The following is a 110,156-nucleotide window of genomic DNA, read 5'->3' as shown; positions in this document are numbered from 1 at the left end:
AGAAGGCGGCATTCCTGAAGATTCTCGGTTCGTATCCGCGCGCGCGGTGATGCGCGCCGCGCGTCGCCGCGGTCGTGTTGGCCGCGTCGGCCGAAGTGGCAACGAGCGTAAAGCGACGGCTGGCGCAGGCGCGTGGCGGCCGACTTCGCGGCCCGGCCGCGCGCCTCGGGCAGGCGACCGTTCGATATTGACCCTTGCGCGCCCGGGCCCGTCCCGGACGCGCGTTACTTGGCTCTCGTCGTGTCAGGCTTTTCTTTCGACAAACTGGTGATTTTCGGCGTCGGGCTGATCGGCGGCTCGCTCGCGCTCGCATTGCGCGAAGGCGCGTCGGGCGGCAGGCGCGAGGTGGTCGGCGTCGGCCGCTCGGCGGCGTCGATCGAGCGCGCGCTCGCGCGGCGCGTGATCGACCGCGCGGCTGCGCTCGACGACGACGCGCAACTGCGCGACGCGCTCGCGGGCGCGGACCTCGTGCTGCTCGCGGCGCCCGTCGCGCAGACGGGACCGCTTCTTGCGCGAATCGCGCCGTTTCTCGACGCATCGACGATCGTCACCGACGCAGGCAGCACGAAGTCGGACGTCGTCGCGGCCGCGCGCGCGGCGCTCGGCGCGCGGATCGGCCAGTTCGTGCCGGGGCACCCGATCGCCGGGCGTGAAGCGAGCGGCGTCGAAGCGGCGCTCGCCGATCTGTACGTCGGCCGCAATGTCGTGCTATGTGCGCTGCCGGAGAATGCGCCGCACGCGCTCGCGCGCATCGAGGCGATGTGGCGCGCGGCGCGCGCCGACGTGCGCGCGATGAGCGCCGAGCGGCACGACCGCGTGTTCGCGGCGGTGAGCCATCTGCCGCACGTGCTGTCGTTCGCGCTCGTCGAGCAGATTCTCGGCGAATCCGACGCCGAGCTGAAGTTTTCGTATGCGGCGGGTGGTTTCCGCGATTTCACGCGCATCGCCGCGTCGAGCCCGGAAATGTGGCGCGATGTCTGCCTCGCGAACCGCGCGGCGCTCCTCGACGAGCTCGACGCGTACACCGCCGTGCTCGCGCGGTTGCGCGCGGCGATCGACGCGGGCGACGGCGCGGCGCTCGAAGCCGTGTTCGCGCGCTCGCGCGCCGCGCGCGCCGCATGGCGCGAGCGTGGCGCGAAGCCCGCTCCCGCTGTCCGTTCAGACACTCCTGGAACAGGATCTCACATGGAACATCTCGATCTCGGCCCGTTCTCCCATGCGCAAGGCACGGTGCGTCTGCCCGGCTCGAAGAGCATCTCGAACCGCGTGCTGCTGCTCGCGGCGCTCGCGGAGGGCGAGACGACCGTCACGAACCTGCTCGATTCCGACGATACGCGCGTGATGCTCGACGCGCTGGCGAAGCTCGGCGTGAAGCTGTCGCGCAACGGCGACACCTGCGTCGTCGGCGGCACGCGCGGCGCGTTCACCGCGAAGACCGCGGATCTCTTCCTCGGCAACGCGGGCACCGCGGTGCGGCCGCTGACCGCGGCGCTGGCGGTCAACGGCGGCGACTACCGGATCCACGGCGTGCCGCGGATGCACGAGCGCCCGATCGGCGACCTCGTCGACGGGCTGCGCCAGATTGGCGCGCAGATCGACTACGAAGGCAACGAGGGCTTCCCGCCGCTCAGGATCCGGCCCGCGGCGATTTCGGTCGACGCGCCGATCCACGTGCGCGGCGACGTGTCGAGCCAGTTCCTGACCGCGCTCCTGATGACGTTGCCGCTCGTGAAGGCGAAGGATGGCGCGAGCGTCGTCGAGATCGACGGCGAGCTGATCTCGAAGCCGTACATCGAGATCACGATCAAGCTGATGGCGCGCTTCGGCGTGACGGTGGAGCGCGACGGCTGGCAGCGCTTCACGGTGCCGGCGGGCGTGCGCTACCGGTCGCCCGGCGCGATCATGGTGGAGGGCGACGCGTCGTCGGCGTCGTACTTCCTCGCGGCGGGCGCGTTGGGCGGCGGGCCGTTGCGCGTCGAGGGCGTTGGCCGCGCGAGCATCCAGGGCGACGTCGGCTTCGCGAACGCGCTGATGCAGATGGGCGCGAACGTGACGATGGGCGACGACTGGATCGAGGTGCGCGGCATCGGCCACGACCACGGCAAGCTCGCGCCGATCGACATGGACTTCAACCTGATTCCGGACGCTGCGATGACGATCGCCGTCGCCGCGCTGTTCGCCGGCGGCACGAGCACGCTGCGCAACATCGGTAGCTGGCGCGTGAAGGAGACCGACCGGATCGCCGCGATGGCGGCCGAACTGCGCAAGCTCGGCGCGACGGTCGAGGAGGGCGCCGACTATCTCGTCGTGACGCCGCCCGCGCAACTCGTGCCGAACGCGTCGATCGACACCTACGACGACCACCGGATGGCGATGTGCTTCTCGCTCGTGAGCCTGGGCGGCGTGCCCGTGCGCATCAACGATCCGAAGTGCGTCGGCAAGACGTTCCCCGACTATTTCGACCGTTTTCTGGCGCTCGCGACCGCGTGACGTCCGCATTGACCCGATGAAATCGACTCGACCTTTTCACCCGACCCCAGTTATCACGATCGACGGCCCGACGGCGTCCGGCAAGGGCACCGTCGCGGCGCTCGTCGCCGCGCACCTCGGCTTTCACCTGCTCGACAGCGGCGCGCTGTACCGGCTCGCGGCGCTCGCGAGCATCCGCTACCAGGTCGCGCCCGATGACGCCGATGCGCTCGCCAAGCTGGTCGACGGCCTGCACATCACGTTTCGCGAGGGCTGTGCGCAGCTCGACGGCATCGACGTGTCCGACGAGATCCGGGCGGAGGCGGTCGGCAACCGGGCGTCGGCGATCGCCGTCCACGCTCCGGTGCGCGCGGCGCTCGTCGCGCGGCAGCGCGCGTTCCGCAAGACGCCGGGGCTCGTCGCGGACGGCCGCGACATGGGGACGGTGATCTTTCCGGACGCGGTGCTGAAGGTGTTCCTGACGGCGAGCGTCGAGGCGCGCGCCGCGCGCCGGCATAAGCAATTGATGCAAAAAGGTTTTTCTGCTAACATAGATAACTTGCTTCAGGATTTGCGCGAACGTGACGCACGCGACAGCAATCGCGCCGCCGCGCCGCTCAGGCCTGCGGCGGACGCCAGGCCCCTCGACACGTCGGCCTTGACGATCGAGCAATCGGTCGAACAGGTGCTCGCGTGGTATCGGGAGCTCGGCCAGCCCGCTTGAAAGAGGGGCGAAAGCGTAGGTAGTGGTGCTTCGCGCGACGCGCGAAGCGTGTGTTAAACCCTTAACCCCGTGTGGATTCGCGGGCGCGTCGCCAGCCGTTGCGGCCGGCGCGGGCGGTAGAGCGAAACCACGCACAAACCGATTTTTATGTCCGACCTGCAAACCTCCAACCCGAATACCGAATCCTTCGCGGCTCTGTTCGAAGAGTCGCTCACCCGCCAAGACATGCGCGCCGGCGAGGTGATCTCCGCCGAAGTCGTGCGTGTCGACCACAACTTCGTGGTCGTCAACGCAGGCCTCAAGTCCGAGGCTTACATTCCCATCGAGGAATTCCTGAACGATCAGGGCGAGGTTGAGGTCCAGGCGGGCGATTTCGTTTCCGTCGCGATCGACGCGCTGGAAAACGGCTACGGCGACACGATCCTGTCGCGCGACAAGGCGAAGCGCCTCGCTTCGTGGCTGTCGCTGGAAAAGGCGCTCGACAACAACGAACTCGTCACGGGCACGATCACCGGCAAGGTGAAGGGCGGCATGACGGTGATGGTCAACGGCATCCGCGCGTTCCTGCCGGGCTCCCTCGTCGACACGCGTCCCGTCAAGGACACGACGCCGTACGAAGGCAAGACGCTCGAATTCCGCGTGATCAAGCTCGACCGCAAGCGTAACAACGTCGTGCTGTCGCGCCGCGCGGTGATCGAAGCCACGCAGGGCGAAGAGCGCGCGAAGCTGCTCGAGACGCTCAAGGAAGGCGCGATCGTCAACGGCGTCGTCAAGAACATCACCGATTACGGCGCGTTCGTGGACCTCGGCGGCATCGACGGCCTGCTGCACATCACCGACATCGCATGGCGCCGCGTGCGTCACCCGAGCGAAGTCCTGTCGGTCGGCCAGGAAGTCACCGCGAAGATCCTCAAGTTCGACCAAGAGAAGAACCGCGTGTCGCTCGGCATCAAGCAGCTCGGCGATGATCCGTGGGAAGGCATCTCGCGCCGCTACCCGTCGGGCACGCGCCTGTTCGGCAAGGTCACGAACATCACCGATTACGGCGCGTTCGTCGAAGTGGAATCGGGCATCGAGGGCCTGGTGCACGTGTCGGAAATGGACTGGACGAACAAGAACGTCGCTCCGTCGAAGGTCGTTCAGCTTGGCGACGAAGTCGAAGTCATGGTGCTCGAGATCGACGAAGACCGTCGTCGTATCAGCCTCGGCATGAAGCAGTGCAAGCCGAATCCGTGGGACGACTTCAGCCGCAACTTCAAGAAGGGCGACAAGATCACGGGCGCGATCAAGTCGATCACCGATTTCGGCGTGTTCATCGGTCTGCCGGGCGGCATCGACGGCCTGGTCCACCTGTCGGACCTGTCGTGGAGCGAAGCGGGCGAAGAAGCGGTTCGCAAGTACAAGAAGGGCGACGAAGTCGAGGCAATCGTGCTCGGCATCGACGTCGAGAAGGAACGCATTTCGCTTGGCATCAAGCAGCTCGAAGGCGATCCGTTCAGCAACTACGTCGCGATGAACGACAAGGGCTCGATCGTCGACGGCGTCGTGAAGTCGGTCGATGCGAAGGGCGCGGTCATCACGCTGACGCCGGACGTCGAAGGCTACCTGCGCGCATCGGAAATCTCGCAGGATCGCGTCGAAGACGCTCGCAACGTGCTGAAGGAAGGCGAGAAGGTCAACGCGATGGTGATCAACATCGATCGCAAGTCGCGCGGCATCAACCTGTCGATCAAGGCGAAGGATTCGGCCGAGCAGCAGGAAGCGATGCGTGGCCTGCAAGCCGATTCGAGCTCCGCCGCGACCGGTACGACCAACCTCGGCGCGCTGCTGAAGGCGAAGCTCGACGGCCAGAACCAGTAAGCCTCGCGAGGTCTGCTGAAGTATGACCAAATCCGAGTTGGTCGCCCAGTTGGCATCGCGATTTCCGCAGCTCGTGTTGAAGGATGCGGATTTCGCGGTGAAAACGATGCTCGATGCGATGTCCGACGCATTGTCGAAAGGGCATCGCATCGAAATTCGCGGCTTCGGCAGCTTCGGTCTGAACCGTCGCCCGGCGCGCGTCGGGCGCAATCCGAAGTCGGGGGAGAAGGTGCAGGTGCCCGAGAAGCGCGTGCCGCACTTCAAGCCAGGCAAGGAATTGCGCGAGCGCGTCGACGGCCGCGCCGGCGAGCCGTTGAAGAACGACGAGCCGGAAGACGGCCAGTGACGGTTCCGTCGCAGCCGAGGTCGAGCCAGCATGGCTGAAAGAAAGCGCCCCTTGCGGGGCGCTTTTTCTTTGGGCGCGCCACGCGCGTTTCGCGAAGCGCGTCAAGCGCCGCGCAAGCGATTCACGAAGCGCGAAACGCTTCCTTTACAATACGGGGCGCCCGAGACGCTGCGAAGGGGAGTCGCATGCGCCGCCGAACAATCTCAGTCAAAGAGAGGGAGTCATGAAGTTCATCGTCTGGTTGATCCGTGTGCTGGTGTTCGTGCTGCTGCTCGTGCTCGCGTTGGCGAATACGCAAAGCGCGACGCTGAATTTCCTCGCCGGCTACAACTGGCAGGCTCCGCTGATCCTGATCGGTCTCGCGTTCTTCGGCGTCGGGCTGATCGCGGGGTTGCTGTCGGCATTGCCCGCGATCTTCCGGATGCGGATGGAGAACGGCCGCCTGAAGCGCGACTTGCGCGCCGTGCGCGAGAGCCCGGCCGTCGTCGACCAGCCGCCGATGCCGCCCGTCATTTAACGATGCCGACGCCGCGCACGATGCGCGGCCCAGGTTTTTTTTCGACACACGTTGCATGGATCTCGATTTCTGGTGGCTGCTCGCCATTCCCGTCGCGTTCGCGCTCGGCTGGATGGCGTCGCGCTACGACCTCAACAAGCTGCTGTCCGAGAGCGCGAACCTGCCGCGCTCGTATTTCCGCGGCCTGAATTTCCTGCTGAACGAGCAGCCGGACAAAGCGATCGACGCGTTCATCGAAGTCGCGAAGCTCGACCCAGAAACGGTCGAGCTGCACTTCGCGCTCGGCAACCTGTTTCGCCGCCGCGGCGAAACGGACCGCGCGATCCGCGTTCATCAGAACCTCTTGAGCCGCAACGATCTGCCCGTGAACGAGCGCGACCACGCGCTCTTCGAGCTAGGCCAGGATTTCCTGAAGGCGGGCTTGCTCGATCGCGCGGAAGAGACGTTCCGCATGCTCGCCGAAGGCGACTACGCGCTCGACGCGCAGCGCGCGCTCCTCACGATCTACGAGATCGAGAAGGACTGGAACAAGTCGATCGACACCGCGACGCGGATCGAATCGATGGGCGCGCCGCGTCTTGTGACGGAGATTGCGCAGTTCCATTGCGAGCTTGCGCAGGATGCGCTGCAGCGCAAGAACGCCGAGCTCGCGGCCGGGCATCTGCGCGACGCGCTCGCGGTGAATCCGCAGAACGCGCGCGCGGCGATCCTGTCGGGCGACGCGGCCGCCGCGGCGGGCGACCATCGCGCGGCGATCGAGCACTGGCGCCGGATCGAGACGCAGAATCCCGCGTACCTGCCGCTCGTCGCCGACAGGCTGATGAAATCGTACACGGCGCTCGATCGGGCGGCCGAAGGCGCCGAACTGCTGACGGGCTATGCGCAGCGCTATCCGTCGAACGATCTGCTCGACGTCGTCTATCAGTACGTCGCGCAACTGCGCGGCAACGGCGTCGCGCACGCGCTCGCACGTTCGCAGATGGAAAAGGCGCCGAACCTGTCCGGCATGCTGCATCTGCTCGACGCGCAGATCGCCGCGGCCGACGAGCCGCGCCGCGCGGAGCTCGAGATGATGCGCGCGCTCGTCAGGCAGCGCACCAAGAATCTGCCACGATATACATGCCAGAATTGCGGTTTCCGGGCGCGCCTCTTCTATTGGCAGTGTCCTGGATGCAGCGGCTGGGAAACCTATGCGCCGCGGCGCGTCGAACCCGCCGTTGCGTAATGGGGCGGTCGGTAATGGGGCAGGCCGCGCGGGCCGGCGCGACGCCGCCTGCGGCCTGAACCGGGCGGACGCCGTCCGCTCGAGCGAATCATCGGAATACTTATGAAGATCACCATCATCGGCACGGGCTATGTGGGCCTCGTCACCGGCGCGTGTCTTGCCGAGATCGGCCACGACGTGTTCTGCCTCGACGTCGATCCCCGCAAGATCGACATCCTGAACAACGGCGGCATGCCGATTCACGAACCCGGGCTGCAGGAAATCATCGCGCGCACCCGAGCGGCGGGACGCATCACGTTCTCGACCGACGTCGCGGCGAGCGTCGCGCACGGCGAGATCCAGTTCATTGCGGTTGGCACGCCACCCGACGAGGACGGCTCTGCGGACCTGCAATACGTGCTCGAGGCGGCGCGCAGCATCGGCCGCCACATGACGGGCTACAAGGTGATCGTCGACAAGTCGACGGTGCCCGTCGGCACCGCGCAGCGCGTGCACGCGGTGATCGACGAGGCGCTCGCGGCGCGCGGCCTAGCGGGCAGCGCCGAGCATCGCTTCTCGGTCGTGTCGAATCCCGAGTTCCTGAAGGAGGGGGCGGCCGTCGACGATTTCATGCGGCCCGACCGGATCATCATCGGCGTCGACGACGACGCGGCGGGCGCGATCGCCCGCGAGAGGATGAAGAAGCTCTACGCGCCGTTCAACCGCAATCACGAGCGCACGATCTACATGGACGTGCGCTCGGCCGAGTTCTCGAAATACGCGGCGAACGCGATGCTCGCGACGCGCATCTCGTTCATGAACGAGATGTCGAATCTCGCGGACCGCGTCGGCGCCGACATCGAGGCGGTGCGGCGCGGGATCGGCTCCGATCCGCGGATCGGCTATCACTTCCTGTATGCGGGCGTCGGCTACGGCGGCTCGTGCTTTCCGAAGGACGTGCAGGCGCTCATCCGCACCGCGAGCGAGAACGGTCAGCCGCTCAGGATTCTCGAGGCGGTCGAGGACGTGAACCACGCGCAGAAGAACGTGCTGCTCGACAAGATCGCGCAGCGCTACGGCGCCGATCTGGCGGGCCGCACGTTCGCCGTCTGGGGGCTTGCGTTCAAGCCGAACACCGACGACATGCGCGAAGCGCCGAGCCGGCGCCTGATCGCGTCGCTGCTCGCGCGCGGCGCGACGGTGCGCGCGTACGATCCCGTCGCGCTCGACGAGGCGCGGCGCGTGTTCGCGCTCGATCTGCACGACGGGCCCGACGCGCTCGCGCGGCTCGCGTTCGTCGATTCGGCCGACGATGCGCTCGCGGGCGCAGACGCGCTCGTCATCGTCACCGAATGGAAGGAATTCAAGAGCCCGGACTTCGCGCATCTGAAATCGGTGCTGAAGGCGCCCGTGATCTTCGACGGCCGCAACCTGTACGAACCCGACGCGATGGCCGAGCTCGGCATCGATTACCACGCCATTGGACGCCCCTATGTCGAGCCTTTCTCTTCCGAGCGCGGATAAGCGCGCGGCGCTCGCCGCGACCGCGCGCGCCGTGCCGCGCGAGCAGATCGCGAAATCGCGCGTGCTCGTCGTCGGCGACGTGATGCTCGATCGCTATTGGTTCGGCAACGTCAACCGGATCTCGCCCGAGGCGCCCGTGCCCGTCGTGCACGTGCAGCGGCAGGAGGAACGGCTGGGCGGCGCGGCGAACGTCGCGCGCAACGCGGTGACGCTCGGCGGCCAGGCGGGCCTGCTGTGCGTCGTCGGGCGCGACGAGCCGGGCGAGCGGATCGTCGAGCTGCTCGGCGAGAGCGGCGTGACGCCGTATCTCGAGCGCGATCCGTCGCTGCCGACGACGATCAAGCTGCGCGTGCTCGCGCAGCAGCAGCAATTGCTGCGCGTCGACTTCGAGGCGTCGCCGACGCACGAGGTGCTGCTCGCGGGGCTCGCGCGCTTCGACGCGCTGCTGCCGTCATACGACGTCGTGCTGATGTCCGACTACGCGAAGGGCGGGCTCACGCACGTGACGACGATGATCGCGAAGGCGCGCGCGGCGGGCAAGCCCGTGCTCGTCGATCCGAAGGGCGCCGACTGGGCGCGCTATCGCGGCGCTTCGCTGATCACGCCGAACCGCGCGGAGTTGCGCGAGGTCGTCGGGCGGTGGACGTCCGAGGACGATCTGCGCGCGCGCGTCACGAAGCTGCGCGAAGCGCTTGCGCTCGACGCGCTGCTGCTCACGCGCTCGGAAGAGGGGATGACGCTCTTCTCGAACGACGGGGAACTGCACGTGAGTGCGCTCGCGCGCGAAGTGTACGATGTGTCGGGCGCGGGCGACACGGTGATCGCGACCGTCGCGACGATGCTCGGCGCCGGGCTGCCGCTCGTCGAAGCGGTGGTGCTGGCGAATCGCGCGGCGGGCATCGTGGTCGGCAAGCTCGGCACCGCGACCGTCGAGTACGACGAACTGTTTCATTGAACGACACCGGCGCGCGCCGCCCGCGCGCCATACGCACACTCTCATCGGCAGAACGATCATGACTCTCATCGTTACCGGCGCGGCCGGCTTCATCGGCGCGAACATCGTCAAGGCGCTGAACGGGCGCGGCGAGACGCGCATCATCGCGGTCGACAACCTGACGCGCGCGGACAAGTTCAGGAACCTCGTCGATTGCGAGATCGACGACTATCTCGACAAGACCGAATTCGTCGAGCGCTTCGCGCGCGGCGACTTCGGCAAGGTGCGCGCGGTATTCCACGAAGGCGCCTGCTCGGACACGATGGAAACCGACGGCCGCTACATGATGGACAACAACTTCCGCTACAGCCGAGCGGTGCTCGACGCGTGCCTCGCGCAGGGCGCGCAGTTCCTGTATGCGTCGTCGGCCGCGATCTACGGCGGCTCGAGCCGCTTCGTCGAGGAGCGCGAGGTCGAGGCGCCGCTCAACGTGTACGGCTATTCGAAGTTCCTGTTCGATCAGGTGATCCGCCGCGTGATGCCGAGCGCGAAGAGCCAGATCGCGGGCTTTCGCTACTTCAACGTGTACGGGCCGCGCGAGTCGCACAAGGGGCGCATGGCGTCAGTCGCGTTCCACAACTTCAACCAGTTCCGCGCCGAGGGCAAGGTCAAGCTGTTCGGCGAGTACAACGGCTACGGCCCGGGCGAGCAGACGCGCGATTTCGTGTCGGTCGAGGACGTTGCGAGGGTGAACCTGTATTTCTTCGATCATCCGGAGAAGTCGGGCATCTTCAATCTCGGCACCGGCCGCGCGCAGCCGTTCAACGACATCGCGACGACGGTCGTCAACACGCTGCGCGCGCTCGAAGGCAAGCCCGCGCTCACGCTCGCCGAGCAGGTCGAGCAGGGGCTCGTCGAATACGTGCAGTTTCCGGACGCGCTGCGCGGCAAATACCAGTGCTTCACGCAGGCCGACCAGACGAAGCTGCGCGCGGCCGGCTACGATGCGCCGTTCCTGACGGTGCAGGAAGGCGTCGATCGCTACGTTCGTTGGCTGTTCGGCCAACTGTAAGCGGCGCGCCCGCCTCCTTAGACTGGGTCTCACGGTCGGCAGCCGCCGGCCGTTTTTCCACGGAGATCCAGATGCTGAAGAAACTTCTCGCGACGGTCGCGCTGTGCGCCGCGGCCGCGCACGGATGGGCTGCCGTCGACGTCAACGTCGCGAACGACGATGCGCTTCGCGGCATCAGGGGCATCGGCCCGGCGAAAGCCAAGGCGATCGTCGACGAGCGGGCCGCGCACGGCCCGTTCAAGGACGCGGCCGATCTCGCGCACAGAGTGAAGGGCATGGGCGGCAAGACGGTCGAGCGCTTGCAGGCCGAGGGCCTCGCGATCGGTGCGGCCCGCGCGCCCGCCGCAGCCGCGGCGCCGCAGAAAGCGGCGGCGGCCGGCAAGAAATAATCCGGGCTGCTGACGATTCTGGTGCTGGCGGCCTCTCGCGATCGAGCGGCCGGCGGCAGGGTGATGCCTCCTTCAGGCGCCGCTTCGGCGGCGAATTCCCGCGGCGCATGCCGCGGGCTTTTTGCATGGCCGCCACGCAGCGTACTCGCGCGTGCGTATGTCGCGCGGGCCTCGGCTGGCGCGGCAATCATGAACGTCGGGCGGCTCGCGCACATCGAGCACATCGAGTGCCGGAAGGCCGGGCGCTTTCGGCGGCAGGCTTGATGGCCATCGGCGCGCATGTTTCTCCGCTGGTTTACAATCGACCCGTTCATCGGCATCGGATAAACGTGACGTTCATGGCTTACAAAACTATCGAAGACACGATCGGCAATACGCCGCTCGTGCAACTCGTCCGCTTGCCGGACGACGAGATTCGCGAGCGCAACAACGTGATTCTCGCGAAGCTGGAAGGCAACAATCCGGCGGGCTCGGTGAAGGACCGTCCCGCGCTGTCGATGATCCGCAAGGCGGAAGAGCGCGGCACGATCAAGCCGGGCGACACGCTGATCGAGGCGACGAGCGGCAACACCGGCATCGCGCTCGCGATGGCGGCGGCGATCCGCGGCTACAAGATGGTGCTGATCATGCCGGAGGATCTGTCCGTCGAGCGTCGTCAGAGCATGGCCGCGTATGGCGCGGAGATCGTGCTGACGCCGGTGAAGGGCGGCATGGAATTCGCGCGCGACCTCGCCGACCAGATGCAGCGCGAAGGCAAGGGCGTGATTCTCGACCAGTTCGCGAATCCGGACAATCCGCTCGCGCATTACGAAGGCACCGGCCCCGAAATCTGGCGCGAGACCGAGGGCCGCATTACGCACTTCGTATCCGCGATGGGCACGACGGGCACGATCATGGGCACGTCGCGGTATCTGAAGGAAAGGAATGCGAACGTCGAGATCGTCGGCGCACAGCCCGACGAGGGCTCGCGCATTCCCGGTATCCGCAAGTGGCCGGAAGCGTATCTGCCGAAAATTTTCGATCGCAGCCGCATCGATCGCGTCGAGAACGTGAGCCAGGCCGCGTCCGAAGCGATGGCGCGCAAGCTCGCGGCCGTCGAAGGCATCTTCTGCGGCATCTCGTCGGGCGGCGCATGCGAAGTCGCACTGCGCGTCGCGCGGCAGGTCGAGAATGCGACGATCGTGTTCGTCGTCTGCGACCGCGGTGATCGTTATCTGTCGACGGGAGTGTTCCCCGCGTAACGCACGGCGCCGTCTCGCAGGCACGTGAAAAAAAGCGCTGCTCAAGCAGCGCTTTTTTTCATTCCGGCGATTGCGCGCTCCGCGCCGCGTCGGCGTCACTCGGACGACGGCTGCGCCGCGGGCGCCGCGGGCGCGGCATCGGCAGGCGCCGACGTCAGCGCGCCGCTCGCTTCCATTTGCGCCTTCACGCGCTCGCCCAGTTGATAGACGGCGAGCGCATAGAAGAAGCTGCGGTTGTAGCGGGTCAGCACGTAGAAATTCTGCAGTCCGAGTTTGTATTCGGTTGTGCGGCCGGGCGTCGGCAGATCGATCACGGTGACGGGCGTGCTCGCCTCCGATGCGATGTTGACGGACGCCTCGTCGAGCACGAGGCCCGCGCGCAGCAACTGCGACAGCGCCCAGTGCGGCTCGGGCCGGCCGTCGGCCGCCGCTTGCGCGACGCCCTGGCTGCCCGCATCGGGCGCGATGTTCCATACCACCGGCCGGCTGGTTTCCCAGCCGTGCTGCTTCAGATAGTTCGCGACGCTGCCGATCGCGTCGGCCTGGCTCGCGCGCAGATCGATGTGGCCGTTGCCGTCGTAATCGACCGCGTAATCGCGGATGCTGCTCGGCAGGAACTGTGGAATGCCGATCGCGCCTGTGTACGAGCCGAGCACGCTCGTCGGGTCGAGCTGGCTGTCGCGCGTCCATACGAGGAAGTCTTCGAGGTTCTTGCGGAACGTCGCCTGCCGCGCGTCGCGATTCGGCGTGTCCGGATAGTCGAAGGCAAGCGTCGTCAGCGCATCGAGCGTGCGGAAGTTGCCCATGTAGCGGCCGTAGATCGTCTCGACGCCGATGATGCCGACGATCACCTCGGGCGGCACGCCGAATTCCGTGGACGCGCGCTGCAGCGTGCCCTGGTTCGCGCGCCAGAACTTCACGCCGGCGTTCACGCGCACCGCGTCGAGAAAGCGCGACTGGTAGACGCGCCAGTTCTTGACGGTGGGCGACGGCGCGGGCATCACGAGCTTCGCGGCGGTCGCCGAGTAGCTCACGCGCGCGAACAGCGCATGCAGCGCGTTGGCGTCGAAGTCGTGGCGTGCGACCATGTCGGCGATGAACGCGTCGATCTTCGCATTGTTCGCGTAGCGCTGCGGAACGATTTCTTCTTCGAACGTCTGTCCTTGCGGCGCGCTTGGCTGCGGTTGCGGCTGCGTTTGCGCGACGGCGGCTGACGCGAAGAGCGTCGCGGCGAGCGACAGCGCGGCGAGCGGGAGGCGAAGACGGAAAGCGAGCGAGACGGGTGCGGCAGGCTGGTGGAAGGTCATGTCGAAGCGAAGCGGACGAGACGGATGATTTCGGGGCAGTATAACCGACACGCCCGTCGCGCCGGCCCGGCGCGGGGCGCGATGTGGTAAGTTAGCGGCGAACTTCGCACCAGACGATATCGCGGACATCCTTGACGGAGACCTGCGGCGCGCACCGGCCGCGTCGCGGAACGAGCTTATGCCAACGGCCTTTTACACGCACCCCGACTGCCTGCTGCACGAGATGGGGGAGTGGCATCCCGAGTCGCCGGCGCGACTGTCGGCGATCCAGGATCAACTGATCGCGAGCCGCATCGACGATCTGATCGTCCACGAGACGGCGCCGTTTGCGAGCGAGACGGCGCTGGCCCGCGTGCACACGCAGGCGCACATCGACTACATCCGCAGCCGGATTCCGAAGGAAGGGTACGTCGAGATCGATCCCGACACGTCGCTGAACCGCTACACGTGGCGCGCGGCGCTGCGCGCGGCGGGCGCGGCCGTCGAGGCGACGGATGCGGTGCTCGAGGGCCGCTACGACAACGCGTTCTGCAGCGTGCGTCCGCCCGGCCATCATGCGGAGCCCGCGCGCGCGATGGGTTTCTGTTTCTTCAACAACGTCGCGATCGCCGCGCGCCACGCGCTCGAGACTCATGGTCTCGAGCGCGTGGCGATCATCGATTTCGACGTCCATCACGGCAACGGCACCGAGGCCGCATTCGCGAACGACGAGCGCGTGCTGATGTGCAGCTTCTTCCAGCATCCGCTGTATCCGTTTTCGGGCGTCGACCATCAGGCGCCGAACATGGTCAATCTGCCGATGGCCGCGCGCACGAACGGGATGGCGGTGCGCGAGGCGGTCGATCTGATGTGGCTGCCGCGGCTCGACGCGTTCAGGCCGCAGATGCTGTTCGTGTCGGCGGGGTTCGACGCGCATCGCGAGGACGACATCGGCGGGATGGGGCTCGTCGAAGCCGACTACGAGTGGATCACGCAGCAGATCTGCGAAGTCGCGCGGCGGCATGCGCAAGGCCGGATCGTGAGCTGCCTCGAAGGCGGCTACAACCTGTCCGCGCTCGGGCGAAGCGTGGTCGCGCATCTGCGCGTGCTCGCGCAGGTGTGAGCGCGTAGGGCGCGCATCGCGGACGGCACGGGCGCCGATGCTCGATGTCGAGCCGCGGAGCGCCGCCGTGTGCAGGCGTGTCCGCACGAACCGGTCGGCGCGCTTCCTGACGTCCCTGCCTCAACCGCGCGCCGGCGCGCGCGCGACGATCCAGTCGATCAGCGCGCCGATCACGCGCTCACGTTCCAGATCGTTCATCGTCTCGTGATAGTTGCCTTCGTACAGCGTGAGCGTGCGGTCGGGCGAGCCGACGTGCCGGCCGAAATCGCGGCTGCCGTCGGGCTCGGTCAGCTTGTCGGCAGTGCCGTGATAGACCAGGACGGGGACGCGCAGCGCCGCGCGGCCGGCCTCGATTCGCCGCATCGCGCCGAGAATCTCGGCGCCCGTGCGCGCCGGCACCGAGCCGTGGTGGACGAGCGGATCGGCGCGGTTCGCGGCGACCACGGCCGGATCGCGCGACAGCAGCGCGGCGTCGATCTTGATCGCCGGAAAGCGAGGCCACACGCGGCTGATGAAGCGGCTCATCGCGAGCATCCATTTCGGCACGTCGCGTCCGGGCGCGAGCGCGGGGCTCGACAGGATCAAGCCCGCCAGGCCCGGGCGGCGCGCGGCCGCGCGTTCGACCGCGCGTTCGACCGCGTAGAGCGCGGCGATCGCGCCGCCCATGCTGTGTCCCATCAGGAAGAGCGGCGTGTTCTCGCGCGCGGCGCTCGCGACGAGTGCGTCCGCGTCTTCCAGATACCGATCGAAGCGCTCGGCCCATGCGCGTTCGCCGGGCGAATGCCCGTGCCCGCGCAGATCGATTGCGACGGCCTCGATGCCCGCCGCGTTCAGCCGTTCGGCGAGCGCCTGGTAGCGGCCCGCGTGCTCGGCGAGCCCGTGCACGAGCGCGACGGTCGCGCGCGGCGCCGCGCACGGGGACGCGGCCGCGGGCCAGCGGTAGGACGCGAGCTCGAGCCCGTCGGCGGTACGCAGGCGCCCGCGCTGAGGGGCGGTGCCGGAATCGGCGGCTAAGCGGGGCGAAGTCGAAGCGGCTGCGTCCATGGCGGGCGTCTCCGGCGTGTCGTTATGAGGGATGGGCTCGATCATAGACGCCGTCCGTGACGGTCCGCGCGGGCGTCGTCCTCTAATCGCCTTTGGTTATGAAAAGGTGGAAATCGATTATTAAGAGAAATGTGACGAATGCGGTAAACTCGCAGGCTATTCCCAAGATGCGGCGGCGGTCGACAGCGAAGCCCGGCACATCCGGCTGCGCCGTTCCGCCGTTTTTTACATGATCGAAATTCGCAACCTTTCGCAGCGTTTCGAGGGGCCTCGCGGCTGGATCGAAGCGCTGCACAACGTCAATCTGGCGATTCCGCAGGGCGAGGTATTCGGCATCATCGGCCGCAGCGGCGCGGGCAAGAGCACGCTCGTGCGCACGATCAACCTGCTCACGCGGCCGTCCGAAGGCAGCGTGTTCGTCGGCGGGCGCGACCTGACGCAGTTGTCGGCCGGCGAGCTGCGCGGCGCGCGGCGCGACATCGGGATGATCTTCCAGCACTTCAACCTGCTGTCGTCGCGCACGGTGTTCGACAACATCGCGCTGCCGCTCGAGCTCGCCGGCGTGAAGCGCGCGGAGATCGAGGCGACCGTGCTGCCGCTGCTCGATCTCGTCGGCCTCGCCGCGCAGAAGGACCGCTATCCGGCGCAGATCAGCGGCGGGCAGAAGCAGCGCGTCGGCATCGCGCGCGCGCTCGCGAGCAAGCCGAAGGTGCTGCTGTCCGACGAAGCGACGTCCGCGCTCGACCCCGAGACGACGCGCGCGATCCTCGACCTGCTCCGGCGCATCAACCGCGAGCTCGGCCTCACGATCGTCCTCATCACGCACCAGATGGAAGTGATCAAGGACGTGTGCGATCGCGTCGCGGTGCTCGACGCCGGGCGCGTCGTCGAGGAGGGCAACGTGATCGACGTGTTCATGCGCCCGCATCACGAAGTCACGCGCGCGCTGATCGGCGACGTGATCGCGCAGGAGCTGCCGCCCGCGATGAAGGCGCGCGTTGCCGAGCGCCTGAAGACGGGCTCGGGCCATCTGTTGCGCCTCGCGTTCACGGGCTCGGGCGTCGACCAGCCGATCCTCTCCGAGACGATCAGGCGCTACGAGCTGGACTTCAACATCCTGCACGGCCAGATCGACGAGATCCAGGGTCGCGCGTTCGGTTCGCTCGCGGTGCTCGCCACCGGCGAGCCGGGCAAGGTGGGGCAGGCGTTCGCGTATCTGCGCGAGCAGGGCGTGGTCGTCGAGGAGCTTTCGTATGTTGAGTGAAATGTTCGATATGTTCGTGCAGTCGTTCTGGGAGACGCTGATCATGGTCGGCATTTCCGGAGCGGTCGGCGCGCTCGTCGGCCTGCCGCTCGGTGTGCTGCTCTATCTCACCGACCGCCAGGGCGTGCTGCAGAATCTCGCGGTGAACCGCGTGCTGGGCGGCATCGTCAACGCGGTGCGCTCGACGCCGTTCATCATCCTGCTCGTCGCGGTGATTCCGTTCACGCGCCTCGCCGTCGGCTCGTCGATCGGCACCGCGGCGGCCGTCGTGCCGCTCACGATCGCGGCGGCGCCCTTCATCGCGCGGCTCGTCGAGACGGCGCTGCGCGAAGTCGACCGCGGCCTCATCGAAGCCGCGCAGGCGATGGGCGCGACGACGGGCCAGATTGTGTTCAAGGTGCTGCTGCCCGAATCGCTGCCGGGCATCGTCGCGGGGCTCACGATCACGTTCGTGTCGCTCGTCGGCTATTCGGCGATGGCGGGCGCGATCGGCGGCGGCGGCCTGGGCGACCTCGGCATCCGCTACGGCTATCAGCGCTATCTGCCCGAAGTGATGTGGACGGTCGTCGCGATCCTGATCGTGTTCGTGCAGATCGTGCAGTCGTTCGGCGACTGGCTCGTGCGGCGCCTGAGCCACAAGTGACGCGATCGGCAATCGAAGACGAACGAGCGCCGCGCAACGCGGCACGCGACGGCGCCGCAACCGCTGAGGAGATCCGAAGATGCAACGAAGAATGATGCTGAAGCTCGCCGCCGCGCTCGGCGCGGCCGCGTGCGTCGCGAGCGCGCAGGCGCAGGCGCAGACGATCAAGGTCGGCGTGACGGGCGGCCCGCACGCGCAGGTGATGGAGGAAGTGAGGAAGGTCGCGGCGAGGAGCGGGCTCGACATCCGTATCGTCGAATTCTCCGATTACGTGCAGCCGAACGCGGCGCTCGCGGCGGGCGACCTCGACGCGAACAGCTACCAGCATGCCCCGTATCTCGAAGCGCAGGTGAAGGACCGCGGCTACAGGATCGTCAAGGTCGCGGACACCGTGACGTTCCCGATGGGCATCTATTCGAAGCGCGTGAAGTCGCTCGCGGCGCTGCAATCGGGCGCGCGGATCGCGATCCCGAACGATCCGACGAACGGCGGCCGCGCGCTGTTGCTGCTGCAGAAGCAGGGCCTGCTGAAGCTGCGCGACGGCGCGGGCCTGAAGGCGACGCGCTTCGACGTCGTCGACAACCCGAAGCAGTTGAAGATCGTCGAGCTCGATGCCGCGCAGATCCCGCGCTCGCTCGCCGACGTCGACGCGGCCGCGATCAACACGAACTACGCGATGGAAGCCGGCCTGAAGCCGAAACAGGACGCGATCGCAATCGAGGGCCCGAATGGCCCGTACGCGAACATTCTCGCGGTGCGCGCCGAAGACAAGGACAAGCCGTGGGTCGCGAAGCTCGTCGCCGCATACCGGTCGCCCGACGTGAAGCGCTTCATCGAGCGCCGGTTCGGCGGGGCGGTGATCGCCGCATGGTAGGAGGAATAAGGGATGCCGCCGATTAGAGGCGAAAATCGAAAGCCCGGGCTTGGCGTCCGGGTTTTTTCTCTTTTAAAATAGAACGACCGTTCGCTATTATCGGCATGCCGCAAGGGGGCGCTATCCTCGGCGCAGCCGCAAATTGAATGACCGGCGTCGCCGCCGCGTCAGCGAGCCACGCTATAAAATGGCCGCTGATCGTATTCGTAACTTTGGAGCGTGTGCATGAAAATCCTGGTGCCAGTGAAAAGAGTGGTCGATTACAACGTGAAGGTCCGCGTGAAGTCGGATGGCACGGGCGTCGATATCGCGAACGTGAAGATGTCGATGAACCCGTTCGACGAGATCGCCGTTGAAGAAGCGGTGCGCCTGAAGGAAGCGGGCGTGGCGACCGAGGTGATCGCGGTGTCGGTGGGCGTCGCGCAGGCTCAGGAAACGCTTCGCACGGCGCTCGCGATCGGCGCGGACCGCGCGATTCTCGTCGAATCGAACGACGAGGTGCAGCCGCTTTCCGTCGCGAAGATCCTGAAGGCGCTGGTCGACAAGGAGCAGCCGCAGCTCGTGATCCTCGGCAAGCAGGCGATCGACGACGATTCGAACCAGACGGGCCAGATGCTCGCCGCGCTCGCGAACCTGCCGCAGGCGACGTTCGCGTCGAAGGTGACGGTAGCCGACGGCAAGGCTACCGTCGCGCGCGAAGTGGACGGCGGCGCGGAAACGCTGTCGCTGACGCTGCCGGCGGTGGTGACGACGGACTTGCGCCTGAACGAGCCGCGCTACGTGACGCTGCCGAACATCATGAAGGCGAAGAAGAAGCCGCTGGAGACGGTGAAGCCGGAAGACCTGGGCGTGGACGTCGCGCCGCGTCTGAAGACGCTGAAGGTGGTGGAGCCGCCGAAGCGCGCGGCGGGCGTGAAGGTCGCGGACGTGAAGACGCTGGTCGAGAAGCTGAAGACCGAAGCCAAGGTGCTGTAAGGGGAGCGCAAAGAGATGACGATTCTGGTGATTGCGGAACATGACAACGCGTCGATCAAGGCAGCCACGCTGAACACGGTGGCCGCGGCAACGAAGATCGGCGGCGACATTCACGTGCTGGTCGCGGGCCACGACGCGCAGGGCGCGGCGGACGCGGCGGCGAAGATCGCGGGCGTATCGAAGGTGCTGCTGGCCGACGCGCCGCAGCTCGCGGACGGTCTCGCGGAAAACGTCGAGGCGACCGCGCTGAACGTCGCGAAGGACTACTCGCACATCCTCGCGCCGGCAACGGCCTACGGCAAGAACATCGCGCCGCGGATCGCGGCGAAGCTGGACGTCGCGCAGATCTCGGACATCACGGCGGTCGATTCGGCCGACACGTTCGAGCGCCCGATCTACGCGGGCAACGCGATCGCGACGGTGCAGTCGGGTGATCCGATCAAGGTGATCACGGTGCGCGCGACGGGCTTCGATCCGGTCGTGGCGGAAGGCGGCAGCGCGTCGGTCGAGAAGATCGACGCGGCGGCGGACGCGGGCATCTCGCAGTTCGTGAGCCGCGAAGTGACGAAGCTCGATCGTCCGGAGCTGACGAGCGCGAGCATCATCGTGTCGGGCGGCCGGGGCCTCGGCAGCGGCGAGAACTACACGAAGGTGCTGGAGCCGCTGGCGGACAAGCTGCAGGCGGCGCTGGGCGCGTCGCGCGCGGCGGTGGACGCGGGCTACGTGCCGAACGACTATCAGGTGGGCCAGACGGGCAAGATCGTCGCGCCGCAGTTGTACATCGCGGTGGGCATCTCGGGCGCGATCCAGCACCTGGCGGGGATGAAGGATTCGAAGGTGATCGTCGCGATCAACAAGGATCCGGAAGCGCCGATCTTCAGCGTGGCCGATTACGGCCTCGTCGGCGATCTGTTCACGCTCGTGCCGGAACTCGTGAACGAGCTCGGCTGACACGTTCAGCAGCCGGCGCGCGTCGCGTTCAACGCACGAGCCAGTCGAACATGAGCAAAGGGGCGCGGCGAGCGCCCCTTTTCACACCATAAGCAGACCAGGAGAGGAGCACCATGAGCTATACCGCACCCGTCAAGGACATGCTGTTCGTGATGAAGGAACTGGCCGGCATCGACGCGGTCGCGAAGCTGCGCGGCTACGAGGACGCCGGCTTCGACACGGCGCAGGCCGTGCTCGACGAATCGGCGAAGTTCTGCGGCGAGGTGCTCGCGCCGCTGAACATCGAGGGCGACAAGAACCCGAGTAGCTGGAAGGATGGCGCCGTCACGGCGACGCCCGGCTTCAAGGATGCGTTCCGCCAGTTCGCCGAAGGCGGCTGGCAGGGGCTCCAGCATCCGACCGAATACGACGGCCAGGGCCTGCCGAAGCTGATCGCGACGCCGTGCATCGAGATGCTGAACGCATCGAACCTGTCGTTCGCACTGTGTCCGCTCCTGACCGACGGCGCAATCGAAGCGCTCCTCACGGCCGGCACCGACGAACAGAAATCCCGCTACGTGCCGAAGCTCATCGCGGGCGTTTGGACGGGCACGATGAACCTCACCGAGCCGCAGGCGGGCTCCGACCTCGCGCTCGTGCGCTCGCGCGCGGAGCCGCAGCCCGACGGCTCGTACAAGGTGTTCGGCACGAAGATCTTCATCACGTGGGGCGAACACGACATGGCGGACAACATCGTCCACCTCGTGCTCGCGCGCACGCCGAACGCGCCCGAAGGCGTGAAGGGCATTTCGCTGTTCATCGTGCCGAAGTTCCTCGTCAACGAAGACGGCAGCCTCGGCGCGCGCAACGACGTGCATTGCGTGTCGATCGAGCACAAGCTCGGCATCAAGGCGAGCCCGACCGCGGTGCTGCAGTACGGCGACCACGGCGGCGCGATCGGCTATCTCGTCGGCGAAGAGAACCGCGGCCTCGAGTACATGTTCATCATGATGAACGCGGCGCGCTTCGGCGTCGGGATGCAGGGGATCGGCGTCGCCGAGTGCGCGTACCAGAAGGCCGCCGAGTTCGCGAAGGAGCGCGTGCAGAGCCGTCCCGTCGACGGCTCCGCAAAGCGGTCGGTGACGATCATCCATCACCCGGACGTGCGCCGGATGCTCGCGACGATGCGCGCGCTGACGGAAGGCGCGCGCGCGCTGTCCTACGTCGCCGCCGCGCATAGCGATCACGCGCACCGCGCGGCCGACGAAGGCGTGCGTGCGAAGCATCAGGCGATCTACGAGTATCTGGTGCCGATCGTGAAGGGCTGGAGCACCGAGATGGTCAACGAGGTCGCGAGCCTCGGCATCCAGGTGCACGGCGGGATGGGCTTCATCGAGGAAACGGGCGCCGCGCAGTACTACCGCGACGCGCGCATTCTCGCGATCTACGAAGGCACGACCGCGATCCAGGCGAACGACCTCGTCGGCCGGAAGACGGCGCGCGACGGCGGCGCGGTCGCGAAGGCGATCGTCGGCGAGATCCGGCAGACGGTCGAAGCGCTCGGCGCGCACGACGGCCCGGCGTTCGCCGCGATGAAGGTTCAACTGGAGAACGGCGCGCGCGCGCTGTCGGCCGTCGTCGACTTTGTCGTCGCGAACGTGAAAGGCGATCCGAACGCGGTGTTCGCCGGCAGCGTGCCGTATCTGAAGCTCGCGGGCATCGTGCTGTGCGGCTGGCAAATGGCGCGCGCGCTGCTCGTCGCGCAGCAAAAGCGCGCCGATGACCCGAAGTTCTACGACGCGAAGATCGCGATCGCGCAGTTCTATGCGGAGCACATCCTCGCGCAGGCGAGCGGGTTCGAAGCGTCGATCGTCGGCGCGAAGGGCGGGCAAGGCGTGTTCGCGCTGACGGAAGACCAGTTCTGATCGTCGGGCTCGGCCGGTTCGTCCGCTAGACGCTCAAACGCAGAACGGCGCCCTCGGGCGCCGTTCTTTTTGGCGGAAGCGGCCTTGCATGCGGGCCGCCCCGATCGCGCGTCAGCGCGTCATGCGTACGCGGGGCGATGCTCGCCGTCCGTCTCGCTCAGATAGCGATGCACCGACAGGTCGTCCGCGCGGATCGCGGGCTTCTTGCCGGACATCAGATCGGCGAGCAACTGGCCGGAGCCGCACGACATCGTCCAGCCGAGCGTGCCGTGGCCCGTGTTGAGGAACAGGTTCGGCACGGGCGTGCGGCCGACGATCGGCGTGCCGTCCGGCGTCATCGGCCGCAGGCCGGTCCAGAACGTCGCGTTCGCCGTGTCGCCGCCACCCGGGAACAGGTCGTTCACGCACATGTCGAGCGTTTCGCGGCGCGCCTGCCGCAGCCGCTTGTCGAAGCCGACGATCTCCGCCATCCCGCCAACGCGGATCCGATCGTCGAAACGCGTGATCGCGATCTTGTAGGTTTCGTCGAGCACGGTCGACACGGGCGCCTTTGCCGCGTCGACGATCGGCGCGGTGATCGAATAGCCCTTCAGCGGATATACCGGGATCTTCACGAGATTCGCGACGAGGTTCGTCGAGTACGAGCCGAGCGCGACCACGTAGGCATCGGCGCGCACCATCTCGCCGCCGCACTGGACGCCCGCGATCTTGCCGCCCGCGACGGCGAGCGCGTCGATGCTGGTGTTGAATCGGAACGTCACGCCGAGCTGCTCGGCGAGCGCGGCGAGGCGCGTCGTGAAGAGCTGGCAGTCGCCCGTCTCGTCGCCCGGCAGCCGCAGGCCGCCCGTCAGCTTGTGCGACACCGCGGCGAGCGCCGGCTCGGCCTTCTTCAGCGCGTCGCTCGACAGCAGTTCGAACGCCACGTTCGCCTCGCGCAGCACCGCGATGTCCTTCGCGGCGCCGTCGAGCTGCTGCTGCGTGCGGAAGACCTGCAGCGTGCCGCCCGTGCGGCCTTCGTACTGGATGCCCATCTCTGCGCGCAGCGCCTGCAGGCAATCGCGGCTGTATTCGGCGAGGCGCACCATCCGGCCCTTGTTCAGCGCATAACGCTCGGTCGTGCAGTTGCGCAGCATCTGCCACATCCATTGCAACTGGAAGCGCGTGCCGTCGAGGCGGATCGCGAGCGGCGCATGCTTTTCGAACATCCACTTGACCGCCTTCAGCGGCACGCCGGGCGCGGCCCACGGCGCCGCGTAGCCGGGCGAGATCTGGCCCGCGTTCGCAAAGCTCGTGTCGAGGGCGGGGCCGGCCTCGCGGTCGATCACCGTGACTTCGTGGCCCGCGCGCGCCAGATAATAGGCGCTCGCCACGCCGACCACGCCACTGCCCAAAATAACCACACGCATAGCTGCTCCGGATAGAGAAAACGCCGGATGGCGCGGCGCACCCGATGCGCTCTGCGATCTCCATACGGCCTAGTTTTTTGCGCTATGGTATGGTTGAGTCACTAGGTTTTGTTATTGTATTTTTCCAATTTTCAGTAAAAAAGAGATGAGAACTCAACGTCAGCCGGTACGCGCGCTTGACAAGCTCGACCGGCGCATTCTGAAGCTGCTGCAAGAGGACGGCCGCATGGCGATGAAGGACCTCGCCGAGCGCGTCGGCCTGACGGTCACGCCGTGCATCGAGCGGGTGCGGCGGATGGAGCGCGACGGCGTGATCACCGGCTACCACGCGCACGTCGATCCCGCGCAGCTCGGCGCCGCGCTGCTCGTGTTCGTCGAGATCACGCTCGATCACAAGAGCGGCAACATGTTCGAGCAGTTTCGCCGCGAAGTGATGAAGATCGACGAGGTGCTCGAATGCCATCTGGTGTCGGGCGACTTCGATTATCTGATCAAGGCGCGGATCGGCGAGATGGCCGACTACCGGAAGCTGCTCGGCGACATCCTGCTGCAGCTCCCGGGCGCCGTGCAATCGAAGAGCTATGTCGTGATGGAGGAGATCAAGGAGACGCTGATGATCGCGGTCAACGAGTGAGCGCGCGTCCGAGGCGCTTGGCATGAACCGCCAATTACTGTATGTTTGTACAGTGATTGGCGGTTTTGTCATTGGCGGCCCGGGCCGCTTACCAGAGGCACGATGAGCGAACGATCCGACGTCGAATATCCAGTGGCGCCGCCCGCGCCCCGCAAGGGGCGCGGCGCGGTGGGCAACCTGCAGGGGCGTTACGAGACCGTCGAGCGCGAGACGGTCGACGACGGCTGGACGCGCGACAACGATGGCGAGCCGCCCGCGCCGTTGCGCACGCAGGTGTTCGAGGAGCGCGCGAGGACGATCCTCACGCGCAATGCGTCGCCGGACATTCCGTTCAACGTGTCGCTGAACCCGTATCGCGGGTGCGAGCACGGCTGCATTTACTGCTTCGCGCGGCCGACGCACAGCTATCTCGGGCTGTCGCCGGGGCTCGATTTCGAGAGCCGGATCTACGCGAAGGTGAACGCCGCGGAGTTGCTCGAGCGCGAACTCGCGAAGCCGCGCTACGTGCCCGAGCCGATCGCGCTCGGCGTGAATACCGACGCGTATCAGCCGGTCGAGCGCGAACTGCGGATCACGCGGCAGGTGATCCAGGTGATGCACGACCACGGTCAGCCGTTTGCCGCGATCACGAAGTCGCCGCTGATCGAGCGCGATCTCGATTTGCTCGCGCCGATGGCCGAGCGCCGGCAGGTGATGGCGGCCGTCACGATCACGACGCTCGATCCCGAACTCGCGCGTGCGCTCGAGCCGCGTGCGGCGACGCCCGCGCGCCGGCTTCGAACGATCCGTGCGCTGCGCGACGCCGGGGTGCCGGTCGGCGTGAGCGTCGCGCCGATGATTCCGTTCGTCACCGAACCGGATCTCGAACGCGTGCTCGAGGCGTGCGCGGACGCGGGGGCGACGCACGCGAGCTATATCGTGCTGCGGCTGCCGTGGGAAGTCGCGCCGCTTTTCACCGAATGGCTCGCCGCGCATTTCCCTGATCGCGCGGAGCGGGTGATGGCGCGTGTGCGGGACATGCGCGGCGGCAAGGATTACGACGCGGATTTCAGCCGCCGGATGAAGGGCGAAGGGATGTGGGCCGATCTGCTCAAGCAGCGCTTCCGGATGGCGGTCAAGCGCTGCGGGCTGAACGAACGCGCGCGAGGGATTCTCGATTTTTCGCAGTTTTGCGCGCAGCGCTCGAAACTGCCGCGGTCGCTCGCGCGGCCGCGCACGGCGGCGCAAGCGGAAGGCCACTCGGAAGATCAGTCGCAGCTCAGCCTGTTCTGAGCGACGTGGGCGATGCGTCGTGTCGCGCCGGCAGAGCCGGCGGATGCGTCATTGCGAAATTTGCCTGGCGGCCTCGACCTGTGATTCGAAGTACGTCTGGAACGCGAGCGCGAGCCCGGTCATCAGCAGGAATGCGCCGATCAGCAGCGAAAAGATGACGACGAACACGACACCCCAGCCGGAGCGGCTTTGGCGGCCCGTCGCGGCATTGAATTGCGCGTCCCACTTGTCGTCGGCGCGCAGTCCGTAGACGAGCGCCGCGAGAAACGCGGCGAGCAGCGATATCGCGCCGGGCACGGCGAGCCACCAGCCAAGCGCGGCGGCCCGCCCCGATGCCGCGAGCAGCAGGAAGCCGGGAATGCCGACGATCGTCGCGAGCAGGTGTGCCCAGCCTGCGAGGTCCTTCCAGCCGTACAGATAGAAGCGGTGCGCGCCGAGCGAGCCGAGCAGGAAAGCGAGCAGTGCGGTGAGCGTCTTCGAGCGGAAGCGGGGCGGCGTGGACGTGCTGCTGGACATGTCGGGAGGCAATGGGTCTTCTTCGTGGACGCCCGGGCGAGGCCCGGGCGCGGCGGGGTCGGCTCGCATTCTACGATGCGGGGCGCGGTGCGGTCACGCTACGGTTGTGTCAATGCGTCGCATCGTAGGTGATCCGGTAGATCGCGCCCGCGTAGTCGTCGCTGATGAGGAGCGAGCCGTCCGGCAGCGGCAGCACGTCGGCGGGGCGCCCCCAGACGCTTTCGTCGGGCCGCAGCCACCCCTGGACGAACGCTTCCTGGCGCGCGGCGCGGCCGTCGGGCGACGCGATCACGCGCACGACCCGGTAGCCGACCTTGCGGCTGCGGTTCCATGAGCCGTGCTCGGCGATGAAGATGTTGCCGCGGTATTCGGGCGGGAACATGTCGCCCGTGTAGAAACGCATGCCGAGCGAGGCGACGTGTGCGCCCAGCTTGAGCACGGGCGGCGCGTAGCTCGCGCACGCGTGGCCGCGCCCGAACTGTGGATCGAGCACGTCGCCGCCGTGGCAGAACGGGTAGCCGAAGTCGAGTCCCGCGCGCGGCGCGCGGTTCAGCTTGTCGTCGGGGCGGTCGTCGCCCATCAGGTCGCGGCCGTTGTCGGTGAACCAGAGTTCGTGCGTCGCCGGATGCCACGCGAAGCCGACGGTGTTGCGGACGCCTCGTGCGTAGACCTCGTAGCCGCTGCCGTCGGCGTTCATCCGGCCGATCATCGCGTAGCGGTCCCGGTCGGCGACGCAGATGTTGCACGGCGCGCCCGTCGGCACATAGAGCTTGCCGTCGGGGCCGAACGCGATGAATTTCCAGCCGTGATGGCGGTCGGTCGGCAGTGCGTCCGTGACGACGACGGGCTTCGGCGGCGCGGCGATCCGCTCGTCGATCCGGTCGAGGCGTAGAATCCGCGACACGGCCGACACGAAGAGCGCGCCGTTGCGATACGCGACGCCAACCGGCATCTCGAGCCCCGACGCGATCACGTGATGCTCGCGAACATGGCCGTCGCGCACGACGAGCGCATGCACGCGCCCGTCCATGCTGCCGACGTAGAGAATGCCGCGCGGCGACCACGCCATTTCGCGCGCCGTGGGCACGTCGTCGGCGAGCACCTGGACCCGAAATCCGGGCGGTACGCTGAGTTCGCCGATCGGCAACACGCCCGACGCGGCGGGCGCGGCGATTGTGGCAAGAAAGAGACATGCGACGGCTGCCGCATGCAGCACCGCCGGCGGGCCTGACAAAACGATGCGGGACAGGGCGATGAGAGGGCGCATGGCGGCGGGTGAAGGCGGGCGAGCGCGGAGCGCGCAACAGATCGATTGTAAGCCTCCAGAGGCGGCGACCGGTTTTTTTGACAGGTAAGTGTTTGTTGTGCCACCGGTTTCGGGCTATAATCGCCCGTTTCAGTAGTTTTCGAACCCGGTTTTCCCGAAGGATTTCATATGGTCATCATCCGTCTGGCTCGCGGCGGCTCGAAGAAGCGCCCGTTCTACAACATCGTCGCTACCGATTCGCGCAACCGTCGTGACGGCCGCTTCATCGAGCGCGTCGGCTTCTACAACCCGGTCGCGACGAAGGGCGAAGCGCTGCGCATCGCTCAAGACCGTCTGACGTACTGGCAAGGCGTCGGCGCGCAATTGTCGCCGACCGTCGAGCGTCTCGTGAAGCAGGCGCAAAAGGCGCAGCCGGCTGCCTGACATGGCGCGGCGTGCCGGAAGTGCCGGCTGTGAGGTTCGTTGATGGCTGGTCACGATTCCGGTAATGCAAAGCGCGGGCGGTCGCCGTCGTTCGGCGTATTCGTCCGCAAGCCGGTCGAGCGCGCGCCCGAGAAGGGAGGGCGCGACGGCGCGGTTGATTCGGAAGCAAGTCGCGTCGATGCGGTGCAGTCATGGCCGGACGATGCGGTCGAGGTCGGCGCGGTGGTCGATGCGTACGGCCTCAAGGGCTGGATCAAGCTCGCGGCCCATGCCGGTGCGGGGCGAGGCGGCGATGCGCTTCTCGAGGCCCGCGACTGGTGGCTGCAAAAGGGTGTGGGGCGGGATGCGGAGCGGAAGTTCGTGCGCGTCACGCAGGCGAAGCTGCACGGCGACACGGTCGTCGCGCATCCGGCCGGCTCGGCCGATCGCGATGCGGCGCTTGCGCTGCGCAGCTTTCGCGTGTTCGTGCGCCGTGGCGATTTCCCGGCGCTCGCCGCCGACGAGTTCTACTGGGTCGATCTGATCGGCCTCGACGTCGTCAACGAGGCGGGCGTCGCGCTCGGCAAGGTCGCCGACCTGATCGACAACGGCGTGCATTCGATCATGCGCGTCGAATATCAGGCAACCGGCAAGGATGGTCGGCCGAAAACCGGCGAGCGGCTGATTCCGTTCGTCGGCGTGTACGTGAAGGCGGTCGAGCAGGCGGCGGGACGCGTCGTCGTCGACTGGGAAGCCGATTACTGAAATGGACGAAGCCACGCAGAGCGCGATCCAGTTCGACGTCGTCACACTCTTTCCGGAGATGTTTCGCGCGTTGACCGACTGGGGCATCACGAGCCGCGCGGTGAAGCAGGGGCGGTTCGGCTTGCGCACGTGGAATCCGCGCGATTTCACGACCGACAACTACCGCACCGTCGACGATCGCCCGTATGGCGGCGGCCCCGGCATGGTGATGCTCGCGAAGCCGCTCGAGGCGGCGATCGGTGCGGCGAAGGCCGCGCAGGCGGCGCAAGGCGTTGCGAGCTCGCGCGTCGTGATGATGTCGCCGCAGGGCGCGCCGCTCACGCACGAGCGCGTCGCGCGGATGGCGGCGGAGCCGGGCGTCGTGTTGCTGTGCGGGCGCTACGAGGCGATCGACCAGCGGCTGATCGACCGTTGCGTCGACGAGGAGCTGAGCCTCGGCGATTTCGTGCTGTCGGGCGGCGAACTGCCGGCGATGGCGCTGATGGACGCAGTCGTGCGACTGCTGCCGGGCGTGCTGAACGATGCGCAATCGGCGGTGCAGGACAGCTTCGCCGACGGGCTGCTCGATTGCCCGCATTACACGCGTCCCGAGGAGTACGAGGGCGCGCGCGTGCCGGACGTGCTGCTCGGTGGACATCATGCCGAGATCGAGCGCTGGCGCCGGCAGGAAGCGTTGAGAAACACCCTCGCGAAGCGCCCCGACCTGATCGCACGGGCGCGTCGCGAAAAGTTGCTGAGCCGGGCCGACGAGGCATGGCTTGCAAGTCTCGCGAAAGAAGCGAAGCAGGCCTCCTGAGGCGGCGGCGCTTTCGTTTGCGAATTTGGCGGTGCCGCGCATGCGTGCGCGGCGCCTGATGTGAATCCATCCTCTATCGGGGCCGAGCCTGGAAGCAGGCGGGCGCAAACGCCGACAAGATGGCTTTAGGAGTCAGTGATGAATCTGATCGGAAAACTTGAGCAGGAAGAGATCGAGCGCGCGCTCGCAGGCAAGACGATCCCCGAATTCGCCCCGGGCGACACGGTGATCGTGAACGTGAACGTGGTGGAAGGCAACCGCAAGCGCGTTCAGGCTTACGAAGGCGTCGTGATCGCGAAGCGCAACCGTGGCCTGAACTCGTCGTTCATCGTCCGCAAGATCTCGTCGGGCGAAGGCGTCGAGCGTACGTTCCAGACGTACTCGCCGCTGCTCGCGAGCATCGTCGTGAAGCGCCGCGGCGACGTGCGCCGCGCGAAGCTGTACTACCTGCGCGAGCGTTCGGGCAAGTCGGCTCGAATCAAGGAAAAGCTGGTGTCGAAGGATCGCGCCGCTGCTGCGCAGCAGTAAGCGCAGTCGGACGCGCGCCGGAAGTCGTTCGGCGTGCGTTTCGCCAGGCGTGGAAAAGCGCCGTGCGGAGGTTTCCCGCACGGCGCTTTTTTTCGACCGGCTGTCGAGGGCCGCTGCGAGGCAGCGGCTTTTTTGCATCTGGCCATCGCGGCGGCGACCGGCGCGATCGTTTAGCGTGTGCTCCCGTGTGGCCGATGGGCGGCGAGGCGCGGCGTTCGTGCGTCGCCGCCGAGACGGTGCGCGGGATCGGTCGCGACCCAACTCAAACCGCCGATCGACAAGCATTTGCCGGCGTGTGAGATCGTCATGCGCACGAGCGCCGCGTAGCTGACGACCTCGCAATTCGACGACGTCGACACGTAGAACGACATCGCGTCGAGGCGAGGGTCGTGGATGAGCGGGGCGCGGCCCGCCGCGGGCGCCGCGTTGCCGAATCCTGCCATTCGCATTTCGCGCGACGTTTGGCGCGATGACTAGCATGCATTCGACCGTCGGGCCGCAGTCGATATCGCTCCTGCGCCCCCCGTAGCGCGTCGCGGCCCGACGAGCGTATCGGCTGAATGCGCGGCTGAATGCGCGGCCGAATCTCGGGCGAACGCCGCGCTCGCCGACGACGGACGCCGTCCGGCGAGCGGCCCCGACGGGCGTTTTTTTCTTTTCGGCGCGACAATATGGTCCTATCCATTCCAAGCCGAGCGTCTCTTGACCCGTCGCCCCATCATCGACCCCGAAGTGCTGCCGATCGAGACGACCGGCACCGGACTGCCCGCCATCCCGCCGTCGTTGCTGACCCCGGCCGGCCTGCGCGAGCGCTTCGCGCAGCCGCCCGAATGGACGCAGGAGCCCGCCGAGGCGCAGCTTGCCGACAGCGTCGATCCGCGCAGCGCGGCCGTGCTCGTGCCGCTCGTCGTGCGCGAGCGCGGCCTGACGGTGCTGCTCACGCAGCGCGCGGATCACCTGAACGATCATGCAGGCCAGATCAGCTTTCCGGGCGGGCGCCGCGAGCCCGACGACCGCGACGCGAACGCCACCGCGCTGCGCGAGGCGCACGAGGAAATCGCGCTTTCGCACGAGCGCGTCGAATTGCTGGGCGCGCTGCCCGACTATCTGACGGGCACGGGCTTTTGCGTGACGCCCGTTGTCGCGCTCGTCCATCCGCCGTTTACGGTGCAGGCGGATACGCTCGAAGTGGCCGAGATCTTCGAGGTGCCGCTCGATTTCCTGATGAACCCCGCGCATCACCAGGTGAGGGTGTTCCGCTGGGAGGGCGGCGAGCGGCGCTTTTTCGCGATGCCGTATCCGCGCGGGCCGGTCGGCGGCCAGTATTTCATCTGGGGCGCGACGGCCGGCATGCTGCGCAACCTGTATCGCTTTCTCGCGGCCTAGTGGCGGGCGCCACAGTCTGCGCAAGCCGGAGCCATCCGACGCGCCTGCTGTGCTATCTTTACGCGAAAAATCAATCATCCCAGAACGGCACGGCCCTTCGCATGACTTTCTTCTCGGTTCTCCTTGCTCTCATCATCGAACAGGTCCGCGCGCTGTCGCCGAGCAATCCGGTCTTCGCGCTGTTTCAGTCTCATGCGGAATCGGCTGCGCACGGCTTCGACGCCGGCAAAAAGAAGCACGGCGTGCTCGCGTGGCTCATCGTCGTGCTGCCGTGGGTGCTCGGCGTCGGGCTCGTCTATTTCCTGCTGTACAAGGTGAGCTTCGTGCTCGCGTTCCTCTGGAACGTCGCCGTCGTGTACTTCACGCTCGGCTTCAGGCAGTTCAGCCATTACTTCACCGATATCCATCTCGCGCTCAACAACGACGACGTGCCGCGCGCGCGCGACATCCTGCGCGAATGGACGGGCATCGACACGGTCGACATGCCGGTCAGCGAAATCGTCCGCCACACGCTGATCCATGCGGTCGTCGCGTCGCATCGTCACGTGTTCGGCGTGTTTTTCTGGTTCGTGCTGCCGATCGGCCCGGCGGGCGCGGTGCTGTACCGGATCGCCGAATATCTGTCGCGTAGCTGGTCGGTGCCGGCGGACGATCGCACCGCAGCGTTCTCGACGTTCGCGCAGCGCGCGTTCTTCGCGATCGACTGGGTGCCGGCGCGCCTGACCGCGCTCGGCTTCGCGATCGTCGGCAACTTCGAGGACGCGATCTACGCCTGGCGCAATCACACGCGCCAGTGGCCCGACTCGAACGACGGCGTGCTGCTCGCGGCCGGCAGCGGTGCGCTCGGCGCGCGGCTCGCGGGCCCGCTCGCGGAGCCGTCGAGCGTCGATGCGCTCGCGGCGGGCGACAGCGGCCCGATCACGGTCGGCGACGACTGCTCGCCGCGCACGCTGCAGTCGGCCGTCGGCCTCGTGTGGCGCGCGGTGATCCTGTGGATGCTACTCCTGCTGATGCTGACGATCGCGGTCTGGGTGTCGTGATGCGGTGCGGCGGATGCCGCGCGCGTGTCGTCGCGCCAAGGTTCGTCAACGAGCAAGCCGGCTTCGAGCCGGCTTTTTTGTGCCGATTTCCGGCTTGCTTCGGTGCTCCGGTGTTCCAGGGCTGCCCGGACGGCGCTCGCTTCGCGGCGGGGGCGGGCGTCGCGCCGCGCGTCAACCGTCACGCGGATCGCGGCTCGCGCCGCAATGCCAGCAGGCGGTGAATTGCGCGTCGAGCGTCTCGCCGCAGCGCGCGCAGCGCCACGGCGCCGCGCCGGCGGGCGGCCCGGCCGACGCCGCCTCGATCAGCCGCCGCGCGAGCGCCTCGTCGCGCTCGTCGTCGAGCCAGATCTCCGGCTGGCACGCATCCATCGGCAGCCCGCCCAGCGCGCCGAGCGCGTAGCAGTTGTGCAGCTCGCAGCGCACGCCTGCGACGTCGAGCACGTTCGCCCAGTGCTGGGCGGTCGCGAGATCGGGGGCCTTGAAGCGCATTGCGGCGTTTCCTCCGTGCATGGCGAATAGGCGGCGGGGGCGGCGGCGCGCGGCCGCCGGGCCGCCCGGCTAGCGGACGATCTGGCTCGCCTCGTGCACGAGCTGCGCGTACAGCGCGTGACGCGACGGCGCGACCCTGCCGTCGGCGACTGCCTCCAGAATCGCGCAGCCCGGCTCTTGCAGATGATGACAATTATAGAAACGACAGTGCGGCAGCAGCGGCCGGAACTCCGGGAACGCGCGCTCGAGGCGGCCTTCCGTCAGATGATAGAGCCCGAACTCCTGGAAGCCCGGCGAATCGATCAGCGCGCCGCCGTCCGGCAGCGGGTAGAGGCGCGTGAACGTCGTCGTGTGGCGGCCGCTGTTGAGCGCGGCGGAGATCTCGCGCGTCGCCGCCTCGGCGTCCGGCACGAGCAGGTTCACGAGCGTCGACTTGCCCATTCCCGACTGGCCGAGCAGGATCGTCGAATGGCCGGCCAGGCGCGGCGCGAGCTGCGCGCGCGCGTCGTCGGGCGCGCCCTTGATCGACATCTCGAGCACGTCGTAGCCGAGCGCGCGGTAGGGCGCAAGGCGCTCGCGCGCGACGGGCAGCGCCGCCTCGACGTCGATCTTGTTCAGCACGATGACGGGCTTCAGCTCGTTCGCCTCGGCGGCGATCAGCGCGCGGCCGAGCAGGTCTTCGCTGAAATACGGCTCGGTCGCGAGCACGATCAGCAACTGATCGAGATTCGCCGCGAAGAGCTTCGACTTGAACTGGTCGGAGCGGTAGAGCAGGTTGCGCCGTTCGCCGATCTCGACGATCACGCCCTGGTCGGCCGACGTTCGTTCGTAGACGACGCGGTCGCCGACCGCGACATCGCTCTTCTTGCCGCGCGGAAAGCACTGCAGCATCGGGCCGCCGCCGGCGGGCGCGACGATGTAGTGGCGGCCGTGCGCGGCGATCACGCGCCCTTCGGCGCGCTCGCCGCCGCGCGCGGCGGCTCTGGCCGGCTGCTTCGTCGGCGCGCGCTTCATGAGTGCTGGAGCAGCCGGTCGATCCGTTGCGACGCAGGCGGGTGCGAGTAGTAGAACGCGGTGTAGACGGGGTCGGGCGTGAGCGTCGACGCATTGTCTTCGTAGAGCTTCACGAGCGCGTTGACGAGATCGCGCGCGTCGGTCTGGTGCGCGGCGAATGCGTCGGCCTCGAACTCGTGCTTGCGCGAGCTCAGGCTGCCGAACGGCGTGACGAAGAACAGGAACACCGGCATCGACAGGAAGAACAGCACGAGCGCGATGCCCGCGTTGCTGCCCGCGAGCGACGGCATCACGCCGAGGCCCATGTAGAACCACGCGCGCTGCGCGAGCCAGCCGAGCAGCGCGAGGAGCGCGAGGCTCAGCGCGAACGTCCACAGCATCCGCTTCATCACGTGGCGGCGCTTGAAATGGCCGAGCTCGTGCGCGAGCACCGCTTCGATCTCGCTGCCCGTCAGGCGCGCGAGCAAGGTATCGAAGAACACGATCCGCTTCGATGCGCCGAAGCCCGTGAAATACGCGTTGCCGTGTGCGGAGCGGCGGCTGCCGTCCATCACGAAGAGGCCCTTCGCCGCGAAGCCGCAGCGCTTCATCAGCCCTTCGATGCGCGTGCGCAGCGCGTCGTCGGACAGCGGCTCGAACTTGTTGAAGAGCGGCGCGATGAAGGTGGGATAGAGCACGAGAACGAGCATCTGGAAGCCGACCCACACGATCCACGTCCACAGCCACCACAGCGCGCCCGCCTGGTTCATCAGCCACAGCACGACGAAGAGGAGCGGCAGGCCGAGCGCCGCGCCGAGCAGCGCGTTCTTCGCGAGATCGGCGAAGAACAGGCGCTTCGTCATCCGGTTGAAGCCGAAGCGCTCTTCGATGCCGAACTGGCGGTAGTAGTCGAACGGCAGATCGATCGCGCCCGAGATCACGAGCACCGCCGCGACGAGCGCGACCTGCTGGCCGTAGCCGTGGCCGAGCCAGCCGGCGAGCAGCGAATCGAGCGCGCCGACGCCGCCCAGGAGCGTGAGGCCGACGAGCACCGCCGAGGCGACGACGATCTCGAACATCGTGAGCCGCGTGCGCTCGATCGTGTAGTCGGCGGCGCGCTGGTGCGCGGCGAGCGGGATCGTCTCGCGGAACTGCGCGGGCACGCGGCCGCGATGCGCGGCGACGAAGCGGATCTGCCGCGACGCGAGCCACAGCTTGGTGCCCGTCATCGCGACGACCGCGACGGCGAAGAGCAGGGTGAAGGTATAGGCGGACATCGAAGGCGCTGGTGGGTATCTATGCGAGAATTATATGATCTTGCGGACCCGGCCCGCTCGTCGTTTGCCGGCCCGCCCGGCGGCGCGCGCGCCGTCCGCTCATTTCCCAGGATTGCTCATGACCGATATCTCCGCCGTGGCCGGCCAGCCCGTGCTCGTTCGCAACGAACTGAACCTCGTCTGGCTCGACATGGAAATGACGGGCCTGAGCCCGGACACCGACCGCATCATCGAGATCGCCGTCGTCGTCACCAATTCGACCCTCGACATCGCGCTCGAGGGGCCCGTGCTCGCGATCCATCAAAGCGACGAGACGCTCGCGAAGATGGACGACTGGAACAAGAACACGCATGGCCGCTCCGGCCTCATCGACCGCGTGCGCGCGTCGAGCGTCACCGAGGCGGACGCCGCCGCGCAGATCGAGGCGTTTCTCGGCCAGTACGTGCCGCCCGGCAAGTCGCCGATGTGCGGCAACTCGATCTGCCAGGACCGCCGCTTCATGGCGCGCTGGATGCCGGAGCTCGAGCGCTTCTTCCATTACCGCAACCTCGACGTCAGCACGCTCAAGGAGCTGTGCCGGCGCTGGCAGCCCGCGATCTACAAGGGCTTTCAGAAGCGCGCGATGCATACCGCGCTCGCCGACATCCACGAGTCGATCGACGAGCTGAAGTATTACCGCGAGCGTTTTCTGATTCCGGCCGCGCCGGCGGGCGAGACAGCGTAAGAAGCGGGCGGCGCGCGCCGATCGCCGCCGCCGCGGCAGCCGTCACTTCGGCGCGCGCATCGCGCTCTTCGGCCGGAACGCCGCGCACACGGCCGGGTTCGTCTGCGCGTACGGGCCGCCGATCAGGTCGATGCAGTACGGCACCGCAGCAAAAATGCCCGGCACCTCGACCTTGCCGTCGTCGCCGCGCAACCCTTCGAGCGTTTCCTTGATCGATTTCGGCTGGCCGGGCAGATTCACGATCAGCGCCGCGTGATCCGCGGTTTCGCGAATCACCGCGACCTGCCGCGACAGGATCGCGGTCGGCACGAAATTCAGGCTGATCTGGCGCATCTGCTCGCCGAAGCCCGGCATGGCCTTCGTCGCGACGGCGAGCGTCGCCTCGGGCGTCACGTCGCGGCGCGCGGGGCCCGTGCCGCCCGTCGTCAGCACGAGATCGCAGCCGACCGTGTCGACGAGCTCGACGAGCGCGGCCGAGATCGTCGGCGCGTCGTCCCGGACGAGCCGCGTCTCGGCGCGCCACGGCGACGCGAGCGCCGCCGCGAGCCATTCGGACAGCGCCGGAATGCCCTTGTCCTCGTAGACGCCGCTGCTCGCGCGATCGCTGATCGACACGAGGCCGATCACGAGTTCGTCGGGGTGGTTACGCTTCGTCGTCGTCATCGTCGGAATCCGGTGAGTGGTCGGGCGCGTCGCTTTCGCCGCCGGCCGAGCCGCTCGCCGTCTTGATCCACTGGAACAGCTCGCGGAAGTAGCGCGGCGGCTTGCCTTGCTGCGCTTCCCTGCGCGTGTTGCGGATCAGCGTGCGGCCCTCCTGCACGTCGGCCGACGGATGCTCGCGGATGAACGCGGTCAGCGCATCGTCGCTCGCGAGCAGTTGCTCGCGGGTGCGCTCGATCCAGTGCAGGCGCGCCGTCTCGGCCTTGTTCACGCCGCGCTGCGCGTCGAGCGCCGCGCGCAGCGCGGCCGTCTCGTCGGCGCTGAGCGCGCGCATCACGCGCCCGACGTATTGAATCTGGCGGCGCTTGCCCTCGTGATCGGTGATGCGGCGCGCTTCGCGCACGGCGTCGGCGAGATCTTCCGGCATCGGCATGCGCTTGAACGCGTCCTTCGGCAGCTCGACGAGGGCGGCGCCCAGCTCCTGCAGCGCGTGCATGTCGCGCTTCAACTGGGATTTGCTGGGGCGATCGTAGCCGTGGTCGGCGTTCTCGCCGGCGTGCTCGATCGGTTGGATACGGGTTTTGCGTGTCATGGGCGGCATTGTATCGCGCCGGGCACCGCGCGGCCGCGGCGCGCCGCGCGCCGCGTCGCCGACCCGCGTCGCTCGCGCCGGACCTTGCTATGATCGCGGGATACGCACATTTCGAAACATGCGGGCGACCCGCCCGTCACCGGATACCACGACGATGGCTGCAAACCTCGACGCCCAGGCGCACTATTTCCCGCACACGCAAGACGAACTGAAGGCAATCGCGACGGACATCCTCCGGCACGCGAAGACGCTCGGCGCGACCGACGCCGCGACCGAAATCTCCGAGGGCGACGGCCTGTCGGTGTCGGTGCGGCGCGGCGAAGTCGAGACGATCGAGCACAACCGCGACAAGACGGTCGGCGTGACCGTCTTCATCGGCAAGAAGCGCGGCAATGCGAGCACGTCGGATTTCTCGCCCGCAGCGCTGAAGGACACGGTCGCAGCCGCGTACAACATCGCGCGCTTCACGGCCGAGGACGACGCGGCGGGGCTCGCCGAGGCCGAACTGCTCGAAACCGAGCCGCGCGACCTGGACCTTTATCACCCGTGGCGCCTGTCGGCCGACGAAGCGGTCGACCTCGCGCGCCGCGCGGAGGACGCCGCATTCGCGGTGAGTCCGCAGATCCGCAATTCGGAGGGGGCGAGCGTGTCCGCGCAGCATTCGCAGTTCGTGCTCGCGACGACGCGCGGCTTCCTCGCCGGCTATCCGTACTCGCGCCACTACATCGCGTGCGCGCCGATCGCGGGCGCCGGCCGCCACATGCAGCGCGACGACTGGTACACGTCGAAGCGCCGCGCGGACGAACTCGCTTCGCCCGAGTCGGTCGGCCGCTACGCGGCGCAGCGCGCGCTCGCGCGGATGGGCGCGCGCCGCCTCGACACGCGCAAGGTGCCTGTGCTGTTCGAAGCGCCGCTCGCGGCGGGCCTGCTCGGCGCGTTCGTACAGGCGGTGAGCGGCGGCGCGCTGTATCGGAAGACGTCGTTCCTCGTCGACAGCCTCGGCAAGGAGGTGTTCGCGCCGCACGTGCAGATCGTCGAGGACCCGCACGTGCCGCGCGCGATGGGCAGCGCGCCGTTCGACGAGGAAGGCGTGCGCACGCGCGCGCGCAACGTCGTCAGGGACGGCGTGGTCGAGGGCTATTTCCTGTCGACCTATTCGGCGCGCAAGCTCGGCACGCAGACGACCGGCAACGCGGGCGGCTCGCACAACATCGCGCTCAGGAGCGCGCTCACGACGCCCGCCGACGATTTCGACGCGATGCTCAAGAAGCTCGGCACGGGTCTTTTGCTGACCGAGCTGATGGGGCAGGGCGTGAACTACGTGACGGGCGACTATTCGCGCGGCGCTGCGGGCTTCTGGGTCGAGAACGGCGAGATTCAGTACCCGGTTGAGGAGATCACGGTGGCGAGCACGCTGCAGGAAATGTTCCGCCACATCGTTGCGATCGGCGCGGATTCGATCGTGCGCGGCACGAAGGAAACGGGTTCGGTGCTGATCGAGCAGATGACGATCGCGGGGCAGTGAGCGCGGCGATCGCATGGATCGCGCAAAAGCAAAAAGCGCCGCGGCGAGCGGCGCTTTTTTTGTGTCGTCGCGCGAGAGCCCGCGATATCGCGCGCCGCCTCGCGTGCGTCAACCGGCGCGCTTGCGACGATAGACGACGAATGCATACGCGAAGTCGTTCGGCGCGGCCGCGCGATGCGCATCGCGCGACACGGCTTCCCATTGCGCGGGATCGGGCGCGGGAAACGACGCGTCGCCTTCGAAATCCTGATCGATCTCGGTGACGATCAGCTTGTCCGCGTGGCGCAGGCCCTCCGCGTACAACTGCGCGCCGCCGATCAGGAACGCTTCGGCCGCGCCGTCGCGCGCGGCGAGCGCGAGCGCGCCGTCGAGCGACGTGACCGTGTCGCAGCCGTCGAAGTGGCGCGCGGCGTCGCGCGTGACGACGATGTTGCGGCGGCCGGGCAGCGGCCGGCCGATCGATTCGTGCGTCCTGCGGCCCATCACGATCGGCGCGCCCATCGTCGTGCGCTTGAAGAATGCGAGGTCCTCGGGAAGTTTCCACGGAAGTTGGTTGTCGCGGCCGATCACGCCATTGCGGGCGCGCGCGACGATCAGGGTCAGCGTCGTCATGACGGGAAGAAAAAGATGCCGGAAGGGCCCGATTCTACCGGATCTCGCGGCGCGCGACCGCGTGTCACGCGGGCCCGGCTTCGTCGTTCGGATGGCTCGCGCCCGGGCGATGCGCGCCCCATGACAGCTCGCGCAGGCCGTGCGACACCATCAGCCGATACAGCGTCGCGCGCGACACGCCGAGCTCCGCCGCCGCTTCGGTCAGGCGATTGCGATGCCGCAGCAGCGACGCCTCGATCGTCCGGCGCTCGGCGCGCTCGCGCGCTTCGGCGAGCGTCGTCGCCTGGCGCGCCGCGAACGGCGCGAGATCGAGATCGGCGGCCGACAGTTGCCGGCTGTCCGACATCACGATCGCGCGCCGGATCCGGTTGATCAGCTCGCGCACGTTGCCGGGCCACTGATAGTTGTACATCGCTTCGATCGCGCACGACGTGAAGCCGTGGATGCGGCGCGCGCCGTCGCTCCTGAACTGGTGCAGGATGTGATGCGCGAGGATTTCGATGTCCTTGCCGCGGGCGCGCAGCGGCGGCTCGTCGAGCTTCAGCACGCATAGCCGGTGGTACAGGTCTTCGCGAAAACGGCCGGCGCGCATCGCCGCGTCGAGATCGACGTGCGTCGCGGAGATGATCCGCACGTCGACCGGAATCGAATCGTGCCCGCCGAGCCGCTCGATCCTGCCTTCCTGCAGGAAGCGCAGCATGCTCGCCTGGCTCTCGAGCGGCATGTCGCCGATCTCGTCGAGAAACAGCGTGCCGCCGTCCGCCGATTCGACGCGGCCGATCTTGCGTTGGCTCGCGCCCGTGAATGCGCCGCGCTCGTAGCCGAACATTTCGGATTGCAGCAGATGATTCGGAATCGCGCCGCAGTTGATCGCGACGAACGGCGCCTTGCGGCGCTCGGAGCGCTCGTGAATCGCGAGCGCGGTCAGCTCCTTGCCGGTGCCCGATTCGCCGGAGATGAACACGGTCGCGTCGGTCGCGGCAACCTTGCGGATCATCCGGAACAACTGCTGCATCGCGTCGCACGCGCCGACCATCTCGTCGCCCGTCGCGGCGGCGGCGCCCGCCGCGAAGTCGAGATCGCACAGCGCGACCATCCCATAGGCGTGGCCGACCAGATAATCGATCGTCTCGTGCGGCGGCGGGCCCTGCATGTAGTCGAAGCAATACTGGCGAATCAGCCGGCGCACGTCGGGATCGTTGATGCGCGCGTCGCCCGCGAGCGCGATCCAGCCGACCTGCTGCTGGCGCAATACCGCTTCGAGCGTCGGCAGCTCGCGCGGCGCGAAGCCGTCGAGATCGGCGATGCCCGCCTGCGGCTGATTCGGCTTCACGCGCCGCGCCGCTTCGTTCGCGGAGCGCACGACGTGCACGTTCCAGCGTCGCGCGCGCAGATGCTCGACGAGCGTCGTGTCGGGCGTGCGCGACAGGTAGACGAGCTGGCGTGCGGCCGCGTCGTCCGGTGACGCGGACCGCTGCACGGCGTGGCCGGGCGGTGCGCAATCGGTGGGAGAGCGGAAGTCTGGCACGATGCACCTCAGTTGGGATGTTGTTCCGAACGTGTCGGGGGCCGCGCGCGGCGTGCAATGCTCGATGGGGGAGTCGCGGGCGTCGTCGCGTGGCGCGCGTCGTTGGCGCGGGCGATGCGGACGGGCGGCGGGGATGTCGAGCGGCCGGCGCGCGGTGCCGGCGTCGCTGCGACGCATGTGCGGTGGTTCGGGACGGGAGCGCGGCGATGCGCACGACATGCGTTGCTCGATGCGGGAAAACGTCGGCGCGCCGGCGGCGGCGTATCGCGCGGCGCGGCCGTGCGTCGTCGCGGCCGAATCTGTTCGGCCGGACATCGATGCGGCGATCGCGAACGCGCGCGCGGCGCGCGAATGCGGCGGCGGGCCGAGCGCGCGTCGGCGCGATTTCCTCGGACATGTGGTCCCCCCGCTGCGCGTCGCGCCGCGATCGCGGCGACGCAATGCGCATGCTCCATGAAGAAGCCGTCGACGGCTGCGCGTCAGCGCGGCGGCGGCGAATGGTTGTCCTGCGTCGCGCCGGCACCGCCGGCGGTCTTCGTTTCGGTGATGTCGATGGCGCTTGTCGCCACGCGGCGCGCGCTCGACGCGGCGAGCACGCCTGCTCTCCCCGCATGAAAAAGATCCGCGGCGCCGCGACATGCCGCGACGTTGCCGACGTCTTGCGCATCGCGCGAACGTCGTCGCCTGCATGCGGAAGCCGACGCGCTCGCGATGGACGGCGCGCATGCGGCCCGATGCGCATCACGGCGGTCGCACGTGCCGCACGCGCGGTCCGGCATCGTCGCGATTCGCCGCGCATCGGCGCTCGCCGCTGCATCGCTGGCGCGACCGGCACGCGCGAGCCCGCGCGGCGGGGCGGTGCGCGATGCGATGTTTGTCGCGCCGCGCGAAACGCGGCGGCGCGGCGAGATGAACGTGGAACCGTGTGCCGACGCTCGCTTCACCGTTGCAACGAGCGGGCGTTTCGTCGCGCTGCTGCGCGCATGGATTCCGCTGTCAAAAAGAGTGCCCGCCGGGGGACGGAGCACCAAAACGTTCGCCGTTGCATGAACGGCTCCGGCTATCTGGACGACCTGGACGATTCCGATGAGATGCGCGAGCGCGTCGCCGTGGCGCAATGCCCGCCGCAAGTCATGCCCCCCCGCCGGCTGTCCCAGACTTCCGTATTTGGGGGCCGCCTCGGATAGTTCGCTATCCGAGGCGGCTTCCGCTTCCGCGCGCAGCGCGAGGATCGTGACGCTGCGGCGCTGAAGAACTGCTGTGCCCGCGCGTCGATGCGCGGGCGACGAACCCGACGGGTTCGCCGATGCGATGCATCCTGCGTTCGCCGTCGCATGCGATGCGCGGCGCAGAGCGGGATGGATGGACGTGCGTGAATGCTTCAATTCGGACAGACGCGAGACGCGTGCGCTTCGCGCGCCGAGCGCGGTCACGCTCATGCGATGCATCGGCGCGGGCGTGGCCCGCGCGTCGAGATCGTCACGATCGTCATGCTCGTTTCGAGCGTCGCGAGTGCGCACTGCGTACCGACAGGCGGCGCACGAAGTGGCCGCACGCAGATGCGCGATGCTGCGCGCAACCGCGCCTACCGGCTCGACGTGCACGTTCGCGGCGTTGAAACCGGTTCGTATGGCCGGCAGCGCGCGGCGCGACGACGGGTGCGAGGCGTCGGGCAGGGCGGTCATCTCGTTTCCTCTTGATATTGCGTGGTTGTGTCGCAGCGGCGATTCGCATCCGGATGCGTCATTGCCGCGTATAGCTCACGCCGTCGCCGTGGATCATGCGTGCGTTCGACGGCATGGGCAGCGGCGCTGGCGGGCCGATCTCGTCCCACAGCGTCACGGTCGCGCCGCCGTCGACGAGCGGCGGCGGCGTCGCGACGGGAGCGGGCGCCGGCGCGCGATCGCGCTGTCGCGCGGATGCGCCGGCATCGACGCGCACGAAACGTTCGCCCCAGCCGGCTGCGGCAACGTGCCCGGGCTGCGCGTCGACGATCCGATACGTTTTGTTTTCGTGCGCGACTGCGACATAAGGACACGGGGCGGCAAGCGATATGGCGAATGCTGCGGCGATGGAATGCCGTCGACAGGCAAGGCAGGCAGCGATTCGCATGACATCTCTCCGGTTTTGCCGGTGATCGAGCGAAATGCATGCCATCGCGTGCAATCCGTTGCGCGTTCGGGCTGCGGAAATGCGCGGACGAATGAGTGCGCGGTCAAACGCGCACAAAACGTTTCAGCTTTGAAACGGGCCCTCGGGAATACCGCTGATTCAAAAAATGAAGGATTAATCTAATCTTCTACTCAAGTGTGCGACGAATTAAGTGAATCGATAAACACGATCTGTCACGTTTCAAGCAGAGGAATGCAACGGTATTTTCAATGCAGCCGATGCTGAAAAAATGCTTGATTGAATTCATTTGCTTCGTCGCATGCTTGTCAGTACGCTGAGACAACATGGATTCGGGAACGGGCGGAGAGACCACGGCCCTTTTTTCGAACCAAGCGCCGATTGATGGGGAACGCAGTTCCAGTGGTAGTGAAAAATGACGGGCCGGGCCCTTCTCGCGGGGCCCGGTCCGGTTCCGTCGCGCACCGGTGTCGGGCGGCGCGGCGCAAATTGTTGACTGGGTGGCGTCATGGATGTTGCGGCTAGACACCTCATTTACTATTCCCATCGTCCTGATGCGGATCTGCGGCGCTGTTTCGGCCAGCATGGCTGGCAGGTCGACGTTGTCGATTCGCCTCGCGAGATGCGGCGCTCCGCCGCGCGCGGCGTGATGGCGGGCGGCTTGCTCGATTTTTCGTGCGGGGTCGGGGCCGCCGAATTGCGCGAACTCGAAGCGAGTCTGAAGACGCCGAACGTCGGCTGGATCGCGACGACGAGGCGAGGGCAGATGGAAGACGAAGCGGTGCGCCGCTTCGTGCGCGATTACTGCTTCGACTACGTGACGGTGCCCTACGAGTGCGACCGCATCGTCGAGTCGGTCGGCCACGCGTACGGCATGGTCACGCTGTCGGAAGGGCTCGCGCCCGCCGCCGCCGCGACGGTGCGCAACGAGGGCGAGATGGTCGGCACCTGCGACGCGATGCTCGCGCTCTTCAAGATGATCCGCAAGGTTGCCACGACCGACGCGCCGGTGTTCATCTCCGGCGAGTCCGGCACCGGCAAGGAGCTGACGGCCGTCGCGATTCACGAGCGCTCTGCGCGCGCGAGCGCGCCGTTCGTCGCGATCAACTGCGGCGCGATTCCGCCGACGCTGTTGCAGGCCGAGTTGTTCGGCTACGAGCGCGGCGCGTTCACCGGCGCGAATCAGCGCAAGATCGGCCGTATCGAAGCGGCGAACGGCGGCACGCTGTTCCTCGACGAAATCGGCGATCTGCCGTTCGAGAGCCAGGCGAGCCTGTTGCGCTTCCTGCAGGAGCACAAGGTCGAGCGCGTCGGCGGACACCAGTCGATTCCGGTCGACGTGCGGATCATTTCCGCGACGCACGTCGACATGCAGGTCGCGCTGCGCAACGGGCGCTTTCGAGAGGACCTGTATCACCGGCTGTGCGTGCTGAAGCTTGAGGAGCCGCCGCTGCGCGAGCGCGGCAAGGACATCGAGATCCTCGCGCGGCACATGCTCGAGCGCTTCAAGGGCGACGCGCACCGGCGGCTGCGCGGCTTCACGCCCGATGCGATCGCGGCGCTTCACAACTATGCGTGGCCGGGCAACGTGCGCGAGCTGATCAACCGGGTGCGGCGCGCGATCGTGATGTCGGAGGGGCGGATGATCAGCGCGGCCGATCTCGAGCTGTCGGGCTACGCGGAAGTCGAGCCGATGTCGCTCGAGGAGGCGCGCGAGAGCGCGGAGCGGCACGCGATCGAGGTCGCGCTGCTGCGGCATCGCGGCCGGCTCGCGGACGCCGCGCGCGAGCTCGGCGTATCGCGGGTGACGCTCTATCGCCTGCTTTGCGCGTACGGGATGCGCGACGACGGCAGCACGCGCGCGAAGCGCGAAGAGGACCTGCGCCGGGCCTGCTAGGGCGGGCCTTGCTAAAATGGCGGGCACGACCGCTTTCGCGGCCGGAGGAACCCGCATGAAACAGTATCTCGATCTCGTTCGCACCATTCTCGACACCGGCGCCTGGCAGAGCAACCGCACGGGCATCCGCACGATCGGCATCCCCGGCGCGATGCTGCGCTTCGATCTGCAGCAGGGCTTTCCCGCCGTGACGACGAAGAAGCTCGCGTTCAAGTCGGCGATCGGCGAACTCGTCGGCTTCCTGCGCGCGACGCGCAGCGCGGCCGATTTTCGCGCGCTCGGCTGCAAGGTGTGGGACGCGAATGCGAATGAGAACGCGCAGTGGCTCGCGAATCCGTATCGCCGCGGCGTCGACGATCTCGGCGACGTGTACGGCGTCCAATGGCGGCGCTGGCCGGGCTACAAGGCGCTCGACGCGCACGCCGGCGCGCAGATCGCCGATGCGACGTCGCGCGGCTTTCGCGTCGTCGCGCGCTTCGAGGAGGACGGCGCGGAGAAGGTGCTGCTCCACAAGGCGATCGATCAGTTGCGCGACTGCCTCGATACGATCGTGCGCGATCCGTCGAGCCGGCGCATCCTGTTCCACGGCTGGAATCCCGCGGTGCTCGACGAGATCGCGCTGCCCGCGTGCCATCTGCTCTATCAGTTCCTGCCGAACGTCGAGCGCCGCGAAATCTCGCTGTGCCTGTACATCCGCAGCAACGACATCGGACTCGGCACGCCGTTCAATCTCGCGGAAGGCGCGGCGCTCCTCACGCTCGTCGGCCGGCTGACGGGCTACACGCCGCGCTGGTTCACATACTTCATCGGCGATGCGCATATCTACGAGAATCAGCTCGACATGCTCAAGCAGCAACTCGAGCGCGAGCCGTTCGAGAGCCCGCGGCTCGAGATCGCCGAGCGCGTGCCCGATTACGCGAAGACGGGCGAGTACGAGCCGCAATGGCTCGAGCGCATCGAGCCGTCGGACTTCGCGCTCGTCGGCTATCGCCATCACGAACCGCTGACCGCGCCGATGGCCGTCTGAACGGCGCGCGGCCCGTCTCGATCGACCCATGAAAAAAACCCGCGAATTCGCGGGTTTTTCGTTGATGCGAGGCGTGCGCTGCAGTTACGCGTGCCGGCGCTCTTCGCGGTGAGGGGCGAAACCGTGCTGCTGATCGGGGCGCACCTGATGCTGCGGCTCCTGGCGGGGCGCGGGCGGCGGGTTGTGCGGCACGGCGGGCGGCGGCGCGGCGGGGCGCGGCTCCATCCTCGGCGCTTCCATTCGCGGTGCGGGCATCCGCGGGGCTTCCATCCTCGGTGCTTCAACCTGCGGACGCGGCGCGGGGGCCGGCGCGCGATATTCGCTGCGCGGCGCGGGCGGTGCGGCTTCCTGACGCGGGGCCTCGCGCGGCGCGCTGCGCGGCGCTTCGGGCGCGCGCATTTCGTTTCGCGGCGCCTGCTGCCATGCCGGCTGCGGCTGCGTGCGCTCGGCGGGCTGCGGCGCGGGCTGGGCGGAGTGCGTGGGCGTCGGCGTCGAGCGGATCGGCGGCACCGCGTTCTGCGTCGGCGACCGGTAATTGAGCGGCGCATTCGGCTCGACGTTCGCGCGCGGCCGGCCTTCGTTCGCGCGCTGCTGCTGGATCGGCGGATGCGGCTGCGTCCAGGACGGCTGCGGACGCTGCGTTTCGCCCGGCGCACGCGCTTCGTTGCGCGCGCCCGGGTTCTCGACGGCCGTGGGCGGCCGCGGCACGCCGTTTTGGGGCGACGGCGCGGGATTCGGCCGGGCCCCGTTCGGCCGGGACGCGTCAGGCCGCATCGCGTTTTGCGGCCCGCCCGGCGCACCGGGAACAGCCGGCGCGTGCGGTGCATTTGGCTGCGTGGCGCCCGGCTGCGGAACGCCGGGGCGCGCGAAGTTCGATGGCGCGGCATTCAGTTGAGCCGCATTCGGTTGAGCTGCGTTCGGCTGCGGCATATTCGGCTGCGGCCGTTCGCCCGCGCGCGCGGCCGGATTGCCCGCGCCGCCCTGCGGGCCGCGCGCGGGTTGCGCGACGCTCGCGTGCGTGTCGACGAGCTGCACGTTGCGCATCGCCCAGCGGTTCGGCGCGCCGGTGTTCTCGGGCGTGCGTACCGGCCGCATCGCGTAGTTCGGCGGCACGGTGGTCTTCACGACGGGCGCGCCCGCGCCCGGCACGCGCGCGCCGCTCTGCGCGAGATGCGCGGCGAGCTGATCGTGATAAGCGGCCGGCACGGCCGGGTTGCGCGTCGCGACGATCGAGCGCTGCTCGACGGCCGCGGGCGGCCGGTACGCGGCGTTGCGCAGTGCGCCCGTGAAGCTTTGCCGAACCGGCGCGACGCCCGGCGCGCCCGAGCCGATGTGCGCATTGCGCCACTGCTGCGGATCGACCTTCTGCGCGAAGCGCGACACCGGCTGCCCGTGGACGAACGCGGTCGCCGGCACGGCCGTCACCGCGTTCGGCGCGCGGAAGTTCACGTACGTGTTGTGGATGTTCGTGATGTTCGTCACGTTCACCGTCTTGTTGACGTTGATGTTGTTGACGTTGTTCACGATTACCGTCTGGTTCACGCGCTGGTAGTAGTGCGGGCTCCAGCCGCCCCAGCTCGGCCGCCACGGGTCGCGCGGCCCGAGCGGGAACCACGCGACGCCCGCCGCCGCAATGCCGCCGACCGCGAGGCTCACGCTCCAGTCGAAGCCGCCGCCGCCCCCGCCGACGAACGCGACGAGCGCGGGCGCGTAGCACGGTGGCGCGCTGACGACGAGCGGGCCCGGCACCCATGCCCACGAGTCGTCGACGTACGCCCAGCGGCCGTAGTGATACGGCGCGAAGCCCCACGGCTCGTCGTCGACCCAGGTCCAGCCCCACGGCGCCTGCCAGATCCAGTGGCCGGTGTGGTACGGCGCCCAGCCGGCGGGCACCGCGCTCGGCACCCACACCTCGCCGTAATCGGGGTCGTCGCGCCACGTTCCGTTCGCGTCGAGGTCCTGGTAGCCCGGGATTTCGCGCGATACGTAGCGGGCCGACACGGAGCGTTCCTCGGCTGCATCGCGGCTAGCGGCCCAGTCGTCGAGGCCGTCGGGCGGCGCCACGGCGCCCGTGTCCGCGACTTGCAGCCCGGTGCCCGTGAAGACGACCCGCTGGCCGGCCGACACCGGCATCTGTGTGCCGTCGCCGTAGACGGTTGCGCTGCCGCGCCGCACGGTGACGGTCGTGCTCGAACCGTCGGGCGCGACGTCGACGCGATAATCGCCGGGCGAGCCGACCGCGAGCGCGAGGTTCGGCGTGTCGATTTCATACGACGTGCCGGGCGGCAGTTCGCGCACGTGCGTCGACAGCGTGCCGAGCGGCACCTTCAGTTGCGTGTTCGCGTCGTCGAGATTGAGGATCGACAGGCTCGTCGATTGGCCGAGCCGCACCGCGGTCGAGCCGATGTGCAGCTCGGAGCGCGCGCCCGAATCGTTCCATAGCTGGTCGCCCGTCGTGAGCGGACGGTTGACGGCTGCGTACGACCAGTCGCTCGCGCCCGCGGGCTCGGTCGTGACGGCCCCGGACAGGTAGTTCAGGCGCGCGACGCGGCTCGGCGGATCGCCGCCCGCTTGCTGGGCGACGCCGGCGGGCGGCGGGGCGACGTTTTGCGCGATGGCGGGCGGTAACGCAGCGAGCATTGCGACGGCGACGAGCGTGTAGCGGGCGATGCGCGAAAGCGCAAACGGATGGCGAGTGGCAAGGATGGTCATCATTGTCTCTGTATTGTCCGGCGTGGCACGCGCCGTATGAATCCACTCTATCCGCTCGGCATGTTTCAGTGACGGTGGTTTTGTTATGCGATTTGATGTGCGTGTAACAAGAGTTGTCGGCACGGCGGAATTCGTCAGAGCAATGAAAGCGCGCGTCATTCGCCGGTAAGCAAGGCGTCGAATTCGCGCTGGCCGGCGGGCGTCACGCGCAGCACGCGAGGCTTGGCCGCATGCTCGATCCAGCCGCGTTGGCGGAAGCTTTCGAGGAGCGCCGCGCCGAGCGAGCCGCCCAGGTGCGGACGGCGCTCGCTCCAGTCCGGGCACGTGCACGCGAAGCGCCGGCGCTTCGCGCGCTGGCCGCCGATGTCGATGCCCCATTGCGCGAACTGCGCGGCGCCCGCCGCGCTCGCATCGAGCGTGCCGTCCGCGGCTGTCAGCCAGCCGCGCGACATCAGCCGCTCGAACACCTGGACCGCTAGCTCGCCCGCCATGTGGTCGTAGCAGGTGCGCGCATAGCGCATGTCGGGCGGCACGATGCGCGCCGGCTGGGGGATCGGGCGCCGCGGCGCGGCCGCCTGCGCGACGTTCGCGAGCGCCTCGATCGCCGCGGCGATATCGGGCGACGCGATCCGGTAATAGCGATGGCGGCCGCGCACGTTGAGCGCGAGGAGGCCGCCGTCCGCGAGCCGCGCGAGATGCGCGCTCGCCGCCGACGGCGACAGCCCGACGATCATCGTCAGCTCGCCCGCGGGGCGCGCGCTGCCGTCCATCAGCGCCCAGAGCATCGCGGCGCGTCCCGGATCGGCGAGCAGCGCGCCGAGATGGCTCAAGCCGGGGAAATGGTGATCGCGATCGGAAGCGGACATTGGCGAACCTCGGGAAGGAAATAGCTCGAGTGTAGGCGCGTATGGCATTCGATGTTTCGGGGCGGGCTGAAATGTCGGATGCGCGCCGGCGTTTGCTGCGCTCGCCATGACGGCGCGCGTAGAATGCGACGTCCGATGACTCGCCGGCGCGCGATCGCGGCGCGCCGGCCGCTCGACGATGCTTCTTCCGATGAAAACACTTGTTGCCACCCTCATTGCCGCGTTCGTCTGCGCGGGCTGCGCGTCCGGCGGCGCCGGCGGATCGGGCGCCGGGACCGGCCGCATCGAGATGTACGGCACGATCGATCAGGGCGTGACGATCCGCAACTGACGGCGCAAAGCCGACCGCAGAGCGCGCGGTCGCGAGCAAGCGCCGCTCCCGCATCGGCGCGGGCGCTGGCCCGAAACGGCGGCTGCGGCGCTATGTCGCAGCGCAACGTATAATCGTCTCCTTTCCCGCCACACAGCAGAACCGGAGCCAGCCGAGATGTCCGCCACGCCCCCCGCGCCGCTTGATCGCACCGAAACCGTTTTCCGCTTCCTCGCCGAGCCGACGTCCGTCAACTTCGGCGGCAAGGTGCACGGCGGCGCGCTGATGAAATGGATCGACGAGACCGCGTACGCGTGCGCGGCGATCTGGTCGAGCCGCTATTGCGTGACGGTGAGCGTCGGCAACATCCGCTTCCAGCGGCCGATCCTCGTCGGCAATCTCGTCGAGCTGAAGGCGCGCGTCGTCGCGACGGGCCGCACGAGCATGCATATCCACGTGTCGGTGCACGCGGGCGATCCGAAGGGCGGCGTGCTGCGCCAGACGACCGATTGCCTCGTCGTGTTCGTCGCGGTCGACGAGAACGGCAATCCGGTGCCGGTGCCGCCGTTCGTGCCCGTCACCGGCGAGCAGAAGCGGCTCGCGCAGTACGCGATGGACGTGCGTGAGGCGCTCGACAAGATCGTCGAGCTCAAGCCCGAGGAAGTCGCGAAAGGGGAAGTGTGAGCGTTCGCCGCCTTCGCGTGCGCAAAAGCAGGATGCCGGGCGCCCGGCGCATCGAATCGAGAAAAACGCCGCGATCGTTCGCGGCGTTTTTCGTTTGAAGCGCGAAGCGCGCGATACGAAGGAACGCGATCCGGCGTGCAGCCGTGCGCGACGCCTGCCGCGCCGGGGTCAGCGGTTGCCGACCATCTTCTCCGGCCGCACCCATTCGTCGAATTGCGCGTCGGTCACGTAACCGAGCGCCAGCGCGGCGGCTTTGAGCGTCGTGCCTTCCTTGTGCGCCTTCTTCGCGATCTGCGCGGCCTTGTCGTAGCCGATGTGCGGATTGAGCGCCGTCACGAGCATCAGCGATTCGTTGAGGAGCGCGTCGATGCGCGCGCGATTCGGCTCGATGCCGGCCGCGCAGTGATCGTTGAAGCTTTGCGCGCCGTCCGCGAGCAGCCGCACCGACTGCAGCACGTTGTGCGCAATCATCGGCCGGAACACGTTCAGCTCGAAATTGCCGCTCGCGCCGCCGAAGTTTACCGCGACGTCGTTGCCGAACACCTGGCAGCACAGCATCGTCACCGCTTCCGATTGCGTCGGATTGACCTTGCCCGGCATGATCGAGCTGCCCGGCTCGTTCTCCGGAATCGACAGCTCGCCGAGCCCGCAGCGCGGCCCGCTCGCGAGCCAGCGGATGTCGTTCGCGATCTTCATCAGGCTCGCGGCGACCGTCTTCAGCGCGCCGTGCGCGAACACGAGCGCGTCGGCTGCGGCCATCACTTCGAACTTGTTCGGCGCGCTGACGAACGGCAATCCCGTGAGCCGGCCGATCTCGGCCGCGACGCCCGCCGCGAACTTCGGATGCGCGTTCAGGCCCGTGCCGACCGCCGTGCCGCCTTGCGCGAGTTCATACAGATGGGGCAGCGCCGCCTCGACGTGGCGAATGCCCTGATCGAGCTGCGCGACGTAGCCGGAGAATTCCTGGCCGAGCGTGAGCGGCGTCGCGTCCTGCAGGTGCGTGCGGCCGATCTTCACGATGTCGGCGAAGGCGGCGGCCTTCGCGTCGAGCGTCGCGCGCAGCGTGCGCAGCGCGGGCAGCAGATGGCCGACGATCGCGCGCGCGGCGGCGACGTGCATCGCGGTCGGGAACACGTCGTTCGACGACTGGCCGCGATTGACGTCGTCGTTCGGATGCACGTTGCGGCTTTCGCCCCGCTCGCCGCCGAGCAGCTCGCTCGCGCGGTTCGCGATCACCTCGTTGAGGTTCATGTTGGTCTGCGTGCCCGAGCCCGTCTGCCAGACGACGAGCGGGAATTCGTCGGGATGACGGCCGGCGATGATCTCGTCGGCGCTGGCGATGATCGCGTTCGCCTTGTCCTGCGCGAGCACGCCAAGTTCGAGATTGACGGCGGCCGCCGCGCGCTTGACCAGCGCGAGCGCGTGAATCAGTTCGGGCGACTGCTTCTCGGTCGAGATCTTGAAGTTCTGCAGCGAGCGCTGCGTTTGCGCGCCCCACAGCCGGGCCGCCGGCACTGCGATTTCGCCGAACGTGTCGCGTTCCATCCGTACTGCTTCGCTCATGATTGCTCCTTTGGATGACGGGGAGCGCCGCGCGGTCGCGGCGCAATGCGTATGCGGGGACGGAGCCGTTCTCGCGACGGCGTCCACTGTTGGGCAAGCATAGCGCTGCACGCGATTTCGTGCCGCGGCGCGCAGGTGCGCCGCGACGAATGGCGCGGTGCGATGCATGCGCGCATCGACGTGCGCGGCGGCGTTCGGATGCGATCGCTTCGTGTCGGGGCGGCGTCGCGCGCGCATGTTCGATGCGGGACGACATTGGCCGCTTCGTCGAGCCCGTCGAGGGCAGCGGATCATGCGCTTGCGCGCTTACGTCGAAGCCCGTCCTCGAGCCCCCGCCCGCGCGCCGAGCGCGGCGCTCTTCCGGTGAAATCGCCACGTCATCAGCACCGCGACGCTCGCGAGGCCGGCCGCGAGCCCCCACCATAATCCGCGCGCGCCGAGGCCCGCGTGGAACGCGAACCAGTAGCCGGTCGGAAAGCCGATGCCCCAGTAGCCGAGCGTCGCGGCGAGCATCGGCACGCGTGTGTCCTTCAGGCCGCGCAGGCAGCCGGAGCCGACCGTCTGCATCCCGTCGACGATCTGGAACACCGCGGCGATGCCGAGCAGCGACGTCGCGAGCGCGACCGTGTGCGCGTTTGCGGGATCGTCGAGCTTCAGGTAAAGGCCGACGATCGCGTGCGGCGCGACGATCAGTACGAGCCCCGACAGCGACATGAATGCGATGCCGAGCCCGAGCGCGACGAAGCCCGCATGCCGCGCGGCAACGGGCGCGCCCGCGCCCGCCCAGTAGCCGACGCGCACGTTCGCGGCCTGACCGATCGCGAGCGGCACCATGAATGCGACCGACGCGACGTTGAGCGCGATCTGGTGCGCGGCGAGCGACGATTCGCCGAGCACGCCGACCGTGAGGCCCGTCGCGAGAAAGAGCGTCGACTCGACGCCGTACGTGATCGCGACCGGCCAGCCGATGCCGAACAGCTCGCCCATCAGCGGCAGCCGCGGCCGCGTGGCGGCGACGAAGTGCTTGAACGTCGGCCGTCCGTGCAGCAGCGCGACGAGCGTGATCGCGGTGAGCCAGATCGTGATCGTGGTTGCCGTAGCGGAGCCGAGGAAGCCGAGCCGCGGCAGCGCGAACGCGCCGTGGATCAGTCCGTAGTTGAGAAACGCGTTGACGCCGACGCTCGCGAGCGACACCCAAAGCAGTCGCTTCGCCGCGCCGATCGCGGGCAAGAACGAGCGCATCAGCCCGACGCCGATCAGGCTGCCGGGCGCCGCGAAGCGCAGCACGGCCGCGTATTCGCCGACGTTGTGCGCGAGCGCCGCCGGTTCGCCGAACACGCGCAACAGCGGCTCCGCGAACGACAGCAGCGCGAACGCTGGAACCGCGAGCAACAGCGACAGCGCGAAGCCCGTCCAATAGATATGCGGCACGCGATCCTCGGCCTTTGCGCCGCGTGCGTGCGCCACGCTCACGCTGACCGACGTCAGTACGCCCTGCAGCAGCGTCACGACGACGAAGAACAGATTCGCGCCGAGGCCGCCCGCCGCGAGCGCGTCGGGGCCGAGCGAGCCGAGCAGCACCGTGTCGGTGACGCTCATCGCCATTTGCGAGAGTTGCGCGATCGCGAGCGGCGCGGCGAGGCGCGCCGTATCGGCGGCGTGGCGGGACAGCGTGGGAGGCGGCGCAGCGGCCGCTCGCGTGAAACCGGTAGGCGACATGGGACGCGTTCGCACGAGCGGCCCGCCCGCGCTTTGCTTATTTTTGCGAAACGATCAGCTTACGAGTTTCCGCAAGCGCTGTCGATGAGCCATCGTCGATGGCCTTACGATCGGCAGGGGCTCACTATGACGCGCCGTGCACGGCGATGCGCGTGTCGCCGAGCAGCACGACCTGTCCCGCGCGGATCTTGCAGGTCTTGCGCAGCTCGATCGCGCCGTCGACCTTCACGGCGCCCGACGCGACGATCATCTTCGCCGAGCCGCCGCTATCCGCGAGACCCGTGAGCTTCAGCAGGTTATGCAGTTCGACGAATTCGCCGGTCAGCGTGAAATCGAGATTGGGCATGGCAATGAAAACGGAGACGAGCGCGCGCAGACGAGAGCCCGCCGCGCAGCGGGCATCGCATCATAAGCGATGCGCGCCGCGTGCGGTGTAAGGCGCGCGTCAAATGTTGTCCGGGTTTCGCGCGATTCGGGCCGCTGCTTGTAAGCGAGTGTGTCGAACTCGTCAGCAAATGAAACGGTGGGTAACAGTTGGCGAGAACGGCGAACTGCGAACGAGAGCGGCCGGTCTGTACACGGACTCGCTGCATGTCGCGGCGGGCCCATAGCGGCGGGCCGGTTCGAAGGCGCGCCGCATCCAACGACTTTGTTGAGGAGAATTGCGATGTCCAAGATTCGTGCAATGCTGATCGGTGCCGCGGTGGCGGCGATGGCGACGAGCGCTTTCGCGCAGACGGCAGGCGTGGCGACGCAAGGTTCGGTCGGCGGCTCGGCCGACGTGCTCGGCCAGAAGGCGGGCGCGAGCGCGCAACTGAACGCGGGCGGCGATGCGTCGGCTGCATCGCCGGAAGCGGCGGAGAACGCCGTCAAGCATTCGGCGAAGAAGCACGTGAAGCACGCGAAGGCCAAGGCGAAGGCGAAGGCCGACGAAGCGGCCGAACTCGGTGCGGATGCGAAGACGAAGGCGAGCGGCGCGGTCGAAGGCGCGACGAATGCGGCGGGCAACGCCGTCAGCGGCGCGACGAACGCGGCGGGCAACGTGGTCGGCGGCGCGACGAACGCGGTCGGCGGTGTCGCGGGCGCGGCGGGCGGTCTCGCGAAGGGCGTCGTGGGCGGCGCGAACGGCTCGGTGTCCGTCAACGGCGGCGTGAAGGCCGGCGCGGGCGAGTAAGCGCCGCCAGGCGAGGCGCGCGGGCGGTTCGCCCCGGAAGGCCCGCCCGACGCGGCGCGCTCAGGCTGAAGGGCAACGGCCCGGATCGCATCATGCGGTCCGGGCCGTTGCGTTGTCGGGGAGGCGCTTTCGCGCGGTCGAATCGCCTACCCGCGCGCGCCGATGAACGAGCGGAGGCGCCGCACGCTACGAGCGCCGCCGGCCTTGCGGCTGCGACGCGTTCTGCGCGCCGCGCGCGGGCGTCTGGACCATGAACACGCTGCGCAACCACGCGGCGGCGCGCGCGAAGATGTCATACGGCTCCTCGACGAAGATCTCGGGCTTCAAAAGGCGCAGGTATTCCATGATCTGTTGCGCTTCCTGCTTCTGGAACGAGCCGTGCGAGATGCCGAGCCTGAGCAGTCCGCGCAGCTCGCCAAGCTTTTCGCGCGCGACGCTGCCGACGCTCATCTCGCACGCGAGCTTCGCCTCGTACACGCGTTGCCGCAGCGATTCGGCGAGCCGCCACGCGGGCGTCTGCATCCGTTCCTCGAGCGTTTGAATGTCGGTGACGGCCGACTTGATCTGCGCGGCGAGCGGATCGACGAGCGCCGCGTCGCCCTGCGCGCCGGACACGATGGCGGCGGCCCAGTCGCGGCACGCTTTCGCGAGTTCGTCGGGCGTCCATTCGGAGCGCGACGCGAAGCCGAAACCGAATTCTCCCGCCTGCCGGATCAGGATCGAGACGACGTCCGGAAACTCCTTGTCGAGCGTGCGCTTCGCCCACGCATACTGGCCGCCCTGCAGAAGCCGCTGAACCGCGTGCTCGGTGAGCGGCACCATGCTGTCGAGCAGCTTCGCGCGCAGGAAATCCTCGAACGACGGCGTGACGAATTGCGGATCGAGCTTGAGCGACACGCGCACGAACGCATCGTAGTCTTTGCGCAAGGAAACGACGGTGTCGTCTTTCAGCGTGAGAGTGATCTGGCCCATGTCTGTCTCGATGCTCGATGCCGGTCGGCTCGACCGGCGCTTTCGCCCGCACGCGAGCCGACGCGGGCGGGCCGCGTGCGCGCTGCGCGGACCGGCGGCTGGCCGCCGGTCCGCACGCCGGATGGACCGGGTCTCGTCTGGATCGGGTCCCGCCGCCGGGCGCGGGGCTGCATCCTCTTAACGGCAGCGCGCGCGAGAACTTGAGGGCCGTGCGCGCCGATGTCGCGCGCCGCGGCGAAGACGGCTCAGCCGGGCAGCCAGCCGTGCGGCAGCACGAGCGCCTGCCAGAAGAAGAACGCCGCGAGCCCGGCGGCGATCGTGACGAGCGGCCGGCGCGTCGCGGCGGACACGAGCACCGCGGCGGCGGCGCCGACGAGTCGCGGATTGCGCCACGTCAGCTCCGCGTCGCCGCCGTGCGGCGCGACGGTCATCGGCACGATGATCGCGGTCAGCACCGTCACCGGCACGAAGCGCAGCGCGGCGAGCGCGAGCGGCGGAAACACGAGGCGATCGCCGAGCAGGAAGAGCGTCGTGCGGATCGCGGACGTGAGCGCCGCCATCCCGAGAATCAGCAGCGCGTAGCTCATGACGCGGCCTCCGTCCGCCGGCGCGTGCGTTGCGCGGCGAGCCACGTCAGCGCGACGCCGATCGCGACGCCTGCGGCGACGGCGGCGAGCAGGCCGAGCTTGTACGGCCATGCGCGGCAGAAGAACGCGACGGCGCCCGCCGTCACCGCGGCGGCGAGATAGCGCAGCGCGGCGAGTTGCGGCACGACGATCGCGATGAACGTCGCCGCCATCGCGAAGTCGAGGCCGAGCGATTGCAGACGCGGGAACGCGGCGCCGAACAGCAGGCCCGCGATCGTCCAGATCTGCCAGTTCACGTACATCGCGATGCCCGAGCCGAAGAAGTGATATGGTCCCGTCGCGCCGGGTTCGGCGTGACGATAGTGCGCATACGCGACGGCGAACACTTCGTCCGTCATCAGCGCGCCGAGCGTCGCCCGCCACCGCAGCGGCAGATGCGCGACATATGGCGCGAGCGTCGCGCTGTACAGCAGGTGGCGCAGGTTGACGACGAACGTCGTCGCGAGCACGACCGCGTAGCTCGCGCCGCCCGCGATCAGGCCGAGCGCGATGAACTGCGCGGAGCCGGCGAACAGCGCGAGCGACATCAGCTCGCCGTGCCACGGCGCGAGCGGCCCGGTCGTGACGAGCGTGCCGAAGATCACGCCGAAAGGCGCCGCGCCGACCATCATCGGGACGGTGTCGCGCACGCCGGCGGCGAACTCGGCGAGCCGGCCGGGTGGGGGATGCGTGGGGCAGGACTGGGACACGACGGCTACCTCCTGTCCGGCGGAGGATAGCGGGGCGGGGCGCGCGCTCGCTTGTACGTTCTTGCGGTGTCGATGCTGTTGTTTTTGCCGAAGCCGACGCTAGAGGTGGAGCGTCGAAACACTGGCGCGTTGGAACTGAAGCGGGTAGCCAACGTGCTTGCCGCCGCCACGCTACGACGGCTGCCAACGCCCCGGCGGCACCCCGAACATTCGTTTGAAATGGCGGGTGAAGTGGCTCTGATCGGCGAAGCCGCACGCGGCGGCGACATCGGCGACGCTCGCGCCCGCACGCAGCGGCGCGAGCGCGCGCTGCAGGCGCAACTGATTGCGCCATGCATGCGGCGGCATGCCGGTCGTGCGCGAGAACAGGCGGGCCGCATGGAACGGCGACAACCCGGCCGCCCGTGCGACGTCCGATAGCGTGACGGTCTCGGACAGGTCGGCGGCAAGCCGCTCGCGCATCGCGTCGACGCGCCGATGGTCTGCCGCGACGCCGCGCGTCGTCGCGCTGCGATTGCGCGCGTGGCGGGCGATCAGCGTCGAATACGCGTCGAGCATCGTGGTTTCGGCGGACAGCGGATCGTCGGGAGACCGAGCCGCGCCTGCGCGGAACGAGCACGAGTCCGTAGGCGAGGCGAGGGACCCAACCGAAGCCGAACCCGAACTCCCGCCGGCCGCCCCGAGTCCCTCGCCCGGCCGCAGGCGACGGGCCGCGGCGCCGCCGCTCGCCTCCATCAACCGATACGCGGCGACGAGCCGCGCGGCGAGATCCGCATCGTGGATGACGTCGAGCCGGAACCACGGTGCAGGCTGCGGCTTGCCGGCGATTTCGTCGGCGAGCGTGCGAACGAAATCGACGGGCACGTAGGCGACGCGATAGCGCCAGCCGTCGTCGGCCGCGCGCGAGCCGGTGTGGATTTCGCCCGGATTGATGACGGGGATCGAGCCCGCGTCGGCGACATATGCGCTGCCGTGGCACGTGTAGCGCTCGGCGCCCGCCTCGATGACGGGGATCGTGTACGCGTCGTGCCAGTGGGGCGCGAACGCGTGATCGTGATAGGTCGCCGTGACGAAGTCCGCATCCGGCAAGAGCGGCGTGCGCCAGTAGCGGACTTCCTCTCGCGAGCGTTCGGATCGCATGGCGGCGGCTCTCGGCTCTCGGCTTTCGGGCGCGGCGGGCTTCGTTACCTGACCGGGATCGGCGTGCCGGCCGGCACGGGCACGGCGGTCACGCTGTTCTTCGGGCTGCCCGTTGCGATCCGGTCGCTGTAGGTCAGGTAGACGAGCGTGTTGCGTTTCTTGTCGACGACGCGCACGACGTGCAGCGTCTTGAAGATGAACGACAGCCGCTCGCTGAACACGTCGGTCTGCTGCCTGAGCGGCTCAGTGAAGCGGATCGGGGCGACCTGCCGGCACGCGATCGACGCCTCGGTCGGGTCCTCGGCGATGCCAAGCGTGCCCTTGATGCCGCCCGTGCGTGCGCGCGACACGTAGCAGGTAACGCCGCTCACGAGCGGATCGTCGTACGCTTCGACGACGACGCGATCGGAGCCCGTCAGGCGGAAATTGGTGTTGACGCTGGCGACTTCCTCGCCGCGCGCGGCGGTCGTTGCGATCGGAAGGAGGGCGGCGCAGGTCGCGAGGACAGCGAAATAACGGTTTTTCATCGGTGGCGAGGCGGCAGACGTGGCGAGAAGCGGAGCACGACTCTAGCACGCCGCCGGGTGCGCGACGGTGCGCGGCGCAACGAAAACCTGGAGGGGAAAGGCAAAAAGGCCCGTCGCGAACGACGGGCCTTCGAAGCTGGCTCCCCGACCTGGGCTCGAACCAGGGACCTACGGATTAACAGTCCGGCGCTCTACCGACTGAGCTATCGGGGAATAAAACGGTTCGGCATGCTTGACGCCTCGAAACAGCAGCGCAAGGCGATCATCGGCCATGAAAAAGCCCGTTTGAAACGGGCCTTTGCAATTCTTGGCTCCCCGACCTGGGCTCGAACCAGGGACCTACGGATTAACAGTCCGGCGCTCTACCGACTGAGCTATCGGGGAACAAACAGCAGAGAAACGAGATTCTATGGGGCGCTGGCCGATCTGTCAACACTTTTGCGTACCGGCACATATCGGCGCCGTCACGCGGCGTCGGGCCGCGCCCCGCGGGCGATCAGCGCTCGAGCAGGTGCAGCTTGTCCTGCACGTCCTTCCACTCGTCGGCGTCGGCGGGCGCGGGCTTCGTCTTCGTGATCGACGGCCAGTCCTTCGCGAGCTCGGCGTTCAGCGCCGTGAACTGCTGCTGGTCGCCCGGCACGTCTTCTTCCGCGTAGATCGCGTTGGTCGGGCATTCGGCGACGCACACCGCGCAGTCGATGCACTCGTCCGGATCGATCGCGAGGAAGTTCGGGCCTTCACGGAAACAGTCCACAGGGCACACATCGACGCAATCCGTGTATTTGCACTTGATGCACGCTTCGGTCACAACGTGGGTCATTCAAAACGCTCCTGCGGCGGTATCTAGGTATGTATAGGGGGCGGCGGCGTGGCGCCAAAAGCGGCATTGTAACTGATGCGTCAAACCCGCATCGTGCGCTCGGCTTTCCCTTTTATACCGTTTCGTGATTAGTTTATGGCGGTTTGCGCGGTCCCGCGGCGTTCCGGCGCGGCGCGACGCCGCATTCGGGTAACATGCGTCAACCGGAGGGCGGGCGCGCGGGGCGCGCAAACGCTCGGGCTCCGTTTCGATTTTGGCAGTCTGGAATCATGATCATCACTTCGCTGCTCGATACCGACCTGTACAAATTCACGATGATGCAGGTCGTCCTGCATCACTTCCCGGCCGCAAGCGTCGAATATCGCTTCAAGTGCCGTACCCCCGGCGTCGATCTCGTGCCGTACATCGACGAGATCCGCGCCGAGGTCCGCTCGCTCTGCGAGCTGCGCTTCACCGATCCCGAGCTCGACTATCTGCGCCGGCTGCGTTTCATCAAGAGCGATTTCGTCGATTTCCTCGCGCTCTTTCACCTGAACGAGAAGTACATCTCGATCATGCCGTCGCAAAAGGGCAACGGCGAGATCGACATCGAGATCAAGGGGCCGTGGCTGCATACGATCCTCTTCGAGATTCCGGCGCTCGCGATCGTCAACGAGGTGTACTTCCGCAACACGCAGCGCCGGCCGGATTACCGCGAAGGGCGCGGCCGGCTGCGCGAGAAAATCAAGCTGCTCGGCGCGAAGCCGGAATTCGCCGACTGCAAGATCGCCGACTACGGCACGCGCCGCCGCTTCTCGAAGGTCTGGCACGAGGAGGTGCTGCGCACGCTGCAGGACGGGCTCGGTCCGCAGTTCGCCGGCACGAGCAACGTCTATTACGCGATGAAGCACGAGATCACGCCGCTCGGCACGATGGCGCACGAATATCTGCAGGCGTGCCAGGCGCTCGGCCCGCGGCTGCGCGATTCGCAGACCTACGGCTTCGAGATGTGGGCGAAGGAATACCGCGGCGACCTCGGGATCGCGCTGTCCGACGTCTACGGGATGGACGCGTTCCTGCGCGACTTCGACATGTATTTCTGCAAGCTCTTCGACGGCGCGCGCCACGATTCGGGCGATCCGTTCGACTGGGGCGAGCGGCTCATCAAGCACTACGAGGAAAACCGCTGCGACCCGCGCACGAAGGTGCTCGTGTTCTCCGACGCGCTCGACATCCCGAAGGTCATGCAGTTGTACGAGCGTTTTCGCGGCCGCTGCAAGCTCGCGTTCGGCGTCGGCACGAACCTGACCAACGATCTCGGCTACCAGCCGCTGCAGATCGTCATCAAGATGGTGCGCTGCAATGGGCAGCCGGTCGCGAAGCTGTCCGATTCGCCCGGCAAGAGCATGTGCGACGACAAGGCGTATCTCGCGTATCTGCGCCAGGTGTTCGGGATCACGCAGCCGCCCGACGACGACGCGGGCAAGTGACCGCCGTCCGCGCGTCGTATCGGCCGGTATAATCGGGCCGGTATCGAAAGCCATCGTCACGAGGAGTTCATGGACACATCGGCTGCCCGCCGCAACATCCTCGCGCGCATCCGCGCGGCGCAGGGCCGCCCGGCCGAGCTGGCCGGCGTGGAGCGCGAGCATGCGGCCGACTACGTCGCGCGTCATCCGGCGGGGCCGCGTCCACCGCTCGGCGACGATCTCGTTTCGCGCTTCGTCGACGAGGCGCTGCGGCTCGCGACGACGGTCGACACCGTCGCGTCGATGCGCGATGCGCCCGCCGCGGCCGCCGCGTATCTGCAGCGCATGGGGCTCGGCGCGCAGGCGATCTCGTGGCCGACGCTCGATGCGCTCGACTGGGCGGGCGCGGGGCTCGCGGTCGAGTTCAGGAAGCCTGTCGACGGCGATCGCATCGGCATCACCGGCTGTTTCTGCGCGACGGCGGAAACCGGTTCGCTGGTTCTGCTGTCTAGTCCGAAGACGTGCTCGTCCGCCGCGCTGCTGCCCGAGACCCACATCGCGCTCGTGAGCGCGTCGCGCATCGTCGCGGGGCACGAGGACGCGTTCGCGCTGATCCGCGCGGAGCGCGGCGTGTTGCCGCGCGCGGTGAACTTCGTGTCGGGACCGTCGCGCACCGGCGACATCGAGCAGACGATCGTGCTCGGCGCGCACGGGCCGTCCCGCGTTCACGCGATCGTCGTGCGCGACGCGTGACGAGTGACGCGACGGCCGCCGCCGCTGCGTTACGCGCCGTATCCATTCGCATTTCAAGAGGAATTCATATGAAACGACATGCCGCCTGGGCGGGCATGGCGCTGGGAGGCGCGTTAGGCGCCGCTCCCGCGCTCGCATCGGCCGCAACGCTCGACGGTGCCGCGCTTTCCGCGTTCTGGGCGGTTCCGTTCGCGGGCATCCTGTTGTCGATTGCGCTCTTTCCGCTGATCGCGCCCGTGTTCTGGCATCACCATTTCGGCAAGATCGCGGCGGCGTGGGCGGTCGCGTTCCTGGTTCCGTTCGCCGCGACGTTCGGCTTCGGCGCCGCGTTCGGCACGCTGATGCACGCGCTCTTCGAGGAATACATTCCGTTCATCGTGCTGCTGACGGCGCTGTACACGGTGGCGGGCGGCATCTGCGTGCGCGGCAACCTGCACGGCACGCCGAAGCTCAACACGGGCATTCTCGCGCTCGGCACCGTGCTCGCGAGCGTGATGGGCACCACCGGCGCCGCGATGCTGCTGATCCGGCCGCTGCTGCGCGCGAACGACAATCGCAAGCACGTCGTGCACGTCGTCGTGTTCTTCATCTTTCTCGTGGCGAACGCGGGCGGCTCGCTGTCGCCGCTCGGCGATCCGCCGCTCTTTCTCGGCTTTCTGAACGGCGTCGATTTCTTCTGGACGACGATCCATCTCGCGCTGCCGATGCTGTTCATCTGCTCGATCCTGCTCGCGCTCTTCTTCGTGCTCGATACGTATTTCTATCGAAAGGGCGGCGAGGAAGGCAAGCCGTTCCTCGATCCGACGCCCGATTCGCACGGCGTGTCGATCGAGGGCAAGATCAACTTCGTGCTGCTCGGCGCGGTGATCGCGCTCGTGCTGATGAGCGGCCTCTGGAAGCCGGGCGTCACGTTCGATCTGTTCGGCACGCACGTCGCGCTGCAGAACGCCGTGCGCGACGTGGCGCTCGTCGTGGTCGCGCTCGTGTCGCTCGCGATCACGCCACGCTCGGCGCGCGACGGCAACGCGTTCAACTGGGCGCCGATCGAGGAGGTCGCGAAACTGTTCGCCGGCATCTTCGTGACGATCGCGCCCGTGATCGTGATCCTGCGCGCGGGCGGCGACGGCGTGTTCGCGCCGATCGTCCATCTCGTCACGGGCGCGGACGGCAAGCCGGTTGACGCGATGTACTTCTGGGCGACGGGCGTGCTGTCGTCGTTCCTCGACAACGCGCCGACCTACCTCGTGTTCTTCAATCTCGCGGGCGGCGACGCGCAGGCGCTGATGACGACAGGGGCGACGACGCTCGCGGCGATCTCGGCGGGCGCCGTGTTCATGGGCGCGAACAGCTACATCGGCAACGCGCCGAACTTCATGGTGAAGGCGATCGCGGAGTCGCGCGGCGTGAGGATGCCGAGCTTCTTCGCGTACCTCGGCTGGGCGCTCGCGATTCTCGTGCCGGTGTTCCTGCTGACGACGTGGGTGTTCTTCAGCGGTCAGGCAAGGTGACGATAATGGCCGCGCGGGCGGCGGGCGGCGCGATGCGCGCGCCCGCCGCCCGCGCGGCGTGACGGAGACGGCAATGCAGAAAATCCTGGTCGCGCGCTCGATCTTTCCGGACGTGATCGAGCGGCTCAAGCAGTATTTCGACGTCGACTGGAACGACGGCGACGCGCTTGCCCCCGACGTGCTGAAGGCGCGCCTCGCGGACAAGGACGGCGCGCTGACGGCGGGCGACATGATCGACGCGTCGGTGCTCGCGGCCGCGCCGCGGCTGCGCGTCGTGTCGAACATGGCGGTGGGCTACAACAACTTCGACATCGGTGCGTTCAACGCCGCGCACGTGCTCGGCACCAACACGCCCGACGTGCTGACCGAGACGACGGCCGACTTCGGCTGGGCGCTGATGATGGCGGCCGCACGGCGGATCGCCGAATCCGAGCACTGGCTGCGCGCGGGGCAATGGCGCAAGTGGTCGTACGACAGCTTCCTCGGCGCGGACATTCACGGCGCGACGCTCGGCGTGATCGGCATGGGCCGCATCGGCCAGGCGCTCGCGCGTCGCGCGCGCGGCTTCGCCATGCGCGTGATCTATCACAACCGCTCGCGCGTCGCGCCCGAGATCGAGGCCGAGCTGGGCGCGGAGTACGTGTCGAAGGCGGCGCTCCTCGCGCAGGCCGATCACGTCGTGCTCGTGCTGCCGTACTCGGCGGAAAGCCACCATACGATCGGAGCGGCCGAGCTCGCGCTGATGAAGCCGACCGCGACGCTCACGAACATCGCGCGCGGCGGGATCGTCGACGACGCGGCGCTCGCCGACGCGCTGCGCGACAAGCGGATCGCGGCGGCCGGCCTCGACGTGTTCGAAGGCGAGCCGAGCGTGCATCCGGCGCTGCTCGACGTGCCGAACGTCGTGCTGACGCCGCACATCGCGAGCGCGAGCGAAGGCACGCGTCGCGCGATGGCGAATCTCGCGGCGGACAACCTGATCGCGGCGCTCGGCGCCGGGCCGCGCGCGGGGCGTCCGCCGAATCCGATCAATCCCGGCGTGCTGGGGAAGGCTCGCATATGACTGAAACCTTGTTGCTGGCGGCCGTCGTCGCATTGGCGGTGGCGCTCGCCATCGCGCTCTTCGTGCTGCTGCGCGGCGGCTCGCGCGGCGACGGCCTCGAGCGGCTCGCCGGGCAGATCGACGACGCGAACGACGCGCACGCGCACGCGGCCGAGCGGCTGGAGCGCGAGCTGCGCGCGGAGATCGTCGACGGCGCGCGCAGCTCGCGCACCGAACTCGCGGGCAACTTCGCGCAATTGCAGCAGACGCTCGCCGCGCAGCTCACGAGCGTCGCGACCGTGCAGAACAACCAGATCGACGGCTTCGCGCAACAGCTCGCGAAGCTCGTCGCGGGCAACACGCAGCAGTTCGACGCGATGCGCGACACGCTGCAGCGGCAGGCGCAGCTCGCGCGCGAAGAGCAGGGCACGGCGCTCAGGCATTTCGGCGACACGCTCAATCAGCAGCTCACGCAACTGACGGAAGCGAACGATCGCCGGATCGGCGAGGTGCGCGCGACGCTCGAGACGCGCCTGAAGGAAATCGAGGCGAACAACGCGGCGAAGCTCGACGAGATGCGCCGCACCGTCGACGAGAAGCTGCATGCGACGCTCGAGCAGCGCCTGGGCGAATCGTTCAAGCTCGTGTCGGACCGGCTCGAGCAGGTGCATCGCGGGCTCGGCGAGATGCAGACGCTCGCGGCGGGCGTCGGCGACCTGAAGAAGGTGCTGACGAACGTGAAGACGCGCGGTACCTGGGGCGAAGTGCAGCTCGAGGCGCTGCTTGAGCAGATGCTGACGCCCGATCAATATGCGAAGAACGTCGCGACGGTGCCGAAGAGCAGCGAGCGCGTCGAGTTCGCGATCCGGCTGCCGGGGCGGCACGACGAAGGCGCGACGGGCGGGGAGCCGGTGTGGCTGCCGATCGACGCGAAATTTCCGCGCGAAGACTACGAGCGCCTGATCGACGCGCAGGAGCGCGCGGATGCGGCGGCCGTCGACGAGGCCGCGCGCGCGCTCGAGGCGCGGATTCGCGCGGAGGCGCGCACGATCTCGGAGAAGTACGTCGCGCCGCCGCATACGACCGATTTCGCGCTGCTGTTTCTGCCGACCGAAGGGCTCTACGCGGAGATCCTGCGCCGCCCCGGCCTCACCGATCTGCTGCAACGCGACTATCGCGTGACGGTGGCCGGCCCGACGACGCTCACGGCGCTCCTGAACAGCCTGCAGATGGGCTTTCGCACGCTCGCGATCGAGAAGCGCTCGAGCGAGGTCTGGCAGGTGCTCGGCGCGGTGAAGACCGAGTTCGGCAAGTTCGGCGACGTGCTCGCGCGCACGAAGTCGCAGCTCGAGACGGTCACGCGCTCGATCGAGGCGGCCGAGCAGCGCACGCGCGTGATGAACCGCAAGCTGAAGCAGGTCGAGGCGCTGCCGGGCGAGGTCGCGAACGGCCTGCTCGGCGCGGACGGGGCGGAGGTGGACGAGAGCTGACGCGCGCCTCTTCCGCGCAAAACGAAAACGGGGCGCCGCGTGCGCCCCGTTTGTTTTGCCGGTTCAGTCGTGCGCCGATGATCGGCATCGACTTCCATCGGCGAGCGCGTCGCTCTCGTCGCTCGTCGGCGACGGCCGGCCCGCGAGCCGCGCAACGTGCGCTACGCGGTGCCGTTCGCGAGCTGGGCGAGCGTGTCGCCCGTCACGCGCACGACGCGCCAGTCGGGCATTATCTGTGCGCCCATCTTCCGATAGAACTCGATCGCCGGCTGATTCCAGTCGAGCACGGTCCACTCGAAGCGCGCGCAGCGGCGCTCGACGGCGATCGCCGCGAGCCGGCGCAGCATCCGCGTGCCGAGCCCCGTGCCGCGCTGCGACGGCTGCACGTACAGGTCTTCGAGATACAGGCCGCGGCGGCCGACGAACGTCGAATAGTTGTGAAAGTAGAGCGCATAGCCGACGATCGCGCCGCCGTTCACCGCGACGAGCGCCTCGGCGGACGGCCGCGCGCCGAACAGCGCGTCGGCGAGATCCGCTTCGGTCGCGACGAACAGATGCGTGAGCTGCTCGAATTCGGCGAGTTCGCGCATCAGCGCGAGCATCGCGGGCACGTCGGCCGCCGCTGCCGCGCGGATCGCGGTCGTGTCGCCGGCGCTCACGCTTCCTCCGGCGCGTCCGACAGCACGATCTCGATGCCGCCGAAGCGCGAGGCGACCCAGTTGTACGCGTGGCAGGCGATCCACAGCAGCACGAAGCCGACGATCGCGTTCAGGAGCAGCGCGCTGAAGATCGTGCTGAAGATCGTGCCGAGCCCGACTGACTGTTCGCGAAAGAACGCGTTGACGATCCCGAGCAGCACGATCGGCACGCTGAACGTCAGATAGACGAGGATCAGCGCTTTCGCGGTCTGCCCCGGCGCGATCGATGAGATTTGTTTTTTCATATGCGAGTTGCCCCCGTGGAAGTGCTGAGTACGGATTCAGATGGCGCCGTCGAACGGCAGGATGTCGACCGTCGCGCCGGCGTCGACGCGGGCGGCGTCGTGCGCGAGCACGATGAAGCAGTTCGCGTCGCTCAGGCTCTTGAGCGATGCCGAGCTTTGCGAGCCGGCGGGCGTCACGCGCCAGACGCCGCCCGCGTCGCGCGCCGCGTGGCCGCGCAGGTATTCGGTGCGGCCCGCGCGCTTCTTGAGCGGCGCGTCGCAGATGGCCGGATAGCGGGGAAGCGGCTGCGCGTCGGCACCCATCATCGCGAGGAGCGCGTCGCGCACGATCACGGTGAAGGCCGCCGCGACCGCGACCGGGTTGCCCGGCAGGCCGAAGAAGAGCGCGGGCCGTCCGTCGCGCCCGCTCGCCCAGACGCGCCCGCATGCGAGCGGCCGGCCCGGGCGCATCGCGACGCTCGCGAACGTGACGTCGCCGAGCGTGTCGAGCAGCGCGCGCGTGAAATCCGCGTCGCCGACCGACACGCCGCCCGACGTGATCACCGCGTCCGCCTGCGCGGCCGCCGTCTTCAGGGCGCTTTCGAGCGCAGCGGGATCGTCGCGCACGATGCCGAGATCGAGCGTCTCGACGCCGAGGCGCGCGAGCATTCCGACGAGCGTCGCGCGGTTGCTGTCGTAGAGGCCGCCTTCGCGCAGCGGCTCGCCCGGCGTCTGCAGTTCGTCGCCCGTCGAGAACAACGCGACGCGCACGCGCCGGCGCACCGCGACGTCGGCGATGCCGAGCGAAGCGAGCAGGCCGAGATCGGCCGCGCGCATGACGCGGCCGGCGGCGAGCGCGCTCGCGCCGCGCGCGAGATCTTCGCCCGCGCGCCGGCAGTGGTCGCCGCGCGCGGCGGCCGAGGCCGCGAAGCGCACGACGTCGCCCGCAGCATCCACTTTCTCCTGCGGGATCACGGTGTCGCAGCCCGCCGGCATCTGCGCGCCCGTCATGATTCGCACGCACGCGCCTTTCGCGACGCGGGGGCCGTCGAACGGGTGCCCCGCGAGCGCGCGGCCCGCCACCGCGAGCGCCAGCGTGCCGTCGGCGGCAGGCGCGGCGAGCGCCGCGCCGTCGAACGCGTAGCCGTCCATCGCGGCGTTGTCGTAGGCGGGAATGTCGAACGGCGAGGCGACGTCGTCGGCGAGCACGCGGTCGAGCGCATCGCGCAACGCGACGCGCTCGACCTGCGCGACGCGTTCAGCGAAGCGCAACGCGAGCGCGCGCGCTTCGTCGACGGTCAGCGCGACGGCGTGCTCGGACGTGGCGGATGGCGTAGGCGTGGTGTGCGTGGTCATCGGTGACGAGGCGCCGCTAGGCGGATTGTGTTCGGGGCCGGCGCCCGGCCGCCGCTGTGAAACGCTCGCGTCGCAAGCGGCGGGCGGCGGGCGGCGGGCGGCAGGCGGCGCGCGGAACGCGGTGCGGCCCGTCATGCGCGTTCGAGGCCGGCCAAGTCCCGCAAAGAGTTTGCATTGTAAAACGCCCGCTCGTCGCCAAACGGCACTTCGGCCGTCTTGTGGCGTGCGTACCACGCGCGCATCTTGCGCTCGCCGGCCGCGAGATACGCGGCGAGATCGTCGGCGAGCGCGGTGCGCACGAGTGCGAAGACGGGCTGCGGCGCGATGCCGCCGCCCGCGTCGACAGTCGTCGCGAACGCGATGTCCGCGCGCTGCGCGTCGAGCGCGGCGGTGAGGCGCGCGGCGAGATCGGCGGGCAGGAACGGCGAATCGCACGGCACGCACAGGACGAGCGGCGTGCCGGCCGCGCGCATGCCCGCGGCGAGCCCGGCGAGCGGGCCGGCGAAGTCCGCGTGCGCGTCCGCGACGATCTGCGCGCGAAACGGCGCGCCGAGCGTGGCGTAGGCATCGAGATGGCGATTCGCGCTGATGACGAGCGCGTCGACTTGCGGCGCGAGCCGGCGCAGCACATGCAGCGCGAGCGGCTCGCCGCGCAGCGGCTGCAACCCCTTGTCGACGCCGCCCATTCGCGTGCCGCGTCCGCCCGCGAGCAGCAGGCCGGTGATCGGGGCGGCGGGCGCGGCGCACGACGACATGGCAAGAGCGGGGGCGCGTGGAGCGGGCGGGCCTAGCCGCCGATGTAGGACATTTCGACGCGCTTCGCTTCGCCCGCTGCTTCTTCCGTCGCCTGCGCGCTGCCGCGCAGTTGCGAGTAGCGGTCGGTACGCGCCTGCCAGATGTGGCCGATCAGCGCGGCGATCTGCTCGTCGGTCGCGCCGCCGCGCACGAGGCTGCGCAGGTCGTGGCCGGACGATGCGAAGAGGCACAGATACAGCCGGCCTTCGGTCGACAGTCGCGCGCGCGTGCAATTGCCGCAGAACGCGCGCGTGACGCTCGAGATCACGCCGATCTCGCCGCTGCCGTCCGCGTAGCCCCAGCGCTGCGCGGTCTCGGCGGGCGTGTGCCGCTCGAGCGGCACGAGCGCGAAATGCTCGGCGATGCGCGCGATCACGTCGGCGGACGGCAGCACCTCGGCCATGTTCCAGCCGTTCGACGTGCCGACGTCCATGTACTCGATGAAGCGCAGCACGACGCCCGTGCCCTTGAAGCGGCGCGCCATCGGCACGATCTCGGCGTCGTTCGTGCCGCGCTTGACGACCATGTTGACCTTCACGGGCGAAAGGCCCGCCGCATGCGCGGCGAAGATGCCGTCGAGCACGTCGGTGCTCGCGAAGTCGGCATCGTTCATGCGCTTGAAGAGCGTGTCGTCGAGCGCGTCGAGGCTGACCGTCACGCGCGACAGCCCCGCGTCGCGCAGGCTCTTCGCCTTGCGCACGAGCAGCGAGCCGTTCGTCGTCAGCGTGATGTCGAGCGGACGGCCGCCGGCGGTCGTCATTTTCGCGAGGCGCTCGATCAGGAATTCGATGTTCTTGCGCAACAGCGGCTCGCCGCCCGTGATGCGGATTTTCTCGACGCCGTGTGCGACGAAAAGCCGCGCGAGGCGCTCGATTTCCTCGAGCGTCAGCAGCGCGCTGTGCGGCAGGAACGGGTAATCCTTGCCGAACACGGTGCGCGGCATGCAGTACACGCATCGGAAGTTGCAGCGGTCCGTGACCGAGATGCGCAGGTCGCGCAGCGGGCGCGCGAGGGCGTCGCGCAGCGTGCCGCTCGGCGCGAGCAGGGCGCCGGACAGATCGGGCGCCGTGCTCACCGGGGTCACGGGGATGATGCGTCGGGACATGAGCGTTGCAAGATAAGCCAGACCTCCATTTTAGCTGGAAGCGCCGCACGCGGCCGGGCATGGAAACCCGCAGAACCGGAGCACAGACAAAAAAAGCCCGCCTTTCGGGGCGGGCTTTTTCGGGCGAAGGACGACCGGATCAGCGGTGCGTCGTCTCGACTTGCTGCATCGGCGTTGCGTCGACGGGCGGCAGCGGCTTGCGTTCGCGCGGCGCGCGCACGGGCGGCACGATTTGCGCGGCGGCGGCTTGCGCGGCGCGCAGCTTGTCCGTGTCCGTGTTGACCCAGACAAGGCCGGCGGATTCGAGCACCGTTTCGAGGCTCGCGCCCGGCGCGGCTGCGACGGGGGCCGGGGCGGGCGCCTCGGCTTGAGCGGCTGCCGGGACGTGCGTCTCGGCGACGGGAGCCGGTTCGTGCGCGATATCCGCTTCGACCGGCGCGGCCGCGACAGGCGCGGGCTGCTGCGGCTCGGCGGCCGGCGCGGGCTCCGCGACCGGGGCCGAAGCGACCGCGGGCGCGGCGACTTCGGACGCTTCCGCGGCCGGCGCCTCGGCCGCAGCGGCTTCGGCGGGGGCGGTTGCAACCGGAGCGGCTTGCTCGTGCGCGATGTCGGCCGCAGCCGGCTGCGCGTGCGCCGTGGTTGCCGGCGCGGCTTGCTCGACTTCGGCTTGCGCCGGTGCTTCGACGGGGCGAGCAGGCGCTGCTTCGGCCTCTGCCCCGGTCCGTGCCGTGTCGGCGACTGGCGCTTCGGCCGCCGGTTGCGGCTCGGCCTTCGCGCCGCTCTCGACATGCGCGACCGTTTCCGCCGCGACGGCTGCCGCCGCGATCGCCGCCGCGCCCGCACCCGCTTGCGCGGCATGCTGCGGCTCGTGACCGGCGACGGGCGCGACGCCCCGCTGCGCCGGCTCGGCATGCTCGACCGTTTCAGCCGTCACGCCTTCGCCGCCTTCCGCCGCCTGCACTGCGCCTTCGTCTTCACGCTCGCGGCGGCCGCCACGGCGACCGCGGCGGCGGCGGCGGCGCTCTTCGCCGTCGCGTGCGTTCGAATCCGCGTCGACGCCGGCTTCCGCGCCAGGCGCGTGCATTGGCTTCTCGGCGGCTTCCGCGTGCGCACTTTCGCCGCGGTTCACGGTTTCGAGCGTCGCGGCGTGCGGGGCCGGCTTGCGGCGCTCGCCGCGTTCACGGCGCTCGCCGCGCGGCGCTTCCGCGGCCTCGGGCGTTTCGGCGCGCTCGCGCGGTTCACGCGGTTCGCGTTGTTCACGTTGCTCGCGCGGCTCGCGGGGTTCGCGGCTTTCGCGCGCTTCGCGGCCTTCCCGGTTGTCCCTGCCGCCGCGTGCTTCGCGGCCTTCGCGCGGCTCGCGGGTTTCCTTGCCTTCGCGCTCGGCGCGCGGCGTCTGAGCGCGGCCGCCGCCGGCCGCGACCTGGTCGCGCCCGCCCGCCTGCTGCGCGGCGCCGCCGCGACGGTTGCGATTGCGATCGCCGCCGCGCTCGGCCTTCTCGCCGCGTTCACCGCGCTCCGCGCGCTCGCGCGCCGGACGCGCGGCCGTTTCCTGCGCGGCGGGCGCCGGTGCGGGCGCCGCGGCCGGCTGCACGCCGAACAGGCCCTTCAGCCACTTCATGAAGCCGCCGCCGCTCGCAGGCGCGGCGGCCACGGGCGCCGCCGCTTCCTGCGCGCTCTGGCGCTGCGGCGCGGGGCTCGGTGCCGGACGCTCGGGCGTGATGCCCTTGACGGCCGCTTCCTGGCGCGGCTTCGTTTCCTCGGCGCGCTTGCTGTAGCCGGTTTCCGCCTCGAGCTCGCGGGCGGCCTCCTCGGCCATCTTCCACGAGGCGCGCGGATCGTCGAGGCGCGCATCGTCGTGACGCAGGCGCTCGAGCTTGTAGTGCGGCGTATCGAGGTGCTTGTTCGGGATCAGCACGACGCCGACCTTGAAGCGCGACTCGATCTTGTTGATTTCCTGACGCTTTTCGTTGAGCAGGAAGGCCGTGACCTCGACGGGCACCTGGCAGTGGATCGCCGCGGTGTTCTCCTTCATCGCCTCTTCCTGAATGATCCGCAGCACTTGCAGCGCGGACGATTCGGTGTCGCGGATATGGCCCGTGCCGTTGCAGCGCGGGCAGGTCACGTGGCTGCCTTCGGACAGGGCCGGGCGCAGGCGCTGGCGCGACAGCTCCATCAGGCCGAAGCGCGAGATCTTGCCCATCTGCACGCGTGCGCGGTCGTGCTTGAGCGCGTCCTTCAGGCGCTGCTCGACCTCGCGCTGGCTCTTCGCCGATTCCATGTCGATGAAGTCGATCACGATCAGGCCGCCCAGGTCGCGCAGGCGCAACTGCCGGGCGACTTCGTCGGCCGCCTCGAGGTTCGTGCGGGTGGCCGTTTCCTCGATGTCTGCGCCCTTCGTCGCGCGCGCCGAGTTCACGTCGATCGCGACGAGCGCCTCGGTGTGGTCGATCACGATCGCGCCGCCCGACGGCAGCGGCACCGTGCGCGAGTACGCGGTCTCGATCTGGTGCTCGATCTGGAAGCGCGAGAAGAGGGGGACGTCGTCGTGATAGCGCTTCACCTTGCCGACGTTGTCGGGCATCACGATGTCCATGAACGCGCGGGCCTGATCGTAGATCTCGGTCGTGTCGATCAGGATTTCGCCGATATCCGGCTGGAAATAGTCCCGGATCGCGCGGATCACGAGGCTCGATTCGAGGTAGATCAGCATCGGCTGGCCGGGATGGCCGCTTTGCGACGCCGCCTCGATCGCGCGCCAGAGCTGCAGCAGGTAGTTCAGGTCCCATTGCAGTTCCTCGGCGCTGCGGCCGATGCCCGCCGTGCGGGCGATCATGCTCATGCCGTCGGGGATCTGCAACTGCGCCATCGTCTCGCGCAGCTCCTGGCGCTCGTCGCCCTCGATGCGGCGCGACACGCCGCCGCCGCGCGGGTTGTTCGGCATCAGCACGAGGTAGCGGCCGGCGAGCGAGATGAAGGTGGTCAGCGCCGCGCCCTTGTTGCCGCGCTCTTCCTTCTCGACCTGGACGATCAGCTCCTGGCCTTCGCGCAGCGCGTCCTGGATGCGCGCGGAGCGCATGTCGACGCCTTCCTTGAAGTACTGGCGGGCAACTTCCTTGAACGGCAGGAAGCCGTGGCGGTCTTCGCCGTAGTTGACGAAGCAGGCTTCGAGCGACGGCTCGATGCGGGTGACGACGCCCTTGTAGATATTGCCTTTGCGCTGTTCGCGTCCGGCGGTTTCGATGTCGATGTCGATGAGCTTCTGCCCATCGACGATGGCGACGCGCAGTTCTTCCTGCTGCGTCGCATTGAACAGCATGCGTTTCATTGAACGACTCCAGGCGGCTCTGCCGGCGGCGCGCTCCGGTTGTCAGGCGGAGCGCGGGGACGACGTCAGGCCGCGCCTTGTTGTGTTGTCACAAGCACGCTGGAGCGGGAACGATGGCGGGAGAATGGCCTGATGAGGCGCGAACCCATACGGCGGGCCGCGGCCAGAGGGCGCCTGCGAACACGGCTTCAAAGCACACGGCGTCGACACTCCGCGCGCCGCAGGGCGCGCCAAGCCTCCGACCGGGCACTGCCGCGGGGCGCGGCGCAAGTTGCGCGCGACGCCGGGTGGCGGCATATGCTGCGGCTCGGCCGCAGCGGGGAGTATCGAATCCAGCCCGACTTTCCCGCCTGGGGTGTTCCTTCCTTGGTTTTGACGTCGCCAAGCCCCGCGCTCTCGCGGGGCCATATCGGGCGCACGCCGTTCTATTCGCAACAGGAAGCTGCGCCGGGCCTACATCGCGCCGCGCCGCAGCCTCCAACAAATTCTTTTTGTCCAACATTCCGTTACCGCGGCACGGCTCAAACCGAATCCGCCTGTGGGCGCGATCCCTGCCTGAGCGCGGTGCCGTGCGTGCAACTTGCTGCTTTCATTCGTGAGGACGAGCAGCACGCCCCGGGCGCAAGTAAAATAACAGTTTGCGCTTGCGCCTCGCGCAGTCCGCCCGAAAACCGGCCGATCAGGCCGCTCCGCTACGGAAGGCTGCGCAAAATTATATTCAGTATGAATGAGTTAGGCAAAAAATCCCATAATTCGATCGCGAGCGGCCAGGTTTCGCTCATCGAGATCGACGAAAGCGCCGCCGGGCAGCGCATCGACAACTTCCTGCTGCGCGTCTGCAAGGGCGTGCCGAAGAGTCATATTTACCGGATTCTGCGCAGCGGCGAAGTTCGCGTGAACAAGGGCCGGATCGATGCGCAATACCGGCTCGCGTTCGGTGACGTCGTGCGCGTGCCGCCCGTGCGCGTCGCGGCGGCCGATCTCGCGCGCGCGGCAGGTCTCGCACCCGTGCCTGCCGCCGCGTTCGAGATCCTGTTCGAGGACGACGCGATCATCGCGCTGAACAAGCCGGCGGGCGTCGCCGTGCACGGCGGCAGCGGCGTCGCGTTCGGCGTGATCGAGCAGATGCGCCACGCGCGGCCGCACGCGAAGTTCCTCGAGCTCGCGCACCGGCTCGACCGCGAGACGTCGGGCATCCTGATGCTCGCGAAGAAGCGCTCGGCGCTCGTCGGGCTGCACGAGCAGATCCGCGAGAACCGGATGGACAAGCGCTACTTCGCGTGCGTGCACGGCGACTGGGCGGCCGACTGGGGCCGCCGCCGCACCGTGAAGGCGCCGCTTTTCAAGTACGCGACGCCTGACGGCGAGCGGCGCGTGCGCGTCCAGGAAGACGGGCTGCCGTCGCACACGGTGTTCAATCTCGTCGACCGCTGGCCGGACTATGCGCTCGTCGAAGCGGAACTCAAAACGGGTCGGACCCATCAGATTCGCGTGCACCTCGCCCATCTCGGCCTGCCGATCGTCGGCGACGCGAAGTACGGCGATTTCGCGCTGAACAAGGCGCTTTCGCGCGCGAACGCGGCGCCGTCAATCAAGCGGATGTTCCTGCACGCGCACCGGCTGCGCTTCGCGCATCCGTTGACGGGCGAGCCGCTGCAGTTCGACGCGCCGCTGCCCGCCGAATGCCGGCAATTTCTCGATCAACTCACCGACTTGCGCGACACCGCGTGACAAGCATGGCCCGACAGCAATTTGATCTGATCGTCTTCGACTGGGACGGCACGCTGATGGATTCGACCGCGCACATCGCGCAGTGCATCCAGGCCGCGTGCCGCGATCTCGGCGTGCCCGCCCCGTCCGACGAGGCCGCCCGCTACGTGATCGGACTCGGCCTGCGCGATGCGCTCGCCGTGACCGCGCCGAGCGTCGATCCCGCCGACTATCCGCGGCTTGCCGAGCGCTACCGGTTCCACTACCTGATCAAGGATCAGCGAACCGAGCTTTTCGGCGGCGTGCGTGAGATGCTCGAAGAGCTGCGCGACACGGGCTACCTGCTCGCCGTCGCGACGGGCAAGGGGCGCGTCGGGCTGAACCGCGCGCTCGACGAGGCGAAGCTGACGAGCCTCTTCGGCGCCACGCGCTGCGCGGACGAGACGTTCTCGAAGCCGCATCCGGCGATGCTGCAGGAATTGTCGCGCGAACTGGGGCAGGATCTGGCGCGCACCGTGATGATCGGCGACACGACGCACGACCTGCAGATGGCGGCGAGCGCGGGGGCGGCGGGCGTCGGCGTCGCGTACGGCGCGCATTCGGCCGACGCGCTCGCTGCGCTGTCGCCGCGCTTCGTCGCGCCCGACGTCGTATCGCTCGCCGGCTGGCTGCGGGAGCACGCATGACGGGCGGCGGCGATGCGCGCTTCGTGTGCGCGGCCGACGCGCTCGTCGACGGCGGCGCGGGCGTGCGGATCGACGCGTCGCTGCGCGGCGAGTCCGTCGTCGTGTTCTTCGTGCGCTACGAAGGGCGCGCGTACGGTTACCTGAACCGCTGCGCGCACGTGCCGATGGAGCTAGACTGGATCGAGGGACAGTTCTTCGAATCGTCAGGCTTATACTTGATGTGCGCGACGCACGGCGCGATTTATGAGCCCGAGACGGGCAGGTGCGTCGGCGGCCCGTGCCGCGGCGCGCGGTTGCGCGCCGTCCGGGTCGACGAGCAGGACACGCCCGACGGCCGCGCGGTGTTCTGGCTGCCCGACGGCGATCTGCGCCCGGCCCCTTCTGACCACCACTGACTTTCACGCATGTCCGATCAAATCAATCCGCCCGATTCGTCTTCGTCCTCCGCGGCGAACGCCGCCACCCGCGAACCGAACTGGGAGCGCGCCGTGCTCGAGCGCGTTGCGCTTGCGGCGATCAAGGAGCAGCGCGCGGCGCGCCGCTGGAGGATTTTCTTCCGCTTCGCGTTCCTCGTCGTGCTCGGCGCGCTCGCGTTCGCGTTCCTGAGCGTATCGGGCGACGGCAGCAAGCTCGCGAGCGGCCGCCACACGGCCGTCGTGACGATCGAAGGGGAGATCGCCGCGAGCACCAACGCGAACGCCGAGGACATCAACACGGCGCTCGACAGCGCGTTCGAGGATTCGGGCACGGTCGGCGTCGTGCTGAAGATCAACAGCCCGGGCGGCAGCCCGGTTCAGGCGGGCATCGTCTACGACGAGATCCGGCGGCTGCGCAAGAAGTATCCGGGCAAACCGCTTTATGTCGTGGTCTCCGACATGTGCGCGTCGGGCGGCTACTACATCGCCGCGGCGGCGGACAAGATCTACGTCGACAAGGCGAGCATCGTCGGCTCGATCGGCGTGCTGATGGACGGCTTCGGCTTCACCGGGCTGATGGGCAAGCTCGGCGTCGAGCGGCGGCTGCACACGTCGGGCGAGAACAAGGGCTTCTTCGATCCGTTCTCGCCGGAGACGCCGAAGATGGACGCGCACGCGCAGGCGATGCTCGACCAGATCCACGAGCAGTTCATCAAGGCGGTGAAGGACGGCCGCGGCGCGCGCCTGCACGAATCGCCGGACATCTTCTCCGGGCTCTTCTGGACGGGCGCGAAGAGCATCGAGCTCGGCCTCGCCGACGATTACGGGACGACCGACACCGTCGCGCGCGACGTGCTGAAGGCGCCGGACCTCGTCGACTACACGGTCAAGGAAAGCCTGACCGACCGCGTCGCGCGCCGCTTCGGCGCGGCGGTGGGCAAGGCCGCGCTGAAGGCGGCCGTCGCCGGCGGCGAGCTGAAGCTGCGCTGACGGCGCGGAACGCTTCGCTCAGTTCGCGAGCAGCAGGAAGATCGCGGGGCGCTTGTGCAGATCGGGCACAGGCGCCTTTTTCCATTGCGCCGCCGAGCGGCTCGCGATCGTCTCGGTCGCGAGCGTCAGGTCGGCCGCGACGCACACGAGCGTCGACGGCGCGCACGTCGCGACGAGCGCGTCGAGCATCGCGTGATTGCGGTATGGCGTCTCGATGAAGATCTGCGTCTGGTTCGCGTGGCGCGACTGCTGCTCGAGCTCGCGCAGGCGCTTCGCGCGCGCGGCGGCGTCGACGGGCAGGTAGCCGTGGAACGCGAAGCTCTGGCCATTCAGGCCGGACGCCATCAGCGCGAGCAGGATCGAGCTCGGCCCGACGAGCGGCACGACCTTCACGCCGCGCTCGTGCGCGCGGCGCACGAGCAGCGCGCCGGGATCGGCGACGGCGGGGCAGCCGGCTTCCGACACGAGCCCCGCGTCGGCGCCCGCGAGCACCGGCGCGAGCAGCCTGTCGATTTCGCCTGCGGGCGTCTTCACGTTCAACTCGCGGATCTCGATTTCCTGGATCGGCCGCTCGGTGCCGATTTTCTTCAGGAACGCGCGAGTCGTCTTCGCGTTCTCGCCGATGTAGTAGCCGAGCGACGCGGCGCGCGCCTGCACGGCGGCGGGCAGCACGGCGGCGAGCATCGCGGCGTCGCCATCGCCGAGCGTGTTCGGAATCAGATAGAGCGTGCCTGCCGTCATCGTCCGTTCGCTCCGTCGGCGGCCGGCGCCGGCGCGCCGAAAAGGGGATAGCTCGCCGCGCGCAGCATTCGGGTGAGCGCGATGAGCGGCAGGCCGACGAGCGCCGTCGGGTCGTCGGATTCGATCGCGTCGAGCAGCGCGATGCCGAGCCCTTCCGATTTCGCGCTGCCCGCGACGTCGTATGGCGTCTCCGCGCGCAAATAGGCGTCGAGTTCGACGTCGGTCAGCGCGCGGAACCGCACGCGCGTCACGATGTCTTCGACTTGCGCCGCGCCGGAGCGGCTGTCGTACAGGCAAAGCGCGCTGTGGAATTCGACGTCGCGGCCGCGCATCGCCTGCAGTTGCGCGAGCGCGCGCTCGTGCGAGCCGGGCTTGCCGATCTGCAGCCCGTCGAAGGTCGCGACCTGGTCGGAGCCGATCACGAGTGCGCCGTGAGGCGCCTGGACGCGCTCGGCCGCGGCGCGCGCCTTCGCGGCGGCGAGCCGCAGCGCGGTCGCGGAAGGCGTTTCGTCCGGCAGCGGCGTCTCGTCGACTTCGGGCGTGACGACGTCGAACGGCGCGCGCAGGCGTTCGAGGAGGTCGCGCCGGTAGCGCGAGCTGGAGGCGAGGATCAGCCTGGGTGGGCTGGAAGCGTTGTGCTGCATGATGGTCGGGTATCGGTCGGTTCGGGAGATCCGGGTTGAAGGAATGGCCGCCGCACTGCGCGCGGGCGCGCGGCGGCCGCGTGTTCGGCGAAGCAGTCTTAAGTATTTGACTCGAAAAGATAAAACGGGTATGCTCTTGCGCTTTTCATCGGCAGGGGTTTTGCGAGCGCCCGACGGCGAACCGAGCAGCCCGGATGCGTCATGCATCCCGTGGCGCGGGACGCCGGGCCGCGCGGTCCGCTGCACGAACGAGTTGCATCGTGGGTTGATACGGCAGGAGCGCACATGAACCCGTCTTCAGGCAAGCCTGCGGTTTCGCTCGATCCGCACGCGATCGATCTGTTCGAATTTGCGCGCAGCGCTCGGCAGGCAGCGGGCGCCGTCCGGCTCTCGCAGTTGCCGCGCATGTTAAACGAAGTGCCGGCGGACGCGCCAGACCGCGACACCCTATTCACCTGGCAGGCGGAGGGCTCGACGCAGCCCGAGCTGCAGGACGACGGCGCCGAGGCGCAGCAGCCTTATCTGCGGCTCGCGCTGCACGGCGCCGCGTGGCTCGAATGCCAGCGCTGCATGACGCCGTACGAGCAGTCGTTCGACATCGACGTCGTGTACCGGATCGTCGCCACCGAAGAGGAGGCGGACGAATTTCCGCTCGACGAAGATGAAGTCGATGTGATCGTCGGCTCGCGCCAGTTCGATTTCGCCGGCTTGATCGAAGATGAGTTGCTGCTTTCGCTGCCGCTCGTGCCGAAGCACCAAGTCTGTCCGGCGGTGCACGAAAGCCTGGTATTGGGCGCGAGCGGTCCCGCGGCCGATGCGGACGATACGTCCGACGAAGCGGCGGGCGAAAGCGACAGGCCGAATCCGTTCGCGGCGCTCGAAGCGCTGAAAAAGGGCGGCGACGGCAATAAACACTAAGCAGTTGGGGCGCGGGAAGGCGTGAGGCCGCAGGGCCGGGGTAGCAAGCGCCGGATCGGGCTGTGTTAGAATCCAAAAAATTATTTAGGAGTTAGTCATGGCAGTTCAACAAAACAAGAAGTCGCCGTCGAAGCGCGGCATGCATCGTTCGCACGATTTCCTGACGACCGCGCCGCTCGCCGTCGAGCCGAGCACGGGTGAAGTGCATCTGCGTCATCACGTCAGCCCGAACGGCTACTATCGCGGCAAGAAAGTCGTCAAGACGAAGAACGACTAAGCGTTTCCGTCTCCGTGGCGCGCGTCTGATGGCCATTCGGGCCCCTCGCGCGACAACCGGTTCGCTTGACACTTTCCTGGCTCAACAAAAAGGCGGCATTCAACTGCCGCTTTTTTGTGCCTGAAATTCGTCGCATTCCATGACTGTAAAGCTCACAATCGATTGCATGGGAGGCGACCACGGCCCGTCCGTGACCGTTCCCGCGGCAGTCAAGTTCGTTCGCTCGCATCCCGACGCGCAACTGATGCTCGTCGGCATCGAAAGCGCGATACGGGCGCAACTCAAGAAGTGCAAGGCGCTCGACGAGCCCGCGCTGTCCGTCGTGCCGGCCACCGAAGTGGTCGCGATGGACGATCCCGTCGAAGTGGCGCTGCGCAAGAAGAAGGATTCTTCGATGCGCGTCGCCCTCAATCACGTGAAGGAAGGCGAGGCGCAGGCGTGCATTTCCGCCGGCAACACCGGCGCGCTGATGGCGGTGTCGCGCTACGTGCTGAAGACGCTGCCCGGCATCGAGCGGCCCGCGATCGCGTTCGCGCTGCCGAATCCGACGGGCTACACGATGATGCTCGACCTCGGCGCGAACGTCGACTGCGAGCCGCAGCACCTGCTGCAGTTCGCCGAAATGGGGCACGCGCTCGTCGCGGCGCTCGAGGGCAAGGAGCGGCCGACGATCGGTCTTCTCAACATCGGCGAGGAGATCATCAAGGGGAACGAAACAATCAAGCGCGCGGGCGAGCTATTGCGCACGAGCACGTTGAATTTCCGCGGCAACGTCGAGGGCAACGACATCTACAAGGGCACTGTCGACGTGATCGTCTGCGATGGCTTCGTTGGCAACGTTGCATTGAAGACGTCCGAGGGCCTCGCGCAGATGCTCGCCGACATCATCAAGGAAGAGTTCAGCCGCTCGCTGCTGTCGAGGCTGATGGCGCTTCTCGCGCTGCCCGTGCTGCTGCGCTTCAAGAGGCGCGTCGATCATCGCCAGTACAACGGCGCGGCGCTGCTCGGGCTGCGCAGTCTCGTCATCAAGAGCCACGGCTCCGCCGACGCTTACGCGTTTGAGTGGGCGATCAAACGCGGGTATGATGCCGTCAAAAATGGCGTGCTGGAGCGCCTTTCGCGAGCGATGGCGGAGAATGCCGCGCCGCTTGGCGAAAGCGGTCGCGACGCGGACGGGACGGGGCAGGCGAGTCCGTCCGCGGGCCAGCCAGCCGAGCCCTCCGCCGCGCTTTCCTCGAAGACATGATGGCCCAATCGACCCTCTATTCCCGCGTGCTCGGCACGGGTAGCTATTTGCCGCCCGACCGCGTCACGAATCAAGAACTCGCCGATCGCCTCGCGAAGGACGGCATCGAGACGAGCGACGAGTGGATCGTCGCGCGCACGGGCATCCACGCGCGGCACTTCGCCGCGCCCGACGTGACGACGAGCGATCTCGCGCTCATCGCCGCGCAGCGCGCGATCGAGGCGGCCGACGTCGATCCGCAGTCGATCGACCTCATCATCGTCGCGACGTCGACGCCCGATTTCGTTTTCCCGAGCACCGCGTGCCTGCTGCAGAACAAGCTCGGCATCAAGAACGGCGGTGCCGCGTTCGACGTGCAGGCGGTGTGCTCGGGCTTCGCCTACGCGCTCGCGACGGCCGACAGCTTCATCCGCACGGGGCAGCACCGCACCGCGCTCATCGTCGGCGCGGAGACGTTCTCACGCATCCTCGACTTCAAGGACCGCACCACCTGCGTGCTGTTCGGCGACGGCGCGGGCGCCGTCGTGCTGTCGGCGTCCGAAGAGCCGGGCATCCTCGGCAGCGCGCTGCACGCGGACGGCAGCTACTCGAACATCCTCTGCACGCCGGGCAACGTGAACCGCGGCGTCATCGCGGGCAGCGCATTCCTGCACATGGACGGCCAGGCCGTCTTCAAGCTCGCCGTGAATCTGCTCGAGAAGGTCGCGGTCGAAGCGCTGTCGAAGGCGGATCTCGCGCCGGAACAGGTCGATTGGCTGATTCCGCACCAGGCCAATATCCGTATCATGACGAGCACGTGCCGCAAGCTCGGCCTGCCGCAGGAACGCATGATCGTCACTGTCGACGAGCACGGCAACACGTCCGCCGCGTCGATTCCGCTCGCGTTCGACGTCGCGGTGCGCGACGGCCGCATCAAGCGCGGCCAGCACGTGCTGATCGAAGGCGTCGGCGGCGGCTTCACGTGGGGCGCGTCGGTCTTCCGCTACTGAGCCCGCACTTTCCGCGCATCCCATCGGCGCGCCGGGCGCAGTGCGCCGCTCGAATCGATTCAATTGGGGACGATATGAAATTTGCATTCGTTTTTCCGGGCCAGGGCTCGCAATCGGTCGGCATGCTCAATGCGTTCGCCGACGTCGCCGTCGTGCGCGAGACGCTCGACGAAGCGTCCGACGCGCTGGGGCAGGACATCGGCAAGCTGATTGCCGACGGCCCGGCCGACGAACTCAATCTGACGACGAATACTCAGCCCGTGATGCTGACGGCCGCGTACGCGTGCTATCGCGCGTGGCAGCAGGCGGGCGGCGCGCAGCCGTCGATCGTCGCCGGCCACAGCCTCGGCGAATACACGGCGCTCGTCGCCGCGGGCGCGATCGCGTTTCGCGACGCGCTGCCGCTCGTGCGCTTTCGCGCGCAGGCGATGCAGACGGCCGTGCCCGTCGGCGTGGGCGGCATGGCGGCGATTCTCGGCCTCGACGACGACACGGTGCGCGCGGTGTGCGCCGAGGCGTCGGCATCGGGCGTCGTCGAAGCGGTGAATTTCAACGCGCCCGCGCAGGTCGTGATCGCGGGCACGAAGGCGGGCATCGAGAAGGCCTGCGAGATCGCGAAGGCGAAGGGCGCGAAGCGCGCGCTGCCGCTGCCCGTGTCGGCGCCGTTCCATTCGTCGCTGCTCGAGCCGGCCTCCGACAAGCTGCGCGAATATCTCGCGAACGTCGACGTGAAGGCGCCGCGGATTCCCGTCGTCAACAACATCGACGTCGCGGTGGTGTCCGATCCCGCGGCGATCAAGGATGCGCTCGTGCGCCAGGCGGCGGGGCCCGTGCGCTGGGTCGAGTGCGTGCGGCACATCGCCCGCGAGGGCGTGACGCACGTGATCGAGTGCGGCCCGGGCAAGGTGCTCGCCGGCCTCACGAAGCGCATCGACAGCAACCTGGTCGGCACGTCGGTGTTCGATCCGGCGTCGCTCGACGAAGCGCTCAAGCTCGCCGCCGCCTGACTCCGTCAGGCGCTCGAGCTTGCCGATTCAACCGAAACACGGAACCACTGCATGGACAAGACTCTCGACAAACAAGTCGCGATCGTCACCGGCGCGTCGCGCGGGATCGGCCGCGCGATCGCGCTCGAACTCGCGCGCCGCGGCGCAATGGTGATCGGCACCGCGACGACCGAAGCGGGCGCCGAGGGCATCTCGGCCGCATTCAAGGAAGCCGGGATCGAAGGCCGCGGCGCCGTGCTGAACGTCAACGACGCGGCGGCGGTCGACGCGCTCGTCGAAGCGACGCTCAAGGAATTCGGCGCGCTGAACGTGCTCGTCAACAACGCCGGCATCACGCAGGATCAACTCGCGATGCGGATGAAGGACGACGAGTGGGACGCCGTGATCGACACGAACCTGAAGGCTGTGTTCCGCCTGTCGCGCGCGGTGCTGCGCCCGATGATGAAGGCGCGCGGCGGACGCATCGTCAACATCACGTCGGTCGTCGGCTCGGCCGGCAATCCGGGTCAGGTCAACTACGCGGCGGCGAAGGCAGGCGTCGCGGGGATGACGCGCGCGCTCGCACGCGAGATCGGCAGCCGTGGCATCACCGTGAACTGCGTCGCGCCGGGCTTCATCGATACCGACATGACGAAGGCCCTGCCGCAAGAGCAGCAGGCCGCGCTGAAGACGCAGATTCCGCTCGGCCGCCTGGGCAGCCCGGAGGACATCGCGCACGCAGTGGCGTTCCTCGCGTCGCCGCAAGCGGGCTACATCACGGGCACGACGCTGCACGTGAACGGCGGCATGTTCATGTCGTAACGGATTTCGTTTACCATCCGCGCCGTGCATGCGCATTCGCGCATCGGCGCTTGTCTGGCCGCAAAGCCGGCGCGCATTTTGGGCAGCATCAAACCTGTTAAAATGCGCGCACTTGTAAATTTGAACTTTCCCTCGGAGGGGTAATGGACAATATCGAACAACGTGTCAAGAAGATCGTCGCCGAGCAACTGGGCGTCGCCGAAGCTGAAATCAAGAACGAAGCGTCGTTCGTGAACGACCTCGGCGCGGATTCGCTCGACACGGTTGAACTGGTGATGGCGCTCGAAGACGAGTTCGGCATGGAAATCCCGGATGAAGAAGCCGAGAAGATCACGACCGTTCAGCAAGCGATCGACTACGCTCGCGCGAACGTCAAGGCGTAACACGCGCGTCGTCTGCAAGTTTTTGCACACGCTGCGCCGGATGCGCGATCGCGTCGGCGTTCTCGCCGGCCGAGCTAACAGCCACAGGGCTCGCAGGGGTGGTTCCTGTGGCCGCTGTGGCTTTTGTTTTTGTCATTCAATGGAAAAGAGGTTACCGTGAGCCGCCGTCGTGTTGTTGTTACAGGCCTTGGGCTGATTTCGCCTGTTGGCAATAATGTTGCCGACGGCTGGGCCGATCTCGTGGCCGGCAAGTCCGGCATCGTCAATATCACGAAGTTCGACGCGACGAACTTCTCGACCCGCTTCGCAGGCGAGGTGAAGGGCTTCAACGTCGAGGACTACATCCCGGCGAAGGAAGCGCGCCACATGGATACGTTCATCCATTACGGGATCGCGGCCGGCATGCAGGCGATGCAGGACAGCGGCTTCCAGGTCACCGACGAAAACGCGGAGCGCGTCGGCGTCGTGGTCGGCTCGGGCATCGGCGGGCTGCCGATGATCGAAGTCACGCAGACCGAACTGCTCAACCGCGGCCCGCGCCGGATCTCGCCGTTCTTCGTGCCGGCGTCGATCATCAACATGATCTCCGGCCACCTGTCGATCAAGTTCGGCATCAAGGGCCCGAATCTCGCGCTCGTCACCGCGTGCACGACCGGCCTGCACTGCATCGGCGAGGCGGCGCGCCTCATCGAATACGGCGACGCCGACGTGATGATCGCGGGCGGCGCGGAGGCGACCGTGTCGCCGCTCGGCATCGGCGGCTTCGCGGCGGCGCGCGCGCTGTCGCAGCGCAACGACGATCCGGCGACGGCGAGCCGTCCGTGGGACAAGGACCGCGACGGCTTCGTGCTCGGCGAGGGCGCGGGCGTGATGGTGCTTGAGGAGTACGAGCACGCGAAGGCGCGCGGCGCGAAGATCTACGCGGAAATCGCGGGCTACGGGATGAGCGGCGACGCGCATCACATGACGGCGCCGCTCGAGGATGGCGACGGCGCGCGACGTTGCATGCTGGCCGCGCTGCGCAACGCCGGTGTCAACGTCGATCAGGTGAGCTACCTGAACGCACACGGCACGTCGACGCCGCTCGGCGATCTCGCGGAAACCATCGGCATCAAGCGCGCATTCGGCGATCACGCGAAGCAGATCGTCGTCAATTCGACGAAGTCGATGACGGGCCACCTGCTCGGCGGCTCGGGCGGGCTGGAATCGGTGTTCACGGTGCTGGCCGTCCACAACCAGGTGTCGCCGCCGACGATCAACATCTTCAACCAGGACCCCGCGTGCGATCTCGACTATTGCGCGAACGAAGCGCGCGAGATGAAGATCGACGTCGCGTTGAAGAACTCCTTCGGCTTCGGCGGGACTAACGGCACGCTGGTCTTCAAGCGCGTCTGACGCGGGGTCGCTTGACGGAGCCGTTCCACGCCGCATCGGCAGGCGCGCAGCACAACGTGCTGCGCGCGTCGGCGTGCCTGCGCACCGCGTGCGCGCTGTTCGTGGCGGCCGCCGGCGCGGCGGTCTACGCTTGTGCGGCGCCGCTCGTCGGCAGCGGCGGGGCGGCGGCGCTCGCGGGGCTCATCGCGGCGCTCGTCGCGTTGCGCGCGCGGGCCGCCCGCGCGCGGCGTCAGCCGGCTGCGTTGCAGATCGATGCCGGCGCGGGCGTGCTCGCGGCGTTCGACCGCGACGGGCGGCTCCTCGCGCGCGGGCAGATCGCCGGCTGCACGCAATGGGGCGATCTGCTCGTCGTGCTGACGGTGCAAGGCCGCGGCCGGCGCGCGACGCCGCTCGTCATTCCGGCTGACGCGGTCGACGCGCCCGTGTTCCGCGCGCTCTGCGTGCTGGGCCGGCGCGCCGCGCGCGGGACGCTCGCGGCGGCATGACCGCTTTCGCGGCCGGCCGTTTCCGGTCGAAAACGCCCATGAGCGGCTCGAGCGGGAACGTTACAATAGCGCTCCGCGTTGCTTCCCTCGTTTACGGATTTGTCAGGTGAGTGAAAAAGAAATCGATCAGGCACTGGTCGAACGCGTACAGAATGGCGACAAGGCGGCGTTCGAACTCCTGGTCTCCAAATACCACCGCAAGATCATCCGGCTGATCTCGCGCCTCGTGCGGGACCCCGCGGAGGTCGAGGACGTGGCCCAGGACGCGTTCATCAAGGCGTATCGCGCGTTGCCGCAGTTCCGCGGCGAGTCGGCGTTCTACACGTGGTTGTACCGGATTGCCGTCAATACGGCGAAGAACTACCTTGCGACCCAGGGTCGCCGGGCGCCCACGTCCACCGACGCGGACGCCGAAGAGGCTGAAACTTTCTCCGACGCCGACCAACTAAGGGATATCAACACGCCTGAGTCGATGTTGATGAGCAAGCAGATCGCCCAGACGGTCAACGCCGCGATGGCGTTGTTGCCGGAAGAGTTGCGAACGGCCATCACGCTGCGCGAGATCGAAGGCCTGAGCTACGAAGAGATCGCGGAGATGATGGGATGCCCGATCGGCACCGTCCGCTCGCGGATCTTTCGCGCCCGCGAGGCGATCGCGGCAAAATTGCGGCCGCTTCTCGATACGCCGGAAGGCAGGCGCTGGTGAGCGCCTGCGGCGAATCGAAGCGGCTTGGGGTCTAGTTACGGAGTCGTGTGTCACGACGGGGTGTGCAAGATGGGGAGCATCATGGGGTCGGTCTCTACGCAGTCGCAGGCGTGCTCGCAACGCGAGCGCATGTCCGCTCTGGTCGACGGCGAAGCGCCTGAGGGCCTTTCGCTGAAACAGATTCTCGCGGGGCTCGCCGACGCCGAGCGCGCGACGTGGGCGCAATATCACGTGATCGGTGACGCGCTGCGCTCCGACGAGCTCACGCTCGAGCCCGCCGAGAGCCGCGCGTTCATGGCCCGCTTCTCGACGAGCCTCGCGGCCGAGCCGCACCTGCTCGCGCCCGCGGCCGCGCCTGTCGCGCGCCGGCTGCTGGCGCTGCGCCGCCGCGTCGTGCCCGCGTTCGCGGTCGCCGCCGCCGCGGCGACGCTCACGTGGATCGTCGTGCCGCAGATGCAGGGCGCCGGCGCGCCGGGCGCCGTTCAGGTCGCGTCGGTGAGTCCCGCGCAGCAAGGCCCGCTGCAACGCGTGGCGGCCGCGCAGACGGGCGTGCAGGACGTGAACATCATCCGCGACGCGAGCCTCGATCAATATCTCGAAGCGCATCAGCAATTCGCGCAGCAGCCCGTCGTGACGGGTTCGATGCCGGTCATTCGTACCGCCGTCGCCACGCAAGGCCAATAAACTCGATGCGGACGTTGCAGTTGAATCAAGCCCCCCTAGGTTGGAGACGGCTGCCGGCGCTGTTGCTGTGCGCGGCCGCGCTGTTGTCCGTCCAGTCCGCCGCCTCTGCGCAGCAACCCGACGATCCCGTGGCCACCCGGCGCCAGGCGGCCGAGTGGCTCGATCGCCTCCAGCAGGCCGCGCAGCAGCAGAACTACGAAGGGACGTTCGTCTATCAGCGCGGCGCGTACGTGCAATCGTCGCGGATCGTTCATGTCGCGACGAAGGGCGACGGCGAATACGAGCGCGTCGAAAGCCTCGACGGCAAGCCGCGCAAGCTACTGCGCCACAACGACGATCTCTACACGTTCGTGCCCGAGCGGCGGCTCTGCGTCGTCGAGCGCCGCCAGAACAAGGATTCGTTTCCCGCGCTGCTCGGCGCGAGCGGCGAGCAGGTGCTGTCCGTCTATGAGCCGAAGTCGCTCGGGCGCGATCGCGTCGCGGGCCTCGACGCGCAGGTCGTCGAGCTCGTGCCGAAGGACGCGTACCGCTTTGCGTACAAGCTGTGGACCGACGCGAAGACGGGGCTTCTGCTGCGCTCGCAGACGCTCGACGCCGACGATCGCGTGCTCGAGCAGATCGCCTTTTCGCAACTGCAGCTCGGCGCCGCTGCGCCGAGCCAGAAGACCGCGATCGCGGCCGGCATGCGCAATCTCGGCGGCTGGACCATCGTGCGGCCGCCCGTTTCGCCCGTCGACATCGAGGCGCAGGGCTGGCAGATCGCGCCGACCGTCGCGGGCTTCCGCAAGATCCGCGAAGTGCGCCGCCCGATGGCCGCGCGCGACGCGAACGATCCGCCGATTCCCGTCGACCAGGCCGTGTTCACCGACGGCCTCGCGACGATCTCGGTCTTCATCGAACCCGCCGAGAAGAACAGCCGCAAGGAAGGGGCGGGCAGCACGGGCGCGACGCACGTGCTCGTCAAGCGCCGCGGCGATTTCTGGATCACGGTTCTCGGCGAAGCGCCTCCCTCGACGTTGCAGCAGTTCGCGTCTGCCATAGAATACAAGGCTTCCAAGTAACCTTTCGGTTTCCGACATGATGAATCCCTCGCTGCGCACCTGGCTCGTCGCCGCGGCGGTGACGGCCTTGACGCCGCTTGCCGCGCAATCGGCGATGGCGGCTCCGAATGCCACGACCGCGCCCGCCGCAGCGGGCGCCGCGCCCACGACGCGCGCGGGTCTGCCCGATTTCGCGGACCTCGTCGAGAGAGTCGGCCCGGCGGTCGTCAACATCCGGACGACGGCGAACGTGCCGGCCGACACGCGCGGCGCGCTGCCGCCCGGCCTCGACAACGGCGACATGTCGGAATTCTTCCGCCGCTTCTTCGGCATTCCGCTGCCGCAGCCGCCGGGCGGGCAGAAGAACGCGCCGAGCACGCCCGAGGCGCCCGACACCGAGCAGAACCGCGGCGTCGGCTCGGGCTTCATCCTGTCGCCGGACGGCTATGTGATGACGAACGCGCACGTCGTCGACGACGCGGACACGATCTATGTGACGCTCACCGACAAGCGCGAATTCAAGGCCAGGCTCATCGGCGTCGACGAGCGCACCGACGTCGCGATCGTGAAGATCAACGCGTCGAGCCTGCCGACCGTCGCGATCGGCGATTCGAACCGCGTGCGCGTCGGCGAGTGGGTCGTCGCGATCGGCTCGCCGTTCGGCCTCGACAACACGGTCACGGCCGGCATCGTCAGCGCGAAGGGCCGCAACACCGGCGACTACCTGCCGTTCATCCAGACGGACGTCGCGGTCAACCCCGGCAACTCGGGCGGCCCGCTCATCAACATGCAGGGCGAGGTGATCGGCATCAACTCGCAGATCTACAGCCGCACGGGCGGCTTCATGGGCATCTCGTTCGCGATTCCGATCGACGAGGCGATGCGCGTGGCCGAGCAACTGAAGGCGTCGGGCAAGGTCACGCGCGGCCGGATCGCGGTCGCGATCGGCGAGGTGACGAAGGAAGTCGCCGATTCGATCGGCCTGCCGAAGGCGGAAGGCGCGCTCGTCAGCAGCGTCGAGCCGGGCGGCCCGGCCGACAAGGCCGGCCTGCAGCCGGGCGACATCATCCTGAAGTTCAACGGCCGTCCGGTCGAAACGGCGTCGGATCTGCCGCGCATGGTCGGCGACACGAAGCCGGGCACGAAGGCGACGGTGACGGTGTGGCGCAAGGGGCAGTCGCGCGATCTGCCGATCACGATCACGGAATTCCCGGCCGACAAGACCGCGAAGGCCGACAGCCGCCAGGCGCCGCAGCAGAAGCCGCGCAGCAGCGCGCTTGGCCTGACGGTCAGCGACCTGTCGCCCGATCAGTTGAAGACGCTCAAGCTGCGCAACGGCGTGCAGATCGACGCGGTCGACGGGCCGGCCGCCCGCGCGGGGCTGCAGCGCGGCGATATCGTGCTGCGCGTCGGCGACGTCGACATCACGAGCGCGAAGCAGTTCGTCGACGTGACGTCGAAGCTCGATCCGCAGCGCGCGGTCGCGGTGCTCGTGCGGCGCGGCGACAACACGCAGTTCATCCCGATCCGGCCGCGCCAGAAGTGAGCGCCGCGCGTTTCACGCTGTACGGCCGCGGCTGGTGCCATTTGTGCGACGACATGCGCGACGCGCTCGCGCCGGTGGCGGCCGAATGCTCGGCGAGCGTCGATTATGTCGACATCGACGCGGAGCCGGCGCTCGTCGCGCGCTATGACGAGGACGTGCCGGTGCTGCTGCTCGACGGTGTCGAGGTATGCCGGCACCGGTTCGACGAGGCGCGGGTCAGGGAAGCGCTCGCGCGGCGCGGGGCGTGAAGCGCTGCGCGATGAAGCGCGCCAAAGGAAGCGCGGCGGTCTCGCCGCCGCTCGCGCCCGACGACTCGCCGCGCACTTCGAACGATCGCGCCGCAGGTCGCCGGCCGGTGCATGTCCGGACGTCCAAAATGCCGCCCCTGGCGGGCCTTTTCGGCTAAAATAAGCCGTTTTTTCACCGACTTACAAGGCGTGCTCTGCGGTCGTCGAGCGCGCCTTTTTCGCTTGATCGGCACTGAATGGATCATATTCGCAACTTCTCGATCATCGCGCACATCGACCACGGCAAGTCGACGCTCGCGGATCGCATCATCCAGCTTTGCGGCGGCCTGTCCGACCGCGAGATGGAAGCGCAGGTGCTCGACTCGATGGATCTCGAGCGCGAGCGCGGCATCACGATCAAGGCACAGACCGCCGCGCTCACCTATCGCGCGCGCGACGGCAAGGTCTACAACCTGAATCTCATCGATACGCCGGGGCACGTCGACTTCTCGTATGAAGTGAGCCGCTCGCTGTCCGCGTGCGAAGGCGCGCTGCTCGTCGTCGACGCGAGCCAGGGCGTCGAGGCGCAGACGGTCGCGAACTGCTACACGGCAATCGAGCTCGGCGTCGAAGTGGTGCCCGTCCTCAACAAGATCGACCTGCCGGCCGCAAACCCGGAGAACGCGATCGCCGAGATCGAGGACGTGATCGGCATCGACGCGACCGATGCGGTGCGCTGCAGCGCGAAGACGGGCCTGGGCGTCGAGGATGTGCTCGAATCGCTGATCGCGAAGGTGCCGCCGCCGAAGGGCGATCCCGATGCGCCGCTGCAGGCGCTCATCATCGATTCATGGTTCGACAACTACGTCGGCGTCGTGATGCTCGTGCGCATCGTCAACGGCACGCTGCGCCCGAAGGAAAAGATCAAGCTGATGGCGACCGATGCGCTGTATTCGGTCGAGCACGTCGGCGTGTTCACGCCGAAGTCGCGCAATCTCGAATCGCTGTCGGCGGGGCAGGTGGGCTTCATCATCGCCGGCATCAAGGAACTGACGGCCGCGAAGGTCGGCGACACGGTCACGCACGCGACGAAGCCCGCGCCCGAGCCGCTGCCGGGCTTCAAGGAAGTGAAGCCACAGGTGTTCGCGGGCCTCTATCCCGTCGAGGCGAACCAGTACGACGCGCTGCGCGAATCGCTCGAGAAGCTGAAGCTGAACGACGCGTCGCTGCAGTACGAGCCCGAAGTGTCGCAGGCGCTCGGCTTCGGCTTCCGCTGCGGCTTCCTGGGGCTGCTGCACATGGAGATCGTGCAGGAGCGGCTCGAGCGCGAGTTCGACATGGACCTCATCACGACCGCGCCGACCGTGGTCTACGAGGTCGTGCAGAGCGACGGCACGACGATCAGGGTCGAGAACCCGGCGAAGATGCCGGAGCCCGCCCGGATCGCCGAGATCCGCGAGCCGATCGTGACGGTCAACCTGTACATGCCGCAGGACTACGTCGGCTCGGTGATCACGCTGTGCGAGCAGAAGCGCGGCTCGCAGATCAACATGCAGTATCACGGCCGGCAGGTGCAGCTCACGTACGAGATCCCGATGGCGGAAATCGTGCTCGACTTCTTCGATCGGCTGAAATCGGTGTCGCGAGGCTACGCGTCGATGGACTACGAGTTCAAGGAATACCGGACGTCCGACGTCGTGAAGGTCGACATGCTGATCAACGGCGACAAGGTCGATGCGCTGTCGATCATCGTCCACCGTTCGCAGTCGCAGTATCGCGGCCGCGAAGTCGCGGCGAAGATGCGCGAGATCATTCCGCGCCAGATGTACGACGTCGCGATCCAGGCGGCGATCGGCGCGCACATCATCGCGCGCGAGAACATCAAGGCGCTGCGCAAGAACGTGCTCGCGAAGTGCTATGGCGGCGACATCACGCGCAAGAAGAAACTGCTCGAAAAGCAGAAGGAAGGCAAGAAACGAATGAAGCAGGTGGGTTCGGTCGAGATCCCGCAGGAGGCGTTCCTGGCGATCTTGCGAGTCGAAGACAAATAACAGGACTGATCCTTTATGAATTTTGCGTTGATCCTTTTTGTGCTCGTCGTGCTGACGGGCATTGCGTGGGTGCTGGACAAGCTGGTTTTCCTGCCGCAGCGGAAGAAGGCGGCAGACGCGGCGGTCGCCGAGTTCGACCGCCAGCAGGAGCGGATCGGCGAGCGCTTCGCCGACGAGAACGCGCCGCAGACGCGCGCGCGGCTGCGTGACGAGAAGCTGCGCCAGCCGTGGTGGCTCGAATACACCGCGAGCTTCTTTCCGGTGATTCTCGTCGTGTTCGTCGTGCGCTCGTTCGTCGTCGAGCCGTTCAAGATTCCGTCGGGCTCGATGGTGCCGACGCTCGTCGTCGGCGATTTCATCCTGGTCAACAAGTTCGACTACGGCCTGCGTCTGCCGATCACGAACCGGAAGATCACCGCAGGCCGTCCGCTCGAACGCGGCGACGTCGTCGTGTTCCGCTATCCGAAGGACGAATCGGTCGACTACATCAAGCGCGTGATCGGCCTGCCGGGCGACACGATCGCGTATCAGGACAAGAAGCTGACGATCAACGGCCAGCCCGTGCCCGAGACGCCGCTGCCGGACTACTTCGACGAAGAGCGGATGAACTACGCGAAGCAGTTCGAAGAAACGCTCGGCGCGCGCAAGAACGCGATTCTGAACAATCCGTCGGTGCCGCCGTTCGTGATGGGCGCGGACGACTATCCGTATCGCAACAATTGCCAGTACGACAGCCGCGGCGTCGCCTGCAAGGTGCCGCCTGGCCACTACTTCATGATGGGCGACAACCGCGACAACAGCGCCGACAGCCGCTACTGGGGCTTCGTGCCGGACAAGAACATCGTCGGCCGCGCGTTCTTCATCTGGATGAACTTCAGCGAGCTCAAACGCATCGGCTCGTTCAACTAGCCGCGCCGAACGTTGCGACACGCCGCGCACGGGCTGCGAGGCGTGTTGCCGAACCACTTTAAGAACCAGCGGCAATGCCGCCTCGTCACGCCTTTTCGCGCCAGGCCGCGTTTCCCGACCGAAGCGGCGCCCGCGTTATACTCCTGTCCATGCCCTTATCCCAGTTGGAAAGCCGGCTGCGCTATGAATTTCGCAATGCGGAATTGTTGCGCCAGGCTTTGACCCATCGCAGTCACAGTGCCACGCATAACGAACGGCTCGAGTTTCTCGGCGATTCCGTTCTGAATTGCGCGGTGGCCGCCCTTTTGTTTCAGCGCTTCGGCAAGCTGGACGAAGGCGATTTGTCGCGCGTGCGGGCGAATCTCGTCAAGCAGCAGTCGCTGTACGAAATTGCTCAGGCCCTCAATATCTCGGACGGCCTGCGGCTCGGCGAAGGCGAGCTGCGCAGCGGCGGATTCCGAAGACCGTCGATCCTCGCGGACGCATTCGAAGCCATCATCGGGGCGGTGTTCGTCGATGGCGGCTTCGAAGCCGCCCAAGGGGTCATCAAGCGGTTGTACGTGCCGATTCTCGACCACATCGATCCGCGCACGCTCGGCAAGGATGCGAAGACGCTGCTGCAGGAATACCTGCAGGGCCACAAGATCGCGCTGCCGACCTATACCGTCGTCGCGACGCATGGTGCGGCGCACAATCAGCAATTCGAAGTCGAGTGCACGGTGCCGAAGCTGGACATCAAGGTGTCCGGCTCGGGCGCGAGCCGCCGCGCGGCCGAGCAGGCCGCCGCGAAGAAGGCGCTCGACGAGGTGATGGCGGTTGCGCCGATGCTCGCCGCGAAGCCGAAGCGCTCGAAGAGCGCGCGCGGCGCGAAGCATGTGGAGCCGGAGATCGTGCCGGGCGTGAAGGGCGTGCAGGAGGCGCTCGACCTGCGTTCGCCGGACCGCAAGGAGCGCGGCGCGAGCCGCGTGGCGGGCGACGAAGCGAAGGGCGCCGAGCCGAAGGCGGTCGATCCGAAGGCCGTGGCCGACCCGAAGTCGGGCGACGCGAAGCATGGCGAGCCGAAGGCTGCGGAGTCCTGCGCGGATGACTCGAAGGCGGCCGAGGCGAAGACGCCCGAGGCAAGAGCCTCGGCGGACGCGAAGGCCGGTGCGCAGACCCACGCGGCCGCTTCGCCCGTCGTGCCTGCGCAGGCCGACGACGTGGCCGCCCGTTCGCCCGCGGCCACGCCCGTCGCGGTGATCCGCGCGGCGCACGTCGAGCACGGCGCCGACAAGAGCGAGCCGCGCGCGTCGAAGCCGGCCGAAAAATCCGCTTCGACGGCCGACAAGCTGCCGGAGAAGGCGAGCGACAAGCCGTCGCCGGAGAAATCGGCGGAAAAGCCGATGGAAAAGCCGGACGCCGCCGTGCGCGTCTCCGCGGGAACGGCCGACCGGCCGCCGCGCGCGCGCGACGCGTCGTCGTCCGCCACCGCCGAGCCCGATCTGGCCGCCGCGCCCGTGCGCGTCGCCGACGCGGGGCATTGACATCGTCCCAATCGACATCGCGGTCGCGCACGGTCGCGCGGCCGCTTCCGAACCCAGCAGCAGCCTGATATGAACGCACCCGCTCCCACCGGTTTCCGTTGCGGCATGATCGCGATCGTCGGCCGTCCGAACGTCGGCAAGTCGACGCTGATGAACGCGCTCGTCGGCCAGAAGATCAGCATCACGTCGCGCAAGGCGCAGACGACCCGCCACCGGATCACCGGCATCCGCACGCTCGACGACGCGCAATACATCTTCGTCGACACGCCCGGCTTCCAGACGCGCCACAGCACCGCGCTCAACCGGTCGCTGAACCGCGCGGTGACGTCGACGCTGACGTCGGTCGACGCGATCCTGTTTGTGATCGAGGCGGGCCGCTTCGGCCCCGACGACCAGAAGGTGTTCGACCTGATTCCGCCCGGCACGCCGACGCTCCTCGTCGCGAACAAGCTCGACCGCGTATCCGACAAGGGCACGCTGTACCCGTTCTTCCAGAAGATGGGCGAGCTGCGCGAGTTCGCGGAGATCGTGCCGCTGTCGGCGAAGCATCCGGAGGACATCGAGCGGCTGATGAACACGGTCAAGCCGTATCTGCCGGAAGGCGACGCGATCTACGGCGAAGACGACCTGACCGACCGCAGCTCGCGCTTCCTCGCGGCCGAGATCCTGCGCGAGAAAGTGTTTCGCTGGACGGGCGACGAGTTGCCTTACACGAGCACCGTCGTCATCGACAAGTTCGAGGAGGAGGGGCGGCTCACGCGCGTGTTCGCGACGATCCTCGTCGAGCGCGATTCGCACAAGGCGATGGTGATCGGCAGGAAGGGCGCGAAGCTCAAGCAGATCAGCACCGAGGCGCGGCAGGACATGGAGAAGCTGTTCGACGGCCCCGTCTATCTCGAGACCTTCGTCAAGGTGAGGAGCGGCTGGGCGGACAACGAAGCGGGGCTGCGCGCCTATGGGTACGAATGACAGGACGTCCGATGTCGGGATGACCGACGAGGCCGACGCCGACCCGCAACCCCCGATCGCGCCGCCCGCGCCGGACGCCGGCAAGCCGGCGCGCAAGCCGCGCCGCGCCGCGCCGCGCACGTCCGAATTCCGGATCGCCGAGCAGCCGGGGTTCGTGCTGCATAGCTATCCGTATCGCGAGACGAGCCTCGTCGTCGACGTGCTGACGCGCGACCACGGCCGCATCGCGCTCGTCGCGAAGGGCGCGAAGCGCCCGCATTCGGCGCTGCGCGGCGTGCTGCAGACGTTCCAGCCGCTGTCGCTGTCGTGGTCCGGCAAGTCGGAGCTGCGCACGCTGACGGGCGCCGAATGGGTGGGCGGCATGCTGCCGCTCGCGGGCGACGCGCTCTTGTGCGGCTTCTACGTGAACGAGCTGCTCGTCAAGTTCTGCGCGCGCGAAGATCCGCATCCGCCGCTCTTCCAGCACTATCTCGTCACGCTCACGCGCCTCGCGCACGGCGAGCCGCCCGTGCAGGTGCTGCGCTCGTTCGAGCGCGTGCTGCTGCGCGAGACGGGCTATGCGATGACGTTGAAGCGCACCGTCGCGCGGCGCGCGGTCGAGCCCGGCAGGCTCTACGTGTTCGATCCGCAGCGCGGCGTGTGCGATGCGGGCAGCGACGTGCCGTCGCACTGGCCCGTGATCGCCGGCCAGACGTTGCTCGACATGGAAGAGGACGATTACCATCGGGCGCAGACCGTTGCGCAAAGCAAGACGCTGATGCGCTTTCTGCTCAACACCTATCTGGGCGGCACGCCGCTCGCCACGCGTCAGATCCTGATCGACCTGCAAAACCTATGAGCTTCTTCCTCACGACGCCTACCGCCATCGAACTGGGCGTGAACATCGACCACGTCGCGACGCTGCGCAACGCGCGCGGCACCGCCTATCCGGACCCCGTGCGCGCGGCGCTCGCCGCCGAGGATGCCGGCGCCGACGCGATCACGCTGCATCTGCGCGAAGACCGCCGGCACATCGTCGACGCGGACGTGCGCACGCTGCGTCCGCTCGTGAAGACGCGGATGAATCTCGAGTGCGCGGTGACGCCGGAGATGCTCGACATCGCGTGCGAGATCCGGCCGCACGACGCCTGCCTCGTGCCGGAGAAGCGCTCGGAGCTGACGACGGAAGGCGGCCTCGACGTCGTCGGGCACTTCGACGCGGTACGCGCCGCGTGCAAGCAGCTCGCGGACGCGGGCGTGCGCGTGTCGCTCTTCATCGATCCGGACGACGCGCAGATCCGCGCCGCGCACGAGACGGGCGCGCCCGTGATCGAGCTGCACACCGGCCGCTATGCGGACGCGCACGACGCGGCCGAGCAGCAGCGCGAGTTCGAGCGGATCGCGACGGGCGTCGACGCCGGCATCGCGCTCGGGCTGAAGGTGAACGCGGGCCACGGACTGCACTACACGAACGTGCAGGCGATCGCCGCGCTGCCCGGCATCGCCGAGCTGAACATCGGGCACGCGATCGTCGCGCACGCGGTGTTCGCGGGCTGGGACAACGCGGTGCGCGAGATGAAGGCGATCATGGTCGCCGCGCGCGTCGCCGCGCTGCACGGCGGCCGCTGACGCGCATGGCGATCTACGGCATCGGCACCGATCTCGCTCAGGTGAGCCGCATCGCCGCCGTGCTCGAGCGCACGGGCGGGCGCTTCGCCGCGAAGGTGCTCGGCCCCGACGAACTGCGCGTGTTCCACGCGCGGCGCGCGCGCTCGGAGGCGCGCGGCATCGCGTTTCTCGCGACGCGCTTTTCCGCGAAGGAAGCGTTCTCGAAGGCGATCGGCCTCGGCATGCACTGGCCGATGACATGGCGCGCGCTGCAGACGCTCAACCGGCCGAGCGGCGAGCCTTACGTCGTCGCGTCGGGCGAGCTCGCCGCGTGGCTCGATGCGCGCGGCATCACCGCGCGCGTGACGGTGAGCGACGAGCGCGACTACGCGGTCACGTTCGTCGTCGCCGAGGCGCCCGACGACGTCGTCGCCGCACGCTCGGGCGCCGCTTCCTGATCCATTCTCCGCAAGGACGCTGATTCGATGAAACTGACCCCCGGTCCGGTGATGCTCGACGTCGTCGGCACGACGCTCACGCGTGACGACGCGCGCCGTCTCGCGCATCCGCAGACGGGCGGCGTGATCCTGTTCGCGCGCCACTTCGAAAGCCGCGCGCAGCTCGTCGCGCTGACCGACGCGATCCGCGCGGTCCGCGACGACATCCTGATCGCGGTCGATCACGAGGGCGGCCGCGTGCAGCGCTTTCGCACCGACGGCTTCACCGTGCTGCCGGCGATGCGCCGGCTCGGCGAGCTGTGGGACCACGACGTGCTGCGCGCGACGAAGGCGGCGACCGCGCTCGGCTACGTGCTCGCGTCCGAGTTGCGCGCGTGCGGCATCGACATGAGCTTCACGCCCGTGCTCGACCTCGATTACGGCCGCTCGAAGGTGATCGGCGATCGCGCGTTCCATCGCGATCCGCGCGTTGTCGCGCTGCTCGCGAAGAGCGTCAACCACGGGCTCGCGCTCGCCGGGATGGCGAACTGCGGCAAGCATTTTCCCGGTCACGGCTTCGCGCAGGCTGATTCGCACGTCGCGCTGCCGACCGACGACCGCCCGCTCGAAGATATCCTCGCGAACGACGCGGCGCCGTACGACTGGCTCGGGCTGTCGCTTGCGGCCGTCATCCCGGCGCACGTGATCTATACGCAGGTCGACTCGAAGCCGGCGGGCTTCTCGCGCGTGTGGCTGCAGGACGTGCTGCGCGGCCGGCTGCGCTTTCCGGGCGCGGTGTTCAGCGACGATCTGTCGATGGAGGCCGCGCGCGAAGGCGGCACGCTCGCGCAGGCGGCGCAGGCGGCGCTCGATGCGGGCTGCGACATGGTGCTCGTCTGCAATCAGCCGGATGCGGCGGAACGGGTGCTCGACGCGCTGCGCACGACGACATCGCGTGAATCGCTGCAGCGGATCAAGCAGATGCGGCCGCGCGGCAAGGCGCTCAAATGGCGCAAGCTGATGCGCGAGCCGCGTTATCTGAATGCGCAGGAACTCCTGCGCAGCGCGTTCGCCTGACTTGAAACGGGCGAACGCGGGGCGAAGGCGGCGTGCGGCCGCCTTCGCGTCGACGTCGGCCGGACGTCAGCCGATCTTCATTCGCTGCAGCTTGTTGTAGAGCGTCTTCGGGCTGATGCCGAGCAGCGTCGCCGCACGGTGGCGCGTGCCGCCGACCGCGTCGAGCGTCGCGCGGATCAGCAGATCCTCGACGTCGGCGAGCGGCATGCCGACGCGCACCTGCACGCTGCTGCCGTTCAGCGCGGCGCCGGGCTTCGGATACGCGTCGCCCGCGCGCAGCGTATCGATGAAGTCGCCCGACTGGTCGTACGCGGTCCGCACGCGCTCCTGCAGCTCGCGCACGTTGCCCGGCCAGTCGTAGGCGAGGCATTCGCGGATGAAGCCGGGCGCGATCCGCTTGTCGGTGATGTTCAGGCCCGCCGCGCGCGCGTCGCGGTTCAGGTCGTCGACGAACGCCTCGGCCATGACGACGACATCGTCGTCGCGTTCGCGCAGCGGCGGCAGGCCGATCGACGCGGCGTCGAGGCGCAGCCACAGATCCTCGCGCAGCGTGCCGTTCGCGACCGCTTCGCGCGCGGGGCGGCGCGTCGTCGCGATCAGCCGGAAGTCGCTCGCGATTTCCGTCGTGCCGCCGACGCGCATGAAATTCTGCGAATCGAGCGCGCGCAGCAGCGCCTCCTGCAGCGACAGCGGCAGCGCGGTGATTTCCTCGAGGAACAGCGTGCCGCCGCTCGCCTGCTCGAAGAGGCCGGGGTCGCGCCGCTCGACGCCCGTGTACGCGCCGCGCTCGCGGCCGAGCAGCATGCTCTCGATCGCGCGGCCGTTGGTCTCGATGTTGCGCGGCGATTGCACGGCGGCGCGGCAGTCGAACGCGACGAACGGGCCCTTGCGGCGGCGGCTCAGCCCGTGCAGCGTGCGCGCGGCCGCCTCCTTGCCGGTGCCGGGCTCGCCCCACAGCAGCACCGCGGTTTCGGTGCGCGCGTTGTGCTCGATCATGTCGTAGACGTGCTGGATCGCGTCGCTGCGCCCGACGAGCGAGCCGAAGCGGCCGAGGCGGCGCAGCGACGCGCGCAGCGCCTGCACTTCCTCGATCAGTTCGTACGGGCGCGGGATTCGCGCGAGCAGGCTGCGCAGCCGCGGGATGTTGACTGGCTTCAGCAGGTAATCCCAGACGCCGTGCCGCAGCCCCTCGATCGCGCTTTCGACGGTCGCGTTGCCGGTCAGCACGATCACCGGCAGCGAGCCGTTCGGCTGCTGTTGCGGCAGGTTCTGCAGCAGGTCGAAGCCGCTGCCGTCGGGCAGGTTCAGGTCGACGAGGACGACGTCGGGAATCGAGCGGGCGAGGGCGCCACGGGCCTCGGCGAGCGAGGTGGCCGTATCGACCGAGAAACCGTCCGCGGCGAGGAGCGCGGTCAGGCCGGATAAGCTATTGGGATCGTCTTCGACAATCAGGGCGTGTGGCATGGTGTGCGCAATTGAAAGACCGGTCCATCGGCCGGACCGGCGTACAGCCCCCATTTCGGGATGAGAAATGAATTTTATGCCCCATCGCGCACTTGGCGTACGGTATTTGTTATCGACTATAAAACAGTTACGGATGATACAAATTGAATCCCGTCAGTGCTTCTTCAAGGCATTGTTTATGATGTGGCGCCTTTATGCAATAAGCGGCGTCGAATAAACAAAAAGCGCCCCGAAGGGCGCTTTGTTCGACCTGCCGGCGCAATCGGCGCTTATGCGCGGCTGCGGTACTCGTTCGTGCGCGTGTCGATTTCGATCTTGTCGCCGGTGTTGCAGAAGAGCGGCACCTGCAGCTCGAAGCCCGTCGAGAGCTTCGCGTTCTTGAGCACCTTGCCCGACGACGTGTCGCCCTTGACGGCCGGTTCCGTGTACGTGATCTCGCGAACGAGGATCGTCGGCAGTTCGACCGAGATCGCCTTCTCGTTGTAGAACACGACTTCGCACGCCATGCCGTCTTCGAGGTAGTTGAGCGCGTCGCCCATCATTTCCGCTTCGACTTCGTACTGGTTGTAGTCGGCGTCCATGAACACGTACATCGGGTCGGCAAAGTACGAGTACGTGACTTCCTTGCGATCGAGCACGACGACGTCGAACTTGTCGTCCGCCTTGTAGACCGATTCCTGGCCTGCGTTCGTCAGCAGGTTCTTCAGCTTCATCTTGACGACGGCGGCGTTGCGGCCCGACTTGTTGTATTCGGCCTTCGAGACGACCCATGCGTCGTTGCCGACCATCACGACGTTGCCTACGCGGAGTTCCTGTGCGGTTTTCATAACTAAAACTATCCTGAACGAGAGAATTTGCCTGAGCGTTGCTCAACGGCTAACGGCGCAAGCGGGCTCGACCCGGCAAGCCCGGCGACCGCATGCGCGATCGGCCGCGGCCGGGCTGGCGGCCCCCTTTATCCTGAAGCGTCGCGCCGGTAACGGACGCGCTTGCGTGGTCAGCCGTTGGATAACCGCTTATTTTAACTGAGTTTTTGCAAAATCCGCCAGATTTCCGGCGAGGTCGCCGACGGCCGCGAGCTCGTTCGCCCAGTTCGCCGCGCGCGCGGCGAGCGCCGCGCGGTGCTGCCAGAAGTCGGCCCAGTCGGGCGCGCCCGCGCCATTCCACGCATGCCAGAAGCGTTCGGTCGCCGCGCGCGTCGCGTGATCGACGCGCGCCGTGACGTGCGCGAGCGCCGCGTCGAGCTTCGGCAGATGCGCGTCGTCGGCCTGCGGATAGATCTGCCAGACGAACGGCCGGCGCGCCCATTGCGCGCGAACGAACGAATCCTCGCCGCGCACGAAGTTCACGTCGCTCGCCCACAGCAGCCGGTCGTAGTCGGGCTGTGCGACGAACGCGAGCCCGTGCGCGGCGACGCTGCCGCGTGCCGCGTGCGCGCCGGCGCCGAACGTGCCGACCCCGAAGAAGCGCGCGACGCGCGCCGAGATCCGGCCCTCGGGCACGAGCAGCACGACCGGCTCGCCGCCGTCGCGCCATTGTTCGAGCAGCGCGTCGAGCGCCGGGTTCTCGTACGCGAAGAGCGATGCGACGGTTGCGTCCGGGCCTGGCCTCGGCGCGCCCGCAACGTCTCGCCACCATGCGCGGCGCGCGTCGTCGTCGGCTTCGAACGCGGCGCGGCGCGCGTCGAGATCGCGCTCCTTCAGCACGCCGCCCGTGCCGGGGCCGAGGCCGGGGAAGAAGAACGTCTTCGTCAGCGGGTAGCGCGGGTGCGGCGACGGGCGCAGATGGAAGTCGCCCACCCAGTCTTCGGCGCTCAGGTATTCGAGGTTGATCCAAACGGGCGGCCGCGCGCGGCGCGCCATCGCGGCGACGTAAGCGCCCGGCAGCTCGCACGCGAACGCTTCGATCACGACGTCGGCGATCTCGAGCGTGTCGCCCGCGTGCGCGGGCGCGCGCCAGTGTTCGACGGCGATGCCGTCGACGGTCTGCCGCGCGGCGTCGGGCCGGGCGGCCGGCTGCAGGCGCGCGAATGTCGCGAGATCGTCGACGAAGAGCCGCACCTGCCAGCCATGCTCGGCCGCGAGCTGGCGCGCGAGGCGCCAGCACACGCCGATGTCGCCGAAGTTGTCGACGACCGCGCAGAAGATGTCGCACGCGACCGGGCCCGCCGCGTCTTGCGGCGGCGGGCGAGTGTCGGCGGGCGCGGAAGCGGGCGGGGTGAGCGGGGCGGACGACGTCATCTGGTCTGGGCAAGCGTAGCGAATGAAACGCTGATTGGCAGGCGAATCAGCGTGCAAACCGGCGAGCCGCGCGGCACGCGGACGCGCGCCGCGGCGGCCGGGCCGCGATCGCGCGCGGCGAATGCTCTAAACTGGCGATTCTAAATGACCTTGTTCGCGCGCGCCGCTCGCGCCCGCATTGAGCATGACATCCCCCGACGCACCCGAATCCCGTTTCGAACCCAAGCCGATCCTCGCCCAACTGCCGCACCTGCCGGGCGTCTACCGTTACTACGACGCGCAGGACGCGGTGCTGTACGTCGGCAAGGCGCGCGACCTGAAAAAGCGCGTGTCGAGCTACTTCACGAAGACGCAGTCGTCGCCGCGGATCGCGATGATGGTCACGCGCATCGCGCGCGTCGAGACCACGGTCACGCGCTCGGAGGCCGAGGCGCTGCTGCTCGAGAACAACCTGATCAAGGCGCTCGCGCCGCGCTACAACATCCTGTTTCGCGACGACAAGTCGTATCCGTACCTGAAGCTCACGGGCCACGCATTTCCGCGCATGGCGTACTACCGCGGCGCGGTCGACAAGAAGAACCAGTACTTCGGGCCGTTTCCGAGCGCGTGGGCGGTGCGCGAGAGCATCCAGATCCTGCAGCGCGTGTTCCAGTTGCGCACCTGCGAGGACTCGGTGTTCAACAACCGCACGCGCCCGTGCCTGCTGCACCAGATCGGCCGCTGCTCGGCGCCGTGCGTCGGCGCGATCGGCGAGGAGGACTATGCGCGCGACGTGGACAACGCGTCGCGCTTCCTGCTCGGCCGGCAGGGCGAGGTGATGGGCGAGCTCGAGCGGAAGATGCACGCGTTCGCGGCCGAGCTGAAGTTCGAGCAGGCAGCGGCCGTGCGCAACCAGATGAGCTCGCTCGCGAAGGTGCTGCATCAGCAGGCGATCGACGTCGGCGGCGACAGCGACGTCGATATCCTCGCCGTCGTCGCGCAGGGCGGCCGCGTGTGCGTGAATCTCGCGATGGTGCGCGGCGGCCGGCATCTCGGCGACAAGGCGTATTTCCCGACGCACGTCGAAACCGCGCTTGCGCTCGAAGGCGACTTCGACGCGCGCGCCGGCGAAGGCGCGGGCGACGACGCGCAGGCCGCCGGAGCGGAGCCGACGGCGCGGGCGCCGCTTGCGGGCGACGCGCTCGCCGACGCGCGTGCCGAAGGCGATGTCGAGCGACGCGCGGACGCGAGCGTCGGCCCGCAAGGCGAGGCCGAAGCGCGCGAGGCCGGCGCGCCGCCCGGCAGCGGCGCTGCAGCCGCGCCGCAGGAAGCCGAGACCGATGCTGCCGCCGCGCCGCTCGAAACCGAAGTGCTCGAAGCGTTCATCGCGCAGCACTACCTCGGCAACCGCGTGCCGCCGATTCTCGTCGTGAGCCATGCGCCCGCGAATCGCGAGCTGATCGATCTGCTCGTCGAGCAGGCTGGGCACAAGGTCGCGGTCGTGCGGCAGCCGCAGGGCCAGAAGCGCGCGTGGCTCGCGATGGCCGAGCAGAACGCGCGCCTCGCGCTCGCGCGGCTCTTGTCCGAGCAGGGCTCGCAGCAGGCGCGCACGCGCGCGCTCGCCGACGTGCTCGGCTACGAGAGCGACGATCTCGCGCAGTTGCGGATCGAGTGCTTCGACATCAGCCATACGATGGGCGAGGCGACGCAGGCGTCGTGCGTCGTCTATCACCATCACAAGATGCAGTCGTCCGAGTACCGCCGCTACAACATCGCGGGGATCACGCCCGGCGACGACTACGCGGCGATGCGCCAGGTGCTCACGCGCCGCTACGAGAAGATGGTCGAGGAGGCGGCCGCCGAGGCGTCGGCCGACGAAGCGGCCGGCATCGACGGCAACGCGGTGCATGCGGCCGCTTCGGCCGGGCGGTTGCCGAACATCGTGCTGATCGACGGCGGCCGGGGCCAGGTCGAGATCGCGCGCCAGGTGTTCTCCGAGCTCGGGCTCGATATCTCGATGCTCGTCGGCGTGGCGAAGGGCGAGGGGCGCAAGGTCGGGCTCGAGACGCTGATCTTCGCCGACGGCCGCGCGCCGCTCGAGCTCGGCAAGGAGAGCGCCGCGCTGATGCTCGTCGCGCAGATCCGCGACGAGGCGCACCGCTTCGCGATCACCGGGATGCGCGCGAAGCGGGCGAAGGCGCGGCAGACGTCGCGGCTCGAGGAACTCGAAGGCGTCGGCGCGAAGCGTCGGCAGCGACTGCTTGCGCGCTTCGGCGGCTTGCGCGGCGTCGTTGCCGCGAGCGTCGACGAGCTCGCGAGCGTCGAAGGCATCTCCCGCGCGCTCGCCGAGCAGATCTACCGGCAACTCCACTGAACGCCGCACCGCCCGCCGCCGCCCGGCCCGGCGCGGCCCGCGCCGGGCGCCTTGCTTGTGGCGGCGCGGGCGACGCGGCACAATGGCAAATCCTTCAATCGTGTCGCGTGCCATGCCGTTCAACTTCCCGATTTTCCTGACGTGGGTGCGAATCGTGCTGATTCCGCTCGTCGTCGGCGTGTTTTATCTGCCGGACACGATGCTGAGCGCCGACCATCGCAATCTGGCGGCCGCCGTGATCTTCATTCTGGCCGCGCTGACCGACTGGTTCGACGGCTATCTCGCGCGGAAATGGAACCAGACGTCGGCATTCGGCGCGTTTCTCGATCCGGTCGCCGACAAGCTGATGGTGACGGCGGCGCTGCTGATGCTCGTGCAGCTCGCGCGCATTGATGCGGCGATCGCGCTCGTGATCGTCGGCCGCGAAATCGCGATCTCGGCGCTGCGTGAATGGATGGCGCAGATCGGCGCGTCGAAGAGCGTCGCGGTGAACTCGCTCGGCAAGTTCAAGACCGCGTGCCAGATGGTCGCGATCCCGATGCTGCTCTTCTACGGCCGGCTGCCGTTCGGCGGCGGCGTCGCGATCGACACGCGCGTGTGGGGCGAGTGGCTGATCTATCTCGCGGCCGTGCTGACGATCTGGTCGATGCTCTACTACATGAAGCTCGCGTGGCCGCAGATTCGCGAGCGCGGCGGCGCGGCGTGAGCGCGGAACGCACGGCGAAACGCATGCCGGATCGCGCGTCGACGATGGCGATGACGTGATCGAAGAAAAAGGGCGCGAAAAACGCTTGACACGCAAATCGAGTTTCGCCATAATTTCGCTTCTCCACTGCATGACGCCTGACGCAGTGCGGTGGGGGAAGCAAAACGCGGGAGTAGCTCAGTTGGTAGAGCGCAACCTTGCCAAGGTTGAGGTCGCGAGTTCGAGACTCGTCTCCCGCTCCAGGTTTCAAGGCAGCGTTTTGCTTGACGTGCATGTTCGGCAAGACATGCAGTGCAGGATGATGCGGGAGTAGCTCAGTTGGTAGAGCGCAACCTTGCCAAGGTTGAGGTCGCGAGTTCGAGACTCGTCTCCCGCTCCAGAACAAGGGGAAGCCAAGCTTCCCTTTTTGTTTGATGGGCCTTTCGGCCCTCGAACGAAATCTGTCGATCGTTGCAAGCCGGCTGGTTTTCGCGACGTTCGGCAGTCCGCTTACGGCGCGATAGCAAAGCGGTTATGCAGCGGCCTGCAAAGCCGTGTAGGCCGGTTCGACTCCGGCTCGCGCCTCCAGACAAAGCCCCGATCAACGGGGCTTTTCTTTTTTTCGCTTCCCCGCCCGTATCGCCGCTTCCGGTGTGACAATCGCGTTCAATCCGCATGCGCCGCGGGCAACGCGCAGCGTCGCCTGCTCGCGTGCGCGAGCCGTTTCCCATTTCGAGCCCGACCGGGAGCGTACTTGAAACCGATTCATTCGAATTCGTCCGCGTCGTCGAACGACACGTCGGCCGCGGCATCGGCCGGGTATCGCGGCGGCCGTCTGCGCCGGGTCCTGCTGGATCAGGACGGCTTGCGCGCGCCGTGGGGCGTGCTGCTGTTCGTCGCGATCTTCGTCGGTGCGATCGCCGGGCTTGCGCTCGTCTCGCGCCGGCTGCTGCCGATGCCGGCGGGCGATCAGGCGCTGTCCGTCGCGAACGGCGCGGTGATGGAGGCGATGCAACTCGCATCGGTTGCGCTCGCAACGATCGTGCTCGCGTGGATCGAGCGCCGTTCGCCGTTTTCCTACGGGCTGCAGGGGCGAGCGCGCGCGTTGCGCTTCGCGGCTGGCGCCGTATGCGGCTTCATGGCGATTTCGGCGCTGGTGTTCGCGTTGTGGGAGGCCGGGCTGCTGCGCTTCGATGCGCCCGCGATTCACGGTGCGCGCGCGTGGGAATATGCGGCCGTGTGGGCCGCGATGTTCGTGATGACCGGGCTCTTCGAGGAGTCGCTGCTGCGCGGCTATCTGCTTTGTACGCTCGCGCGCTGGATTGGCTTTTGGTGGGGCGCCGTGTTGTTGTCGGCGCTCTTCGGCGCGCTGCATGTCGTCAGTCCGGACGAATCGATCATGGGGCTCGTGTCGGCGATGCTGTTCGGATTCGTCTTCTGTCTATCGCTCTGGTATACGGGGTCGCTCTGGTGGGCGATCGGCTTTCATGCGGCATGGGACTGGGGCGAATCGTATTTCTACGGCGCGCCGGATAGCGGCCGGCTCGTCGAGGGCGTGCGGCTGACCGCGCACGCCGTCGGGCATCCGCTGCTGAGCGGCGGGACGGCCGGGCCCGAGGGCAGCGTGCTGGTTCTGCCGCTGCTCGCTATCGGCGCGTTCGCGATGTGGGGCTGGTGGGGGCGCGGCGCACGTGCGCCGGGCATTGCGCTGCGTGGCGAAAGCGCGCGGGGAATCGATCGATAGACGCGGCCGGCCGGTTCGATGAGGGAGCGGCCGGGCACCCTGATTCATCGCGAGTGCGCGCGGGGGCGCGATCATACGGACGCGAGGCGCGCGCGCTTGCACACTGTCGAGACGAGGCGAACGGCTTGCCGGCGACGCCTTCCGCCTGGCACGGCCGGCATCGCCGGATACCGATTCACTTGCCGGGCCGCGCCGCGTTTTCCCACGCGACCTCGACGAACACCCGGCAGAGCGCCTCCATGCCTGCCGCGTCCTCTTCGTCGAAGCGGCCGATCAGCGGGCTGTCGACGTCCCATACGCCGATCAATGCGCCGTCGCGCGCGACGAGCGGCACGACGATTTCCGATTGCGACGCCGAATCGCATGCGATGTGGCCGGCAAACGCGTGCACGTCGTGCACGACTTGCGTGCTGCGCGTCTGCGCGGCCGTCCCGCACACGCCCTTGCCGAGCGGAATGCGCACGCACGCGGGCTTGCCCTGGAACGGGCCGACGACGAGCTCGCGGCCGTCAAGGAAATAGAAGCCGGCCCAGTTGAGGCCGTCGAGCGAGTGGTAGACGAGCGAAGCGAAATTCGCCGCGTTGGCGACGACATCGGTTTCCGTCTCGACGAGCGCGCGCGCCTGCGCGGCGAGCGTTTCGTAGAGCGCAGGCTTCGATGACGGAAGGGTTTCGGAGAGCGCGAACATGAGCGATTGACGTGATGGTTGAGCGGCGGCTGCGGCGGCCGCAACTCGTGCAGTCTAAGGGAATTCGCCGCGGCGCGCGGCGTGATCGCGCGCCGCGGCCGGGGCCGATCGGAGGCGGGCGCCGTATCGATCGAAGGCCCGAGCGTTGTCTAATCCGGCTCGAGCGCGGCGAAACGCCGGGCGAGAAAGTCGAGCAGCGCGCACGGACGGCAGCAGCCCGCGGCGCGACGCGAACACCGCATGCACGATTTCGCGCCGCGGCGCCCAGCCGGGCAGCAGTTGCCGCAGCTCGCCGCGCGCAATCGGGCCGCGGACCATCATCGTCGGCAACTGGGCGACGCCGACGCTCGCGGCGGCGGCCGCGCGCAGCGCGATGTCGATTAGGAGCGCGATGCGCCGGCTCAGCTTCGACTTCGGCATGTTCAGCGCGCGCCCGGCGGGCGCGAAGCCGCCATGATCGACGACCTGGACGAAGTAGCAGAGATCGTTCAGATCCCGCATGATGCATCGTTCTCCATATGGAACGCTGAGTGCGATTTCCACGCACTACCGCAAACATCGTTCGGATTCTATCTTCTATCCATCGACTGAAGCGATCGCTTCGGCCATGAATGAAAGGAGAGGAGCATGAAGCAAATCGTCGGCGTGCACAGCGCGCCTCGCTCGCATTGGGTCGGCGACGGCTTTCCCGCGCGGCCCCTGTTCAGCTACGACAGCCACGGCGCGCATCTGAGCCCGTTCCTGCTGCTCGACTATGCCGGTCCCGCGCGCTTCGAGCCGACGGCCCGCCGGCGCGGCGTCGGCCAGCACCCGCACCGCGGGTTCGAGACGGTGACGATCGTCTATCAGGGCGAAGTCGATCACCGCGACTCGACGGGCGCGGGCGGCCATATCGGCCCGGGCGACGTCCAGTGGATGACGGCGGCGGGCGGCATCCTGCACGAGGAGTTTCATTCGGCGCAGTTCGCGCGCGACGGCGGCACGCTCGAGATGGTGCAGCTCTGGGTGAATCTGCCGGCGAAGGACAAGATGTCCGAGCCCGGCTACCAGACGCTGCCGAACGACAGTATCCCGTCCGTCGAGCTGCCCGACGGCGCGGGCCGCGTGCGGGTGATCGCGGGCGAGTTCGGCGGCCGCCGCGGGCCGGCGCGCACGCACACGCCGCTCGACGTGTGGGACGTGCGCGTTGCGCAGGGCGGCCACGTGCGGCTGCGCGCCGACGCGGGCCGCACGCTCGCGCTCGTCGTGCTGCGCGGCACGGTGCTCGTGAACGGCGAAGAGGTCGTGCGCGAAGCGCAACTCGTGCAGTTCGCGCGGGACGGCGGCGACGTCGACATCGAAGCGAACAACGATGCGACGCTGCTGTGGCTGAGCGGCGAGCCGATCGACGAGCCGATCGTCGGCTACGGGCCGTTCGTGATGAACAGCGACGAGGAGATCCGTCAGGCGATCGACGATTTCAACGGCGGCCGCTTCGGCAAGATGAGCGCTTGACGAAGGCCCCGCGATGAGCGGGGCGTTTTTCGTGCGCCGTCGCGCGGCGCCGCGCGCGGATGCTCGGCGCGGCGCGTGCGCATCGGCGCGGATGTCTGCATTCGCGTTCGCGACCCCGTCCGTTCAAGGCATAATCGGCCATTGCGCGCATCGCAACGGCGCAGCCTTTCATTCGGGATCTCGATCATGTCCATCTCCACGACAGCCGCTTCGTCCGTTACCACCGCTGCGCCGCCGGCGTCGCTCGAATGGCGCTGGAAGCCGTTCGGCGCGCTGACGCCGAGCGAGATCTACGCGATCCTCGCGGCGCGCAGCGACGTGTTCGTCGTCGAGCAGAACTGCGTGTACCGCGACATCGATCATGCCGATCTCGAGGCATGGCACCTCGGCGCGTACGACGCGCAGGGCCGCCTCGCATGCTACCTGCGCGTGCTGCTGCCCGACGCGTCGGAGCCGGACATCCGGATCGGACGCGTGCTGACGACGCAGCCGTTTCGCGGAATGGGCGTCGGCCATGCGATGCTCTCGGCCGTGCTCGAGCGCATTCGCGCGCAATGGCCGGATACGCCGATCAGCCTGCACGCGCAGGCGCATTTACAGAAGTTTTATGGCGCGTTCGGTTTCGCGCCGAGTTCGGACGTGCACGACGAGGACGGCATTGCGCATG

108 protein-coding genes, 5 tRNA genes and 6 pseudogenes (3 of these 119 only partly in view) are annotated in these 110,156 nt (G+C 68.1%); 75 read left to right on the top strand and 44 right to left on the bottom strand.

The window, feature by feature from the left end; translation table 11 throughout:
* From pheA to cysM, 13 genes and pseudogenes are all read left to right on the top strand, one after another.
* Positions 1-50, top strand: partial view of a prephenate dehydratase gene (pheA, locus tag WS92_RS23895; RefSeq protein ID WP_059934045.1) — the end only. It extends 1,033 nt beyond the left edge of the window; only the last 50 of its 1,083 coding nucleotides appear in the window; its start codon lies beyond the left edge, outside the window; it ends in the stop codon at positions 48-50.
* Positions 51-132: 82 nt separating this feature from the next.
* Positions 133-1,080 (top strand): annotated as a pseudogene (locus WS92_RS37285) (prephenate dehydrogenase/arogenate dehydrogenase family protein); the annotation flags it as partial.
* 105 nt (positions 1,081-1,185) lie between these two features.
* Positions 1,186-2,490 (top strand): 3-phosphoshikimate 1-carboxyvinyltransferase, encoded by a 1,305-nt coding sequence (gene aroA, locus WS92_RS37280; RefSeq protein WP_059934132.1) that lies wholly within the window; start codon positions 1,186-1,188, stop codon positions 2,488-2,490.
* A 16-nt stretch (positions 2,491-2,506) separates the two neighbouring features.
* Entirely contained in the window at positions 2,507-3,193 is a 687-nt protein-coding gene (gene cmK, locus WS92_RS23885) for a cytidylate kinase CmK (protein WP_059934044.1), read from the top strand.
* A gap of 147 nt (positions 3,194-3,340) precedes the next feature.
* Entirely contained in the window at positions 3,341-5,053 is a 1,713-nt protein-coding gene (gene rpsA, locus WS92_RS23880) for a 30S ribosomal protein S1 (RefSeq protein ID WP_006025716.1), read from the top strand.
* A gap of 22 nt (positions 5,054-5,075) precedes the next feature.
* Positions 5,076-5,399 (top strand): integration host factor subunit beta, encoded by a 324-nt coding sequence (locus WS92_RS23875; protein WP_009916398.1) that lies wholly within the window; start codon positions 5,076-5,078, stop codon positions 5,397-5,399.
* A 223-nt stretch (positions 5,400-5,622) separates the two neighbouring features.
* A complete protein-coding gene (locus WS92_RS23870) occupies positions 5,623-5,916 on the top strand; it encodes a LapA family protein (RefSeq protein WP_059934043.1) in 294 nt (97 codons plus the stop codon).
* Between the two features lie 55 nt (positions 5,917-5,971).
* Entirely contained in the window at positions 5,972-7,141 is a 1,170-nt protein-coding gene (gene lapB, locus WS92_RS23865; RefSeq protein ID WP_006025718.1) for a lipopolysaccharide assembly protein LapB, read from the top strand.
* A gap of 102 nt (positions 7,142-7,243) precedes the next feature.
* On the top strand, positions 7,244-8,644 hold the full coding sequence (locus tag WS92_RS23860) for a UDP-glucose dehydrogenase family protein (protein WP_015600060.1): 1,401 nt from the start codon (positions 7,244-7,246) through the stop codon (positions 8,642-8,644).
* Positions 8,613-9,599, top strand: a complete 987-nt coding sequence (gene rfaE1 / locus WS92_RS23855) for a D-glycero-beta-D-manno-heptose-7-phosphate kinase (RefSeq protein ID WP_009916397.1) — start codon at positions 8,613-8,615, stop codon at positions 9,597-9,599. Before WS92_RS23860 ends, rfaE1 begins: the two co-directional genes overlap by 32 nt.
* Before the next feature lie 58 nt (positions 9,600-9,657).
* Positions 9,658-10,650, top strand: a complete 993-nt coding sequence (gene rfaD, locus WS92_RS23850; RefSeq protein WP_059934042.1) for an ADP-glyceromanno-heptose 6-epimerase — start codon at positions 9,658-9,660, stop codon at positions 10,648-10,650.
* 71 nt (positions 10,651-10,721) lie between these two features.
* On the top strand, positions 10,722-11,039 hold the full coding sequence (locus WS92_RS23845; RefSeq protein ID WP_015601656.1) for a ComEA family DNA-binding protein: 318 nt from the start codon (positions 10,722-10,724) through the stop codon (positions 11,037-11,039).
* A gap of 338 nt (positions 11,040-11,377) precedes the next feature.
* Positions 11,378-12,280, top strand: coding sequence for a cysteine synthase CysM (gene cysM / locus WS92_RS23835; RefSeq protein WP_009916396.1), 903 nt, complete (start codon positions 11,378-11,380; stop codon positions 12,278-12,280).
* A 95-nt stretch (positions 12,281-12,375) separates the two neighbouring features.
* On the opposite strand, the gene mltB is transcribed toward cysM, so the two are convergent.
* On the bottom strand, positions 12,376-13,587 hold the full coding sequence (mltB, locus tag WS92_RS23830) for a lytic murein transglycosylase B (RefSeq protein WP_059934040.1): 1,212 nt from the start codon (positions 13,585-13,587) through the stop codon (positions 12,376-12,378).
* A 178-nt stretch (positions 13,588-13,765) separates the two neighbouring features.
* Between mltB and WS92_RS23825 the strand changes: the two genes are divergently transcribed.
* Positions 13,766-14,689: a histone deacetylase family protein gene (locus WS92_RS23825; protein ID WP_006025725.1), complete on the top strand. Its 924-nt coding sequence runs from the start codon at positions 13,766-13,768 to the stop codon at positions 14,687-14,689.
* Between the two features lie 120 nt (positions 14,690-14,809).
* Here WS92_RS23825 and WS92_RS23820 read toward each other — a convergent pair whose 3' ends face one another.
* Positions 14,810-15,733, bottom strand: coding sequence for an alpha/beta hydrolase (locus tag WS92_RS23820; RefSeq protein ID WP_015600898.1), 924 nt, complete (start codon positions 15,731-15,733; stop codon positions 14,810-14,812).
* Between the two features lie 229 nt (positions 15,734-15,962).
* Here WS92_RS23820 and WS92_RS23815 point away from each other — a divergent pair, with 229 nt between their 5' ends.
* The 6 genes from WS92_RS23815 (at position 15,963) to WS92_RS23790 (ending at position 22,344) form a co-directional block, all read left to right on the top strand.
* A complete protein-coding gene (locus WS92_RS23815; RefSeq protein ID WP_059934039.1) occupies positions 15,963-16,997 on the top strand; it encodes a methionine ABC transporter ATP-binding protein in 1,035 nt (344 codons plus the stop codon).
* Positions 16,987-17,640: a methionine ABC transporter permease gene (locus WS92_RS23810; RefSeq protein ID WP_006025728.1), complete on the top strand. Its 654-nt coding sequence runs from the start codon at positions 16,987-16,989 to the stop codon at positions 17,638-17,640. The genes WS92_RS23815 and WS92_RS23810 overlap by 11 nt, the downstream gene beginning before the upstream one ends.
* Before the next feature lie 79 nt (positions 17,641-17,719).
* A complete protein-coding gene (locus tag WS92_RS23805; protein WP_080594972.1) occupies positions 17,720-18,514 on the top strand; it encodes a MetQ/NlpA family ABC transporter substrate-binding protein in 795 nt (264 codons plus the stop codon).
* A gap of 225 nt (positions 18,515-18,739) precedes the next feature.
* Positions 18,740-19,489, top strand: a complete 750-nt coding sequence (locus WS92_RS23800) for an electron transfer flavoprotein subunit beta/FixA family protein (RefSeq protein ID WP_004189750.1) — start codon at positions 18,740-18,742, stop codon at positions 19,487-19,489.
* A gap of 15 nt (positions 19,490-19,504) precedes the next feature.
* Complete coding sequence (locus tag WS92_RS23795; protein WP_059934036.1) at positions 19,505-20,440, top strand: electron transfer flavoprotein subunit alpha/FixB family protein; 936 nt, start codon at positions 19,505-19,507, stop codon at positions 20,438-20,440.
* Positions 20,441-20,553: 113 nt separating this feature from the next.
* Positions 20,554-22,344, top strand: a complete 1,791-nt coding sequence (locus WS92_RS23790) for an acyl-CoA dehydrogenase (protein ID WP_059934034.1) — start codon at positions 20,554-20,556, stop codon at positions 22,342-22,344.
* Positions 22,345-22,463: 119 nt separating this feature from the next.
* On the opposite strand, the gene WS92_RS23785 is transcribed toward WS92_RS23790, so the two are convergent.
* Positions 22,464-23,750 carry a D-amino acid dehydrogenase gene (locus tag WS92_RS23785; protein WP_015602124.1) on the bottom strand — a complete coding sequence of 429 codons (1,287 nt, stop codon included), beginning with the start codon at positions 23,748-23,750 and terminating at the stop codon, positions 22,464-22,466.
* Positions 23,751-23,895: 145 nt separating this feature from the next.
* On the opposite strand from WS92_RS23785, the gene WS92_RS23780 reads away from it, so the two are divergent.
* Both WS92_RS23780 and WS92_RS23775 read left to right on the top strand, forming a co-directional pair.
* Positions 23,896-24,384, top strand: a complete 489-nt coding sequence (locus WS92_RS23780; protein ID WP_006025733.1) for an Lrp/AsnC ligand binding domain-containing protein — start codon at positions 23,896-23,898, stop codon at positions 24,382-24,384.
* 102 nt (positions 24,385-24,486) lie between these two features.
* Positions 24,487-25,656, top strand: coding sequence for a PA0069 family radical SAM protein (locus WS92_RS23775; RefSeq protein WP_015601307.1), 1,170 nt, complete (start codon positions 24,487-24,489; stop codon positions 25,654-25,656).
* Positions 25,657-25,704: 48 nt separating this feature from the next.
* Here the strand turns inward: WS92_RS23775 and WS92_RS23770 are convergent, their stop codons facing one another.
* Together WS92_RS23770 and WS92_RS23765 are read right to left on the bottom strand one after the other, a co-directional pair.
* Complete coding sequence (locus WS92_RS23770; protein ID WP_015600966.1) at positions 25,705-26,172, bottom strand: NINE protein; 468 nt, start codon at positions 26,170-26,172, stop codon at positions 25,705-25,707.
* A gap of 109 nt (positions 26,173-26,281) precedes the next feature.
* Positions 26,282-27,439, bottom strand: coding sequence for a PQQ-dependent sugar dehydrogenase (locus WS92_RS23765; protein ID WP_059934032.1), 1,158 nt, complete (start codon positions 27,437-27,439; stop codon positions 26,282-26,284).
* A gap of 168 nt (positions 27,440-27,607) precedes the next feature.
* Here WS92_RS23765 and rpsP point away from each other — a divergent pair, with 168 nt between their 5' ends.
* From rpsP to rplS, 4 genes are all read left to right on the top strand, one after another.
* Positions 27,608-27,862 carry a 30S ribosomal protein S16 gene (gene rpsP, locus WS92_RS23760; RefSeq protein WP_004189402.1) on the top strand — a complete coding sequence of 85 codons (255 nt, stop codon included), beginning with the start codon at positions 27,608-27,610 and terminating at the stop codon, positions 27,860-27,862.
* A 42-nt stretch (positions 27,863-27,904) separates the two neighbouring features.
* On the top strand, positions 27,905-28,606 hold the full coding sequence (gene rimM / locus WS92_RS23755; RefSeq protein ID WP_059934030.1) for a ribosome maturation factor RimM: 702 nt from the start codon (positions 27,905-27,907) through the stop codon (positions 28,604-28,606).
* A gap of 1 nt (position 28,607) precedes the next feature.
* On the top strand, positions 28,608-29,402 hold the full coding sequence (gene trmD, locus WS92_RS23750; RefSeq protein WP_006025748.1) for a tRNA (guanosine(37)-N1)-methyltransferase TrmD: 795 nt from the start codon (positions 28,608-28,610) through the stop codon (positions 29,400-29,402).
* A 138-nt stretch (positions 29,403-29,540) separates the two neighbouring features.
* Positions 29,541-29,930 carry a 50S ribosomal protein L19 gene (gene rplS / locus WS92_RS23745; protein ID WP_006025749.1) on the top strand — a complete coding sequence of 130 codons (390 nt, stop codon included), beginning with the start codon at positions 29,541-29,543 and terminating at the stop codon, positions 29,928-29,930.
* Positions 29,931-30,163: 233 nt separating this feature from the next.
* Here the strand turns inward: rplS and WS92_RS33150 are convergent.
* Positions 30,164-30,331, bottom strand: a pseudogene (locus tag WS92_RS33150) (GNAT family N-acetyltransferase); the annotation flags it as partial.
* 301 nt (positions 30,332-30,632) lie between these two features.
* On the opposite strand from WS92_RS33150, the gene WS92_RS23735 reads away from it, so the two are divergent.
* Together WS92_RS23735 and WS92_RS23730 are read left to right on the top strand one after the other, a co-directional pair.
* Entirely contained in the window at positions 30,633-31,316 is a 684-nt protein-coding gene (locus WS92_RS23735; protein WP_009913230.1) for a CoA pyrophosphatase, read from the top strand.
* A 101-nt stretch (positions 31,317-31,417) separates the two neighbouring features.
* Positions 31,418-32,356, top strand: a complete 939-nt coding sequence (locus WS92_RS23730) for a CobD/CbiB family protein (RefSeq protein WP_006025751.1) — start codon at positions 31,418-31,420, stop codon at positions 32,354-32,356.
* Between the two features lie 171 nt (positions 32,357-32,527).
* Here the strand turns inward: WS92_RS23730 and WS92_RS23725 are convergent, their stop codons facing one another.
* The 3 genes from WS92_RS23725 to WS92_RS23715 form a co-directional block, all read right to left on the bottom strand.
* Positions 32,528-32,845 carry a putative signal transducing protein gene (locus WS92_RS23725; RefSeq protein WP_006025752.1) on the bottom strand — a complete coding sequence of 106 codons (318 nt, stop codon included), beginning with the start codon at positions 32,843-32,845 and terminating at the stop codon, positions 32,528-32,530.
* A gap of 69 nt (positions 32,846-32,914) precedes the next feature.
* Positions 32,915-33,859, bottom strand: a complete 945-nt coding sequence (rsgA, locus tag WS92_RS23720; protein WP_006025753.1) for a ribosome small subunit-dependent GTPase A — start codon at positions 33,857-33,859, stop codon at positions 32,915-32,917.
* Positions 33,856-35,115 carry a M48 family metallopeptidase gene (locus tag WS92_RS23715; RefSeq protein WP_059934026.1) on the bottom strand — a complete coding sequence of 420 codons (1,260 nt, stop codon included), beginning with the start codon at positions 35,113-35,115 and terminating at the stop codon, positions 33,856-33,858. Before WS92_RS23715 ends, rsgA begins: the two co-directional genes overlap by 4 nt.
* A gap of 118 nt (positions 35,116-35,233) precedes the next feature.
* On the opposite strand from WS92_RS23715, the gene orn reads away from it, so the two are divergent.
* Complete coding sequence (orn, locus tag WS92_RS23710; RefSeq protein ID WP_009913224.1) at positions 35,234-35,839, top strand: oligoribonuclease; 606 nt, start codon at positions 35,234-35,236, stop codon at positions 35,837-35,839.
* A gap of 42 nt (positions 35,840-35,881) precedes the next feature.
* Here orn and mog read toward each other — a convergent pair whose 3' ends face one another.
* Positions 35,882-36,502: a molybdopterin adenylyltransferase gene (mog, locus tag WS92_RS23705; protein ID WP_015601319.1), complete on the bottom strand. Its 621-nt coding sequence runs from the start codon at positions 36,500-36,502 to the stop codon at positions 35,882-35,884.
* On the bottom strand, positions 36,483-37,091 hold the full coding sequence (gene yjgA, locus WS92_RS23700) for a ribosome biogenesis factor YjgA (protein ID WP_015601572.1): 609 nt from the start codon (positions 37,089-37,091) through the stop codon (positions 36,483-36,485). The genes mog and yjgA overlap by 20 nt, the downstream gene beginning before the upstream one ends.
* 154 nt (positions 37,092-37,245) lie before the next feature.
* Here yjgA and pmbA point away from each other — a divergent pair, with 154 nt between their 5' ends.
* Entirely contained in the window at positions 37,246-38,616 is a 1,371-nt protein-coding gene (gene pmbA, locus WS92_RS23695) for a metalloprotease PmbA (RefSeq protein ID WP_006025758.1), read from the top strand.
* 108 nt (positions 38,617-38,724) lie between these two features.
* Here the strand turns inward: pmbA and WS92_RS23690 are convergent, their stop codons facing one another.
* The 5 genes and pseudogenes from WS92_RS23690 to WS92_RS36780 form a co-directional block, all read right to left on the bottom strand.
* On the bottom strand, positions 38,725-39,228 hold the full coding sequence (locus tag WS92_RS23690) for a dihydrofolate reductase (RefSeq protein WP_015600609.1): 504 nt from the start codon (positions 39,226-39,228) through the stop codon (positions 38,725-38,727).
* Positions 39,229-39,292: 64 nt separating this feature from the next.
* Positions 39,293-40,970, bottom strand: a pseudogene (locus WS92_RS23685) (sigma-54 dependent transcriptional regulator).
* A 265-nt stretch (positions 40,971-41,235) separates the two neighbouring features.
* Positions 41,236-42,441 carry a hypothetical protein gene (locus WS92_RS35945; RefSeq protein ID WP_059934022.1) on the bottom strand — a complete coding sequence of 402 codons (1,206 nt, stop codon included), beginning with the start codon at positions 42,439-42,441 and terminating at the stop codon, positions 41,236-41,238.
* Between the two features lie 58 nt (positions 42,442-42,499).
* Positions 42,500-42,697, bottom strand: a complete 198-nt coding sequence (locus tag WS92_RS36785) for a hypothetical protein (protein ID WP_009913214.1) — start codon at positions 42,695-42,697, stop codon at positions 42,500-42,502.
* A gap of 358 nt (positions 42,698-43,055) precedes the next feature.
* Positions 43,056-43,472 (bottom strand): hypothetical protein, encoded by a 417-nt coding sequence (locus WS92_RS36780; RefSeq protein WP_231755983.1) that lies wholly within the window; start codon positions 43,470-43,472, stop codon positions 43,056-43,058.
* Here WS92_RS36780 and WS92_RS23665 point away from each other — a divergent pair.
* The gene (locus WS92_RS23665) at positions 43,395-44,783 is read left to right on the top strand and encodes a sigma-54 dependent transcriptional regulator (protein WP_059934021.1); all 1,389 of its coding nucleotides are present in this window, start codon (positions 43,395-43,397) and stop codon (positions 44,781-44,783) included. The genes WS92_RS36780 and WS92_RS23665 overlap by 78 nt on opposite strands.
* Positions 44,784-44,838: 55 nt before the next feature.
* A complete protein-coding gene (locus tag WS92_RS23660; protein ID WP_059934019.1) occupies positions 44,839-45,810 on the top strand; it encodes a thymidylate synthase in 972 nt (323 codons plus the stop codon).
* A gap of 84 nt (positions 45,811-45,894) precedes the next feature.
* On the opposite strand, the gene WS92_RS23655 is transcribed toward WS92_RS23660, so the two are convergent.
* Positions 45,895-48,522, bottom strand: a complete 2,628-nt coding sequence (locus WS92_RS23655) for a DUF6600 domain-containing protein (RefSeq protein ID WP_059934129.1) — start codon at positions 48,520-48,522, stop codon at positions 45,895-45,897.
* Positions 48,523-48,677: 155 nt separating this feature from the next.
* Positions 48,678-49,388 carry an ArsR/SmtB family transcription factor gene (locus WS92_RS23650; protein WP_059934017.1) on the bottom strand — a complete coding sequence of 237 codons (711 nt, stop codon included), beginning with the start codon at positions 49,386-49,388 and terminating at the stop codon, positions 48,678-48,680.
* Between the two features lie 178 nt (positions 49,389-49,566).
* On the opposite strand from WS92_RS23650, the gene WS92_RS35155 reads away from it, so the two are divergent.
* Entirely contained in the window at positions 49,567-49,719 is a 153-nt protein-coding gene (locus WS92_RS35155; RefSeq protein WP_162486738.1) for a hypothetical protein, read from the top strand.
* A gap of 156 nt (positions 49,720-49,875) precedes the next feature.
* A complete protein-coding gene (locus tag WS92_RS23645) occupies positions 49,876-50,382 on the top strand; it encodes an acyl-CoA thioesterase (RefSeq protein WP_006025769.1) in 507 nt (168 codons plus the stop codon).
* Positions 50,383-50,550: 168 nt separating this feature from the next.
* Here the strand turns inward: WS92_RS23645 and fumC are convergent, their stop codons facing one another.
* Complete coding sequence (fumC, locus tag WS92_RS23640; protein ID WP_015600249.1) at positions 50,551-51,945, bottom strand: class II fumarate hydratase; 1,395 nt, start codon at positions 51,943-51,945, stop codon at positions 50,551-50,553.
* Positions 51,946-51,959: 14 nt separating this feature from the next.
* Between fumC and WS92_RS36775 the strand changes: the two are divergent.
* Positions 51,960-52,067 (top strand): annotated as a pseudogene (locus WS92_RS36775) (fumarate hydratase); the annotation flags it as partial.
* Positions 52,068-52,251: 184 nt separating this feature from the next.
* Here the strand turns inward: WS92_RS36775 and WS92_RS23635 are convergent.
* Positions 52,252-53,664, bottom strand: a complete 1,413-nt coding sequence (locus tag WS92_RS23635; RefSeq protein ID WP_059934015.1) for an MATE family efflux transporter — start codon at positions 53,662-53,664, stop codon at positions 52,252-52,254.
* A 124-nt stretch (positions 53,665-53,788) separates the two neighbouring features.
* Positions 53,789-54,010 carry an RNA-binding S4 domain-containing protein gene (locus tag WS92_RS23630; RefSeq protein ID WP_006025772.1) on the bottom strand — a complete coding sequence of 74 codons (222 nt, stop codon included), beginning with the start codon at positions 54,008-54,010 and terminating at the stop codon, positions 53,789-53,791.
* 321 nt (positions 54,011-54,331) lie between these two features.
* Between WS92_RS23630 and WS92_RS23625 the strand changes: the two genes are divergently transcribed.
* Positions 54,332-54,838 (top strand): hypothetical protein, encoded by a 507-nt coding sequence (locus WS92_RS23625; RefSeq protein ID WP_015601267.1) that lies wholly within the window; start codon positions 54,332-54,334, stop codon positions 54,836-54,838.
* A gap of 186 nt (positions 54,839-55,024) precedes the next feature.
* Here the strand turns inward: WS92_RS23625 and WS92_RS23620 are convergent, their stop codons facing one another.
* The 9 genes and pseudogenes from WS92_RS23620 to WS92_RS37275 all read right to left on the bottom strand — a co-directional run bounded on the left by WS92_RS23620 (position 55,025) and on the right by WS92_RS37275 (position 59,762).
* A complete protein-coding gene (locus WS92_RS23620; protein ID WP_006025774.1) occupies positions 55,025-55,810 on the bottom strand; it encodes a DUF4088 family protein in 786 nt (261 codons plus the stop codon).
* A 245-nt stretch (positions 55,811-56,055) separates the two neighbouring features.
* The gene (locus WS92_RS23615) at positions 56,056-56,397 is read right to left on the bottom strand and encodes an AzlD domain-containing protein (RefSeq protein WP_006025775.1); all 342 of its coding nucleotides are present in this window, start codon (positions 56,395-56,397) and stop codon (positions 56,056-56,058) included.
* Entirely contained in the window at positions 56,394-57,146 is a 753-nt protein-coding gene (locus WS92_RS23610; protein WP_059934013.1) for an AzlC family ABC transporter permease, read from the bottom strand. The genes WS92_RS23615 and WS92_RS23610 overlap by 4 nt, the downstream gene beginning before the upstream one ends.
* A 171-nt stretch (positions 57,147-57,317) precedes the next feature.
* On the bottom strand, positions 57,318-58,286 hold the full coding sequence (locus tag WS92_RS23605) for an AraC family transcriptional regulator (RefSeq protein WP_059934010.1): 969 nt from the start codon (positions 58,284-58,286) through the stop codon (positions 57,318-57,320).
* A 44-nt stretch (positions 58,287-58,330) separates the two neighbouring features.
* Positions 58,331-58,813 carry a CreA family protein gene (locus WS92_RS23600; protein WP_006025778.1) on the bottom strand — a complete coding sequence of 161 codons (483 nt, stop codon included), beginning with the start codon at positions 58,811-58,813 and terminating at the stop codon, positions 58,331-58,333.
* Positions 58,814-58,950: 137 nt separating this feature from the next.
* A tRNA-Asn gene (locus tag WS92_RS23595) sits at positions 58,951-59,026 on the bottom strand.
* A 95-nt stretch (positions 59,027-59,121) separates the two neighbouring features.
* Positions 59,122-59,197 (bottom strand) — tRNA-Asn (locus WS92_RS23590).
* Between the two features lie 112 nt (positions 59,198-59,309).
* Positions 59,310-59,633 (bottom strand): ferredoxin FdxA, encoded by a 324-nt coding sequence (gene fdxA, locus WS92_RS23585; RefSeq protein ID WP_009913193.1) that lies wholly within the window; start codon positions 59,631-59,633, stop codon positions 59,310-59,312.
* A pseudogene (locus WS92_RS37275) lies at positions 59,551-59,762 on the bottom strand (hypothetical protein). The gene fdxA and the pseudogene WS92_RS37275 overlap by 83 nt, the downstream one beginning before the upstream one ends.
* A 140-nt stretch (positions 59,763-59,902) precedes the next feature.
* Between WS92_RS37275 and pncB the strand changes: the two are divergent.
* From pncB to rmuC, 5 genes are all read left to right on the top strand, one after another.
* Positions 59,903-61,102, top strand: coding sequence for a nicotinate phosphoribosyltransferase (pncB, locus tag WS92_RS23580; protein WP_059934008.1), 1,200 nt, complete (start codon positions 59,903-59,905; stop codon positions 61,100-61,102).
* A 69-nt stretch (positions 61,103-61,171) separates the two neighbouring features.
* Positions 61,172-61,834 carry a LutC/YkgG family protein gene (locus WS92_RS23575; RefSeq protein ID WP_059934006.1) on the top strand — a complete coding sequence of 221 codons (663 nt, stop codon included), beginning with the start codon at positions 61,172-61,174 and terminating at the stop codon, positions 61,832-61,834.
* Between the two features lie 68 nt (positions 61,835-61,902).
* Entirely contained in the window at positions 61,903-63,342 is a 1,440-nt protein-coding gene (locus WS92_RS23570) for a sodium:proton antiporter (RefSeq protein WP_015602286.1), read from the top strand.
* A gap of 73 nt (positions 63,343-63,415) precedes the next feature.
* The gene (locus WS92_RS23565; protein WP_015600377.1) at positions 63,416-64,405 is read left to right on the top strand and encodes a 2-hydroxyacid dehydrogenase; all 990 of its coding nucleotides are present in this window, start codon (positions 63,416-63,418) and stop codon (positions 64,403-64,405) included.
* Positions 64,402-65,874 (top strand): DNA recombination protein RmuC, encoded by a 1,473-nt coding sequence (rmuC, locus tag WS92_RS23560; protein ID WP_059934004.1) that lies wholly within the window; start codon positions 64,402-64,404, stop codon positions 65,872-65,874. Before WS92_RS23565 ends, rmuC begins: the two co-directional genes overlap by 4 nt.
* Before the next feature lie 161 nt (positions 65,875-66,035).
* On the opposite strand, the gene WS92_RS23555 is transcribed toward rmuC, so the two are convergent.
* The 6 genes from WS92_RS23555 to WS92_RS23530 all read right to left on the bottom strand — a co-directional run bounded on the left by WS92_RS23555 (position 66,036) and on the right by WS92_RS23530 (position 73,377).
* A complete protein-coding gene (locus WS92_RS23555) occupies positions 66,036-66,476 on the bottom strand; it encodes a GNAT family N-acetyltransferase (RefSeq protein ID WP_059934127.1) in 441 nt (146 codons plus the stop codon).
* Positions 66,477-66,529: 53 nt separating this feature from the next.
* On the bottom strand, positions 66,530-66,817 hold the full coding sequence (locus WS92_RS23550) for a hypothetical protein (RefSeq protein WP_004192965.1): 288 nt from the start codon (positions 66,815-66,817) through the stop codon (positions 66,530-66,532).
* A 36-nt stretch (positions 66,818-66,853) separates the two neighbouring features.
* Positions 66,854-68,152: a molybdopterin molybdotransferase MoeA gene (gene glp, locus WS92_RS23545; RefSeq protein ID WP_059934002.1), complete on the bottom strand. Its 1,299-nt coding sequence runs from the start codon at positions 68,150-68,152 to the stop codon at positions 66,854-66,856.
* Positions 68,153-68,283: 131 nt separating this feature from the next.
* Positions 68,284-68,907: a molybdenum cofactor guanylyltransferase MobA gene (gene mobA, locus WS92_RS23540; RefSeq protein WP_015600724.1), complete on the bottom strand. Its 624-nt coding sequence runs from the start codon at positions 68,905-68,907 to the stop codon at positions 68,284-68,286.
* Positions 68,908-68,939: 32 nt separating this feature from the next.
* Positions 68,940-70,052 carry a GTP 3',8-cyclase MoaA gene (gene moaA, locus WS92_RS23535; RefSeq protein ID WP_015601640.1) on the bottom strand — a complete coding sequence of 371 codons (1,113 nt, stop codon included), beginning with the start codon at positions 70,050-70,052 and terminating at the stop codon, positions 68,940-68,942.
* A gap of 139 nt (positions 70,053-70,191) precedes the next feature.
* A complete protein-coding gene (locus WS92_RS23530; RefSeq protein ID WP_059934000.1) occupies positions 70,192-73,377 on the bottom strand; it encodes an Rne/Rng family ribonuclease in 3,186 nt (1,061 codons plus the stop codon).
* A 723-nt stretch (positions 73,378-74,100) separates the two neighbouring features.
* Between WS92_RS23530 and WS92_RS23525 the strand changes: the two genes are divergently transcribed.
* From WS92_RS23525 to WS92_RS23510, 4 genes are read left to right on the top strand one after another with little or no spacing between them, the layout of a single operon-like run.
* Positions 74,101-75,108 carry an RluA family pseudouridine synthase gene (locus tag WS92_RS23525; RefSeq protein WP_006025790.1) on the top strand — a complete coding sequence of 336 codons (1,008 nt, stop codon included), beginning with the start codon at positions 74,101-74,103 and terminating at the stop codon, positions 75,106-75,108.
* A gap of 5 nt (positions 75,109-75,113) precedes the next feature.
* Positions 75,114-75,773, top strand: a complete 660-nt coding sequence (locus WS92_RS23520; RefSeq protein ID WP_006025791.1) for an HAD-IA family hydrolase — start codon at positions 75,114-75,116, stop codon at positions 75,771-75,773.
* On the top strand, positions 75,770-76,168 hold the full coding sequence (locus WS92_RS23515) for a Rieske (2Fe-2S) protein (protein ID WP_059933998.1): 399 nt from the start codon (positions 75,770-75,772) through the stop codon (positions 76,166-76,168). The genes WS92_RS23520 and WS92_RS23515 overlap by 4 nt, the downstream gene beginning before the upstream one ends.
* Before the next feature lie 9 nt (positions 76,169-76,177).
* Entirely contained in the window at positions 76,178-77,179 is a 1,002-nt protein-coding gene (locus tag WS92_RS23510; RefSeq protein WP_006025793.1) for a S49 family peptidase, read from the top strand.
* A gap of 18 nt (positions 77,180-77,197) precedes the next feature.
* Here the strand turns inward: WS92_RS23510 and WS92_RS23505 are convergent, their stop codons facing one another.
* Positions 77,198-77,920, bottom strand: a complete 723-nt coding sequence (locus WS92_RS23505) for an SAM-dependent methyltransferase (RefSeq protein WP_006025794.1) — start codon at positions 77,918-77,920, stop codon at positions 77,198-77,200.
* Entirely contained in the window at positions 77,917-78,564 is a 648-nt protein-coding gene (locus tag WS92_RS23500) for a Maf-like protein (protein WP_059933996.1), read from the bottom strand. Before WS92_RS23500 ends, WS92_RS23505 begins: the two co-directional genes overlap by 4 nt.
* A 285-nt stretch (positions 78,565-78,849) precedes the next feature.
* On the opposite strand from WS92_RS23500, the gene WS92_RS23495 reads away from it, so the two are divergent.
* The 22 genes from WS92_RS23495 to nagZ all read left to right on the top strand — a co-directional run bounded on the left by WS92_RS23495 (position 78,850) and on the right by nagZ (position 98,821).
* A complete protein-coding gene (locus WS92_RS23495; protein WP_059933994.1) occupies positions 78,850-79,482 on the top strand; it encodes a YceD family protein in 633 nt (210 codons plus the stop codon).
* A 97-nt stretch (positions 79,483-79,579) separates the two neighbouring features.
* The gene (gene rpmF / locus WS92_RS23490; protein ID WP_006025797.1) at positions 79,580-79,759 is read left to right on the top strand and encodes a 50S ribosomal protein L32; all 180 of its coding nucleotides are present in this window, start codon (positions 79,580-79,582) and stop codon (positions 79,757-79,759) included.
* A 139-nt stretch (positions 79,760-79,898) separates the two neighbouring features.
* The gene (plsX, locus tag WS92_RS23485) at positions 79,899-81,005 is read left to right on the top strand and encodes a phosphate acyltransferase PlsX (protein ID WP_009913176.1); all 1,107 of its coding nucleotides are present in this window, start codon (positions 79,899-79,901) and stop codon (positions 81,003-81,005) included.
* Positions 81,005-81,994 (top strand): beta-ketoacyl-ACP synthase III, encoded by a 990-nt coding sequence (locus tag WS92_RS23480; RefSeq protein ID WP_015602461.1) that lies wholly within the window; start codon positions 81,005-81,007, stop codon positions 81,992-81,994. The genes plsX and WS92_RS23480 overlap by 1 nt, the downstream gene beginning before the upstream one ends.
* A 74-nt stretch (positions 81,995-82,068) precedes the next feature.
* Entirely contained in the window at positions 82,069-83,001 is a 933-nt protein-coding gene (gene fabD, locus WS92_RS23475) for an ACP S-malonyltransferase (RefSeq protein ID WP_059933992.1), read from the top strand.
* Between the two features lie 51 nt (positions 83,002-83,052).
* A complete protein-coding gene (gene fabG, locus WS92_RS23470; RefSeq protein WP_059933989.1) occupies positions 83,053-83,802 on the top strand; it encodes a 3-oxoacyl-ACP reductase FabG in 750 nt (249 codons plus the stop codon).
* Positions 83,803-83,945: 143 nt separating this feature from the next.
* Positions 83,946-84,185 carry an acyl carrier protein gene (acpP, locus tag WS92_RS23465; protein WP_004197638.1) on the top strand — a complete coding sequence of 80 codons (240 nt, stop codon included), beginning with the start codon at positions 83,946-83,948 and terminating at the stop codon, positions 84,183-84,185.
* 156 nt (positions 84,186-84,341) lie between these two features.
* A complete protein-coding gene (gene fabF / locus WS92_RS23460; protein WP_009913173.1) occupies positions 84,342-85,580 on the top strand; it encodes a beta-ketoacyl-ACP synthase II in 1,239 nt (412 codons plus the stop codon).
* 11 nt (positions 85,581-85,591) lie between these two features.
* On the top strand, positions 85,592-86,065 hold the full coding sequence (locus WS92_RS23455) for a protein YgfX (RefSeq protein ID WP_059933987.1): 474 nt from the start codon (positions 85,592-85,594) through the stop codon (positions 86,063-86,065).
* A 106-nt stretch (positions 86,066-86,171) separates the two neighbouring features.
* Positions 86,172-86,771, top strand: a complete 600-nt coding sequence (gene rpoE, locus WS92_RS23450) for an RNA polymerase sigma factor RpoE (RefSeq protein ID WP_006025804.1) — start codon at positions 86,172-86,174, stop codon at positions 86,769-86,771.
* An 81-nt stretch (positions 86,772-86,852) separates the two neighbouring features.
* Positions 86,853-87,455 (top strand): sigma-E factor negative regulatory protein, encoded by a 603-nt coding sequence (locus WS92_RS23445; RefSeq protein WP_059933985.1) that lies wholly within the window; start codon positions 86,853-86,855, stop codon positions 87,453-87,455.
* A gap of 5 nt (positions 87,456-87,460) precedes the next feature.
* The gene (locus tag WS92_RS23440) at positions 87,461-88,516 is read left to right on the top strand and encodes a MucB/RseB C-terminal domain-containing protein (RefSeq protein WP_015601294.1); all 1,056 of its coding nucleotides are present in this window, start codon (positions 87,461-87,463) and stop codon (positions 88,514-88,516) included.
* 16 nt (positions 88,517-88,532) lie between these two features.
* Positions 88,533-90,041 carry a DegQ family serine endoprotease gene (locus WS92_RS23435; protein ID WP_059933983.1) on the top strand — a complete coding sequence of 503 codons (1,509 nt, stop codon included), beginning with the start codon at positions 88,533-88,535 and terminating at the stop codon, positions 90,039-90,041.
* On the top strand, positions 90,038-90,289 hold the full coding sequence (locus WS92_RS23430) for a glutaredoxin family protein (RefSeq protein WP_006025808.1): 252 nt from the start codon (positions 90,038-90,040) through the stop codon (positions 90,287-90,289). Before WS92_RS23435 ends, WS92_RS23430 begins: the two co-directional genes overlap by 4 nt.
* A 236-nt stretch (positions 90,290-90,525) precedes the next feature.
* Complete coding sequence (gene lepA / locus WS92_RS23425) at positions 90,526-92,319, top strand: translation elongation factor 4 (protein WP_006025809.1); 1,794 nt, start codon at positions 90,526-90,528, stop codon at positions 92,317-92,319.
* Positions 92,320-92,334: 15 nt separating this feature from the next.
* On the top strand, positions 92,335-93,228 hold the full coding sequence (gene lepB / locus WS92_RS23420; protein WP_059933981.1) for a signal peptidase I: 894 nt from the start codon (positions 92,335-92,337) through the stop codon (positions 93,226-93,228).
* Positions 93,229-93,377: 149 nt separating this feature from the next.
* Positions 93,378-94,751, top strand: a complete 1,374-nt coding sequence (rnc, locus tag WS92_RS23415; RefSeq protein WP_059933979.1) for a ribonuclease III — start codon at positions 93,378-93,380, stop codon at positions 94,749-94,751.
* A gap of 69 nt (positions 94,752-94,820) precedes the next feature.
* Positions 94,821-95,720, top strand: a complete 900-nt coding sequence (gene era / locus WS92_RS23410) for a GTPase Era (protein WP_059933977.1) — start codon at positions 94,821-94,823, stop codon at positions 95,718-95,720.
* A 19-nt stretch (positions 95,721-95,739) separates the two neighbouring features.
* Positions 95,740-96,558, top strand: coding sequence for a DNA repair protein RecO (gene recO / locus WS92_RS23405; RefSeq protein WP_006025813.1), 819 nt, complete (start codon positions 95,740-95,742; stop codon positions 96,556-96,558).
* Positions 96,555-97,328 carry a pyridoxine 5'-phosphate synthase gene (gene pdxJ, locus WS92_RS23400; RefSeq protein ID WP_006025814.1) on the top strand — a complete coding sequence of 258 codons (774 nt, stop codon included), beginning with the start codon at positions 96,555-96,557 and terminating at the stop codon, positions 97,326-97,328. The genes recO and pdxJ overlap by 4 nt, the downstream gene beginning before the upstream one ends.
* A gap of 5 nt (positions 97,329-97,333) precedes the next feature.
* The gene (acpS, locus tag WS92_RS23395; protein ID WP_006025815.1) at positions 97,334-97,765 is read left to right on the top strand and encodes a holo-ACP synthase; all 432 of its coding nucleotides are present in this window, start codon (positions 97,334-97,336) and stop codon (positions 97,763-97,765) included.
* Positions 97,766-97,792: 27 nt separating this feature from the next.
* Positions 97,793-98,821 carry a beta-N-acetylhexosaminidase gene (nagZ, locus tag WS92_RS23390; protein WP_059933972.1) on the top strand — a complete coding sequence of 343 codons (1,029 nt, stop codon included), beginning with the start codon at positions 97,793-97,795 and terminating at the stop codon, positions 98,819-98,821.
* Positions 98,822-98,887: 66 nt separating this feature from the next.
* On the opposite strand, the gene WS92_RS23385 is transcribed toward nagZ, so the two are convergent.
* From WS92_RS23385 to earP, 3 genes are all read right to left on the bottom strand, one after another.
* A complete protein-coding gene (locus WS92_RS23385; protein WP_009913159.1) occupies positions 98,888-100,285 on the bottom strand; it encodes a sigma-54-dependent transcriptional regulator in 1,398 nt (465 codons plus the stop codon).
* A gap of 269 nt (positions 100,286-100,554) precedes the next feature.
* A complete protein-coding gene (efp, locus tag WS92_RS23380; RefSeq protein ID WP_006025818.1) occupies positions 100,555-101,112 on the bottom strand; it encodes an elongation factor P in 558 nt (185 codons plus the stop codon).
* Positions 101,113-101,301: 189 nt separating this feature from the next.
* On the bottom strand, positions 101,302-102,525 hold the full coding sequence (gene earP / locus WS92_RS23375; protein WP_059933969.1) for an elongation factor P maturation arginine rhamnosyltransferase EarP: 1,224 nt from the start codon (positions 102,523-102,525) through the stop codon (positions 101,302-101,304).
* Positions 102,526-102,709: 184 nt separating this feature from the next.
* Between earP and uvrC the strand changes: the two genes are divergently transcribed.
* The 6 genes from uvrC (at position 102,710) to WS92_RS23345 (ending at position 107,307) form a co-directional block, all read left to right on the top strand.
* Complete coding sequence (gene uvrC / locus WS92_RS23370) at positions 102,710-104,878, top strand: excinuclease ABC subunit UvrC (RefSeq protein WP_059933966.1); 2,169 nt, start codon at positions 102,710-102,712, stop codon at positions 104,876-104,878.
* A 112-nt stretch (positions 104,879-104,990) separates the two neighbouring features.
* Positions 104,991-105,584, top strand: coding sequence for a CDP-diacylglycerol--glycerol-3-phosphate 3-phosphatidyltransferase (gene pgsA / locus WS92_RS23365; RefSeq protein WP_006025821.1), 594 nt, complete (start codon positions 104,991-104,993; stop codon positions 105,582-105,584).
* 166 nt (positions 105,585-105,750) lie between these two features.
* Positions 105,751-105,826 (top strand) — tRNA-Gly (locus tag WS92_RS23360).
* 61 nt (positions 105,827-105,887) lie between these two features.
* Positions 105,888-105,963, top strand: a tRNA-Gly gene (locus WS92_RS23355).
* A gap of 114 nt (positions 105,964-106,077) precedes the next feature.
* A tRNA-Cys gene (locus tag WS92_RS23350) sits at positions 106,078-106,151 on the top strand.
* Positions 106,152-106,317: 166 nt separating this feature from the next.
* Positions 106,318-107,307 carry a CPBP family intramembrane glutamic endopeptidase gene (locus WS92_RS23345; protein ID WP_015602216.1) on the top strand — a complete coding sequence of 330 codons (990 nt, stop codon included), beginning with the start codon at positions 106,318-106,320 and terminating at the stop codon, positions 107,305-107,307.
* Positions 107,308-107,482: 175 nt separating this feature from the next.
* Here WS92_RS23345 and WS92_RS23340 read toward each other — a convergent pair whose 3' ends face one another.
* Together WS92_RS23340 and WS92_RS23335 are read right to left on the bottom strand one after the other, a co-directional pair.
* Positions 107,483-107,995 carry a GAF domain-containing protein gene (locus WS92_RS23340; protein WP_015600142.1) on the bottom strand — a complete coding sequence of 171 codons (513 nt, stop codon included), beginning with the start codon at positions 107,993-107,995 and terminating at the stop codon, positions 107,483-107,485.
* 149 nt (positions 107,996-108,144) lie between these two features.
* Positions 108,145-108,496 (bottom strand): annotated as a pseudogene (locus WS92_RS23335) (LysR family transcriptional regulator).
* A gap of 126 nt (positions 108,497-108,622) precedes the next feature.
* Here WS92_RS23335 and WS92_RS23330 point away from each other — a divergent pair.
* A complete protein-coding gene (locus WS92_RS23330) occupies positions 108,623-109,489 on the top strand; it encodes a pirin family protein (protein WP_015600774.1) in 867 nt (288 codons plus the stop codon).
* Positions 109,490-109,675: 186 nt separating this feature from the next.
* Positions 109,676-110,156, top strand: partial view of a GNAT family N-acetyltransferase gene (locus WS92_RS23325; protein WP_015600531.1) — the 5' portion only. The gene runs 23 nt beyond the window's last position; the window shows 481 of its 504 coding nt (coding positions 1-481); the start codon lies at positions 109,676-109,678; its stop codon lies off the right edge, out of view.
* Positions 110,095-110,156, bottom strand: partial view of a cytochrome c oxidase assembly protein gene (locus WS92_RS23320; protein WP_006025826.1) — the 3' portion only. Its footprint extends 859 nt past the window's final position; only the last 62 of its 921 coding nucleotides appear in the window; its start codon lies off the right edge, out of view — the gene reads right to left on this strand; its stop codon occupies positions 110,095-110,097. The two genes, WS92_RS23325 and WS92_RS23320, sit on opposite strands and share 85 nt — an antisense overlap.

Origin of the sequence: Burkholderia sp. MSMB1588 (genome assembly GCF_001546925.1) — a bacterium.
Classification (GTDB): domain Bacteria; phylum Pseudomonadota; class Gammaproteobacteria; order Burkholderiales; family Burkholderiaceae; genus Burkholderia; species Burkholderia humptydooensis.
The sequence above is the reverse complement of the archived record's forward strand: the minus strand, read 5'-3'. Positions and strand labels throughout refer to the sequence as shown.

What these genes read in the sequence shown, in the direction of transcription:
- aroA (WP_059934132.1), top strand. Translation starts at nt 1,186, where the DNA reads ATGGAACATCTCGATCTCGGCCCGTTCTCCCATGCGCAAGGCACGGTG.
- cmK (WP_059934044.1), top strand. Translation starts at nt 2,507, where the DNA reads ATGAAATCGACTCGACCTTTTCACCCGACCCCAGTTATCACGATCGAC.
- rpsA (WP_006025716.1), top strand. Translation starts at nt 3,341, where the DNA reads ATGTCCGACCTGCAAACCTCCAACCCGAATACCGAATCCTTCGCGGCT.
- WS92_RS23875 (WP_009916398.1), top strand. Translation starts at nt 5,076, where the DNA reads ATGACCAAATCCGAGTTGGTCGCCCAGTTGGCATCGCGATTTCCGCAG.
- WS92_RS23870 (WP_059934043.1), top strand. Translation starts at nt 5,623, where the DNA reads ATGAAGTTCATCGTCTGGTTGATCCGTGTGCTGGTGTTCGTGCTGCTG.
- lapB (WP_006025718.1), top strand. Translation starts at nt 5,972, where the DNA reads ATGGATCTCGATTTCTGGTGGCTGCTCGCCATTCCCGTCGCGTTCGCG.
- WS92_RS23860 (WP_015600060.1), top strand. Translation starts at nt 7,244, where the DNA reads ATGAAGATCACCATCATCGGCACGGGCTATGTGGGCCTCGTCACCGGC.
- rfaE1 (WP_009916397.1), top strand. Translation starts at nt 8,613, where the DNA reads ATGTCGAGCCTTTCTCTTCCGAGCGCGGATAAGCGCGCGGCGCTCGCC.
- rfaD (WP_059934042.1), top strand. Translation starts at nt 9,658, where the DNA reads ATGACTCTCATCGTTACCGGCGCGGCCGGCTTCATCGGCGCGAACATC.
- WS92_RS23845 (WP_015601656.1), top strand. Translation starts at nt 10,722, where the DNA reads ATGCTGAAGAAACTTCTCGCGACGGTCGCGCTGTGCGCCGCGGCCGCG.
- cysM (WP_009916396.1), top strand. Translation starts at nt 11,378, where the DNA reads ATGGCTTACAAAACTATCGAAGACACGATCGGCAATACGCCGCTCGTG.
- mltB (WP_059934040.1), bottom strand. Translation starts at nt 13,587, where the DNA reads ATGACCTTCCACCAGCCTGCCGCACCCGTCTCGCTCGCTTTCCGTCTT.
- WS92_RS23825 (WP_006025725.1), top strand. Translation starts at nt 13,766, where the DNA reads ATGCCAACGGCCTTTTACACGCACCCCGACTGCCTGCTGCACGAGATG.
- WS92_RS23820 (WP_015600898.1), bottom strand. Translation starts at nt 15,733, where the DNA reads ATGGACGCAGCCGCTTCGACTTCGCCCCGCTTAGCCGCCGATTCCGGC.
- WS92_RS23815 (WP_059934039.1), top strand. Translation starts at nt 15,963, where the DNA reads ATGATCGAAATTCGCAACCTTTCGCAGCGTTTCGAGGGGCCTCGCGGC.
- WS92_RS23810 (WP_006025728.1), top strand. Translation starts at nt 16,987, where the DNA reads ATGTTGAGTGAAATGTTCGATATGTTCGTGCAGTCGTTCTGGGAGACG.
- WS92_RS23805 (WP_080594972.1), top strand. Translation starts at nt 17,720, where the DNA reads ATGCAACGAAGAATGATGCTGAAGCTCGCCGCCGCGCTCGGCGCGGCC.
- WS92_RS23800 (WP_004189750.1), top strand. Translation starts at nt 18,740, where the DNA reads ATGAAAATCCTGGTGCCAGTGAAAAGAGTGGTCGATTACAACGTGAAG.
- WS92_RS23795 (WP_059934036.1), top strand. Translation starts at nt 19,505, where the DNA reads ATGACGATTCTGGTGATTGCGGAACATGACAACGCGTCGATCAAGGCA.
- WS92_RS23790 (WP_059934034.1), top strand. Translation starts at nt 20,554, where the DNA reads ATGAGCTATACCGCACCCGTCAAGGACATGCTGTTCGTGATGAAGGAA.
- WS92_RS23785 (WP_015602124.1), bottom strand. Translation starts at nt 23,750, where the DNA reads ATGCGTGTGGTTATTTTGGGCAGTGGCGTGGTCGGCGTGGCGAGCGCC.
- WS92_RS23780 (WP_006025733.1), top strand. Translation starts at nt 23,896, where the DNA reads ATGAGAACTCAACGTCAGCCGGTACGCGCGCTTGACAAGCTCGACCGG.
- WS92_RS23775 (WP_015601307.1), top strand. Translation starts at nt 24,487, where the DNA reads ATGAGCGAACGATCCGACGTCGAATATCCAGTGGCGCCGCCCGCGCCC.
- WS92_RS23770 (WP_015600966.1), bottom strand. Translation starts at nt 26,172, where the DNA reads ATGTCCAGCAGCACGTCCACGCCGCCCCGCTTCCGCTCGAAGACGCTC.
- WS92_RS23765 (WP_059934032.1), bottom strand. Translation starts at nt 27,439, where the DNA reads ATGCGCCCTCTCATCGCCCTGTCCCGCATCGTTTTGTCAGGCCCGCCG.
- rpsP (WP_004189402.1), top strand. Translation starts at nt 27,608, where the DNA reads ATGGTCATCATCCGTCTGGCTCGCGGCGGCTCGAAGAAGCGCCCGTTC.
- rimM (WP_059934030.1), top strand. Translation starts at nt 27,905, where the DNA reads ATGGCTGGTCACGATTCCGGTAATGCAAAGCGCGGGCGGTCGCCGTCG.
- trmD (WP_006025748.1), top strand. Translation starts at nt 28,608, where the DNA reads ATGGACGAAGCCACGCAGAGCGCGATCCAGTTCGACGTCGTCACACTC.
- rplS (WP_006025749.1), top strand. Translation starts at nt 29,541, where the DNA reads ATGAATCTGATCGGAAAACTTGAGCAGGAAGAGATCGAGCGCGCGCTC.
- WS92_RS23730 (WP_006025751.1), top strand. Translation starts at nt 31,418, where the DNA reads ATGACTTTCTTCTCGGTTCTCCTTGCTCTCATCATCGAACAGGTCCGC.
- WS92_RS23725 (WP_006025752.1), bottom strand. Translation starts at nt 32,845, where the DNA reads ATGCGCTTCAAGGCCCCCGATCTCGCGACCGCCCAGCACTGGGCGAAC.
- rsgA (WP_006025753.1), bottom strand. Translation starts at nt 33,859, where the DNA reads ATGAAGCGCGCGCCGACGAAGCAGCCGGCCAGAGCCGCCGCGCGCGGC.
- WS92_RS23715 (WP_059934026.1), bottom strand. Translation starts at nt 35,115, where the DNA reads ATGTCCGCCTATACCTTCACCCTGCTCTTCGCCGTCGCGGTCGTCGCG.
- orn (WP_009913224.1), top strand. Translation starts at nt 35,234, where the DNA reads ATGACCGATATCTCCGCCGTGGCCGGCCAGCCCGTGCTCGTTCGCAAC.
- mog (WP_015601319.1), bottom strand. Translation starts at nt 36,502, where the DNA reads ATGACGACGACGAAGCGTAACCACCCCGACGAACTCGTGATCGGCCTC.
- yjgA (WP_015601572.1), bottom strand. Translation starts at nt 37,091, where the DNA reads ATGACACGCAAAACCCGTATCCAACCGATCGAGCACGCCGGCGAGAAC.
- pmbA (WP_006025758.1), top strand. Translation starts at nt 37,246, where the DNA reads ATGGCTGCAAACCTCGACGCCCAGGCGCACTATTTCCCGCACACGCAA.
- WS92_RS23690 (WP_015600609.1), bottom strand. Translation starts at nt 39,228, where the DNA reads ATGACGACGCTGACCCTGATCGTCGCGCGCGCCCGCAATGGCGTGATC.
- WS92_RS35945 (WP_059934022.1), bottom strand. Translation starts at nt 42,441, where the DNA reads ATGACCGCCCTGCCCGACGCCTCGCACCCGTCGTCGCGCCGCGCGCTG.
- WS92_RS23665 (WP_059934021.1), top strand. Translation starts at nt 43,395, where the DNA reads ATGGATGTTGCGGCTAGACACCTCATTTACTATTCCCATCGTCCTGAT.
- WS92_RS36780 (WP_231755983.1), bottom strand. Translation starts at nt 43,472, where the DNA reads ATGCTGGCCGAAACAGCGCCGCAGATCCGCATCAGGACGATGGGAATA.
- WS92_RS23660 (WP_059934019.1), top strand. Translation starts at nt 44,839, where the DNA reads ATGAAACAGTATCTCGATCTCGTTCGCACCATTCTCGACACCGGCGCC.
- WS92_RS23655 (WP_059934129.1), bottom strand. Translation starts at nt 48,522, where the DNA reads ATGACCATCCTTGCCACTCGCCATCCGTTTGCGCTTTCGCGCATCGCC.
- WS92_RS23650 (WP_059934017.1), bottom strand. Translation starts at nt 49,388, where the DNA reads ATGTCCGCTTCCGATCGCGATCACCATTTCCCCGGCTTGAGCCATCTC.
- WS92_RS35155 (WP_162486738.1), top strand. Translation starts at nt 49,567, where the DNA reads ATGCTTCTTCCGATGAAAACACTTGTTGCCACCCTCATTGCCGCGTTC.
- WS92_RS23645 (WP_006025769.1), top strand. Translation starts at nt 49,876, where the DNA reads ATGTCCGCCACGCCCCCCGCGCCGCTTGATCGCACCGAAACCGTTTTC.
- fumC (WP_015600249.1), bottom strand. Translation starts at nt 51,945, where the DNA reads ATGAGCGAAGCAGTACGGATGGAACGCGACACGTTCGGCGAAATCGCA.
- WS92_RS23635 (WP_059934015.1), bottom strand. Translation starts at nt 53,664, where the DNA reads ATGTCGCCTACCGGTTTCACGCGAGCGGCCGCTGCGCCGCCTCCCACG.
- WS92_RS23630 (WP_006025772.1), bottom strand. Translation starts at nt 54,010, where the DNA reads ATGCCCAATCTCGATTTCACGCTGACCGGCGAATTCGTCGAACTGCAT.
- WS92_RS23625 (WP_015601267.1), top strand. Translation starts at nt 54,332, where the DNA reads ATGTCCAAGATTCGTGCAATGCTGATCGGTGCCGCGGTGGCGGCGATG.
- WS92_RS23620 (WP_006025774.1), bottom strand. Translation starts at nt 55,810, where the DNA reads ATGGGCCAGATCACTCTCACGCTGAAAGACGACACCGTCGTTTCCTTG.
- WS92_RS23615 (WP_006025775.1), bottom strand. Translation starts at nt 56,397, where the DNA reads ATGAGCTACGCGCTGCTGATTCTCGGGATGGCGGCGCTCACGTCCGCG.
- WS92_RS23605 (WP_059934010.1), bottom strand. Translation starts at nt 58,286, where the DNA reads ATGCGATCCGAACGCTCGCGAGAGGAAGTCCGCTACTGGCGCACGCCG.
- WS92_RS23600 (WP_006025778.1), bottom strand. Translation starts at nt 58,813, where the DNA reads ATGAAAAACCGTTATTTCGCTGTCCTCGCGACCTGCGCCGCCCTCCTT.
- fdxA (WP_009913193.1), bottom strand. Translation starts at nt 59,633, where the DNA reads ATGACCCACGTTGTGACCGAAGCGTGCATCAAGTGCAAATACACGGAT.
- pncB (WP_059934008.1), top strand. Translation starts at nt 59,903, where the DNA reads ATGATCATCACTTCGCTGCTCGATACCGACCTGTACAAATTCACGATG.
- WS92_RS23575 (WP_059934006.1), top strand. Translation starts at nt 61,172, where the DNA reads ATGGACACATCGGCTGCCCGCCGCAACATCCTCGCGCGCATCCGCGCG.
- WS92_RS23570 (WP_015602286.1), top strand. Translation starts at nt 61,903, where the DNA reads ATGAAACGACATGCCGCCTGGGCGGGCATGGCGCTGGGAGGCGCGTTA.
- WS92_RS23565 (WP_015600377.1), top strand. Translation starts at nt 63,416, where the DNA reads ATGCAGAAAATCCTGGTCGCGCGCTCGATCTTTCCGGACGTGATCGAG.
- rmuC (WP_059934004.1), top strand. Translation starts at nt 64,402, where the DNA reads ATGACTGAAACCTTGTTGCTGGCGGCCGTCGTCGCATTGGCGGTGGCG.
- WS92_RS23555 (WP_059934127.1), bottom strand. Translation starts at nt 66,476, where the DNA reads ATGCTCGCGCTGATGCGCGAACTCGCCGAATTCGAGCAGCTCACGCAT.
- WS92_RS23550 (WP_004192965.1), bottom strand. Translation starts at nt 66,817, where the DNA reads ATGAAAAAACAAATCTCATCGATCGCGCCGGGGCAGACCGCGAAAGCG.
- glp (WP_059934002.1), bottom strand. Translation starts at nt 68,152, where the DNA reads ATGACCACGCACACCACGCCTACGCCATCCGCCACGTCCGAGCACGCC.
- mobA (WP_015600724.1), bottom strand. Translation starts at nt 68,907, where the DNA reads ATGTCGTCGTGCGCCGCGCCCGCCGCCCCGATCACCGGCCTGCTGCTC.
- moaA (WP_015601640.1), bottom strand. Translation starts at nt 70,052, where the DNA reads ATGTCCCGACGCATCATCCCCGTGACCCCGGTGAGCACGGCGCCCGAT.
- WS92_RS23530 (WP_059934000.1), bottom strand. Translation starts at nt 73,377, where the DNA reads ATGAAACGCATGCTGTTCAATGCGACGCAGCAGGAAGAACTGCGCGTC.
- WS92_RS23525 (WP_006025790.1), top strand. Translation starts at nt 74,101, where the DNA reads ATGAATGAGTTAGGCAAAAAATCCCATAATTCGATCGCGAGCGGCCAG.
- WS92_RS23520 (WP_006025791.1), top strand. Translation starts at nt 75,114, where the DNA reads ATGGCCCGACAGCAATTTGATCTGATCGTCTTCGACTGGGACGGCACG.
- WS92_RS23515 (WP_059933998.1), top strand. Translation starts at nt 75,770, where the DNA reads ATGACGGGCGGCGGCGATGCGCGCTTCGTGTGCGCGGCCGACGCGCTC.
- WS92_RS23510 (WP_006025793.1), top strand. Translation starts at nt 76,178, where the DNA reads ATGTCCGATCAAATCAATCCGCCCGATTCGTCTTCGTCCTCCGCGGCG.
- WS92_RS23505 (WP_006025794.1), bottom strand. Translation starts at nt 77,920, where the DNA reads ATGACGGCAGGCACGCTCTATCTGATTCCGAACACGCTCGGCGATGGC.
- WS92_RS23500 (WP_059933996.1), bottom strand. Translation starts at nt 78,564, where the DNA reads ATGCAGCACAACGCTTCCAGCCCACCCAGGCTGATCCTCGCCTCCAGC.
- WS92_RS23495 (WP_059933994.1), top strand. Translation starts at nt 78,850, where the DNA reads ATGAACCCGTCTTCAGGCAAGCCTGCGGTTTCGCTCGATCCGCACGCG.
- rpmF (WP_006025797.1), top strand. Translation starts at nt 79,580, where the DNA reads ATGGCAGTTCAACAAAACAAGAAGTCGCCGTCGAAGCGCGGCATGCAT.
- plsX (WP_009913176.1), top strand. Translation starts at nt 79,899, where the DNA reads ATGACTGTAAAGCTCACAATCGATTGCATGGGAGGCGACCACGGCCCG.
- WS92_RS23480 (WP_015602461.1), top strand. Translation starts at nt 81,005, where the DNA reads ATGGCCCAATCGACCCTCTATTCCCGCGTGCTCGGCACGGGTAGCTAT.
- fabD (WP_059933992.1), top strand. Translation starts at nt 82,069, where the DNA reads ATGAAATTTGCATTCGTTTTTCCGGGCCAGGGCTCGCAATCGGTCGGC.
- fabG (WP_059933989.1), top strand. Translation starts at nt 83,053, where the DNA reads ATGGACAAGACTCTCGACAAACAAGTCGCGATCGTCACCGGCGCGTCG.
- acpP (WP_004197638.1), top strand. Translation starts at nt 83,946, where the DNA reads ATGGACAATATCGAACAACGTGTCAAGAAGATCGTCGCCGAGCAACTG.
- WS92_RS23445 (WP_059933985.1), top strand. Translation starts at nt 86,853, where the DNA reads ATGGGGTCGGTCTCTACGCAGTCGCAGGCGTGCTCGCAACGCGAGCGC.
- WS92_RS23440 (WP_015601294.1), top strand. Translation starts at nt 87,461, where the DNA reads ATGCGGACGTTGCAGTTGAATCAAGCCCCCCTAGGTTGGAGACGGCTG.
- WS92_RS23435 (WP_059933983.1), top strand. Translation starts at nt 88,533, where the DNA reads ATGATGAATCCCTCGCTGCGCACCTGGCTCGTCGCCGCGGCGGTGACG.
- lepA (WP_006025809.1), top strand. Translation starts at nt 90,526, where the DNA reads ATGGATCATATTCGCAACTTCTCGATCATCGCGCACATCGACCACGGC.
- lepB (WP_059933981.1), top strand. Translation starts at nt 92,335, where the DNA reads ATGAATTTTGCGTTGATCCTTTTTGTGCTCGTCGTGCTGACGGGCATT.
- rnc (WP_059933979.1), top strand. Translation starts at nt 93,378, where the DNA reads ATGCCCTTATCCCAGTTGGAAAGCCGGCTGCGCTATGAATTTCGCAAT.
- era (WP_059933977.1), top strand. Translation starts at nt 94,821, where the DNA reads ATGAACGCACCCGCTCCCACCGGTTTCCGTTGCGGCATGATCGCGATC.
- recO (WP_006025813.1), top strand. Translation starts at nt 95,740, where the DNA reads ATGACCGACGAGGCCGACGCCGACCCGCAACCCCCGATCGCGCCGCCC.
- pdxJ (WP_006025814.1), top strand. Translation starts at nt 96,555, where the DNA reads ATGAGCTTCTTCCTCACGACGCCTACCGCCATCGAACTGGGCGTGAAC.
- acpS (WP_006025815.1), top strand. Translation starts at nt 97,334, where the DNA reads ATGGCGATCTACGGCATCGGCACCGATCTCGCTCAGGTGAGCCGCATC.
- nagZ (WP_059933972.1), top strand. Translation starts at nt 97,793, where the DNA reads ATGAAACTGACCCCCGGTCCGGTGATGCTCGACGTCGTCGGCACGACG.
- WS92_RS23385 (WP_009913159.1), bottom strand. Translation starts at nt 100,285, where the DNA reads ATGCCACACGCCCTGATTGTCGAAGACGATCCCAATAGCTTATCCGGC.
- efp (WP_006025818.1), bottom strand. Translation starts at nt 101,112, where the DNA reads ATGAAAACCGCACAGGAACTCCGCGTAGGCAACGTCGTGATGGTCGGC.
- earP (WP_059933969.1), bottom strand. Translation starts at nt 102,525, where the DNA reads ATGACGTCGTCCGCCCCGCTCACCCCGCCCGCTTCCGCGCCCGCCGAC.
- uvrC (WP_059933966.1), top strand. Translation starts at nt 102,710, where the DNA reads ATGACATCCCCCGACGCACCCGAATCCCGTTTCGAACCCAAGCCGATC.
- pgsA (WP_006025821.1), top strand. Translation starts at nt 104,991, where the DNA reads ATGCCGTTCAACTTCCCGATTTTCCTGACGTGGGTGCGAATCGTGCTG.
- WS92_RS23340 (WP_015600142.1), bottom strand. Translation starts at nt 107,995, where the DNA reads ATGTTCGCGCTCTCCGAAACCCTTCCGTCATCGAAGCCTGCGCTCTAC.
- WS92_RS23330 (WP_015600774.1), top strand. Translation starts at nt 108,623, where the DNA reads ATGAAGCAAATCGTCGGCGTGCACAGCGCGCCTCGCTCGCATTGGGTC.